This window comes from Pseudomonas asturiensis, from assembly GCF_900143095.1.
Taxonomy (GTDB): Bacteria; Pseudomonadota; Gammaproteobacteria; order Pseudomonadales; family Pseudomonadaceae; genus Aquipseudomonas; species Aquipseudomonas asturiensis.
Map to the genome: position 1 here is coordinate 82,343 of NZ_FRDA01000011.1, position 115,343 is coordinate 197,685.

Below are 115,343 nucleotides of genomic sequence, written 5' to 3' on the forward strand. Positions count from 1 at the left end.
GGTTGAAAACCGGTTCATCAGCCAGTCCCTCGACCGACCGGGCCACGATCGTGCTCAATCCCTGCCCAGCAACCGGTACCCCACGCCCGCTTCAGTCAGGATGAACCTCGGCGCAGTGGGATCGTCGCCCAGTTTCTGGCGCAGGTGCCCGACGACGATGCGCAGGTAGTGGCTGTCTTCGGTGTGGGTCGGGCCCCAAATGTCCTTGAGCAGTTGCTGCTGGGTGATGACGCGTCCGGGGTGACGCGCCAGTTGCGCCAGCACCGCGTATTCCTTGCGGGTCAGGCTGACTTCGTTGCCGTCCAGCAGCACGCGACGGTAGGCCAGGTCCACGGTCAGCGGGCCGAAGATCAGCGCGGATTCAGGTTTTTCACTGCCTGCAACCTGGCGCAGCAACGACCTGATCCTGGCCAGAAACTCCTGAATTCCGAAGGGCTTGGTCACATAATCGTTCGCGCCTGCATCCAGCGCCTGAACCTTCTGCGCTTCACTGGCACGCACCGACAGCACCAGCACCGGCACCGCCGACCATTCGCGAAACTCGCTCAGCACCTGCTGGCCGTCCATGTCCGGCAAGCCCAGGTCGAGCACCACCAGGTCCGGTTTGTTCAACGCTGCCTGGGTCAGTCCCTCCGCGCCGGTGGCCGCCTCCAGCACCTTGTAGCCTTGCGACACGAGGCTGATGCGCAAAAACTTGCGGATCTGCGGCTCGTCGTCGATCACCAGAATGGTTGCCGTCTGACTCATGAGTGCGCTGCCGTCGCAATACGGGGATGGAGCACAAGCATAACCCGGGATCGACTCAAGCCGACTCCTCCACTTCAGCATCCGGCTGAGTCTGCAGCGGCAGAAACAAGGTGATGCACGTGCCCAGGCCATCGATGCCTTCGTCCACGCTCAACCGCCCGCCATGTGCCCCGACCATGCCCTGACAGATCGCCAGCCCGAGGCCGGTGCCCTGCCCGCCCCGGTCGCCGCGTGCTGCGGTGTAGAACATGTCGAAAATCCTGGCGCGCTCATCCTCGGGAATACCCGGGCCTTCATCGCTGACAGAGAAAAACAGCTCGCTGTCGATCACGCCCGCCGCCACGTGCAAACGTCCCCCCGGCGGCGAGAAGCGCGCGGCGTTTTCCAGCACATTGACCAGCGCCTGCTCGATCAGCGCGGCATGCACGTACAGCAGCGGAAGCGCCTCGGCGACCTGAGCGCTGACCTGCAACGGCGTCATGACCGCACGCAAACGATTGAGGGCGCTGCCGACGATGTCGGCGGGCGACACCCAGTCGCGGGCCAGTTTCAATGCGCCGTGCCCCAGGCGGGTCATGTCCAGCAGGTTCTGGATATAACGGTCAAGACGCTCGGCTTCATCGCGCGTGCCCTCGAGCAGCTCACGGCGGTCCTGCAGCGGGATGGCCTCGCCCAGCGCCAGCAGGCTGTCGATGCTGCCGCGCATGGACGTCAGCGGCGTGCGCAGGTCGTGGGACACCGAAGCCAGCAAGGCGCTGCGTAGTTGTTCGGTTTCGCCGTGCAGACGAGCAGCCTCCAGCTCTTCGGCCAGTTGCGCTCGCGCCAGCGCCTGAGCCAACGGCTGGGTCAGCGCCGCCAGCAAGCGTCGATGCTGCGCCGTGAACGATTGACCTTTGCGCGCCGTGACGCCGAGCAACGCCAGCGGTCCTTCTTCGGCGGTGATCGGCCACCACCACCATTGGCCCGACGGCAAGGTGCCGGTGCCGCTGCCCGCCGGTTGCTCATGCTGCCAGGCCCAGTCGGCGGCGGCGCGCTCGGCTTCCGTGAAGGTCAGCGGCCCGCCGGTTTCGACGGTCCAGCCGCCCTGCGTGTCGCGGTCCAGCAGGCAGAGCTTCAACTCCTTCCAGCCGCTGAAATGCTGTTCGGCCGCATGGAACACCGCTTTGCTGTCGGTGGCGGCCGTCATCTTGCGTGACAGGTCCAGCAATTCGCTGGTCTGTTCCTGAGTATCACGCAATGCCTGCAATTGCCGACGCTGCCGCGCCGCCAGCTTGCCGGTCAGGGCGGACATGAGCAGGAAAAACAGCAGGGTCAGCACGTCCTCGTCGCGCTGGATACTGAGCGAGAAGTTGGGGGGAATGAACAGAAAGTCATACGCCAGAAACGACAGCCCCGCGCAGGCCAATGCTGGCCCCATGCTGCTGCGTACCGCCACCAGCAGCACGGCCGCGAGAAAGATCAATGAAATATTGGGCAACGCCAGCACGCCCGAGACACCCCACGCCACCAGACTGGCCAGCAGGGTCGCGATCAGCGCCAGGCCGTAGTCGAACCACACCACCTCGCGCAGCGGCCGGGCGCGTGGAGGCTGATCAGGCTGTTGTTCGCTGTCGTCCAGCACGCAGACTTCCAGTCCGTGTCCTTCGCGCAGCAGCCTGGCGGCGACACCGCCCCCAAACAGACGCCGATGCCAATGCCGGTGCGACTGACCGACCAGCACCACGTTGGCCCGTCGTTCCACGGCATGCTGAATCAGGGTCCTGGCCACTTCTCCGGCACGCAGGGGAACCACTTCACCGCCCAGCCGCTCGGCCAGTTGCTGGGCACCTTGCAGGCGTGCACGAGACTGTTCGTCCAGCGTCTGCCCGTCATCGACATGCACCGCGCTCCACGGCAAGTGGCGACGCTGCGCGACCCGGCTGGCATGGCGCACCAGACGCTCGGCCTGCGCATCCCCGTCGATACCCACCAACAGACGACCGCGCACCGCCGGAGCGGCCTGCCCCAGCTGTCGATAACCCTGCGCCAGGTCGTTATCGACCTGGGTCGCAGCGGTCTGCATGGCCAGTTCGCGCAGCGCACTGAGGTTGGTGGGGGTGAAGAATGCATCGATGGCCGCCCGTGCCTGTTCCGGCACATAGACCTTGCCCTCGCGCAGCCGCTCCAGCAGTTCGCGGGGCGGCAGGTCGATCAGGATCAGGTCGAAGGCTTCCTGCAACACCCAGTCCGGCAACGTCTCGCGCACCTGAACGCCGGTGATACCGCGCACCTGATCGTTGAGGCTTTCCAAGTGCTGAACGTTGACGGTGGTATAGACGTCGATACCCGCAGCCAGCAACTCCTGAATGTCCTGCCAGCGCTTGGCGTGACGACTGCCGGGCGCGTTGCTGTGCGCCAGCTCATCGACCAGGACCAGGCTCGGCGCAGCCTTGAGCAAGGCGTCCAGGTCCATTTCTTCCAGCGTCATGCCACGGTATTCACTGCGCAACAGCGGCTGTTGCGGCAAGCCGTTGAGCAACGCTTCGGTTTCCGCGCGGCCGTGCGTTTCCACAACGCCGGCCATGACGTTCACGCCCTGGCGCAACTGCTTGTGAGCGGCTTGCAGCATGGCGTAGGTCTTGCCCACACCCGGCGCTGCGCCCAGAAAAACCTTCAGCCGCCCTCGGCCGTCGCGGGGCAATTGAGCCAGTAATGCGTCTGCTCGACCGGAATCACTCACGTTGGGTATCACTCTCTTTCGGTGTGGCCAGGGCGCCGGTTGACTATCATGACGGCCGGAAAAATGTCGTGCTCTCTGACACTGCGCGGCTTAACAGTAGACACATGACCGTGGGAGGCGGCTTGCCGGCGATCAAGCCGGCATGGTGAGTCAGACGAACCGTGTCATCGCTCATCGCCGGCAAGCCGCCTCCCACAGTACGCGGCGCGCATTATGTCAGCGAATGTTACAGCTGCGCGTTGCGTTGTGCAGACGGTAACTGATTCAGGCCCATATTCAAGGTCAATACGTTGACCACAGGCGGGCCGATCAACGGGCGTTGTGTGTTGGCGTCTATCAACGCCTGAACCTTACCCAGAGGCAACTGCCGTGCGCTGGCCACGCGCGCCGCCTGCCAGGCTGCGGCTTCGGGCGACAGGTGCGGATCAAGACCGCTGCCGGAGGTGGTCAGCAACGCCAGTGGCACCGGTCCCTGGCCTGGCACGGCCAGTTTGGCGGCATCGTCGGTGACACGGCTGACCAGCGCCGGGTTGCTGGGGGCAAAGTTGCTGGCACCACTGGCCACGGTCGCGAAAGCACCGGCCGAAGGACGCGGCTGGAACCACTCATCACCGGTAAACGCCTGGGCGATCAGTTCCGATCCGCGCACCTTGCCGTCCTTGTCATACAGCAGGCTGCCATTGGCCTGCGCCGGGAATGCCACTTGCGCGACTCCAGTCACCACCAGCGGATAGGCCACACCGGTGATCAGGCTCATCAACACGATCAGGCTCAGGGCCGGACGCAATACATTCGACATCTTGCACATCCTCAATCAGGTGAAGCTGCACACCGACCGGCGTGCAGCTCAGGGCTCAACTCAAACCAGGCCAAGTACGACCAGCAGCATGTCAATCAGCTTGATCCCTACGAACGGTACGAAGATGCCGCCCACGCCGTAGATCAACAGGTTGCGACGCAGCAGGTGCGCCGCGCTGGCCGCCTGAACACGCACGCCACGCAGGGCCAGTGGAATCAGCACCACGATGATCAGGGCGTTAAAGATGATCGCCGACAGAATCGCGCTCTGCGGGCTGGCCAGTTGCATGACGTTGAGCACGCCCAGTTGCGGGTAGATCGCAGCGAACAATGCGGGCAGTACCGCGAAGTACTTGGCCACGTCATTGGCGATGGAGAACGTGGTCAGCGCGCCGCGTGTCACCAGCAACTGTTTGCCGATGTGCACCACGTCCAGCAGCTTGGTGGGGTCGCTGTCCAGATCAACCATGTTGGCCGCTTCACGAGCGGCCTGCGTACCGTCGTTCATCGCCATACCGACGTCAGCCTGCGCCAGTGCCGGGGCGTCGTTGGCGCCATCGCCGCACATGGCGACCAGACGACCTTCGCCCTGCTCCTGACGAATCCGCTCCAGTTTCTTCTCGGGTGTGGCTTCAGCCAGCACATCATCCACGCCCGCCTCTGCGGCAATCGCCGCTGCCGTGAGCGGGTTGTCGCCCGTCACCATGACCGTGCGGATACCCAGCTTGCGCAGTTCTTCGAAACGCTCGCGAATACCCGGCTTGACCACGTCCTTGAGGTGAATCGCGCCCAGCAGGCGACCGTTGGCGCACACCAGCAGCGGCGTACCGCCGGTCTTGGCGATCTTGTCGACTTCACGGGCCAGGGCAGCAGGCAAATCGCTGCGTTGCAGGTTGATGAATGCCAGCAGCGAGTCCACCGCGCCCTTGCGGTACACATGGCCTTGATAATCGACGCCGGACAAGCGGGTGTCGGCGCTGAACGGCACGGCAGTCACTGAACCCAGTGTCGGTTCGTTCATCGGGTGCAGGTTGCGCAGGAACTCGACGATGGATTTGCCTTCGGCGGTGTCGTCGGCCAGCGAAGCCAGCAAGGCACCCTCGCCCAACTCTTTGGGTGTCACGCCGGGGGCTGCATAGACAGCGGCGCAACGACGGTTGCCGAACGTGATGGTGCCGGTCTTGTCGAGCAGCAACACGTGCACGTCACCCGCCGCTTCCACGGCGCGACCGGACTTGGCGATCACATTGAGGCGCACCAGCCGGTCCATACCGGCGATACCGATGGCCGACAACAGGCCACCGATGGTGGTCGGAATCAACGTCACCAGCAGCGCGACCAGAAACACCAGCGGCAGGCTGCCACCGGCGAAGTGGGCGAACGGCTGCAGGGTGATGACCACCAGCAGGAAGATCAGGGTCAGGCCGATCAGCAGGATATCCAGCGCCACTTCGTTCGGGGTTTTCTGACGTTTGGCACCTTCCACCAGCGCGATCATGCGGTCCAGGGTCGACTCGCCGGGGTTGGCGCTGATGCGCACCAGCAGCCAGTCGGACACCAGTCGCGTGTTGCCGGTGACGGCCGAGCGGTCGCCGCCGGACTCACGAATCACCGGCGCGGATTCACCGGTAATCGCCGCTTCGTTGACCGCTGCGATGCCTTCGATGACCTCGCCGTCGCCGGGAATCATCTCACCGGCTTCGACGCGCACCACATCGCCCTTGCGCAATTCGCTGGCGTTGATCGTGCGCAGGCTGCCGTTCTCGTCGCGGATGCGCGCCTTGAGTCCTTCGCTGCCGGCCTTGAGGCTGTCGGCCCGGGCCTTGCCACGACCCTCGGCCAGCGCTTCGGCGAAGTTGGCGAACAGCACGGTGAACCATAGCCACAGCGCGATCTGTACCGCGACCGAGGTCGATACCTGCGTGTCAGGAATAAAGCACAGCACCGTGGTGAGGATGGCGGTCAGTTCCACCACCAGCATCACCGGCGAACGCTTGAGCAGACGCGGGTCCAGCTTGACGAAGGCCTGCACCAGCGCCGGACGCCACAGGGCCGCAATACCGGTTTTGGCGGTTGTTTGGGCGGCTTGGGATTGCGCCTGTTTGGCAGAAGAAATAGGCATATTCATGTTTGGTTCCTCAGAAACCCAGGCTCAAGTGTTCGGCAATCGGACCCAGTGCCAGGGTTGGCAGGAAGGTCAGGCCACCGACCAGCAGAATGGTCACGGTCAGCAGGGTGACAAACAGCAGGCCGTGAGTCGGGAAGCTGTTCTGGCCCTGCGGCACGCTCTTCTTCATCGCCAGGCTGCCGGCCAGTGCAAGAACCGGCAGGATGTAGCCGAACCGACCGATGAAAATCGCCAGGCTGAGCATCAGGTTATGAAACACGGTATTGGCACTGAAACCGCCAAACGCCGAGCCGTTGTTGGCCGTGGCCGAGGTGTAGGCATAGAGCAACTGACTGAAACCGTGCGGGCCGGGGTTGCTGATTGCACCCGCAGGCCCCGGCAGGCTGGCAGCGATGGCGCCCAGCACCAGCACGCCGACCGGCATCACCAAGAGTGTCGCGACCAGCAGCCGGACTTCCTGCGCCTGCAGCTTCTTGCCCAGATATTCCGGCGTACGCCCGATCATCAGGCCTGCCAGAAACACCGCGATCAGCACGTTCAGCAGCATGCCGTTGAGGCCGACACCGACGCCGCCGAAGATCACTTCACCGACCATCATATTGACCAGCGCGACCATGCCCGTCAGCGGGTTGAGGCTGTCATGCATGCCATTGACCGAACCGTTGGACGCCGCTGTGGTTGCCACCGACCAGAGCACTGTGCCAGTGGTGCCGAAACGGGTTTCCTTGCCTTCCAGCGGCGCAGTCTGTTCAACACCTGCCAGGTTCAGCGCCGGGTTGGGCTGGTATTCGGCCCACAGCGACACCGCGCCGCCAATCAGTAGCAACGCCAGCATGCAACCGAGAATCGCGCGGCTCTGGCGCATGTCCTTGACGTAATGACCGAAGGTGAACACCAGCGCAGCCGGGATCAGCAGGATCGAGACCAGTTCGAACAGATTGCTCCAGGCCGTCGGGTTTTCGAACGGGTGCGCCGAGTTGACACCGAAGAAGCCACCGCCGTTAGTGCCCAACTGTTTGATTGCGATCTGACTCGCAGCAGGTCCCATCGGCAAACTCTGGTCGGCGCCTTGCAACGTCAACGCGTCGATGTAATGCGCAAAGCTTTGCGGCACGCCCTGCCAGACCAGAAATACCGCCAGCACGATGCTGACCGGCAGCAGGCCGTACAGCGTGGCGCGGGTCATGTCGGCCCAGAAATTGCCCAGGCTGTTGGAAGAACGACGGCTGATGCCTCGGCACAACGCGACCAGCACGGCCAGACCGGTGGCGGCGCTGACGAAGTTCTGCACAGTCAGACCCACCATCTGGCTCAGGTAGCTGAGCGACGCTTCCCCACTGTAGGCCTGCCAGTTGGTGTTGGTGACAAAACTCATGGTGGTGTTGAACGCCAGCGACCACTCCATGCCCGGCAACTGCTGCGGGTTGAGCGGCAGCACGCCCTGCAACAGCAGGATCGCGAACAGCACAACAAAGCCTGCCAGATTGAACGCCAGCAAGGCCCAGGCGTACTGTTTCCAGGACTGCTCCACCTGTGGATCGACGCCGGATATCCGGTAACAGGCCCGCTCTACAGGCCCCAGTACCGGGCTGAGCCAGGTTCGCTCGCCTTCCATCACCCGATAATAGAAACGCCCAAGCCAGGGTGCAGGCAACAGCAGCAGCACCAGAAAGGCCAGGATCAACAGATAGTCATAACTGTGCATGGCCGCTCCTAGTTCTGGTCGGCGCGCAGCAGCGCCACCAACAGATAGATGAACAGCCCGACTCCCATCAACAGAGAGATACCATCCATAACGCTCATTGCAATTTCCCCATGATCAGGCCACGTCGATTAGCGCGATGGCCGCGTAATGGCATTGTCAGGATCAAGGGTGTAAAGGAACGAGAGCAGGGCCGGCTCTGTGGCGTAAAAAAGCCGTAAAGATCGCGTTTTCTCTGGGGCCGGACTGCGATTTCTGACAGGTTTCAGCCCGCGAGCGAGGCGTTATGGTGGCGATGTACAAAACTGGACAAGGAGAAGTCCGCAATGAACCCTCAAAACTACAGTCGCAACGACGCAGCCGACGCTGTGAATCCTTCGCCGCTGAACACGACAGCGACACGGGTCGTTCTGACGCCCAAAGAGCAGGAAGTCATGCACTGGATTGCGCTGGGTAAATCCGCGTGGGAGATTTCCCGGATTCAAGGCCGCAGCGAAGCGGTGGTGAATTTTCATGCCTGCAACATTCGCCGCAAATTCGGCGTCAGCTCAATGCGCGCAGCGCTCGTCATGGCGCTCGACCAGGGAGGCGTATTCTCGAGATAGCCGTTGACTGCAACGGCGGTTTTCGCAGCATCGCTCATCAAGACGGATCAGGCCGGGCATGAACAGGAGTATCCATGCCCGGTCTGCGAAAGCGCTTCAACGCTCGGTTCAATCACTGACTCCATTTTTTTCCAGCGGCTGCCCGGGCGAATCATCATCCATCAGCGTCTGACCCGTCGTACTGTCTGGCACATCATTGGCAGATGGCGCATCAAAGGGCTCGGCGCTGATCTCCACCAGGCGACCCAGCGCGTCATACACCAGGGTACGGCTGGCCTCATCAAGAATCAGATTGCCGTCCGCGTCGTATTCCAGTCTGATCTCGGATGGGTAGTCGGAATGGGTGTTTGTAACGCGGCTCAACTGCACCGGATCAATGCCTTCATAAAAATAGCGGGCCCGATTAAAAACGCCGTCAAAGTAGGTCATGACCAGGGTCAGGTTGTCCAACCCATCGAAACTGAAAAGCTGTTGGGTGATGACTTTGCCATACGGGTCTGTGGGGCATTGTGACCCACTGCAGGTGTATTGGGTCAGACGGCCGCGCGGGTCATACCGATAACGTTCATCGCGCAACAGAAGGGTCCCTTCATACAGCCTGCGTTCGAGCATGTCATCGTCATCGCCATACACGTGTTCCAGATGCTGTTCGACACCAGCCAGGTCGAAATTGCGGCGAATTTCCCGACCCAGATCGTCGTACTCAAGGCTGGTGACAACCTGCTGTCCGGCGGCACTGTCTATTGTGGTGATGCTGGCGGTGCGCCCCAGGGCATCATAGGTGAACGTCGCAGACGTGGTTCCCAGCTCGGTCGACTCCAGCTGTCCGGCGGCGTTGTACAGGTAGGTCTGCTCCTGATCCAGTACGTCGGTGTAGGCCAGGAGGCGACCGAGCCGGCTGTGAAGGTATTGCATGGTGTATGGAACACCGTTGGACACACGCTGTTCGCTTTTCAGTTCACCCGTGCTGTAGTAATCGCGATCCAGCTGCTCGCCCTCCTCCAGCGAGCGCCGCAGACGCGCATTGAGGGGGTCGTACTCATAGCTGGCGGTGGTTCCAGGCAGCTTACGCAGCAACGGCTCGCTGCACAGCTGCGGACGGTATTCGTAGGCGATGACCTGCCCACTGGGCGTCAGGACTGACTTGGGTTGCAACTGGCCCGGATCGTAATTCATCGAACGCTCGCGCCCGCCGGTGATGGTCTTGATCTTGCGATCCAGGCCGTCGAACACCTGCTCGCCGAGGATCACCTGTTTGCCGTTGTGTTCAACGCTGATTTGCGTAGGCAGGTCTTGCGCGCTGTGACTGGCAAAGCTGCGGCGCACGATGGCTCCGTCCGGCAGGGTGGTTTCGATGACCCGGTCGAAAGCGTCATACGTGGACAACGTGAGCCGCTCAAGGACGTCCGGAAGGCCGACAATCTCTTCAGCGGTGCGGCCCAGCCCGTCATAGTGAAACCGGCTCAGGCTGATGTCCTCTTTGGCCTGGTTACGTCGCACGCGACGGGTCGGCTTCTCGAACAGGTTCAGCCAGGTTTCAGTCTCCCCGCTCTTGACACCATTGCCTTCGGTCCAACTGCGCTGGATCGGGCCTTTGGACTCATTCGTGCCGATGGGATCGGTCACCTCAAGGTTGCGCACGCCGTCCGGGCCGACGAAGCAACGTTGCTCTCCCCAGTCGTCGTATTCGTAGGTGCGGGTCAGCGGCGATGCATCCTCTCCCAACCAATCGTATTCGGTCTCCTCGATCAGTTGCCCCCACGGATCGTAAAGGGCCTCGTAGGTCTGGCGCGGCAGTGCGGCACGCTCGCGATTCGGGTTATCCGCGTCGTCGCGCTCCTCATAAACCACCCGCTGCAGGCCATCCAGGCCGCTGACCGTTTTCACGTCCTTGACGTCGTATATGACCTGCCGGGCCTGCTCGCCAGTGCTGGCGCACAACGAGTACTCATAACGGCGTGTGGCCTCGAAGTCGGTGCCGGGTGCCACGGTTTCACTCAGGACACGACGCAGCCGATCGTAGGTGTAGCGGATCTCGATATCGTTATCGTCGCGGTTGAGCAGCGGTTCGCCATTGAGCAGCGAATGCTCCAGGGTAATAACCTTGCGAGCCTCGTCGAAACCGGTGACGGTCTTCACTGTACGTTGCACACTTTCACCGAAAATCGGGCTGACCTCAGTGCTGTATACATAGTCTGTCGTCGTGCTCAGGCCGCCCATGACCAGCGTTTCCCGACGAACACGGCCGTGCTGGAAGGCATCGCCGGGGGTGTTTATGTGCTCGTAGTCCGTGGTGTGCAGCTCCTGCCGGGTGTTCTGAGCCTGCTTGTCCAGAATCGCGCTGAGCTCGCTGGCAACACGCTGCAGATCCTGCCAGAAACCCTGCGCCATCTTCAGCAGCACGCGCAGCAAGTCGCTCAGCGTCTTCTGTAATTTCTGCTCGCTGTCAGCAAGCTGTTCTAACAGCGTGCCGACCAGTTCAACAGCCGACTGCTGCAACGCCTTCAGACTGCCTGAATCAGGCCTGGACAAAAGACCGATGAACGCGCGCACTGCGCACTCGGCCGCAGGCATGTTACCGGGGGTGGTCTGCGTCAGGGTTTCGCTCTGCAACACCAGCCAGTCCTTACCCTGACTGCCTGCGATGGCAGGCAGCGTTGTGTAGCGATAGCCTGTACTGAGCGTGGGTGCCTGACCGTACTCGGAAACCGCAGGGGTGACAGTGTGCAGCTTGAGGCTGCGCACAAACCCTTCAGGGTCGGGCGGGCAACCGTCCTCGCCGCTGGCGGAATACCATTCGCGGGTTTCGATCACGCCGTTGGCCAGGGTCTGCGTAATCAGATTTCCGTGAATGTCATAGGCACTCTTGACCGACTCGCTGCGCTGCGCCCTCACCCCCGTTGCATCTTGCGCACCCAGCCAGGTGGTAATGACCTCGCTGGGCAACTGGCACTGGTTAGGCTGCATGTAAAAGGGTGTCTCTGGCTCGATGGGATAAACGGTTTCCACGCGTTTGGTCGAACCGTTCTGGGTCGTCGTTTCGCTGGTAAGCAGATGGAACTGGTTAAAGACACGCTGAATCGTGCGCACAACAGTCGAGCCATAGAGGTGCAGTTCCTCCGTGGTGACATAGTCATAACCATCAGCGCCCTGATAGCGGTAAAGATTGTCGAGTCCATTGTCTTCCCAGACGATGTCGAGGCCTGCACCGAGGAAATTATGGTTTCGGCCCTGGCCGTCGCTGTACGTGTAATGAACATCCACCGGGGGCTGACCCGCCCCCGGATCCGTAACGTGGCGAGTAACCCTGGGCAACGGTTTCCGCCCGGTCCTGGCCGGGAATTCATGGCCACTGTCCTGATAAGAGACTTTTTCTTGTCCACCCACCGGCGTGTCCACACTGTCGATGCACAAAAGATCATGAAACCGGTCGTACCCGAAACGCCAGGACGCCCCGTTGTCGGTGGGCAATTCAATGCGGCTGACGTGGCGGTCCGACCCCTCCAGTCTCATGATGAACTCGGCGTCTGCACCTTGCGCCGCGTGCAGCCGGAACAGGACCGATGTGTCGTCGCGCTCGATGTCCAGCAGGGTCTGCCCCGAATCATCGGTGACGCTCCTGAGTCGCTGGTGCGTCGCAAATGCCATGTAATCCAGGGTGAGGCCATGTCCTTCGAGCGCCACCACACGCCTGGGCAACGCGACCCGGTTACCGGTGCTGCCCATCATCTCCAGCTCCTCGACGAGGCCCGACTTATGGACCACGCGAAAATGGTCATCGTCCTGTTTGTAGAGGTGGAAGCTGTCGATTTTCTTCTCCGACATCAACAACTCGTCGCCCGAGGTGCCGTCGGCCTTGAGGGTTTCGCCGCTGCTCAGGGAAATGACCTGGTTGCCGGGCGTGTACTGGGACAACTGCAGATTCCAGCCCAGGCCAAAGCCGCTGTCCTGAGTGTTGAGCGGGTTGTAATTGAGGGCCAGCGGCAGTCCGGGGCCGCGCAGCCCGTTGGTTTTGACATCGGGCAAGGTAATCGAAATCGTGTACTGTCCGGTCCGCGGGTCGACCCCGCCGGTAAGGAAACTCATGAAATTGAATGCATTGGAATGCACGGAAGTTGCAATAGTCATCGTTAACGTCCTTTTTAACGGTTAGACAGTCAGCGTCGTTCAGTTCACGCAGTTCACGCGGGTAGCGTCATTCACTGCCCGTCTTTCCAGTATCAGGCGGCGGTAACTCGGACGGATATATTCGTACGCACGATAACTTACCGTCATTGATCGAGCCTTCATGCTTCCTGATGTAGTCGACCACCACACCGCGCGTTAAAATATCACCTTTCGTGTGGTCCTCAAGATTGTCAATGCTATGCCGTTCCGTGGTAATCGGATCAATGTACGTTCTGATCTTGTATACCCAGCCCCATGTATCATCACAATCTTCGCTTTCAAACACGATAAGCGTGGCCGAGCGCACATTGTCCAGTTGGAACCACCTCATGTCGTCATTTTCACAGCCATACGCATCGTCACCCAGTTGGATATCTTTCCGGATAATGGGAATCGAACAGCTATTTCCCCCACCGTCCTGGTCCCTGGACAATTTCAGGAAACGGGCCTCGCTACCGGGTGCAGTCGCCCCCTGCTGGGCGTATCCTGCAAAACCGACAAGGGCAAGGCAGGCGAGTGTTTTTGTCAACGCATTCATCATGAGACTCCTGTCATTCAGTTCCTGGTGTAAATTGTAATCAGGCACGTTAGAGCGGCTTGACCTCCAGGCGGTTGCGCCTGCCCACAATGGACTCTCCGAGAAAACCGATCTTCAGTTTGTGAGCATTGCCTAGCGTGTCGATCAACATGACGTTGATGTAAGTCGATAGCTTTGCACGCGCGGGGTCGCGGGGCACTTTATACGGCATCTTTTGTGACCGATGCAGGCTAATGTACAGCGTACCGAGCGAGAGAAACTGACCATCATCTTTAATTTCAATGTCCAGAGACTCCACATCCTCCACCACCGCCTTAAGGTTCTCATCGAAGTGTATTTTTTTCTGGCGTGCGCCCACGACTCCATCGCGCGCATTCTTCGGATTGAATATATAGCCTGTCCAACTGAACATGCGTTCCGCCAGTTGTTCACTTTCCCAAAGAATCATGGATTCACTGGCATGGTCCTTAGTTTCTGGCAGGGGCAGAAACTTCAGGTCCTCTATAGGAACATGCGTGGCAGTCGCAGGGTATTTGACAATCAACTCCCAGTAATCGAGCGTGCTCAGGTGTAAATCGAACGGGTCGTCGGGGAGGAGCGAGCCATTTTGGTCTTTGGGCGGATCGACCGACGGGGGCGTTTCCCCCCCGAAAATGCGTTCGACTTCGAACGAGTAGCTCTCCTTGGCGTAACCAGGCAAGGGTCGTGGCTTGATGGATATCCTGCTGTTCTTGTCTCCAAGGTCAAGTGAGCTCATCCTCAGACTGTTATCTTTTGTGAAGACGGCGTAGAAGTCGGTGACGTCCCCTGCTGCCGCCCGACTGTGCAGGAAGAAATTCTGCGGCACGATGTCGGCTATGGTGTCCGACGCCGAGGCTTTCGTCGAAGCCATCGCCAGTTCGAACCGATTTGGCTTACCTGTCGTGCGCCATTGCTCATCATCGTCCTCAGGCATGCCCTCATAGTGGTCGCTCAGGAACGGGATGTCCTGACCAGAGTTTTCGCTCGCCAGTCGCATGCTCGCCCTCTCGCATACGCTTAACGGGATTTCCTCGCCATTGACGGGCATGGTCTGGGTCTTGATCAGAAACTTGAGTTGTTGATACCCGTTGGGGTACATCTCACCCTTTTTCATATCCTCGGTGCCGCCCGGCACAGTGACGGTAAAGAGCGACAGCTCCGACCACGTAGGCTCGGGAGGGGCTTTGGACAGTTCAATAACGCTGCAGCCATACGCCATGACGACATCGCCATTGACGATCTCGCACCTCACGACACTGCAGCCGCCAACACAATCTTGCGTGGGGAAGGTAAACAATCCCTGACCATCCACACTGCCAGCGCCACTTTCGACCGTCCAGCGCCTGGGAGCGCCAGGCAGCATAGAAGCGTCCTCACGCAGTTGTACCGACTCGTCTTCACCTGTCCAGGCCAAATAGTCAGGCTCAATAACCAGCGTTTGCTGGCCGTTGGCAACCAGCACGGTCACCCGCGTTGTCTCGCTGCCCTGGACCTCTATCTGTTGCGCAACAAGCGCTCTTTTGCCAGACCGCGCATCAGGCGTGAACATGGTTCCCTGGCCGCTGTCGTTCAGTTCGCCATAGAGCTCCCCGCGCAGCGCCCATTTCACCGGACTGCCGTCCAGCGTGGAGGCGTTCAGTAAAACGGCCTGCGGTTGGGTACCACCAGCGACCACGATCATCTGCGGTGACACCGCCATGCTATCGGACACAACATTCAGCAGCGCCGAAACAGTCAGCGTATTGCCTTCATCCTCATAGCTCGCGGTGATCACCACACGCAAGGCATCGTGCCCCATAAGTGCCGGGCTGACTGCCGTGTAAAGGCCGCTGGCGTCGAAGCTGCCATGCCCGGCTGCCAGGTGACTCTGCAGGCTTTGCGCCTGCCAGCTCAGTGCCGGGATCTCCTGGCCCTCGCTGTCGCGCAGGGCAAAACCCTGAGTCTGTCCTGCCTTGATCGTCGAGAACAACGGCGTGATGGATGGCTGCTCCGAGCGAAGCGTGCCGAAGATCGCAAGATCCCCCACCGAGTGCTCCTCGCCCGCAGTGAACACGTGGCCGCCGACAGTCCGAAAGCGGTCGGACAGCGTCAAACGATCCTCTGCGTCGGTTGGCAACGCCTTCCGGGAAAGCACCAGACTCACCCCCGACTTTTGCTGACCGTTCGGCCCCAGGTCATCGGGAATCAGGTAGGGGAAATCATCGGACGGTGGAAACCGCCCTTCAGCGTTGCCACGCAGCCTGATGAACAGCAACAACGCACCATCGCCATAATTGCTGGCACCTTTGACCTGCGCACCCGGCGCGCTCTGGGTGTAGACCCGGAAGCTGGCAGGCGACTGAGCGCCGTAACCACTCAGATCAAGACCTGTCAGCAGAAAGACACTGCGATGCGCCGGTACGGACCTTAAATTCGCCGCGAAAAAATCGGCGAAACGCTTGTTTGCGGCCTCATCATTTCTCCCCAGGTTGCAGATGAAACCAGACGCTTTTGCCAGATCCAGCGTGACGTAACCGTTGCTTTCGAGCAGCGTTACCTTCATCTGCAGGAAAAAACCCATCGGCTCGGTGATCTTGAAGCTGCCCGAGACCGCCGCCACAGCGCCCCGAGGCGTGTGCGTGGCGTGGTAACGCCCGGCCACGATGTTCATATGCACCGTTACCACAGAGCCAGCGCCGTCAAAGGCGACGTTGGGTACACCCAGCACGACCTGCGTCAGCCGTACGCTTTCAACGTTACGATCATCCAGAGGCACATCACCGGCGAACAGCGGCAGGAACTGAAGGCTCTGGTGGCGCTCGACATATTGCTGTTCAAGCTGACGGTTGATGTCAGCCCGGCTGATCGCAGCGACAGCGTCCCAGCCTTCGGTGAGGGTAGTTTCGCTCATGCGCGAGAGAAGCTGATCCCTGGACCAGGGCCTGACAGTAGTTTTCAGTGCCTGGACCATGCCAGAGGCGCTCGCCAGAGGCAGGGGCAGAATGATATGACCTTCAAACGTACCCCAATCAGCGTCATACAGCCGCGCAAAGATCACCACCAGACGCTCATGGCTATCGGGGCTGCTGGTGTAGATGCCGTTGGCGTCGACCTTGCCCGGCATCGCATCCGGCAAACTCCACTCGACCCCGGGGATGACATTGCCGTTGGCCATGGCCTGCAGGCGGACTTGTCCTTGAGGCAAGTCATCGTCGACGATACCAACCGTCAGGGCCGGCTTTTGCTGAATGACCAGCACCCAGATGAATCCGCTAGTCTGATCATCGCTGACCGTGATCCTGTCGAGCACGTAGGTCTGGTCCGGGACCTTTGGCCCTGCGACGTAGATCATGCCATCTCCGGAGTCGGGATCAGGGGTCAGGCTTCCGCTTCCTGGCGCTTGCTGGATCGTCCAGTCCAGAACACTTGCGGTCACACTGCCTGCGGAAAGCTTCACTTGCTCGCCGAAGTTGCACACCTCGATCAGCGGGTTAACGCTGATCGGAGTCGCTTGCACCGTTATCAACGCGGTGCTGCCCTGTCCACTCGAAGGGTCAGTGGCGGTGATCAGCACACGCTGATAATCCTGGGCCATCGCCTGCGAGTCGGGTGCCTTGTAAACACCCTGTGCGCTGACAGACCCCGGGCTGCTGTCGCCACTGTCAGGCGCATTGGCAACGCTCCACACCAGGTCCGTGCGAGCGGGCTGGGTGGTCAGTTGCACACTGCCGCCGGCCATGATCAGCGACTGCTGTTCTACGATGACGAATGCCGACGCGCCAGGGCCAACCTGACCGAACACGGCCAGATCGTGAGGCAATGCGCTGCGCTGAAGCTGCAGGTTATGCTGACTGCCCAGGTTGAGATGAGTCAGAAAACGCTCGTAACCCCTGGCCTGTAGCGTGTGGCTTAGCCCTTCGAGCAAGGCGAGCTTGAGGGTGTAGGCCACGAAACCACTCACTTGCTGCGCCACCGCCGCTGGAACGTTTGCCAACTGGCCCACGGCAGGACTGACCTCATCGTCATAAAGATAGGGCGCGTAAAGCTGCCCTTCCAGGTCTTGCCCGTCAGCGCCTGCAGAACCCAGATAAAACTCATGCTTGAGATTGACATCGAAGGTGGCCGTCTCTGCCTGCCACTCAGCACTGTCCAGCGCCCGATAACGAAACCCCAGCGTGCACGGGAAGTGCCAGTTTTGCGTGGCTTGAAAGTCCTCGAAATCGACGGTCAGGGGTTGCTTCTCGCTGACTGCCGGAACGCTGAAGCTGTCCGCTTCAAATTCCAGATCCGCGGTCTGATAACGGCTGGCGGCGATCTCGAAAGTCCCTGCCTGAGCCACCATCTGCGTCAGCGGCTGTTCCGCCGGAACAATGAATTCAAATTGAGGTGTCTTGAGCATCTCCATGACGGCGTAACCAAAGGCAGCACGATGAAGTGCATGGGCCGAGATCAACGTGGTCGCCGAATACTGCGCGTCCGCATCATTGGGGATCAGATAACGAAAATCTGCGCTGTCGTCCGGAAAACCACCTGTCACGCCGTGCTCCAGAGTGGTGAATAACAGCAAGGCACCTTTTCTTGATGCCTGATTCGTCTGACCGCTCTCGGCCTCTGGACTCTCGACCTGAGCCCGCACATCAATTCTGCGCACGCTGAACAGTGGGTTGCTGTCGTCGGAGAACACGCCCAACTGGATCGATCGGGCTGCGCTGTCCGATGCCTGCAATGCTTGCTGAAAAACCGCACCCGCCTGCCGCTGCTCGGTCAATGTGCCGGGGAACTCCAGCATGAAATTCTCACCTTGGGCAGGGTCCACCACCAGTCTGGCATCGCTGCTGCCGAGTTCCAGATCGAGCTTGAGTCCAAGTGCATCGGACGGACCGTGGGCGGCCATCCTGACGATATGGCTCTGGTTTTGAACCGTTTCCATGACCGCATGAGTTCCACCCATCACGCCCAGTTCCATTGCCAGCGGCGGACTTTCAAGCGAGCTGTGTTCAAACGTCAGCGCGGGCGCGCCAAGCACGAAACCCGAGAAAAAATGGGAAATGTTCGTATCGGGAACAGTAAAGCTTGCGTCCGGCACCGGCTGTGCCAGACCCTCGCTTATCGCTTGCGTGTGAACCTCCTCCATCAGGCGATTGACCTTGGCACCGTCCAGCGCCACCAACGCGTCCCAGCCTCTCAAGCGGGTCGTATTCTTCATCCATGCCAGCAGACTTTCTGCCGAGTAACCAGCCATGACATCACCTCCTGTGATACCGATATGTTCAACCTGACTTGCGTTCTGTTCAGTGTGATCCGTTTCCTTCAATCTGACGTGTCGGAGGCGACGCGTTGAGGGGCAACGGCAAAATGATATGCCCCTCCATCGTCCCGAGTAACGGGTGGACCACCGCCGCGAAAATCAATACAAAGCGCTGCTCTGTTTGCGCCTCGGCGGTGTAAAGACCGTTGCCATCGATAGCACCTGGACCGTTCAGAGCGATCGACCAGGCAACGGTCTGGGGTTTGTTGTTGAACTCTGCCTGAAGCTGAAGCTGGCCCGACGACGTTGCAGAACCGACGATGCGGATGCTCAGCGCCGGGTCCTTCAGCCGCACCAGTACCCAGGCCGATGCGCTGGCCTGCGCACCGGCCACTTCGATTTCGTCCAGCACATAGGTTTCGGGGGAGTTTTCGATCGCCCTCGCTGTGTAAGTCTGATCGCTGTCCGGCAGCGAGCTGGGTTGCAGCTCGCCGCTCTTACCCTCCACTGGATTCTTGATCGACCACACCAGGTCCGTCCCGCCCAATCCACCGCCAGCCAGTTCAACCGATTTCCCCCCATCGCAGACCTGAATCAGCGGGTTAACGGTCAATGGGTTGGCCAGCACGGTGACCAGTGCCGAGCTGCGGTGGTCGGACGTAGTAGCCGTGACTCTGACCCGCGTGAACGCTTCGGCAAATGCACCCGCCTCCGGGGCGTAGTACTTGCCGGCCCCACTGATAGCACCGAAATCCTCGGAGTCGCCATGCAGGTCTTCGATGCTCCAGGCCACCTTGATGCCTGGCGGATCGGTGGCAAATGTAAAAGAGGTATCGACTCCCATCACGTGTTCAAGCGGGCTGATCGCAAAATGCGTCATGACAGGGTTGACCGCGCCAAACGCGGCAATATCACGGGGTGCACGTAACGCCTCTGTCACAATGGCCTGGCTGAAGTTGAGGCTGATACTTTCACGGACAAATGAACTCACCGAAATGCTGGCACTGAGTTTTTGCTGTAGCAGTGCTTCTAGCCGTGGCGCGACCCGATCTTGATCCCACGAGGGAATAGCCGTAGTTATAAACCCTATTAACGCGCCTATGCCTAAACTGGGCGTCGGCAATTGGTCCTCAATATCCAGCCCTCCGTGTGTGAAGGTGACATTCAAACTCGGCTTGATGACCAGGTCATTGTTTTCGTCCAGAAACTCGTACGTACAGGTCACATCGACCGTAGTACTTTTGACCGCACTAAATTGTGGGAAAGTAGAACCTTCCAGGTTCACGATAGCCCCCTCGATGGCTTCGGCCTTCCAGGTCAACTTAACGCTGCTGTCACCCTCCAGCTTCATCGACATCGGAGTCAAGCCTTTGACATCGAACCGCGCCCCCGTCCTCCAGACATGAGGTGTCACCCATGTGTCGTCGACCCACTGCCTGTGCATTTCTTTAAAAGACTCCGCAATATCGATGTTGCCTTGTTTCGCAACGGCCTCCGTGACCCTTCCCGTGGCATCCTGGGTGTACGTAAACTGCGCGCCGGTGATCAGTCGCGACACTGCTGCCACTAACGTCTCGATTAACGGCAGCGCCTTACGCAACTGGGCGCCCTCGAACAACACCGTGGCTGAATAGTGCTTGGCCGCGTCGTCCGGAATCAGATACCGGTATTCGGCGGGCACGTCTCCGCCCTCCTGACTGCCTTCCAGGCGAATGAAAACCAGCATGGCACCGTCGCCGTGGCTCACCGCACGGGTATCGCGCGAAGCCTGGGGATCTGCCTGCGTGCGCAACTTGAACGATTGAGCCCGCAGTAACTGGTCGCTGCCCTTCTGAATGACGCCCAACGTCCAGATGCGCTGTTGATCCGGAAGCGTGTTGAAAAGATCCTTGAAAAAATCACCGCCCAGTTTCCGTTCACGTTCTGTGTGGGCGAAGGTCAGAATGAAATTATCGCTGTGCTTCAAATCAAGTCGCACCCGGCCATCGCCTTCGACGATGCCGGGGACCTCGTCCAGGCTCAGATCGAGTATCAGCCTGGGTCCTTGCAGAGGATCAATACAGATCAGCTTTTCAACCTCCCAAATGTCGACGTCCTTGTACTGGGTGAGTTGCGTTCCACCCAGCATTGCACAGGTCAATGTTGCGTGTGAGCGGCCTAAATCATCATTGATAAAAGCCAGACGGGGTGCGTCGAGAATGAAGTGATCAAGGACTTCCTTCCACGTGTTTTCAACGGTCTGGACCTCGCCGCTGATCGGGGGCAGATACGTGTCCGACGAAAACCGATGGATGTACTCCTGCAGCAGCAAGGTGTTGAGCTTGCCGCGCGCGAGGGCAGCAATAGCCCCCCAGCCCCACATGACGTTATTGCCGGGGTTCTTCATCCAGGTGACGATGCTTTCCAGCGAGTTGCCTGCAAACGCCACGGGTGCACTTGCCGCCGCGGCTGGCGTGTCTGGGGATGAAAGGTATCGACGGCTTGCAGGCGCTGCCATCAGCGCCAGCTCTTGCGGGTACTGCCGTAACGGCAACGGCAGGATAATGTGCCCTTCAAGCTTGTCCAGAATGGGATCTGTAAACGTGGCAAAGACCAGCACGAAAGGCGCTTGCGCAACCTCAGGCTCGGTATAGAGACCGTCGGCGTCAATGGACCCTGTACCCTCCAGCGGTAGCGTCCAGTCTGCTTCTAACACGACGCCGTTGATGAGCGCCTGCAGCTGGATGCGCCCTGCCGACACATCGGGGTTCGCCAGGGGCTTGACTGTCAGGCCTGGCCGGTGGTTTACCACAAGGACCCATGCCGAGCGGCTGCCAAGCGCATTGGTAATGTTTACTTCATCCAGCACATAGGTGGTGCCGGCTACCGGAGGGCTTGCGACGTACGTATGATCGCCATCGGGCAACGTGCTGGGTCTGAGCGTGCCGCCCTGCCCTGGCACGGTAGGCCGCACCGACCATTGCAAGGGCTCGGCGCTCAGGGTCTGCGCCGCCAGCTCGACCGTTCCATTCGCGTCACAGAGTTGAATGACGGGGCCGACGCTGAGCTTGTTGGCTACCACGGTCACCAGCGCAGCGCTGACATGACCGGTTGCACTGTGCGTGGCAACCACTCGAACGCGCACACCTGTGCCCGTGATCGAGCCGACCGTAGGGGCCTGATACAAACCGGAACTTTTGTTGATACTTCCGATGCCCTCTGCGCTGCCGTGCAGGCTTTCCAGCGACCAGACCAGCCCCTGCACGTCTGGCGTGACGCTGAAGGGCTGGCTGCTGCCAGCGGCGATGACGGGCTGCAGCGGACTGACGACAAAATGATCCAGGGCGGGATGAATACGGCCAAATACAGCCACATCACGAGGAAAATGAAGGCTGTCGCTTTCGATGATCTGGTCAAGGCCCAGCTTGATATTTTTACCCAGAAAACGTTCAGTGCCCTGGCGGGCGGGCAGTGTTTCTTCGAGTACAGGGTCGAGACTACGGCTGACATTTTCCAGCAACATCGTTTGGTACGTCACCGTTACGGCCCTGATGATGATCTCGATGAGGAGCTTGATCAGCTCAGACCAGCCTGACTTTTGATCTGAACCCGGAACAACATCAAAGTAGGATTTTTCGACTTTATAGGCGGTTCTGTGCCACTCCAGACCGCTGAGTTCATAAGTCGCCTCCAGTGCAAGGCCCAATTCAAAGGGGAAAGGAACGGTGATTTCGTCGGTCTTATAACTCACTGTGACGGGCGACCTGACGGCCCAGCTGATCGTCACTTTCTGAGCGGCGACATTGAATTCGACCGGTTGTCCGGGATCGGCCCTGAGTTCCATCTCATGAACGGTGATGAAAATGATTTCACCTGTCTCAGGGTCTGTTTCCTCAAACGTCAAAGGCGGCACGGTCAGCTTTCCGGACGTCAGCCTCGCTTGCGATATGGCCCCCGCTGCATCGTACTGAAAGGAAAACTCAGGGTCGTCGAAGCTGTTGGCGATGTGCATCAGCAGTCCCTTGGGCATCACCTGACCATCAAACAGCACGGTCGCCGAGTAGTTCTTGCCGGCATCATCGGGAATGAAATACGGGTAACCGGGTGGAATGGTGCTGCCGACTGCCTGCCCCTGCATGCTGATGCAGACCAGAATGGCCCCGTCATCGGCCGCCGAGTGACTTGCCCCAGGCGCGGCCTGAGCCCGGAGAATAAAGGCTTGCGGCCTCATCAGGCCGGTGGCTTCGCCCTCTTGCGCTTCAAGCCTGCCCAATACGAAAACCCGTTGCGCCTGCGGAAGATCGGTGAACGCTTTCTTGAAGATATCCCCGATCAACCGTTGCTCGTCTTCTGTTCCTGCCTGGGTGAGCCTGAACTCATCACTGTGCTGCAGATCGAGCATGACGCGCCCATCGACATCCACCTGCCCGGGTGCCTTGTTCAGGTTTACATCCAGCAGTAACCTTGGGCCCAGTAAAGGGTTGGCCTCCTTGATGGTGCGGACCTGCCAGTTGCCCGAGTTGAGCGTCAGGGTCATCCAGGTTCCGCCCAGGACGGTACAGCTCAAGGTCGCATGATCAGTGTCCAGATCAGCGTTTTCGAACGACAACCGCGGTGCATCCAGTACAAAACCGTGAATGGCGTCTCGCTGTTTGCCCGCGATGGTATCCACTGAACCGTCAACAGACGGTAACCAGGCGTTCTCGGTCAGGCGGGCAATACAATGCTGAGCCAACAGGTCATTGACCTGCTTTCTGCTCAGAATCGCGATAGCGCCCCAGCCTTGCATGACGTTGTTCTGCGCCAGCCTCATCCAGGCCAGCAGGCTTTCCAGTGAGTTGCCATCCATGGCAAACGCTCCTTGCTATTAAGTAGATAAGCTTGATCAAATCAGTCGGTGACGTCGAAGTTGACAGACGGGAAGGCCACATAACTGGCCCCGTCATCGAAGCTCACTTCGACGGTCAGGCTGTGGACTTTCGAAGGGGTTGAGCCCACTCTGTCCAACTCTGCCAAAAACACTTTTGGAAAGATCACCGACACTGTTTTGGCCGCAAGCTCGGCTGCGGTAACAGGCTCTGCAGCACCCGTGCGCAGATCGAACCGTCGAGTCGCGCCCTCTGCGAGGCAACTTGCCCTGATGCGTACACGTTGCCCCTGTGCCATGTAAATCCATCCCGCCAGGTCCAGGCCGGCCCCCTCGTCGGACACCATGGCAAGCGATAGCACTGCATCCGTGGCCTTTGGACGCATGAATTGAATGAGCGGCCAGCCATCTTTGATGCCTCTGACTTCCAGGTCATAAACCCATGAGGTACCAGGCAGCCCCGTGGTGGGGGTGACCTTGTAATACACGTCCACACGCTTATCCATATTGGCGGGCACGGCGGCAGGCGGAATAAAAAACAGATTTGGATTGCTGTCCGAGGGATCGGCGATAAAGCTCCCGGTACTGCCATGGCCATCCCAGTGCATTTGCACCTGAGAACCCGGGCCAATGGAAGCATCGTGCGGAATCCGGACAGTCACGCCTTTGTCCAGCGTCACAGCAAAGATATGCCCCTTGACGTTTTCACCGTCAGAGCTGTCGAAGCGGGCTTCATCGATATCAGGAGCCGGCAGATTGAGGGGACTGCTCAAAATGACCTCGCGCGGCAAAGAGCTCCCCGCGGCACCGGGTCGAGCGTACTGATACATCAGCTCGATTTCCTTGCCCTCATTGTCCTTCAGCCAGTCGTAGGCGAGCCTGAACTCCAACACACCGCTGTCGAGCGTCGAAAGGTCAGCGCGCAGCGACTTCACCACCCGGTCTTCGCTGGTGACGTACACCACAATGTCGTCATGGATCTGAAGGCCGGGGTAAGGTTCCACCAGCAGCCTGAGACCGTCCGGGTAGGCGTCTGGATCCAGTGAACCGCCATTGAAATCCTTGATAGTCAACGCAGGCAACAGAGGGGTTGTGGGACTGACGACGTAGAACGTCTGAACAGGCGACTGTGTCTTGGGCGATAACGTGGGATCGGCGTATTCAATGCTGTAGCTTATCTCGACGAAACCGTCCTCGATTATCAGCAGTTCGGTGGGATCGATGTGCCACTCCAGGGGCGCTCCCACCTGTTTCTCCGATACGGTTTGAGCAAGTGTCAGGCTGGGCAACGACGAATCTGGATCAAAATAACGATCGAGGGTCAGCGTCACCTTGTCTCCTGCGCGCATGGCCTGATAGGGCAACGTCACGATCAGAATCTGACGTTTGATATTCAGCATATCCGGGTCAAGATAAAGACCCTGAGATTCCTTGCACTGCGCCACAGCCAGACCTTGCAATGCGTCCAGACGCTTGCCCACAAAAAAGAACGTGCGCAAGGACTCCTGCACGCCGTCAGGCAGGCTGCCGTCCACCAGACGGTAGGAATAGAACACCCAGCCCTGGTCGAGCGCCTTGAGCAGCGCATTGTCGATCCTCACCGGCATGCCTTCGGGTAGCGGGTCGATCACATCGACCAGGTCGTCAAAGAAATCCACCACTTCACCGTTGGCAGCGCAGCCTCGCCAATTGGGATAGAAAGTGTCGCCGTCCTGGACACCCGGGATATAGGTCAACAGCGAATCTGCACCTAACTGGTCAAGGTCAATGTAGTTCTGCGGCTGCTTTAAATCCGGAACCGTCGGTGGTAAACCCCTTCTCATAACGATCGCTCCTGCGACGCTTGACGTTCGAAGTGCTCGTGTTGACAGCCAGAGTCAAGGCTGCCGATAAAGCGTTTTTACGTCAGCTCGATACATCTGCCTACTCGCACACCTGCTAGGTTTGCAGGCCGCGCCGGGATGTTAGGGTTGGCCATGACCCTCAGCGCTCAAGGCGTCCGTCATGGCGCGGCATGAAGGGTCTCGATGACCCGGCGCATGGATTGCACAATCATCAACATCGGTGCGCTGTCTCGTTCCCTATCAGCGAGGTCCGCCCCATGACAACTTCCACCTCAGTACACTCCAACGCACTCAACTTCATGAGTTGCCTGAAAAGCGGCGTTGACCCGCGAACCGGGCTGTACAGTATTTCCATCAACATGCCCGAAGTGCAGAGCAACGGATTGCGGGGGCCGGGGATTGGACTGGGACTTGCCTACAGCCAGCTCAATACGCTGGATAACGGCTACGGCCTGGGCTGGAGCCTGCAACTGTCCAGTTACGACCTGGGCACTCACATACTGTCGCTGGGCACGGGCGAAACCTTCTGCATTGACGGCACGGGCAGTGCTGACAACCGCCTGCGTACCCGCAGCACACGAAGCACACGAAGCACACGCCATACCAAGCGTACGCGGCACACCAAACGTACCCGTCACTCCCGCTACACCAAGAGCACCCGTTACGCCAAACGCACGCGCTACACCCGCTACATCGACAACATCGCCGCCGCAGAGATCCCGCTGACGATGTCGGAAAAGAAGCTGGACACGTTTCACTTCTATAAGCAGAGCGAGACCTCTTTTCGCATCGCCCACAAATCCGGGCTGGTGGAAATCCTTCAGGTGCACAGCAGTGGCACACGACGCGTGGCCTGGCCGGTGCAGATCATCGCGCCCTCAGGCCACAGCATCAAACTCAAGCACACGCCGTTCAACAACTCGCTATTCATGCTCGAATCCATCACCGATGATGAGGGTCAGACCCTGCTGAACATCGCACGCAGCAGCACCTCGGTCAAAGTGGGGCTCCTGCCAACGACCGATAGCAGTCTGTCGGCGACGTTCATCCTGTCGCTGGCTACTGCCGACAAGCGTGTCAGTCGCATCACGCTGCCCACTGAAAACAACGCTTCATGGCAGTTCGAATACGAATACAAAACCGATGAATTTTTGTGCATCAAGCATGTACGGACTCCGACGGGCGCCACTGAAGACATTCTTTACACTGACACCGGCCATGAATTTCCCGTCAGCGCCAATCGCAAGCCGATACCGAGAGTGACCCGACACATCACCACGCCGGGTTTCTCTCAACACACGATCGACGTGCGCTACACCTACAAGGATCGTCAGCAGCGCTCACGCAACTTTCTGGGCGCGGGCTTGAACATCTATTGGGAAGATAACGGCCTGGACAACCTGTTCAAATATATCGATGAATATGACTATGTCTGCACCGAAAGCCTGTGGGTTGACGACAAGGCAGTGCGCAGCATCGAACGAACGTTCAATCGCTTTCATTTGCAGACACTGGAAGTCACCACTCAGAACAACAACAGCAAGACCGTGCAGACGAGTTATTACATCCAGCCCCGCGTAAAGTACGCCATGCAACCCGCCTATTGCCTGTTGCCCAAAGAGGTCACGACGACCTGGACAGAACAGAACCCGTCCAGCCCGGAGCTCACCCGCAGTCGCAGCGAAACCTCCAGCAAGACCTATGACCCACACGGCAACCTGCTGGTCCATATCCGTGCAGACGGGATCCGGGAGACCAGCACCTGGTACCCCGCTGAAGGCGAAGACGGTTGCCCTGCGAGCCCGGAGGGTTTTATCGACAAGTTGAAAGACAAGACCACCACACCCGCAGCTTCGTCGCAGAACACAGCGCAGATCGTGTGCACGCGCTATCGCTACACAGCGTTGCCGGCGCTCACCAGACAGCTTGACGACGAGTTCCAGATGCCTGACTGGATCGTGGCTGAGGGCGAGACAACGGTGGAGCTTGACGCCGACGGCGTCGACAGCGAGCCGGCGCTGCAACAGATTCAACTCAAGCATGTCAACCAACCCGGCGACCGCGCTCAGCACGGGCAGATCCAGTCCCGAACCCAGACCCTGGGCGGCCACTCCATCGTCACGGCGTATACCTACAGCACGCTCATCAGCCCGGAGCTGAACGTACCAGTGCAACAGATCGTCGAACACGTGAGCACCGGGTTTGACAACGTCAGCAAGACCGTTCTGCGCCAGCTCTCTACATTGACTTCGCACGAGCTGCTGGTGCGTGAAGACGGCGTCGAGACGCGCAAGGTCTATGACACGCTCAACCGGCTGACCCTTGAAACGGTCGCACCGGGCACCCCCTTCGAAGCCCGTCGTCAGTACCAGTATTTCCTGTGTGCCAACCAGGGAGAGCAGGCCGAACAGGTGCTGACCAACGCCCGCGGCGTCTTGACCCGTACACGAATGGATGGGCTGGGGCGCGCGATCCATGAGGAGCAGAGCCACCTGAACAGTAACGACCCGTTCGCCATGCAGCAGATCTTCGCGGCTGCCTACGACAAATGGAACAACCTTGAGCAAGAGACCACCTTTGACTGGCTGGGCGATGACCTGCCGCCTCTTGCACTGACACGCAGCTTCGCCTACGACGACTGGAACCAGCGCTGCTGCATCACAGGTGTGGACGGTGTACGGAGCTACCGGATCGTCGACCCCATTGGCAACGAAGCACACAACAATCCTGTTCAGCGCAGCTGGATTGCAAGCGCAGGACCCACTCCCCTCGTCAGCCACCGCAGTGAGATCTGGTTGAACCTGTTCAACAAGCCGGACCGGATCATCGATCGGGACGAAGCCGGCAACGAACTGGGCAAGCGCAGCTTTTTATATGACGGGCTGGGCCGCTGCACGCAGCAGACCGACGAGCTTCAGCACAAGACGCAGTTCAGTTACGACGCCTGGTCACGGATGATCACCACCATCCTGCCTGACACCAGTATGGTGCGCCGTGACTATGCGCAGCACAGCAGCGCGGAACTGCCGGTGTCCCTGGAAGTGGCGCACCCCGACGGCGTCACCAGAACCGTGGCAGGCACGCAAGCATTCGACGGACTGGAGCGCATGACCGAAACACGCGTGGGAACGCGCACAGAACAGTACACCTACGAGGGAGGCCAAAAGCAGGCCAGCACGCTGACGATGGCCAATGGCGAGACCATCACCTACCGCTACAACCTGGCGCTTACGGACCAGATTGTATCCAGCGTCAGTACGGTTGCTGGCGAAAGTTCCGAGTTCGACTATGACGCTGTCAGCGCTCGCCTGACGCGCACCCGGAACGCTCAGGGCACGCGTGTTTATGATTACGACGTTCTCAACCGCTTGCGTGAAGAAACCTGGACTGATCATCAGGGCAAGCCCTGGAAAACGGCTCATCAGACATCGCTGCAGGGTCGGCAGCTCAAACGCACCGAGCACCAGCAGGACAATCAGCCTGCACTTGAAACGGTGTTTAAGTATGACGCACAAGGCCGGGTCGAAAGGATTCAGCAGGGCAGCCTCGAGGCGTCCTTCGAATACAACGGCCTGAGCCAGATGCAGCGTATGGTCGCGCAAGACCACGCAGCCAATACTGCCCTGACCACGTCGCTCAAATACGACAGCCAGGGTCGGGAAGTGCTGCGAACCCAGTCCATGAATGAACAGCACCAACGCACCCTTGAACAGGTATGGCAAGCGGACGGACTGCTGGAAAGCCGGCACTTGAAACAGGCCGATACCAGCCTGCTGCAAGAACTGTTCAGCTACGACACCCGTGGTCGCCTGACGAACCACAGGTGTTCAGGCAGCACGCTGCCGCGCGACGCCTTGGGACGGCAAATCGTCAGTCAGTTATTCACCTTCGACGCGCTGGACAATATCACGCTTGCCAAGACCAGCTTTCCCGACTCAAGCGAGTTAGCAAATTTCCACTACGCCAGCGACGACCCGTGCCGACTGTCGAGTATCAGTTACAGTCCGGCCAGAGCCACACCCGATCCAGTCTTCACCTACGATGCGAACGGCAATCTGCTCAATGATGAACGCGGGCAACGACTGGATTACGACAGTCAGAATCGCCTGCTGAGTGTCACGCCTGCTGAAGGTCAGCCCCTCAGTACGTACCGTTATGACAGCCACGATAATCTGGTCGCATCCCGTCATGGCGACGACGAAACACTGCGGTTCTATCAGGGACATCAGTTGAGTTCGAGTGTCCTGAATGGAACATACACACGATACCTGTACGTCGGTGAAGAGCCGCTGGCCCAGCAAACCGAGGGTGAGGGTAATGACGATGAATGCGTGCTGCTGCTGACCGACGCGAGCAGAAGCGTATCCGGCGAATTTCAGCGCGACAAACTTCGCACAGCGGTCTACAACGCCTATGGCGAACAGCACGCTGATGAGCCGTTGCTGTGCACGCTTGGGTTCAACGGCGAAGCGCGTGAGCCGGGCAGTGGCTGGTATCTGCTGGGCAGGGGCTATCGAGCGTACAACCCCTGCCTGATGCGCTTCCATTCCCCTGACTATCTCAGCCCCTTCGGCTCCGGTGGCGTCAACCCCTACGTCTACTGCCTGGGCAATCCGATCGCCCTGCGCGACCCCACTGGTCACGACGCCAGCAGCCAGAGTGGCCGGTTGCGGCGGCCGGATGAGGATCAGTATCCAGCCGAAAAGGGAGGCGCCGGCTGGGAGGCATGGCTGGGGGTCGCGGTCAGTGTGTTTGTCACTGCGATAGGCATCGCGTTTACCGTGGGTACGCTTGGCGCTGCCGCCCCGATCACCGGCCCCGTCACGGTTGCGGGGATTACGATGACAGCGTCTACAGCGACGACAGTCGCTACCGTCGCCGCTACAGCGACGGTTGTGGGTACAGGACTGAGCATCATTTCGACGAGCGCTCAATTCTACGCCGTTGCTGCGAACGACGCGACCGCCTTACAGGTGTCGATGTGGACCGGCTACGCAGCGATACCTCTGGATTTTGGCGGTTTAATTCTTTTGAGCACGATCCGGTCTGCTGCAGCCGCAGCCAGGGCCACGGCGTCTCAGAGCACAAGATCGAGCATTGTGTCAGTGACCTCGGGGTTATCCGACGCCGGTGACGACCCGTTCAGAACCGTAGCCAAACTCAGCGAAGCACCCCAAATACCCAGAACCGCATTGAAACCCGGCGTCGTGACGGCTGGCGCGTCCGCGTTACGCAAGCCTGGTGCCCAGGCAGCCAGACCTGCCGGCGGCAGCGCGGTGCCCCATACGCCAACCCTGCAGAGCGCCCCGAACGCCAGTGCGCCAGTGACCCGAAGCGCTGCGCCGGCTACTGGTTTCGACAGCACGAAAGCAGAGCTGACAGGCGTTATGGCAACACCATCAAATGCCAAGCCAGGCGCTTATGAATTAAATATGCTGGTGAGGGCGTAGAGCTGTAGCCGGATGACTTCCGCCGACAGGAAAAATGCTTTGTCGGCGGAAGCATCAAATGGCTTGCGTCTGCAAACGTGCAGGTAGGCCACACAACGCCTGAATGGCAGCTTATATTTGACGCTTTCCAAAGCATGTAACAGTTCATGTCCAAAGTTGCTCCCAAAGCGACTTCAAAACCCATCCATAAAGCAGTATCTATTTCTCACTGCCAGCCATTCGCACACCCTTAGTTTAAATAGGATCTTTCCTACAAACTACGTCACCGAAAAACCCAACTTTACTCTATGTCAGAGACGAAACCTGGATTTAAACTTCTGCCCGTCATGACAACAGCGCATACCATTAAAATAATGAAACAAAGATTCACATAAATATCTTGTAACTCATAAATTTTGTAACTTAAACCGCATAAGGTCTTACTTTGAAAACGACTCTATCTGCATTTGCACTGGCCCTGACTGCCGCACTGACAGGCACCTCAGCTTTCGCCAACACCGGCACCATCAACTTCGAGGGGCAAATCACCAGCAGCACCTGCCCCATCGAAGTGGTCAACCCCGGGGATGGCTCGGTCGGCAACCTGGTAAAAATGGGCAGCATCGAAGCCAGCCGTTTTACCAAGGTCGGTCAGGAGTACAGTGGCAAGCGGTTTGCCTTGCGCTTGAACGACACAGGCACCTGCGGCCTGACCGGCACCGGCGACGTGGCCACCGTCACCTTCAACGGAGCGTCCGACGCATCTGGCGACTACTTCGCCGTCACCCCTACCGCCGATGGTGCCACGGGCGTGGCAATCGTCATCAAGGACCATACCGGTAAATCCATCGAGCCAGGGGGCACCTCTGCAGCGTATCCGCTGGTCGAGGACGGCATCACCGACATGGCATTCGCCGCTTACTACCGCTCGACTGCAGCGGCAGTCACTGCCGGTGTTGCATCGGCAGACGTGCAGTTTGTCGTAGCCGTGAACTGAAACGTCCATTCGCCCGCTTCTAGTGCAATGGTCCACGCGCCATTCACCGCAAGCGTCTGCATGCACCCGGCCCTTTGCCAAGGGCCGGGTGCACAAGGTAAGTACCCTCATGATCAGCGCAACCCGTCAACCTTTCTCCATCAGGCATGCACTGGGTATCGGAACCGCCCTACTCATGCTTGCCGCTGCCGTGCCCACTGCCCAGGCCGCGTTGACCGTCAATATGACCCGCGTTGTGTTCAACAGCGACAAACGCAACGCATCGGTCATCATCTCCAACCCCAGCGACCGAACGTTCGCGGTCCAGACCTGGGTCAACACTGTGGCTGACGACACCACCAGCCTGGTGCCTTTTGCATCTTCGCCGCCCCTGTTTCGCCTCAATCCGGGCAAGGAACAACAAGTGCAGATCAACGGTTTGCCCAATGACTTGCCGGATGATCGGGAATCGTTGTTCTTTTTCAATGTTCAGGAAATTCCCCAGGCAGACAATACGCAAAGCAACGTTCTGAACATCGCACTGCGTACGCGGCTGAAACTGTTCTATCGTCCCGCCCAGTTGAAAGACAACCCCATGTCGCGCCTCAAGGACCTGCAATGGACGGTGAAACAAGTTGCTGGCAAGACGCAGCTTGTAGCAACAAATCCTGGCCCCTTTCATGTGTCGTTTATTCGCCTTGAAGTCATAGGCAATGGCAGGACCGAAAAACTCCAACAAGCCGCCATGCTGGGTCCGTTCACCTCTCAGAGCTATGACCTGAGCGACATGAAAGCCACAACGGATCTGCAGGTCGTGTTTTCCGCCATCAACGATTACGGCGGCTACAGCACCGCGCTGACTGCCCAGGCCACGCTGGCACCTTAAAAAAGCCTCGACCGGTTTCTTTCCCAGGACATTGAACATGCCCCTATTACCCGACCCCGGGCTCATACCGGTGCGCCTGCGTTTCATGCATTTGATGATCGTTTGCAGCAGCGGCGCCCTGATTCTGAAAAGCACTCCGGCCATGGCCTCACCACCCACCGCCTTTCAGTCCGGCTTTCTGCGCCAGGGATCCGCCTATTCAGACGATGCCGCGATCAGAGCGCTGGATCTGCTTTCGAATGCCGAGGACGTTGCTCCAGGCGATCACTGGGTCGAAATCCAGATCAATATGCGTTACTTCGGCCAACGAAATATCCGCTTTGAGCTCGACCCGCAACACCAACGCCTGCTGCCCTGCCTGTCCAGAGAACTGCTGGAGCAAATGGGCCTGCGCACCGAGAGTCTCGCCGACGGGTCCGGGCTGCAGGAACGCTGTGTCGATCTGTTGCAGACAGTGCCTGGATCTCAGATCGAGTTTGATGGCAGCCAACTGCACCTGGCGATTTCGATTCCGCAAATCGCCATGCGCCGTGATGCGATAGGCCGCACAGATCCAGCGCTTTGGGATTACGGCATCAACGCAGCGTTCTTCAGCTATCAGGCCTCAGCCCAACAGAGCACCGGTCGTGCAATGGGCAGACGCAACAGCGCAGACCTGTATCTCAATACCGGGATCAACCTGGGTGCGTGGCGGCTGCGCAGCAATCAGAGCATGCGTCACGACGAAGAAGGCCGTCGCGAATGGACGAGAGCCTATGCCTACGCACAACGCGATATCCCAGGCGCTCATGCGAACCTCACCCTGGGCGAAACCTACACCAGCGGGGACGTTTTCCGGAGTCTGCCGATCAAGGGGGCGCTAATCAGAACGGATCAGGAAATGCTCCCCGACACCTTGCAAGGCTATGCGCCTGTGGTGCGTGGCGTCGCGCACAGCAGGGCCAAACTTGAAGTGTTGCAGAACGGCTATCCGATCTATTCCACATACGTCAGCGCCGGCCCCTACGAGATCGATGACCTGACCACTGCGGGCAATGGCGAACTCGAAATCGTGCTGACCGAGGCCGATGGTCAGGTCCGACGCTTCATTCAACCCTACGCCACTATCAACAACCTGTTGCGCGAAGGCGTCTGGAAATACAGCGCCGCACTGGGCCGTTACAACGGCCTCGATGCTACCGAACAACCCTGGCTGTGGCAGGGCACGCTGGCCTTGGGCACGGGTTGGAACTCAACGCTTTACTCAGGCCTGATGGCGAGCGGTTTCTACCGTGCTACAGCGCTGGGCGTGTCCAGGGACATGGGCTCTCTGGGCGCTTTGGCCTTCGACCTGACGCATTCGAACGCAGAGATCGACAAGCCCGGGCAACGTAGTGTGCAGGGCTTGAGTCATGCCCTCAAGTACGGAAAGGCATTCGCGACCAACACCAACCTGCGTTTCGCCGGTTATCGCTATTCCACCGAGGGCTACAGAGACTTTGATGAAGCGGTGCGCCAGCGCAGCGACGACAGTACGTTCAGGGGCAGTCGCCGGAGCCGTCTGGAAGCTTCAATTCATCAACGCCTCGGTACGCGCAGCAGCGTCAGCCTGACGCTGTCACAGCAGGATTACTGGAACAGCGACCGCGAACAGCGGCAGTTTCAATTCAACGTCAATACCCAGCACGCAGGCGTTAACTACAACCTCTACGCCTCTCAATCACTGAGCGATGGCCGCAGCCGCGAGAGCAGTCGGCAGGTCGGACTCAGCGTGTCCATGCCCCTCGACTTCGGGCACTCAAGCAACGTCACGTTCGACCTGCAGAACAGCGCCAACCGTCAAAGCCAGCGCGCCAGCCTGAGCGGCAGCCTGGACGACAACCGGCTGAGTTATCGCACCAGCCTGAGCAACGACAACGGCCAGCAACAAAGTGCGGGCGTTGCGATCGGTTACCAGACGGCATTCGGCGGTATCGGCGCAGGGCTGACGCAAGGCAGCGATTACCGAAGCGCGTCGATCACTGCCAATGGGGCCGTACTGCTGCATGACGACGGCATTGAGCTGGGCCCCAACCTTGGCGATACCATCGCGCTGGTACAAGTACCCGAAACAGCAGACGTAGGCATCATGAATGCGACGGGCGTCAAGACAGACCGCCGCGGCTACGCGCTGGTGCCTTATCTGCGTCCGTATCGGTACAACCAGATCGCTCTGCAGACCAACGAACTGGGACCGGAAGTGGAGATTGATAACGGCAGCGCTCAAGTGCTTCCCGCCCGAGGCGCAGTGGTCAAAACCACCTTTGCAGCACGCAAGGTCACACGGTTGATCCTCCATGCACGTACCCGCGATGGTCAAATGCTGCCCTTCGGTGCCCAGGTCAGCGACGCGCAGGGCAACCTGATGGGGATCACCGGTCAGGGAGGACAGATCGTGCTTTCGACCGGCATGCACCCGCAAATCCTTGACGTACGCTGGGGCCAGGAGGTCGAGCCACAGTGCCGACTGCACATCGATCCTGCCCGGATGCCCCTGAATAAAGGCTATCGAGTGCAGTCGCTGATGTGCAGCCCATGAAAGCAGGTACGACGCACGCGCGCCGCCCACCCAGAGAAACCCGCATGAATAAAGTAACGAACCGCCTGGCTTCAGGCCTCATGGCCATCGCCGTCAGCCAGAGCGCGACCGCCCTGGCAGCGGTGAAGGCACCTACCCCGACCAATGACTGTTTCTGGATTTCCAGTCCGGGAATCAAGGACTTTCGTCGCGATGTCGGCACGCTGTACGTCGCCAGAGACGCACGGATCGGGAGCGTTATCGGCACCGTCGACATGAACGCACGTACGACCGATCTGGCCGGGCTTGAAGCGGCTTGCACCAATGACGGAACCGCACTGCTCGAGTTTAACGCGGTCGCGACAGCGCCGGTTTTTCCGGGCATCGTGGACCCGATCAATGGCGAAGACGTGACCGGCAAGATCATACAGACCAATATTCCAGGCGTCGGTATAAGGGTCAAACTGGGCTTTCCGTACATGGCACCAGCGGTATGTGCCAATTGCTTTGTACCCGTGGACGGCGACCCTAGCGTGCCCTACCTCGCGCTCAACGATCATCAGAAAATGCTCACCTCGCTTCAGATAACGCATTTGACCAATCGCGTTACCTTGATCAAGACCGGACCGATTCCCAGCGGCCCCCAAGTGCTGGATGGCAGCGAGCTGTGGTCCGCGAGCGTGACGACCCTTGGCAGGATCATGCGCTACGCAGTGGTCGGCACCGTGATTCAGGCCCAGTGCAGCGTCGGCGCAAATCCGGTCAGTGCCGATCCGGTAAAGCTGGGTGAGTGGGATACAACAGACTTCACCGGGCCGGGCTTCACCACTCCCCCGGTGCCCTTCAGCATTGCACTGAGCAACTGCGAAACGGACACCCGTGCAGGGTTTGTCGCCACGGCCCATATCCAGCTCGATGGGGTGAAAGGCTCGACGCCGATAGGACCGCCCGACAGTGGCGTGTTCAGCCTGACCAGCGATTCGAGCGCCCAGGGACTGGGCATCCAGATTCTCAAGGCCGACGCCGTAACCCCCATGGAACTGCAGACCGAAGTCCCCCTGACGGCCATCACGCCAGGGGATATCGTGTTGAATTTCAACGCCCGGTTCTACCAGACAGGCCCCAGTAGCGCCGTCCGGCCGGGCCTGGCAAAGGGAGCGCTCAGCTTCACGATGACCTACAAATAGCACCGGTTGCGCAGACTCATTGTCTGCGCAACCTGGGTCATGATCAGCTCTCCAGCTTCGGTTGCAAGGAAGGAAATATCTGCCAACTGAGCTTCTCGTCAAAGCTTACCCGCACCCTGACCTCAATTTCCCGACCGATCTTGAAGCGCTGCAGATCGACCTTGGTAATGTTGCCGACATCAATGATCTGGGCCACCTGCGGCACTCGATATTCCTTCAACACCTGGATCACCACCGGCCTGTCTGCGTCGTCCGAGCCTCGAACTTCGATATTGATGAACTGGTCAGTCCCCATGAGGAACCACTTCTGAAGGGTGAAACTGGCCTTGCCTCCGTCGGCGATGCTCCCAAGCTTCAGCGACCCGCCCGAGACCTTGTCACATTGCACGACAGGAAACCCGGTAACGTTCAAGACATTGAGCGTATGCCTGGCTGAGCGGTGAGGGGTTTCAACTCCGCTTTCGAATACCTCGTAGTACACAGGTATCGAATCGCCGAAATGCTGGGCGATGCGTGTAGACGGCACCGTGACCACTCGCGCCTCTGCTTTTTCAGTGCGGTAGGAACCCACGCTATCAGGCTCGGCCCATTGCACGCAGAGCGTCTCGCCCGGAAGAATGACGGCGTCGTCAGGCACCCTCACCGTGACGCCGCGCGTAGCGTTCACCGGATCGAGCGTACTGGAGCTTGCCGAACCCGACGCTTCATCCACTTTCGGCGGCGGCAGCACACGGGGAACGGGTTGAGCCGCCACCAGAAGTTCCACAGCCTGAGAATGCGGGCTAAGGTTACCGGCTCGATCACTGAGGGTGTAACAGGCATACCGCTTGCCGTCCTTGCGCGCCAGGATCATCTCGCCGTCAAACACCAGATCCGTGGCCTTGCCTGCTTCGTCCCGCTCTAGCGTCTTGGTTGACACCACATCGCTGTCGGGGATGTCGATGGGGCTTTCACTCCAGTACCACGTCACCACGTCCCCTGCCTTACCGCGGAGGTACGCTGGCATTACGCCTATAAGCTTACCGTCATGTGCGGACAGATACTGCGCCGTCACATTGACGGTATCGAACTGGAGTTGACCATTATTGTCGCCCAACACAGGCATGACCTCGTCCACCGTGACGACTCGGTTCGACGATGTGTTCATGTTGCCGTCAGAGTTGCTCACAGAGTAGTGCAGCGCGTACACACCGTGGATCAGATAGTCTACGGGCACCTCGAAAAACAGGTCCTGCTCTGGAATGGAGGGAATATCGCCGCGCCATGTACGAGTGTAGATCAATGTTTGATCCCAGAATGCCTCCAGATAAACCTCAACACCTGGGTTCGGCGTGTGCTCCCAGACAGGCACTTGCACCCTGAGCGCAGAGGTCAATTCTGCAGCAGGTAGCAAACCCGTTTCATCCCACCGGGCATCGTCATCCATCAGTACAGCAACGACAGGTGGCTTAAGGTCTTGCTTCGTATTGAATTCAGTCATTTTTCTAGTCTCTCGGCCAGGTTTCATCGTGCGACGAAACCGGAATCAGTCCCTGGATATCCTGATTTACTACTTGGATGCGCTGAATTAAAACTGGCAAGTCTGCTAGGCCCTGTACGAAAAACCGGCGAGCGAAGTCACTGTTCGTGCAGCGCTTGAGTCGTGCCCATGAAAAAGGGGAAGACCGGTGGCCTTCCCCTTCGAAACAACTGACGCTTCTGCTCAAATCACCAGTTGTACCTGAGTCCTACGTTGGCACCCCAGGGTTGCTCGATCCTGCTGCCGTTGCTGTATTCGAAGTCCACATGCGCCTCCAGTAGGTCGGAAAAGGCAACCGCGACACCGGTGCCGACTTCACCACGAGCGCCAGACAGGTTGTTGTCGAAGCGGTTTTCATTGATCTTCACTTCGTTGTGCTTGACGAACTCATGCGCCAGCGCAACCCGCACGTAAGGCTGCACCGTCCGCCCCTGACCCAGATCAAAATTGCGTCCGCTCGTGACACCGACCTTGCCCAGCAGCGAGCGTGTCGGATCACCCTCGGCGCGCATGCCGTTGTCCAGCGTGTAGTCCTTGCCTTCGATGTACGCCCCGATCAGTTGGGCGTAAGGCTCGACGTAGTAGCTGTTATCCAGTTTGAGGTGACGCCCGAACTCGACCGACGCACCTACACCGGAATTGCTGTAGTCACCTTTGGTGCGCGTGCCATCGCTGAGGTTGACCCGGGCCTTGTTCTGAAAGCGGTTGAGCTTGACCACACCGTCCAGGTAGTAGCCGCTCTCGCTGTCCAGCCAGGTGCTATAGGCACCCACGTAATAACTGTCGACCTTGCCGTTGGCCCCGCGATCCAGACTCAGGTCGGACGTGCTCTGTCCCGCCATTACACCTGCCAGCCACTGCCCGTTTGCAGTCGGTATGTTGCCGTCCGCGCCGAGGGCCGTTCCTTGCTGGACTTGTTTGTAGCCGAAGCCGGAGGCATTCGCCACGTTGAATTTATTGCCATAGGTCCGCATCCAGACACCCGAGCGACCACCATTGACGCGCAACTCACCCATGCGCGTACGCAGGTTGCTCAACTCGCCGTACCAGACGGTGGGCGCGGCGTTGAACAGGGCCAGGATTGTCTGAGGCGCAGGGCCGATGGTGCGGGTGGTAGCATCCAGATACCAGTCGTTCTCATCTTTCTTGATCAGATCATAGGACCAGGTGCCCAGATCCACGCGCCCGCCGACCAGCGAGAAGCTCGCATCGCCGGCTTCAGCGTGCACCACATGCAGGCTGGTGTCGGTGGTCGGATCGCTGCCGGTGCTGCCGATCAACAGCTGGTGGCTGCCTGTCGCATTGCCGGTGATGTCGATGTAATCGGTTTGTGCTGCACCGAAGTCCACGTCCATCTTGAAGGTGCCGCTGCCCGACAGGTTGGCGACCGACAAGGTGTAAAACGCGGCAGGATCTCCAAGCAGGACAACGCCTCCGTTTATCGTGAGGTTCTCGACGCTGGCGTTATCGACCATCGTCCACTGCGAGCCGTTGTTGATGATCACACCGCGTGTATTCTCAAGCCGACCGGTCAACAGAGAGCCGTTGTCCAGCTGCACAGTGGCCGTACCGCCGGACTCGGCCACGACATCGCCGGTGAAGCTGCTCTGACTCAGATTGAGGGTGGCCGTGCTGCTCGCGTCGACCTGTACGTTCCCGGTGATATGGCTGGCATTGACATTAAGGGTGGCGTCCGCCCCGCCAGCGCTTTCCAGGATATTGCCGTTGCCGCCGGTCAGGGTGGAGCCGTTATTCACATTGATCACAGCGATGGGCAACGAGTTGGTCGGGCTCGATGGCGCGACGCGTATGGCGGCCCCTTTCTCCCCCGTCACATGGCTGCCGTCGAGGGTCAATGAGGCTTCCTGGTAAACCTGCTCCCCGACGATCAGTACGCCATTGACGGTACCGGTTAAACTGCTGCCGCCGCTGGCCTCGGCCACCCCCGCAACGAGTCTCAGGCCCAGGCCGTTGGCACCATTCCCCACCAGATGCGAGTTGTGCAGATCAAGCTGGCTGAAGTGCGTCACCAAGGCACCGTTGGTGATGCCGGTGCTGGTGCTGTCAGTGAGGGACACCGTTGACCCGAAGGTATTTTGTGGCTGCCTGACGACCGACAGACCGCTGCCCGTGCTGTTGACCAGTGTGCTGCCGACGATCGTTCCCTGACTTTCATTGAACGTCAGGCCTTTTCTGACCGTTGACCCCGCCATGGTCAGCGACGCACCGAGCGACAGATCCGCAGAGTCGATTGCAGAACCTGCGGCCATCGTCAGGGTGGACGTCTGTACGCTTACCGAACCGTGCTGGGTACCGCTTTTCACGTTCAACGTTCCCCCATCGGTCACGATGTAGTTATTGGCAGCGGAGAATTGATCAATGTTCAGAACACCTTTCACTGGAATATTGGCACCCAGTGCGGTGTGGCTGAATAGAGCGACAGGCAGAAGTGATGCAAGACTGATCGCGAACGATAAAGGGCGAAGCATAACCGGATCTGAAATCGACATGGATAAACATCCTTGGGCCAAGGGGTCGGGCCAGAAATGCGCCACGCACTTCCAGCCATGCCCGTCATGAGTGAGCGGCCGCGCAGACTACAGACTTGCACCTCAAACTCATGCAGGACCAATCCGATGTTTTCGTAGGATGATTCCCACATAACGCCGATCGGGTTTAAGTGTAAAACCTTGGGGGAAGGGCGACAGATCGATTGGCACTATAAGCGACCTGCTTAGTTGAACCTGGCAGGCTGAAACGTTAGAGCCGTAGCGCTCGATACACCCTTCAGTCGAGCCAGGAACAGGCAATGCCTGCCGAAACAGAGATCAGGCATTGCCCTGCTCGAAGTCAGTGAGTTAACGACAATCAATGTCAGGAGCAATCTCCGGGAAATGCCGGAGTACAAAGAGACGGGCCAGCGCCAAACAATCGCGTCACGATGACCAGCGTTGAATGGGTACCGGTCTGACCGGACGCTTTGGTCAATACGTACGTCACGCGACCACTGCCACGGGTCACGATGGGCTCGACATGAATATCGTAAGGCACCGTGACGATAAAGCCATTATTGACCTGGTCATCATTAAGGTTACGGACGGTCTCCGTATAGTCTGTTCCATCGATAGCGGTGTTACCTTGCGCATCCTCGTAACCCCGCCAACTGACCGTCACTGAATCACCGACCGCAAAGTTGACGGGATCACCCGGAATCCGGGCTTTGATGCCGTCCCATGGCTTCGAGCAGCAATTGATAATGGGTGTAGTGGGGTTACCGGGATACCTGTCCGGAAACTCCACATCAGCCAGCCCTATCGCATCGACAATTCTGACATCCACTTCGGTGCGGACAGACTCCTGCTCGTTGGTCCCATTCCAGGTACTGTAATAAACAGGCAGTTTTTCGCTGTAACCCCCTTCCCGGATCCTGTCCCAAGGCACGTTAAAGACAACCGGATCGGCTGGTGGATTCGTGACCGCCACTTCATCAACATAAGATGGCAGCGCGCCCCAATACAAACGCAGAAATTGCCCGTCCACTACCGGATTGGGCGTTAATTGCGCCTGTGCATCCTGATCCTTGTCGGCTGGCCCGAGCACGTTATCCACTGGCGAGGCTTCCCGGCTCTTGACGACTACCCGCGGCAGCTTGTCGTTGATCGGATCAGGCCCCGCAGGATCCGGATCAGGGTCAGGATCAATGCCTGCCACCGAGAAATCCACCGCGATATCGATCTCTGGCGAGCGCGTCCTCGCAAGTCCTCGCACCACGCTGTAGCTCACTTTGAAGGTGCGCGCATCCAGTTCCCCGCCTTCCGATAACGTGGGCCAGTCAACGAAGATCGACATCGGAAAGCTCGAGAGCGGCACCGCGGGCACCGTGGTGTTTTCCCAGTTGACCTCGATAAGGTCACCAGGCTGCGGATTGTCATAGCCGGGCGCTGGAATTTCCAGGTATACGTTCAGACGCGCATCAGCGCGGTCTATCAGACCATCGTCCGCCAAAGGCACCGTCGGGGCTACCAGGTTTTCCGCCAGCGGATTAAGATCGACATGGATCTCTTGCCACTGAGAGGGCTGCCCGAGGTTGCCGGTTCGATCCACGTAGCGATACAGCACGGCAATCAGACCCTGCGTGAGCTTCTTGATTTCGTCAGAGGCAAGGCCCACGACCGGGCGGGCGGCTCCCGGCAGGGCTGCGTCCTCTGTCACAGTCAAGCTTGCAACGGGGTCCACCGGATCCGGCTCCTGTTTCGTGCCAACCGGGCCCCAGTACAACAGGATCTCATCACCTGCCGTGATATCGCTGGAACGAGGAATCTTCACGTCTACTGATGCGTGAGAGTTCAGATACGCCAGCGTCAGGCCGTTATCGATGATTTCCTGTGGCAACTCGGGGTATGGACCAGCGACTCCGCCGTTTGGCGGCAGGTGATCGACACTGAGTGAGCGAGGTGAAGAAGCGTTGGTGTTGCCATCTCCATTGGTGTGTTTGTATAAAAATTTATAAACACCTTCATCCTTGATTTGCTCGGCCGTTATCACATATTCGCGAAGTTTATCCTCGACCGGATCGGGAAGCACCACGTGAGCCAGCTGGACATCATCCATCACGAAATAAAGTTCTTCGCCCGGGTTCAATGCCAAGGAATTTGGAACCCTGATCGTCAAGTCGTTCCCCCACTGCGTTTTGGGCCACAGGTTTCTGTCATCGCCAGGGATAGCTCCGAGCACGCCGTTCAACTCAGGTGCATCTGGCGTCGGATCCGGGTCTTGGCGGGCGCGCTCGAGGCGTTTTTTTCGAAAGGCCTGCCGGGTTTGCTCGGCTGCACTAGGGGTGGATCTGGATGTAGTCATCAATGCTTCTCCCTGACGGTGGCCCACCGGACCGATGGGCAATAACACATGGGCCTGAACGGAGGTGCGCATGGCCGATCAGGCGTCCGGTCGCGAGCAACGTGGCAGTTGTGCGTCCGTGCAGACACTATTTAACGTGCGGGAGCGCTGCGGCCGATACTGCCAGAACTGCTAGGCTCTATACGAAAAGTCGGCGAGCGAAGGTCGCAATCCTGAATCGCAGCACAGGTTATGTATCAATACCGATACATTCACGACATGCCCGGGACATTCAAACGCAGCACCCTTTCGCCGCGCCTCCCGGCGAAGTAGCATGCCCGGAGGCTTGATCTTCAACAGCGGCCAGTGATGGCGGCATCACCAGGCGGCAGACGTACCATGCAGGCATTTCCCGACAGCACCTCCGAAACGAGCTCGACCGAGCAGCGCTGGGCCGTGCGCGCCCTGATCGTCGATGACGACGTGGCGATCCGTGAGCTGCTGTGCGATTACCTGACGCGCTTCAACATTCAGGCACAGGGCGTGACCGACGGCGCCCAGATGCGCCAGGCCCTGAGCGACCAGACCTTCGACGTGGTGGTGCTGGACCTGATGCTCCCCGGCGAAGACGGTTTGTCCCTGTGCCGCTGGTTGCGCAGCACCTCGGACATCCCGATCCTGATGCTGACGGCGCGCTGCGAACCGACCGACCGCATCATCGGCCTGGAACTGGGTGCCGATGACTACATGGCCAAACCCTTCGAACCCCGCGAACTGGTAGCCCGTATCCAGACCGTCCTGCGCCGGGTACGCGATGAACGCAGCGATCAACGCAGCACCCTTCGGTTCAACACCTGGCGGTTGAACAGCGTGCTGCGCCAGTTGATCGCGCCCGACGGCCTTGTCGTGCCGCTGTCTAACGCCGAGTTTCGTCTGCTGCGGGTCTTTCTCGAACGTCCTCATCGCGTGCTGAGTCGCGAGCAATTGCTGGATGCCGCCCGTGGCCGCTCGATCGAGGCCTTCGACCGCAGCATCGACCTGCTGGTCTCGCGCTTGCGCCAGAAGCTGGGCGACGACCCGAAGAACCCGCAAATGATCAAGACCGTACGCGGCGAAGGCTATCTGTTCGATGCCAGGGACATGGGGTGATTCGCAGGTTCGATACGCTCTTCGCGCGGCTGTTCGGTGGGGCGTTACTGGCCATCCTGCTCGCGCATATGCTGGCGTTCATCTGGTTCATGAATTACGGCATGCACCCCATGCCGCCTCCGCCCGGGCCCGAATTCTCATCCGGGCAGGATCACCGCCCACCTGATGGTTCGAACGGCCAACAACACAGGCCGCCACCCAGACCACCACTGTTGGGCGGTCCGGTGGTCCCGCTGATTTTTCAATTCATCACCCTGATTATAGCCGCCTGGTACGGTGCCAAAGCGCTCAGCCGCCCGGTGCAGCGCTTGAGCGACGCGGCCGAACGCCTGAGCGAAAACCTCGACAGCCCGCCGCTGGAAATCTCCGGCCCGCGCGAGGCACGCCAGGCCGCGCAGACCTTCAACCTGATGCAGCACAAGCTGCGAGAGCAGATGCAGCAACGCGGACGCATGCTCGCAGCCGTCTCCCATGACCTGCGTACGCCCCTGTCACGGCTCAAACTGCGCGTCGAACAGATTCAGGAACCCAGGCTCCACGGGCAGATGACCCAGGACCTCAATGACATGATCAGCATGCTCGACGCGACCCTGGCGTACCTCAACGAACACCGCAGGACCGAATTGCTTCAGCATCTGGATTTACAGGCGCTGATCGAATCACAGGCCGAAAACGCCCAGGATAACGGCGACGATGTTCAATACGAGGGCCAGTGCAAGCCGCTGAAGACCCAGCCGATGGCGCTGCGCTCGTGCTTGCAGAACCTGGTCGACAACGCCTTGCGCTACGCCGGCAGCGCCCGGATTTTGATCGAGGACAGCGCTGATCGGGTCAAGGTTTCGGTCATCGATCACGGACCCGGCATCGCGCCGGAACTGCATGAAAGCGTGTTCGAGCCGTTCTACCGGCTGGAAGGCTCGCGCAATCGTAACTCCGGTGGCGTCGGCATGGGCATGACCATTGCCCGCGAAGCGGCGCGACGAATCGGTGGCGAGCTGACGCTTGAACAGACCCCCGGCGGTGGCCTGACGGCCGTACTGCATCTGCCTCGTCATTAAACAGCGGCGTATCGGCCTCGTTACACATCTCACATCCCCTCGACAAACGCTGCCCTGAGGCTGCATGCACCGGCACACCGTTGCCGGTCATCGTCATCTCAGAGGAGTGAGCGCAATGATCAACGGGATCGGCAGCAGCGGGTTTTCCAGCTATACCAGCACGAGCAGCGCGACATCGGGCACCGCCAGCAAGAAGTTTCAGGAAGAGCTGTTGGCAAAACTGGACACGGATGGCGACGGCAGCATCGGCAATAACGAGCTGAGCACGGCTCTGTCGAGCAACAGCAAGGACGGCATCACTGTCAGCCTCAGCCAGGCCTTCAGCGACCTGGACAGCAACGATGATGACAGCCTGGATGCCGATGAACTGGCCGCCATGGCACCGCCTCCACCGCCCGCCAGGCCGTCGACCGAAGACCTGGCGCAAGACCTGCTTGGCTCTCTGGACAGTGACGGCGACGGTGCCATCAGCAGCGAAGAGCTGACCACCGGCCTGACCAACGCAGGCAGCAGTGCGAGCAGCAGTGAAGTCTTCGATGCGCTGGACACCAACAAGGACGGCACCGTCAGCCTCGATGAGCTGACCGCCAGCCTGCAACAACAGCAACCGCCTGCTGGCCCGCCACCGGCGCAGATGAATGCCGCCAGCAGCACCGACAGTGCCACCCTGTTCAGCGCGCTGGACACCGACAGCGACGCCAGCATCAGCGCCACTGAACTGGCCTCTGCGCTGAAACAAAGTGACAGCAACAGCGAACAGACCCAGGCCAATCAAGTCACCGCCCAGGCCCTGAGCAAGATGATCGCCGCGCTGGGTGAGCGCTATGACACGCAAGGCAGTAAGCCGGTCGGGCAGTATCTCGATACGGCGGCGTGATAACGGGGCCGTCGCCATGCATATAAGCGGCGGCAACCTAACTAAATCTTCCGCTGCTAAAAGCTCAATATTGCCAGTCATTACGCACATCACAAGAACCGTTAGAGCAAATAGTTACACCTCCTTATCCAGCCAAAAATAAATAGACTAACCGTCTATCCTTGGAGACTGAGCACTTTTAACTCAAACAACATAAAATAAAATCAGGCATCGCGCCCATGCGCGGCCGCTCAACAAAACCAATGCGAGAATATGGAAATGAACAACAAACTACGGATGACATTATACGCAGCAGCGCTTTCTGCTCTGAGCGGTGTAAGCTACGCCGGATGTGACATGCAAAGCTTCCAAAGATCACCCGCGAGTAATAAATGCACTTACCTCAATACGCTCCCTTGGGGGGAAGGACAGTGCCGTGTAATTGCTACATGCTTGACAGGCAGTAGGGGGCCCGCAGAGCCAAATTACACTAACTCGCAGGATGTCGCTTATAGCAGAACCGAAGACCTAATAGTTCCTAACAACTGGGTAGAATATCTGAACTGGTCTCAAGGAGGAAAAATTATAGGCCCATAGTTTAAAATCATACGTCACAGCGCCAACTGGATAAAATCCGGTTGGCGCGCATGCAACGAGATGTAGGAATACGCGCCTCGAAAGAATTCAACTTAACGTAGTTCTTTGCCTGCGCGTACGATGAACCGCCTATGCATGGCGACGCTGCCCCACCCAATCCGTCAACAGACTATAAGCCACCGCCAATAACGTCGGCCCGATGAACAGGCCGATGAAGCCGAACGCCAGCAGCCCGCCAAAAACACCCAGCAGCACAATCACCAAAGGCAGGTTGCCGCCACGGCTGATCAGGTATGGCTTGAGCACGTTATCCACGCCACTGATGATGAACATGCCCCAGATGCCGAGAAACACGGCCATGCCATATTCGCCCTGCCAGACCAGCCAGGCGGTGGCGGGCAACCACACCAGTGGCGGGCCCATCGGGATCAGGCTGAACAGGAACGTCAGAATACCCAGCACCAGCGCACCGGGAATCCCCGCGATGAGGAAGCCGATCAGCGCCAGAACCGCCTGGGCTGCGGCAGTGCCGATCACGCCGTTGACCACCCGCTGCACCGTACCGGCGACCAGATCCAGATAATACTGGGCACGATCCCCGATCAGACGCTCCAGCAGGCTGAGTACGAAGGCTGCCAGACGCGGTCCGTCGCGGTAGAAGAAGAACGCGAAAACGATACTCAGGGTCAATTCGAGGATGCCGCCGCCGATCTGCGCACTGCGCGCCAACAGCCAGTTGCCGACTTCGCCCAGATAGGGTTTGACCGTGGCCATGAAGGCCGCGCCCTGCTGATCGATGGTGGTCCAGAACCCGACCAGCCGCTCGCCCACGAACGGAATGCCCGCCAGCCACGCCGGCGGATCAGGCAGGCCATCGACCTGGACGTCCCTGACAAAGGCTGTGGCGTCACGCACATGATCGGCCAGATTGAAACCCAGCCACACCAGTGGCGCTGCTACCAGCAACAGCCAGCACAGGCTCATGACCAGCGCAGCCAGCGACTCGCGCCCTTTGAACCAGCGCGTCAACAGGCGCATCAGCGGCCAGCTGGCAAAGGCCAGCACCGCGCCCCAGACCAGCGCTGACCAGAACGGCGCCATCACCCACAGGCAAGCGCCGAACAGGGCCAGCAGCAGGATCTGAACCAGTAGACGATCGTTGTTGAACATGAAGGGCCTGCAAAAAAGAATCGGAAGTGGCGAGCATAAAGACGAACACGGCTGGCGTCAGCCGTATTCGCCCTGGACGGGGAGCAGAACGCTAGCGAATCACCTCGATGGACAGGCCTTTTTTATCGGCACTGCCGGTCTCCAGCCGTGCCGCACGCACGCCCTTGGCGATCAGGGCATCGCGCCAGGCCGCTGCGCTGGCACCGGACACCGTCGTGCGCAGGGAGCTGTCGAGGTTCAGCCCACGGGAAATCAATGTCACCCAGGCGTCCTGAGGTTCGCCGCTCAGCCTTGGCAAATCGAGTTTGCCGGTGCTCTTGAGCTGACGCAGCAAGGTGGCCGAGGTGGGAAGCACATCGCCCAGCGGCGCGCCGGATTCGAACTGCTCGACGTGCAGATAGGCGCGGCGATTGCCACGCGTGATGCTGTAAAGCGCAACCAGCGTGTCAGTGTCGGCAAGGCGTAACAGCAGGTAGGCCTGCCGGTCGTCAGCGCCATACAGCTTGGCATTGCCGAACACTTCGTTGGCCCACAGGCTGCTCTCGCCACAGTCACGTGCCTGGCACCAGAACAGCAGCTCGGCGCCTTGCTGTTGCAGGGCTTCGCGCGCAGCGGTGAAGGCGTCGTCGGAAGAATGTTCGGCAGGCAACTGGTAAGTGACCGAGGTCAGATTGCCCCGCGCACTGACCTGACCATCGAAGCGCAGCTGGCCACTGATCTTGCGGATCGAGCCCATGGGGTAGACGCGTTCGAGTTCGGCGCGGGGACGGTAGTCGACGATTTCCGTATCTGCCAGACGCGGCAGGATCTGCAGGTCCTGACTACCCGGCAGATCGGCGGCACCGACCATGGCGCTGAATATCGATGCCCAGAGTGCAACGAATGGAACACTGGATACACGCATGAGTGCTCTCATTGGCAGACAGACAGAAAGAAGGCGTAGGTGGCAGTGCCGGCAAGGCAATCAGGCAAGGTGGTGGGTTGGTCCATCGTGGTTGGCTCCTGTTTCAACCCACTCAGCGTCGGCAGTTGCCGACCGCAAGTCAAGAAGCAGCGAAAAAGCGATTGAAACAGCGTGCAACAGCGAACGCGCCCTCCTCGTCATCCAGGTGCAGATGGTGCCCGCCTGGCAGGGTCTCGATCGCAAAAGGCAGCGCATCCATCACGTCGTGTTTTTTTGCCAGCATGCCTTCGCGGGCAATGACCAGTTGTGTCGGACAGCGCACATTATTGACGAATGCCATCGCCTGCTGATGAGTCAGGCGTGTCGTCGAAGGCAAGGTCAATCGGCTGTCGCTGCGCCAGGTGTACCCGCCCGGCACGGGCATCAGCCCACGCTGCGCCAGCAATTCGGCGGCTTCCCGGCTGACCGCAACCACACCTTTCATGCGCGCCTGAATGGCCCGATCCTGATCCTGATACACCGGCTTTTTCTTGTTCGGCAATGCCAGTTGCGCCTGCAACGCAGTCCCCATGCGTTCGGCGGCAGCGTCGGCATCGCCCGTCAGTGGAATCAGACCGTCTATCAGCGCCAAGTGCGTGACACGCTCAGGCAGCGCACCTGCCAGCATGACCGAAATGATCGCGCCCAGCGAATGACCGAGCAGCGCGAATCGTGACCAGCCCAATTGTTCGGCGACCTGCAGCACGTCGTAGGCATAATCGGCCAGTGCGTAGGACGCGCCAGGCGGGCGATGATCGGAATGGCCATGCCCCGCCAGGTCGAGCGCCACGATGCGCAGCCCCTCCAGTCGGGGCGCCAGTCGCGCAAAACTGTTGGCGTTATCCAGCCAGCCATGCAGCGCAATGACCGGCGTGCCCTGCTCGGGGCCGAACAGGTGCGCCGCCAGCTCGATATGCCCAAGACTCAGGCGCACTTCCTCGACCGGACACTTCATGCCGGGGTGTTCTGTGCGTGACGTGTCGCGCTGCGGGCATCCCAGCGCATGAACAGTGATTTGAGCAACTGCGCCGTTTCATCCGGCCGCTCCAGTGGAAACATGTGCCCTCCCGGCATCGACAGGTATTCGCCTTCACGCATGCGTCTGGCCAGATAGCCATGGTGCGGCATGATCACACGGCTGTGCTTGCCACGCACCATTGCCAGCGGCACCTTGAGCTGCCTCGAAGGTATGGGACTGGTGTGCGGAATACTGCGATAGATGCTGATCTCGGTGGCGGGATCGAAGCGCAGGCGCAACTGCTCGCCATCCGCTTGCAGGCCATGTTGCAGGTACGCATCCAGGCATTCGGGGTCGAAACGGCGAAACAGTGTTTTGCTGGCGAAATAGGCGCGGGCCGACTCAAGATCAGCAAACGCCTCGCGACGTCCCAGCGTTCGACCGGCAGGCGTGATGCGGTCAATGAACCCGAGGCGCTTGGCCACGCGAATGAACAACTGGTCGGCCAGGCCCAGCACCGGTGAATCGAGCATCACCACGCCGCGGTACAACTCAGGGCAACGCAACGCCGCATGCAGATGCAGAACGCCGCCCAGTGAATGCCCTACGCCCCACACCGGGCCATCCTGCCCGCGCAGATGGTGAATCAGCTCATCGACCAGATTCAGCCAGTTGTCGTCCACCGGAAAACGCGGATCATGGGCATGCTGTTCCAGATGCGCGACGGCATACTCGGGCGCCAGCGCAGCGAACAGCTTGCCGTAGGTTGCTGAGGGAAAGCCATTGGCGTGGGCGAAGAACACGGGCTGGGGCATGCCGATACACTCAAGGGCCGGACGAGTAGCGATTGTGCGCACCAGGCCAGATGCACGGCAATGATTGTAACTGCCATCGAAGGTGTCACTCCGGCCATCGCACAGCGACCATGCCATGGCCGGGGCAAGTCATGCATCACAACGACTGAGTAAATCGATCAAGCGACGCCTTTATATACGCCACCTGAAACTCATAGGACTGCTTGACCAACGCCTTCACATCAGCGGTGGGTCTGGCTCTTTTGATATCGAGCATTCCCAGCTGCATGGCTTGCACCGTCACATCCGCCATCTGCTGGAAAAGCCCGATGCAGCCATTGCCGGGCAGTTGTTTGATCAATTGCGTGAAGAGCCTGTCGGCATCGTCACGAAGTGCCATAAACTCGGTATTGGTCAGCATTTTGTCTGAGTAGATGTCCTGCAGTCGCTTTTCCAGGTTCATTTCGGGCAGTTTGGGTGCAGCAGGTTCAGTGGAACTCTGTTTGTCAGTCATCGGTAATCCTCCTCGCATGCATGCTCTTTTCAGGGCACACCCCGACACTAGGACACAACATCAAAGCCTTACAACGCCCAAACTGGAACAACGCGCGCCGCTTTAATAGCCAACGCCCCACTCAGCGAGCAGGCGGCTCCTGGCCATGCGGCACCACCGCGACGGTCAGTCGCGAGATACAGCTCAACTTGCCCTCGTCAGTCGTGATTCGAATATCCCAGACGTGGGTGGTACGACCGATATGCACAGGCCGCACAACACCGGTGACACGTCCTGAACGCACGCCGCGCAGGTGGTTGGCGTTGACCTCAAGCCCTACGCAGAAGAATTTGCTCGAATCGACCAACAGGTAGCTGGCCATTGAACCCAGCGACTCGGCAAGCACCACCGACGCCCCGCCGTGCAGCAGGCCGAACGGTTGATGGGTGCGCTGATCGACCACCATGCTGGCGGTCAGGGAGTCCTCGGTGAACGACTCGAAGCGGATATCCAGCACTTCGCCGATGGTGTTCTTCTGCGCCTTCATCAGGGCGTCGATATCAGGTGTTACACGCCATACACTCATGCTCAATCCTTTTTTATGGTGGGGTGACGCTGGTTGCTCACACGGCAAGCGCCCGCCAGTGCGGGCCCGCTCAGACGTGGCGAATACTGTTGAGGTTCATGCCGCCCGCGATCAGGTGCTCGCCTTCAAGCTCGGCAAGACTGGCAGTGCTCATCGGTTCGGCCTGCTGATAACTGCCGTAAACCAATAGCCCGATCAGCGCACCGACCAGCGGCTGATGGCTGACCAGCAGGACTTCGTCAACGTCCAGCGCTTCCAGATGGGCCAGTACCTGGCGCGGGTCGCTGTCGGGTGTCAGCCAGGGCACGGTCACGGTCGGCTTATCGAAGCCAAGCGACCTGTGCACCAGCTCGGCGGTCTGCTGAGCACGGACGTAAGGGCTGGCGAGCAGTTTCTGCAACGGCTTGTCGCTCAGGTGGACAGCACTCTTGAGCACTTCCTCCCGACCGTGGGCAGTCAACTCGCGTTCGGCATCGCTGCGCGCCCGGGATTGGGCTTCGCCATGGCGCAACACCCAGATCTTCATAGTTTCGGCTCCTCGTCACGCACCGGATGCGGTGCAGGCGCAACGTAATGCGCCGCTTCGCCATCCGGCGCACGCGGCGTTGGCCAGTCGGCGAACGGCCAGGGCTTCTGGTCCGTGTGGAAGGTGCCGAAGCGACCAATCTGCGCCAGAAACTGGCTCAGACTGTCGCCGAAGTTCATCAGGGTGCCGCTCGGCGCACCGTAGATCAGGCGATAGCCCAGTTGCACCAGCACCACGCCTGCCAGCACCACTTCAGCGACCTGCCAGACAATGACGAACAGCAGCATCCAGAGGATGCGCAGCAGGATGGATTCGTTCTTCTGGGTGTTCGACTCGTTCAAGACCCTTCTCCCGGATGAGGTGGTTTCAATTGAAGCCTGTGATTGAGATGAAATCGACGTCCGTCTTGGGTTCGGCGCGCATCAGCGCTTCGATCACCTGATTGAGCGTACGACCTTCGAAAAGAATGGCATGCAGGCCCGCGACCAATGGCATGTAAACCTGAACTTCCTGGGCTTTGACCTTCAGCACCTTGAGGGTGTTCACCCCTTCTGCGACCTCGCCCAGGCGCGTTACCGCCTCATCCAGGGTCAGGCCCTGCCCCAGCGCAAAACCGACCTGGTAATTGCGGCTTTTCGGGGAGGAGCACGTCACGATCAGGTCGCCCACACCCGCCAGCCCGAGGAAGGTCATCGGGTTGGCGCCCTGGGCCACCGCAAAGCGGGTCATCTCGGCCAGCGCACGTGTGATCAGCATGCTTTTGGTGTTCTCGCCCATTTCCAGCGCCACCGCCATGCCGGCAATGATCGCGTAGACGTTTTTCAAGGCGCCCCCCAGCTCGACACCAAACCGGTCGGCGCTGGCATACACACGGAAGGTACGGCCGTGCAAAACGGCCTGCACCTGCTGACACAACGCCTCGTCTTCGCTGGCGACCACGGTGGCGGTCAGTGCGTGCTCGGCAATTTCACGTGCCAGATTGGGTCCGGACAGCACGCCGATGCGCGCCTGAGGCACGATTTCCTCAAGGATCTGGCTCATCAGTTTGAACGTCTGCGCCTCGATACCTTTGGTCAGGCTCACCAGCATCTTGCCGTTCAGGCATTCGACATGCGGCGATAGCACGCTGCGCAACGCACTGGATGGCAAGGCGACAAAAATCAGCTCACTGCCTTCCAGTGTCGCGGCAAGGTCAGTCACCGGCTCGACTTCCGGCCGGACCTTGATGCCCTTGAGGTAGCGCGGGTTTTCACGATTGACGCGGATGGCCTCTGCCTGCTCGGGATCACGCATCCATTGGCGAACCGGATGACCGTTTTCGGCCAGAAGATTTGCAATGGCAGTGCCAAAGCTGCCGCCTCCAAGAACCGCTACAGGCTGCTGCGTGGTCATAAATCAATCCATCCTGGGCCACTGATTGGCGATGTCGGCATTATACGGAGCGCCACGGCATCGGCCAGCGCCAAACACGTCAGACCCGCCTTCATCGTGGCCATGCCCCGCGCCAGCACCTGCCCATATAAATAAGTTGTCTGGAAACCCGGCCCATGTCGGTTAACATGCGCACACAGCATGCATTATCGTGATGGTCGACGCCCTGGCGCAGGCGCACGCAGATGCTTTGACAAGGATCAGGGACGTACAGGCATGGAAGCATCGATCGAGTGCCAGGGGCATGCCCCTGCCACCAGTGGCAGCCGATGAAGTTTCGTCACTGGGACATCAATACCCGCACCCAGGCCATCAGCCTCGGCCCGGCCCTGTTGCTGACGGTACTGCTGATCGGTTTCTTTACCTTCGTGCGTATCCAGGACCTGCGTCAGGAGCTCAATCATACGGGGCAACTGATCGCCAATCAGTTGGCGCCCGCTGCCGAGCCCGGTCTTTCGATTGGCGACACCGAAGGCCTGAAAGGCCTCATGCGGGCCACACTGTCGATGCCCGGTGTGCGCTATGTCGAAATTCAGGACAGCTCGAACACTGCGCTGGTCTATATCGATCAACCTCGTGAAAACGAACACGCGGTGCGGCAGATGGAAATGTTCCAGGCGCCTGTCCGCGCCCAGCACATGATCACCCGAAGCACGCAGCCAGACGTTCTACAATCCCCGGACGCCCCTTCGCCACGTTATCTGGGCCGAGTGCTGGTGGGCATGTCCAGCGAGGCGTTCAGCCGTCGTCAGCAGGAAATCCTCCTCAAGGCCGCCATCCTGGCCTTATGTGCACTGCTGTTCACCTTTCTGCTGGCCAGACGTCTGGCCCTGAGCCTGTCCCGCCCTATCAGTGACATGGGCGAAGCCCTCAAGGCGATCCAGAAAGGTGACTACAGGACGCCGCTTCCGGTCAGTGACGACGCCGAACTCGGCGCACTCGCAAGGCACATCAATAACCTGGCCCAGAACCTGGACAAGGCCAGCCTGGAGCAGCAGCGCTCCATGGCGCAGCTCATCCAGACCCGCGAGGAGGCAGAGCAGGCCAACCGCGCGAAGTCCGACTTTCTGGCGATGATGAGCCATGAATTGCGCACGCCCATGAACGGTGTACTGGGCATGCTGCAACTGCTGGAGACCACGCGCATGACCGACGAGCAAAGCGAATATGCCGCGCTCGCCACCGAGTCCACCGAGCACTTGCTGCGCGTCATTAACGACATTCTGGATTTCTCTCGTATCGAACGTGACGCGCTGCAGATGGAGGGCATTGCCTTTAACCTGGCGGAACTGATCAACGCCTCGACCCACGCGTTCAATCACAACGCGCAGCAACGCAACCTGAAGCTCAATCTTTATATACAGCCGGGCCTGGAGTCGTTCAACGTGATGGGAGACCCGACCCGGATTCGCCAGATTCTGGTGAACCTGATCGGCAACGCACTCAAATTCACCGAGCAAGGCAGTGTCTGCGTGGAGGCTGGCTGGGTCCTGCTCGACGCCGATCATCTGCGGTTCACCTGCACGGTCCAGGACAGCGGTATCGGGATTCATGCCGACCAGCTGGAATCGATGTTCGACGCCTTCCATCAAGCCGACAGCTCCATTTCCAGACGCTACGGCGGCACTGGTCTGGGCCTGCCCATCGCCCGTACGCTCGCCGAGCGCATGGGCGGAACGTTGCAGGCGCAGAGCGAGGAAGGTGCCGGCTCGCTGTTTACCTTGCAGATTCCGTTGCCCGTGGCCCCACAACAGCCCGCCGACATTCGACAACCGCTGTACGCCCTCGATACCCCCGACAAGGAACTGAACGTATTGCTGGTCGAAGACAATCCGGTGAACCGCACGGTGGTCCAGGCCATGCTGCATAACATGGGCTGTGAGGTGGAAGTGGCAGTCGACGGCGCCCAGGCAGTGGCGATGGCCAGCATCAGGCGCTACGCACTGATTCTCATGGACTGCCGACTGCCGGTGATGGACGGCTATGAAGCCACTCGCCGGATTCGCTCACTGTCGGGGCTGGACAGCGTGCCCATCATCGCCCTGACGGCCAATGCCTTGCAGGGCGATCGAGACGCCTGTTTACAGGCGGGCATGGATGACTACCTCGCCAAACCCTTCAAACATGCTGATTTACAGCAGATTTTGCGACGCTGGCTATTCTTTCGGGCACCCGCGACTGGCGATAAATGCTAAATTGCGGCAGTCTTGACGCCGTGATCGACCCGAAGCGTCGGTCGAACTGCAAAATTCAGTGCACAGGTGTACTTTGATTTAACCTGTGCTGTGACTTTCACCACAACGCAACAGTCTATGAGTAGGCTGCCGGACATGGTCCTGGCGAATTAGTCCGCCAGGACTGGCGTTTGGGCCAGTGGCGCCCCAACCTGCCGCACAAGATCATTGAGGAGCTCGCATGACCAAACAACACGCCTTTACCCGGGAAGACCTGCTGCGCTGCAGTCGTGGCGAGCTGTTCGGCCCAGGTAACGCGCAACTGCCCGCCCCCAACATGCTGATGGTTGATCGCATTACGCACATCAGCGAAGAAGGCGGCAAGTTCGGCAAGGGTGAGTTGGTCGCCGAACTGGATATCAACCCGGACCTGTGGTTCTTTGCCTGCCATTTCGAAGGCGATCCGGTGATGCCTGGCTGCCTGGGCCTTGATGCCATGTGGCAACTGGTCGGGTTTTACCTCGGCTGGCAAGGCAACCCTGGCCGCGGACGCGCCCTGGGTTCGGGCGAAGTGAAGTTTTTCGGCCAGGTCCTCCCGACCGCCAAGAAAGTCACCTATAACATTCATATCAAACGCACCATGCGCGGCAAACTGGTCCTGGCAATCGCCGACGGCACCGTGAGCGTTGATGGTCGCGAAATCTACAGTGCCGAAGGTCTTCGTGTCGGTCTGTTCACCTCCACTGAAAACTTCTAAGGGTAATCGCATGCGCCGCGTCGTTATCACTGGTCTGGGTATTGTTTCCTGCTTGGGCAATGACAAAGACACCGTCACCGCTAACCTGCGTGCCAACCGCCCTGGCATCCGCTTCAAACCGGATTATGCCGAAATGGGTCTGCGCAGCCAGGTTGCCGGCTCCATCGACCTCAACCTTGAAGAACTGATCGATCGCAAGATTTACCGTTTCGTCGGCCACGCGGCAGCCTATGCCTATCTGGCCATGAAAGACGCCATCGCAGACGCCGGCCTGACCGACGAGCAGGTTTCCAACGTGCGAACCGGCCTGATCGCTGGCAGCGGCGGCGCTTCGACACTGAACCAGATGGAAGCGCTGGATATCCTGCGTGAAAAAGGCGTCAAGCGCGTCGGCCCTTACCGCGTTACGCGGACCATGGGCAGCACCGTTTCCGCGTGCCTGGCCACCCCGTTCAAGATCAAGGGCGTGAACTACTCCATCTCGTCCGCCTGCGCTACCAGCGCCCACTGCATCGGCAACGCTGTCGAGCAGATCCAGCTGGGCAAACAGGACATCGTTTTCGCCGGCGGCGGTGAAGAAGAGCACTGGAGCCAGTCGTTCCTGTTCGACGCCATGGGCGCGCTGTCCACCCAGTACAACGAAACCCCTGAAAAGGCTTCCCGTGCCTACGACGCCAAGCGTGACGGTTTCGTCATCGCCGGTGGCGGCGGTATGGTGGTGGTCGAAGAGCTGGAACACGCTCTGGCCCGTGGCGCCAAGATCTACGCGGAAATCGTCGGCTACGGCGCGACGTCCGATGGGTACGACATGGTCGCGCCAAGTGGCGAAGGCGCCATCCGCTGCATGCAGATGGCCTTGTCCACGGTTGAAGGTCCTATCGACTACCTCAACACCCACGGCACCTCGACCCCGGTCGGTGATGAGATGGAAATGAACGGTGTGCGTGCAGTCTTCGGCGACAACGCACCGGCGATCAGCTCCACCAAGAGCCTGTCGGGTCACTCCCTGGGCGCCGCTGGCGTGCATGAAGCGATCTACTGCCTGCTGATGATGGAAAACAACTTCATCGCAGGCTCGGCCAACATCGACGAGCTGGACCCGAAAGTCGCTGACATGCCTATCCTGCTCAAGACGCAGGAAAACGCAAAGATCGACCAGGTCATGAGCAACAGCTTCGGCTTCGGTGGCACCAACGCCACTCTGGTTCTGAAGCGCTATCAGGCGTAACAACCAGCCTGTGCAAGACTGAAAAGGCGCCTTTCGAGGCGCCTTTTCTGTTTTAAACCTCAAACACCGGAGCGTCGTGGGAGCGAGCTTGCTCGCGAAAGAGCCAGCGCTGACGCCATAGCCTGTATGACGCGCACCATTGCCTTCGTAAGACACACACACGTTCGTTTGCTGACATTCATCCCTCGCCCTCCCCGCGCTATGCTTCCAGCCAACCCTGACCCACCGTGGAGACCCGAATCATGCTGACCATCACCCCACGCGCTGAAACGGTGGAAGGCCAGCCGATCCTGCGCCCCCTGCCCTCGGCACGCTGCCGCAGTGTCGGGCCGTTCGTGTTTTTCGACCATATGCTTGAGATGGATTACCCGCCAGGCACGGGCATGGATATCCGCCAGCATCCGCACATCGGCCTGTCGACGCTGACGTATCTGCTGGAAGGCGAACTGCAGCACAAGGACAGCCTGGGCAGTGATCAGTGCGTCAAGGCAGGAGACGTGAGCTGGATGACGTCAGGCGCAGCCATTGCCCATATCGAGCGTACGCCCGAGCCCCTTAGAATCAGCGGCTCGCGCCTGCATGGCCTGCAAGTCTGGCTGGCATCACCCCGTGAACACGAGCAAGGCCCAGGCCATTACCGCCATCACCCTGCACACAGCCTTCCGCAGAGCGACAGCATGGGCATTTTCATCCGCATGCTTGCCGGTCACGGCTTCGGGCTGCAATCGCCCGTAAAGGTGCTCTCAGACACGCTGTACGCCGAAATACGCCTGCAGACTGCTACAACCCTGGCGATTCCGGCAGAGCATCAGGAGCGCGCGCTTTACGTTCTCAAGGGCGAAGCTTCACTGGACGGCCTACCGATTGCGCCCCGCACACTGGTCGTGCTGGAACCGGGCGTCATTCTGAACCTGTGCGCAGAGAGCGAATGTCACGCCGTGCTGATAGGCGGCGCACCTCTGGACGGGCCACGCCGCATGAACTGGAACTTCGTGGCCAGCGATCCGGCGCTCATAGAAAACGCGCGAAATCGCTGGGCCTCAGGCGACTGGCCGACCGTTGCGGGAGAGTCCGGCCGGATCGAGTTACCCTGAACGTCAGAACGGCCTAGTTGAACACTTCGCTCAACAGATCGTGCATGGACTTGAAGGCGCGATTCGCCACCTTCGCGTCGTACATCATCTTGCCCGGCACATTGGCATGCGGGTCAGTGAACGAATGGAATGCACCGCCGTGGTTATGCAATTGCCAATCGACGCCGGCTGCATTCATCTCGGCCTCGAACGCCAACAGCTGCTCATGAGGCACCATCGGGTCGGATGCGCCGTTCAGAACCAGCACCGAGCCTTTGATGTTGCCGGCATCGGCAGGGTTAGGCGTATCCAGCGTGCCGTGGAAGGAAACGGCCGCCTTGAGGTCAGCGCCGCTGCGTGCCAGTTCCAGCGCGCAGCAACCGCCGAAGCAGAAACCAAAGGCCGCGATGCGGTTGGCATCCAGCGAGACACCCGCCTGACTGAGCAACAGATCCAGCCCGGCCTGCATGCGCTTGCGCAGCAACGCACGGTCGTTCTTCAGAGGCATCATCGCCTCGCCTGCTTCATCGCCATTGCTCGGGCGAATGCTCTGGCCATAAAGGTCGACCAGCAGCACCACATAACCCTGTTCGGCCACGGCCCTGGCGATGTTTTCAGCGTCGTCGCTAACGCCCATCCAGTTGGGAGCCATCAACAGGCCCGGGCGGGACGAGGTCACGTTTGCGTCATACACAAGACGACTCTCATAAGGCTGGCCATCAATCTGGTGCGCTACGGGACGTACAGTAATCTTGCTGCTCATCGCTGACTCCTGATGATTTGAAAGGTGAGAAATACAGCTGTGAAAGATCAAACAAAAAACCCGCCGAAGCGGGTTTTCTGTCATTCGGTCATCAAACCGACAGCTCAACCAGCAACTTGTTCAGACGGCGAACGTAAGCGGCCGGATCCTTGAGGCTGTCGCCAGCGGCCAGCGCAGCCTGATCGAACAGGATGTGCGACAGGTCGCCAAAACGCTCTTCGCTCTGTTCGGTGTCCAGCTTGCCGATCAGCGGGTGAGCCGGGTTAAATTCGAAGATCGGCTTGGAATCCGGAACCTTCTGACCGCTGGCTTCCAGAATCTGGCGCATCTGCAGGCCCATGTCCTGCTCACCAATGGCCAGAATCGCTGGAGAATCGGTCAAACGGTGCGAAACACGCACTTCGCTGACCGATTCGCCCAAGGCAGCCTTGATACGCTCGATCAGGCCTTCCTTGTCCTTGGCAATCTCTTCCTGCGCCTTCTTGTCTTCTTCGGAATCAAGCTTGCCCAGATCCAGATCACCACGCGCCACGTCGACAAAGCCTTTGCCGTCGAAGTCGCTCAAGTAGCTCATCAGCCATTCGTCGATACGGTCGGTCAGCAGCAGCACTTCGATGCCTTTCTTGCGGAAGACTTCAAGGTGCGGGCTGTTCTTGACCTGCGCCCAGGATTCGCCGGTCAGGTAGTAGATCTTGTCCTGACCTTCCTTGGCGCGCGCCAGGTATTCGGCCAGCGATACGCTCTGCTCGCCGCTTTCGTCGGACGTCGAAGCGAAGCGCAGCAGACCTGCGATCTTCTCCTTGTTGGCGAAGTCTTCAGCCGGACCTTCCTTGAGGACCTGACCGAAGTTTTTCCAGAAGCCCTTGTACTGCTCGGGTTCGTTCTTCGCCAGTTTCTCCAGCATGTCCAGCACACGCTTGGTCAGCGCCGACTTCATCGAATCGATGATAGGGTCTTTCTGCAGGATCTCGCGGGACACGTTCAACGACAGGTCATTGGAGTCGACCACGCCCTTGACGAAGCGCATGTACAGCGGCAGGAACGACTCGGCCTGATCCATGACGAACACGCGCTGCACGTACAGCTTCAAACCACGCGGTGCTTCACGCTGATACAGGTCGAACGGTGCCCGGGCTGGCACGTACAGCAGCGAGGTGTACTCCAGCTTGCCTTCGACCTTGTTGTGGCTCCAGCTCAGCGCGTTCTCGTAATCGTGGGCGATGTGCTTGTAGAACTCCTGATACTCCTCGTCCTTCACCTCGGAACGGGAACGGGTCCACAGAGCACTGGCGCGGTTGACGGTTTCCCACTCAAGCGCCGGAGCCTCTTCGCCTTCGGCCGCAGGCGCCTGCTCTTTGGGCAACTCGATAGGCAGCGCGATGTGGTCGGAGTATTTCTTGATGATGTTACGCAGACGGTAGCCGTCGGCAAACTCGTCTTCGCCGTCCTTGAGGTGCAGGACAATGCGCGTACCGCGTTCGGCCTTGTCCAGGGTCGCGACTTCGAACTCGCCTTCACCCCTGGACGACCAGTGCACGCCTTCGCTGGCAGGCAGGTCAGCGCGACGGCTGAACACTTCAACCTGATTGGCGACGATGAACGCCGAATAGAAACCGACGCCGAACTGACCGATCAGGTGCGAATCCTTCTTCTGGTCGCCCGAGAGGTTTTTCATGAAATCAGCGGTGCCGGATTTCGCGATGGTACCCAGGTGGGTGATCACATCGTCACGGCTCATACCAATGCCGTTGTCTTCGAGCGTGACGGTCTTGGCGTCCTTGTCAAAGCTCACGCGAATCTTCAGGTCAGCGCCGTCTTCCCGCAGCTCTGGCCTGGACAGCGCTTCGAAACGCAATTTGTCGACCGCGTCAGACGCGTTCGAGATCAATTCGCGAAGGAAAATTTCCTTGTTGGAATACAGCGAATGGATCATGAGGTGCAGCAGTTGCTTTACCTCGGTCTGGAAGCCCAGGGTTTCCTTTTGAGTTTCCACACTCATGGTCATCAAACTCCGATCTGGATGGCATAAGCCGCCACAGTGAGGCGTGAGCCTGTGCGGCAGCGGGTAGTCATCAAAGTGGGGGCTGGGCAGAGGATTTCAAGGGCAGAAAAAATCAATCACCCTTCACCTGCCCTCATTTCGTCCGGGAGATGGGCAATGTGTTTCACGAGGACAACTGTTTACCGAGGGGCGATGACAGCACGAGCAAGCCGTCCCATCGGGGTTGTATCAGTAAAATGTAACACCGCTAAAACAGCCCCCCGAAACAATCTCTCCATACGTTGGAACTTAATATCCAAGGGGGTGCTCTTAGCCACGTGGATACTCAATAAGGAGAAATACCCCATGCGTAAATCTTTAGCCTATGCCTTGATGCTTTCTGCCACTCTGGGTCTTGCCGCCTGTGACAAAAAGTCTGAAAACACTCAGCAAGATGCCAACAAAGCAGCTCAACAATCCCAGGAGTCGATGGAGAAGGCTCAGGAAAAAGTGAACGATGCTGCCAAGGAAAGCCAGGAAGCTGCTCAGAAGAACGCAGAAGCAGCTCAGCAGCGTGCAGCAGAAAACGCCAACAAGGCTCCGGCCCCGGCGACTGAAGCCGCGCCAGCGACCAAATAAAGCCCCACGGCTTGCAGAACTATAAATAAAGCCCGCTCTTTGGCGGGCTTTATTGTGTGCGCTTTAAAAGGTTTGCACTATCACGCCAGCGCTTCGCTGGGTTTACCTTTAATTCTGTCGACAACAACGGCGCCCGCCAACGTTATAACCGACGGAACTAACCATGCCAGCCCTTGTTCACTCAGCGGCAAGTTAGCCAGCGCACTCGGCAAGTAATGAGTGAAGCCTGCGCCCTTGATGGCGTCGATCAGGCCGAAGATCAAAGAGACCAGCATGACCGGTGCCACAACTCGCCCTTGACGCTGCCAGAAGCCCTTACAGAAACTCAGCGCGACCAGAACGATACAAGGTGGATAGATGGCGGTCAGGACCGGAATCGAAAACAGGATCAGCTTGGTCAGACCCAGGTTCGAGACCAGCAGCGAAAATGCCGCAAGCAGCACGACCAGCGTCTTGTAGGACAGCGGCAGCACTTTGGCAAAATACTCGGCACACGCGCAGGTCAGACCTACCGCCGTAACCAGACACGCCAGCGAAATCAGCCCGGCAAGAAAACCGCTGCCCAGCGAACCAAAGGTGTGCTGTACATAGGCATGCAGCACTACCGCGCCATTGGTCGCGCCCGCCGCCACGGCATGACTGCCGGAGCCAAGGCGGAACAGGCTGATGTAGACCAACGCCAATCCGACGCCTGCAATCAGCCCCGCGATGATCGCGTAGCGCGTGATCAGACGCGGCGACTCGACACCACGCGAGCGAATGGCGTTGACGATAACGATACCGAAGACCAGCGCACCCAGCGTGTCCATGGTCAGGTAACCGTTGATGAAGCCTTGGGAGAACGGTGCAACCGCGTAGGCAGGCTCGGCAGTTCCGATGTCGCCTGCCGGCAGGGCAACGGCGGCGATGCCAAGGATCGCCAGCGCGAGTATCTTCAGCGGCGCCAGAAAGCGCCCTACCGTGTCGAGCAGACGGCCCGGGTACAAAGACACCCAGAACACCACCAGGAAATAGACGAGGCTATACAGCGCCAGCGCCAGCGGACTGTCACCTGTCAGCGGGGCCAGTCCGACCTCGAAGGACACGGTGGCGGTACGCGGAGTGGCGAACAATGGGCCGACCGCCAAGTAACACACCGCAGCCAGAATGCCGCCCGCCACTTTGCCGATCGGACTGCTCAACGCATCCATCGCGCCGCCAACCCTGGCCAGGGCAATCACGGTCACCACTGGCAGGCCCACCGCAGTGACCAGAAAGCCCAGCGCGGCGATCCACACATGCGGCCCGGCCTGCAGGCCGACAATCGGCGGAAAGATAATATTGCCCGCCCCGACAAACAGGGCAAACGTCATAAAGCCAAGTGCCAGGATGTCCTGACCTTTCAACACTTTCATTGCGAAGGACCACACAAAATCGAGATAAGGGAAGTGACGCCACCCATGAATGAGGTGAACGCAGCCCGTCAGCGTAAGACGTGGCAGTACCTTGCGACGTGCCCCTCGTGAGGGCGACGCAAAAACGGGGCACAGGGTAGCGAACTCAGGCAATAAATGCACTATTGAAGGGCGAGCTTCCGATATACGCCCTTAATAAGCGCATCCATGCATCACAGCGAATACAGGTCTACGGGATGTACCCCGCGCCTTGGGAACAGCACCTCTCGGTCCGCCCCTATCAAACACCTGTAACCCGCTGAAGAAAATCATTGCGTGGGAGCGGACTTGTCCGCGAATGCAGTAGTTCTGCTACTGCATCTGCATTGGATTTACCGGCCTTTTCGCGGACAAGTCCGCTCCCACACATTCACGTTTCTTCAGTGGCTTACAGATGGCTTGCTAACGGACGCTTTCTCAATCACCAGAATGCACAAAGGCCACCCGAGGGTGGCCTTTGCTGATTGCTCGAAAAAGTAAGCGAAGCTTACTTGGTCGGCCAACCGGTCAGCTCGGCCAGGGCCTTGCCGATGTCTGCCAGGGAACGAACGGTTTTGACGCCCGCATCCTGCAGTGCAGCGAACTTCTCGTCTGCAGTACCTTTACCGCCGGAGATGATTGCGCCCGCATGGCCCATGCGCTTGCCCGGAGGAGCAGTCACACCAGCGATGTAGGAAACAACCGGCTTGGTCACGTGAGCCTTGATGTAGGCTGCCGCTTCTTCTTCAGCCGAACCGCCGATCTCGCCGATCATGACGATCGCTTCGGTCTTCGGGTCTTCCTGGAACAGTTTCAGGATGTCGATGAAGTTGGAACCCGGGATCGGGTCACCACCGATACCGACGCAGGTGGACTGACCGAAACCGGCGTCAGTGGTCTGCTTGACCGCTTCGTAGGTCAGGGTGCCGGAACGCGACACGATACCGACCTTGCCTGGCAAGTGAATGTGACCTGGCATGATGCCGATCTTGCACTCGCCCGGAGTGATGACGCCTGGGCAGTTAGGGCCGATCAGGACCACACCCAGCTCGTCACACTTGACCTTGGCTTCCAGCATGTCGATGGTCGGGATGCCTTCGGTGATGCAGACGATCAGCTTGATGCCGGCGAATGCAGCTTCCAGGATCGAATCTTTGCAGAAAGGAGCCGGAACGTAGATAACCGAAGCATCGGCGCCAGTGGTGGCAACCGCTTCTGCAACCGTGTTAAACACCGGCAGGTTCAGGTGCGTAGTGCCACCCTTGCCTGGGGTCACGCCGCCAACCATTTTAGTGCCGTAGGCAATGGCTTGCTCGGAGTGGAAGGTACCTTGCGAACCAGTGAAACCCTGGCAGATAACCTTGGTGTCTTTATTGATCAGGACGCTCATTATTTGCCCTCCGCAGCTTTGACGACTTGTTGAGCAGCGTCGGTCAGGCTTGTTGCCGCGATGATGTTCAAACCGCTTTCTGCCAGTACTTTAGCGCCCAGTTCAGCGTTGTTGCCTTCAAGACGAACAACAACCGGGATTTTCACGCCGACTTCTTTCACTGCACCGATGATGCCTTCGGCAATCATGTCGCAACGAACGATACCGCCGAAGATGTTGACCAGTACTGCAGCGACATTGGTGTCGGACAGGATGATCTTGAACGCTTCGGTCACACGTTCCTTGGTAGCGCCACCGCCAACGTCAAGGAAGTTTGCAGGCTTGCCGCCATGCAGGTTGACGATGTCCATGGTACCCATGGCCAGGCCAGCGCCGTTGACCATGCAGCCGATGTTGCCTTCCAGCGCAACGTAGTTCAGTTCGAACTTGGCAGCGTGGGCTTCGCGCGGGTCATCCTGCGATGGGTCGTGGAAACCCTTCAGCTTTGGCTGACGATACATGGCGTTGGCGTCGATGTTGATTTTGGCGTCCAGGCAGTGCAGATCGCCGTCAGCCTTGATCACCAGCGGGTTCACTTCCAGCAGAGCCAGATCGTGGTCCTGGAACAGCTTGGCAAGACCGGTGAAGATCTTGGCGAACTGAGTGACCTGCTTGCCTTCCAGACCCAGCTGGAATGCCAGATCGCGACCCTGGAATGGCTGAGCGCCAACCAGTGGGTCGATCGTGGCCTTGAGAATCTTTTCAGGAGTGTCGTGAGCGATCTTCTCGATGTCCACGCCACCTTCGGTGGACGCCATGAACACGATACGACGGCTGGAACGGTCGACAACAGCGCCCAGGTACAGCTCTTTGGCGATGTCGGTGCACGACTCGACCAGGATCTTGGTCACTGGCTGACCATTGGCGTCAGTCTGATAGGTCACCAGACGCTTGCCCAGCCACTGCTGTGCGAACGCTGCAGCGTCTTCTTTGCTGCGAACCAGCTTGACGCCGCCCGCTTTACCGCGACCACCTGCGTGAACCTGGGCTTTGACGACCCACTCGGTTCCGCCGATCTTGTCGCAAGCTTCCGCTGCTGCTTCGGGGGTGTCTACTGCGTAGCCTTTGGATACTGGCAGGCCGTATTCAGCGAACAGCTGCTTACCCTGATACTCGTGAAGATTCATGCTTATTACCGTCTTCGTTTAGGTACTGCGCATTCGGTGCTGCACGTCAGCGTGCCGCACCACCTGTGACCGCTACTCCGGGTGGACCCCGACAATATCGCTAGACATTGCCGAGGCCGCCTGGGAGGTCGAGTCCGACGCAGATTCCGCGGTAAGCCCTGCAGGCAGGACTCACGACGGGCACTGCATCGTGGTTTCTTGTTGTCTTAGCGTTTCTTGCGGTTCTGGATGTGAATGGCACCGCCATTCACTGCCAGGGCCGCTTCATGCAGCGCTTCGGACAGAGTCGGGTGCGAGAAGACCATCATGCCGATGTCTTCAGCGCTGCTCCCGAACTCCATTGCAATAGCGCCCTGCTGAACCAGTTCGGCAGCGCTCGGGCCGATCACGTGAACGCCCAGAACACGGTCGGTCTTGGCGTCGGCGATGATCTTGACGAAGCCACCGGTGTCGTTGGCGGCCATGGCACGGCCACTGGCTGCGAACGGGAAGGTACCGACGTTGACTTCAACGCCTTCGGCCTTCAGGGTCTGCTCGGTCTTGCCTACCCATGCGATTTCCGGGTGGGTGTAGATAACCGACGGGATCAGGTTGTAGTTCATCACGGCCTTGTGGCCCTTGATGCGCTCGACAACCATGATGCCTTCTTCGGACGCCTTGTGCGCCAGCATCAAACCACGAACCACGTCGCCGATCGCATACACGCCCGGAACGCTGGTGGTGCAGTAGTCATCGACAAAAATGAAACCGCGCTCGTCGATGTCGACGCCACTGTCAGCAGCCAGCAGATCGGTCGTCACAGGACGACGACCCACCGCAACGATCAGGCGGTCGAAGGTGATCTTCTGCTCGCCGTCCTTGTCGGTGTAAGTGACTTCGACTTCTTCGCCATTGACACTGGAACCGGTGACGCGAGCGCCCAGCTTGATGTCCAGGCCTTGTTTGGTGAAAGTCTTCTGGGCTTCCTTGGAAACCGCCTCGTCAGCTGCCGGAATGAATTTTTCCAGGGCTTCCAGAACGGTAACCTGAGCGCCCAGACGCGCCCACACCGAACCCAGTTCCAGACCGATCACGCCAGCGCCGATGACGCCCAGACGCTTCGGAACCTGTTGAAACTCAAGAGCGCCGGTGGAATCGACGATCACTTTCTGGTCGACCGGAGCCGGCGGAATGTCGATCGGACGCGAGCCCGAAGCCAGGATCACGTGATCCGCTTCGATGATTTCGACCGTGCCGTCAGCACCGGTCAGCTCGACCTTCTTGCCGGCCAGCAGCTTGCCGTGGCCTTGCAGGGTGGTCACGCCGTTGGCCTTGAACAGGCTGGCAACGCCGCCGGTCAGGCCTTTGACGATGGTGGCCTTGCGACCGACCATGGCCGGCACGTCCATCGTCACTTCGGACGTCGAAATACCGTGAACCGCGAAGCCGTTCTTGGCTTCGTAGAACTTCCAGGAGCTGTCCAGCAGCGCCTTGGAAGGAATGCAACCCACGTTCAGGCAGGTACCGCCGAGGGCCAGCTTGCCCTCCTTGTCCTGATATTTCTCGATGCAGGCAGTCTTGAGACCAAGTTGCGCAGCCTTGATGGCGGCAACATAACCGCCAGGGCCTGCGCCAATCACTACCACGTCGAATTTCTGGGACATAAAAAGATTCCTTTTAGCTGCGAGCTTCAAGCTGCAAGCTGCAAGCCGGTTCGCCTTGCGGCATCACTGACTTGCGACCAATTCATAAGATGCAACACACCAGCCTCGGGCTACACGTCAACGGACCTGACAACCCGGTCCGACGACAGGCAACCCTCAGCCGCTTCATCAGATATCCAGCAGAAGACGAGCCGGGTCTTCCAGCAGGTTCTTGATGGTAACGAGGAAGGTTACTGCTTCTTTACCGTCGATCAAACGGTGATCGTAGGACAGCGCCAGATACATCATCGGACGAATCACAACCTGACCATTGACTGCCATAGGGCGCTGCAGAATGTTGTGCATGCCCAGGATGGCAGCCTGCGGCGGGTTGACGATCGGCGTCGACATCATCGAACCGAAGGTACCACCGTTAGTGATGGTGAACGTGCCGCCGGTCATCTCGTCGATGGACAACTTGCCGTCACGCGCCTTCTTGCCGAAGGTGGCGATGCCGCCTTCGATTTCAGCCAGGCTCATGTGTTCTGCGTTACGCAGAACCGGTACGACCAGACCACGGTCGCTGGACACTGCAACACCTACGTCAGCGTAGCCGTGATAAACGATATCGGAACCGTCGATCGACGCGTTGACTGCCGGGAAACGCTTCAGCGCTTCGGTAGCGGCCTTGACGAAGAACGACATGAAGCCCAGACGCACACCGTTGTGGGACTTCTCGAACAGATCCTTGTACTTCGAACGCAGTGCCATGACTTCGGTCATGTCCACTTCGTTGAAGGTGGTCAGCATGGCCATGTTCGATTGAGCTTCAACCAGACGCTTGGCCACTGTTGCACGCACGCGGGTCATCGGTACGCGCTTCTCGGTGCGGTCGCCAGCAGCAACGACAGGAGCGGCAGCGGCAGCAGGCTTGGCAGCAGGCGCAGCGGCTGGAGCGGATTTCTTCGCTTCGATGGCCGCAACCAGATCTTCCTTGGTGATACGGCCGTCTTTACCGGTGCCCTTGACGCTGGCCAGGTTGATACCGTTTTCTTCAGCCAGCTTGCGAGCAGCAGGCGCAGCAATTGCGTCTTCGTCGTCAGCGGCGGATGCAGCAGGTGCCGATGCAGCAGCAGGAGCAGCGGCAGGAGCAGCTGCGGCAGCTGGAGCAGCCGATGCACTTGCACCGGCGTCCAGGGTTGCAATCAGTTCATTGGACAGGACAACTTCGCCCTCGCCTTTCACGATCGATGCCAGCACGCCGTCAGCTTCGGCCAGAACTTCGAGGACAACCTTGTCAGTCTCGATGTCGACCAGCAGCTCGTCACGTTTTACCGCTTCACCCGGTTGCTTGTGCCATTTGGAAATGGTGCCGTCGGCAACGGATTCCGGGAAAGAGGGGGCTTTGATCTCGATAGCCATTATCTGTAATTCCTTAATTCGGTTTCTAATGCTCGAAGGCGTTAAACAGTGAAGGCATCTTGCAGGAGTTTTTCCTGCTGTTCGGCGTGCATCGAAGCGTAGCCACATGCTGGCGCGGCGGAAGCATCACGACCAGCGTACTCGAGAACGAGTTCGCGTTTGTGATTGCCAATGCTGCGACGCAGATGGTGCTGACTGCTGTACCAGGCGCCCTGGTTCATCGGCTCTTCCTGACACCACACTGCGTGCTGCAGGTTGGTGTAAGGCGCGATCGTCTCCATCAAGTCATCTTCAGGGAACGGATACAGCTGCTCGATACGAACGATGGCGATGTCTTCACGACCTTCGGCGCGGCGTTTTTCCAGCAGGTCGTAGTAGACCTTGCCGCTGCACAGCACCAGGCGCGTTACCTTGGCCGGATCGAGGGTATCGATTTCCGGGATAACGGTCTGGAACGAGCCTTCGGCCAGTTCTTCCAGGGTCGAAACCGCCAGTTTGTGACGCAACAGCGACTTGGGTGTCAGGACAACCAGCGGCTTGCGCAGCGGGCGAATCACCTGACGACGCAGCAAGTGGTAGATCTGGGCCGGCGTAGTCGGCACACACACCTGAATGTTGTGCTCGGCACACAGTTGCAGGTAGCGCTCAAGGCGTGCGGAGGAGTGCTCCGGGCCCTGCCCTTCATAACCGTGAGGCAACAGCATGGTCAGACCGCACAGACGGCCCCACTTGTGCTCGCCGCTGGTGATGAACTGGTCGACAACCACCTGGGCACCGTTGGCGAAGTCGCCGAACTGGGCTTCCCAGATGACCAGCGCGTTAGGCTCGGTGGTCGAATAGCCATATTCGAATGCCAGCACCGCTTCTTCCGACAGGAACGAGTCATACAGGTCAAAGCGAGGCTGACCGGCGTACAGGTTCTGCAGAGGGATGTAGGTGCCTGCATCTTTCTGGTTGTGCAATACGGCATGACGGTGCGAGAACGTACCGCGACCGATGTCCTGACCCGTCATGCGGATCGGATGACCTTCGAACGCGAGCGTGGCGTATGCCATGGTTTCGGCATAGCCCCAGTTGATCGGCAAACCACCGGCCTGCATCTTCTGGCGATCTTCGTAGATCTTCTGTACCTGACGCTGCACGACGAAACCTTCCGGCAGCTCCATCAGCTTGGCGGACAGTTCCTGCAGGGTCTTGAGATCGAAGCGAGTGTCGTGACGCGCCGTCCAGGCATGGCCCAGGTACGGACGCCAGTCCACGAACAATTCCTTGTTCGGTTCCTTGACCAGGCTTTTAACCACGTGCAGACCGTTGTCCAGCGCGCTGCGGTAGTCGTCGACCTTGGCCTGAACACGGGCGTCGTCAAGAACGCCGGTCTTGATCAGATGCTCGGCGTACAGCTCACGGGTGGTGCGCTGCTTGGTGATCTGCTGGTACATCAAAGGCTGGGTGCCGCTAGGCTCGTCAGCTTCGTTGTGACCGCGACGACGGTAGCAGACCAGGTCGATGACGATGTCACGCTTGAACTGCATGCGGTAGTCGATCGCCAGCTGGGTCACGAACATCACCGCTTCAGGGTCATCACCATTTACATGGAGAATCGGAGCCTGAATCATCTTGGCGACGTCGGTAGCGTACTCGGTGGAACGCGAGTCCAGCGGGTTGCTGATGGTGAAGCCAACCTGGTTGTTGATGACGATGTGGATCGTGCCGCCCGTCTTGAAGCCGCGAGTCTGCGACATCTGGAAGGTTTCCATCACAACGCCCTGACCTGCGAAGGCCGCGTCGCCGTGAAGGGAAATCGGCAGAACCTTGTCACCGTTCGGATCGTTGCGACGATCCTGACGCGCGCGCACCGAACCCTCGACCACCGGAGACACGATCTCAAGGTGGGACGGGTTGAATGCCATGGCAAGGTGAACTTCACCGCCTGCGGTCATGACGTTGGAAGAGAAGCCCTGGTGGTACTTGACGTCACCGGAACCCAGCTCCACTTTTTTCTTGCCTTCGAACTCGTCGAACAGGTCGCGCGGGTTCTTGCCGAAGGTGTTGACCAGCACGTTCAGGCGGCCACGGTGGGCCATGCCGATAACGACTTCCTTGGTGCCATAGGAACCGGAACGCTGGATCAGCTCGTCGAGCATCGGGATCAGGCTTTCGCCACCTTCCAGACCGAAACGCTTGGTGCCCGGGTATTTGGTGCCCAGGTACTTCTCGAGGCCTTCTGCGGCGGTCACGCGCTCAAGCAGATGGCTCTGGATGTCAGCCGAGAACACAGGACGACCGCGTACGCTTTCCAGACGCTGCATGAACCAGTTGCGCTGCTCGGAATCCACGATGTGGGTGAACTCGGAGCCGATGGTGCGACAATATGTCTGCTGCAACGCTTCGTGGATTTCGCGTAGGCTCGCTTCCTCTTTGCCGATGAACAAGTCGCCGGCGCGGAAAGTCGTATCCAGATCGGCATTGGTCAAGCCGTAGTGATTGATCGACAGATCGGCGGGTGCAGGACGCTGCCACAGACCCAGCGGATCGAGCTGGGCAGCCTGGTGGCCACGCATACGATAAGCCTGGATCAGTCGCAGTACTTCAACCTGCTTCTTCTCGTGTTCGCTGCTCACACTGCCGGCAGACACCGGTTGAGCGCGGCGCTGGTTTTTGGCCAGCAACACGAAATGATCGCGAATGGTCGAATGCGATACATCAGTGGCAGAGCTGCCATCAGCTGGCAACTTCTGAAAGTAGGTGCGCCATTCTTCTGGCACAGCGTTAGGGTCGTGCAGGTAAAGCTCATAGAGCTCTTCCACATAGGCAGCGTTACCACCGGATAGGTGGGCACTGTTCCACATGCGCTGCATCACGCTTTCTTGCATGCTTGGTCACCCTCGGTAAGGGGACACCACCGGCGAAGACACCAGAGCAATCCTGAAATAGTCGTGTGCAGCGACTGTATCAAGTCACCAGGGAATCACGCAGATAGTCCGGGTACCAGCCCGGATGCCCCTGCTGGTCTCATTTCTTCAAAATAAGAGCCGCAGCTTTGCGAGCTACTGCTCAGGTTAAAACCACGGCGCCGGTTGAAGCCTGCGCCGCGGCCATTTCAGTGCAACGGTGTTACAGGTAAAGCGATGAATCAGACGCCGTTCTGCAGAAGCATGTTGCGTACGTGACCGATAGCCTTTGTTGGGTTCAGGCCCTTCGGACAAACGTTGACGCAGTTCATGATCCCACGGCAGCGGAACACGCTGAACGGGTCGTCCAGCGAAGCCAGACGCTCATTGGTCCGGGTGTCACGGCTGTCAGCCAGGAAACGGTAGGCTTGCAGCAGTGCAGCAGGGCCCAGGAACTTGTCCGGGTTCCACCAGAAGGACGGGCAGGATGTCGAGCAGCAAGCGCACAGGATGCACTCGTACAGGCCATCGAGCTTTTCGCGCTCTTCCGGGGTCTGCAGACGTTCGATGGCCGGAGCCGGCGTGTCGTTCTGCAGGAATGGCTTCACCTTCTCGTACTGCTTGTAGAAGATGCTCATATCGACGACCAGGTCACGAATGACCGGCAAACCAGGCAACGGACGAACGATCAGCTTGCCCTTGGCAACCACGGCAGACAGCGGCGTGATGCACGCCAGGCCGTTCTTGCCGTTGATGTTCATGCCGTCGGAACCGCAGACACCTTCACGGCATGAGCGGCGATACGAGAAGCCTTGATCCTGTTCTTTGACCAGAGCCAGCACGTCCAGCACCATCAGGTCTTTACCACCGGTATCGACCTGGAATTCCTGCATGAACGGCGCAGCGTCCTGCTCAGGGTTGTAACGATAAACACTGACTTGCAACATATCGGTCACCCCTTAATAAGTCCGAATCTTAGGTTCAAAAGTCGGAACAGTTTTCGGCGAGAAGTTCACGGCACGCTTGGTTACGCGCTTGTCACCCGGGAAGTACAGGGTGTGGCACAACCAGTTTTCGTCGTCGCGATCTTCAAAGTCTTCACGGGCGTGAGCGCCGCGGGACTCTTTACGATGCTCTGCGGCAATCGCTGTAGCTTCGGCGACTTCCAGCAGGTTTTGCAGTTCAAGCGCTTCGATACGGGCAGTGTTGAACGCCTGGCTCTTGTCGTTGATCTTGACGTTGGCGATACGACCACGCAGGTCAGCCAACTGGGTGATGCCTTTCTGCATGTATTCGCCAGTACGGAATACACCGAAGTAGTTCTGCATGCAGCTTTGCAGCTCTTTGCGCAGCGAGGCAACATCTTCACCTTCGGTACGCTCGTTCAGGCCAGCGAGGCGTGCGAGTGCGGCGTCAACGTCGGACTCGGAAGCGCGACGGTAGTCAACGCCTTCACGCAGGCTCTGCTCCAGATGGATGCCAGCAGCGCGGCCGAATACCACTAGGTCGAGCAGCGAGTTGCCACCCAGACGGTTGGCACCGTGAACCGATACGCAAGCCACTTCGCCTACTGCGAACAGACCTGGAATGATCTGATCCGTTCCGGCGGCATCCTGAGTGATCGCCTGACCATGAATGTTGGTGGCAACGCCGCCCATCATGTAGTGGCAGGTCGGCACAACAGGAATCGGCGCGGTTGCCGGGTCGACGTGCGCGAAGGTCTTGGACAGTTCCATGATGCCTGGAAGACGGCTGTGCAGCACTTCCTCGCCCAGGTGATCGAGCTTGAGCATCACGTGATCGCCGTCAGGACCACAACCGTTGCCGGCAATGATTTCCTTGACCATGGAGCGCGCTACAACGTCACGACCTGCAAGGTCTTTCGCGTTCGGAGCATAACGCTCCATGAAACGCTCGCCGTGCTTGTTGATCAGGTAGCCGCCTTCACCACGGCAACCTTCGGTGACCAGTACACCTGCGCCGGCGATGCCGGTCGGGTGGAACTGCCACATCTCGATGTCCTGAACCGGCACACCGGCGCGCAGCGCCATGCCGATACCATCGCCAGTGTTGATCAGGGCGTTGGTGGTCGAGGAGTAGATACGACCTGCACCACCGGTCGCCAGTACCGTTGCATTGGCGCGGATGTAGGAGGTTTCACCGGTTTCGATGCAGATGGCGATGATGCCCACAAAGGCGCCATCCTGGTTCTTCACCAGGTCAACTGCGTAGTATTCGTTGAGGAATACAGTGCCTGCCTTCAGGTTGGCCTGATACAAGGTGTGCAGCAGTGCGTGACCGGTACGGTCGGCAGCGGCACAGGTACGCGCAGCCTGACCACCCTTGCCGAAGTCCTTGGACTGGCCGCCGAAAGGACGCTGGTAGATACGGCCCTGCTCGGTACGGGAAAACGGCAGACCCATGTGCTCAAGCTCGAAGACCGCTTCCGGGCCTACGGAACACATGTATTCGATAGCGTCCTGGTCACCGATGTAGTCGGAACCCTTGACGGTATCGTACATGTGCCAGCGCCAGTCATCGTTCGGGTCGGCCGAAGCGATTGCGCAGGTGATGCCACCCTGTGCGGATACGGTGTGCGAGCGAGTCGGGAAAACCTTGGTGACCACGGCAGTCTTGTGACCACCCTGAGCGAGCTGCAGCGCAGCGCGCATGCCTGCACCGCCGCCACCGATGATGATGGCGTCGAAAGAAAGCGTATTTGTGTTAGCCATGGATCAGATACCCCAAAGAATCTGCACGCCCCAGACGAAGTAGGCGAACATCAGAACGCCGCATACCGCCTGAAACAGAAAACGTACGACAGTCGCGGACTTGCCCAGCGCCATTGGCGTCAGGTAGTCGGTCGCGATGGTCCACATGCCGACCCAGGCGTGAGCGCCGAGGGCAACGAGGGCCAGAAGACTGAAGATGCGCATCCAGTTGCTTGCGAACAGATCATGCCATTGGGAATAGCTCAGACCTGGGTGAAAGACCATGTATCCGATCAGGAAGATGAAGTAAGCCGCGAGCACGACCGCAGAAACACGCTGCGCCATCCAGTCATAGAGGCCCGAACGCGAAAGGTTGGTGACGTTGGTTACCATATCCATACTCCTGCCAGAAGAATCAGTACCACGGAAACCGCGATAACGATTTTGGAGCCCAGCTTGCCGCCTTCCAGCGTCTCGCCCACTCCTGTGTCCATGATCAGGTGACGGATACCGGCCACCAGGTGATACAGCAGGGCAGACAGCAGCCCCCAGATGACAAGCTTGGCCAGCGGGCTGGTCAGACACGCTTTTACTTCACCGAAGCCTTCTTCGGACGCCAGCGACTTGTCCATTGCATACAGCATGATTGCAATACCGACAAAGAGGATGACACCGGAGATGCGGTGAAGGATGGACGTGTAAGCAGTGACTGGGAGCTTGATGGTCCTTAGGTCTAGATTTACAGGTCGTTGGCTATTCACGGCTTTTTTCACACTGAAGAGCCCCTAACAATCAGGGCAAGTTGTTGGGAAGTGCACTGGTCAGGTACCCACCACCCAGGAAGTGACGACCCCCTTCGAACAGGCCCAAAAGCCCCCGGCGGTCGGACGCCGAGTATAGACAGTTAGGTTACTAATGACAACGCACAGACTCACCGCCAATAGCGGATTGCGCTCATCACATAAAAGGCGTAAACGGCAGGAAACCGGCCTGAAAAAACTCCACGAAGGCCTTCTGGAACACGACTTTAGGCAAATTGACTTTAGAATTTATCTCACTATAGTGATGCGGGCCCTGCGTGGGGGGCCTGTCTGATGATTTGAAGCATAAATAGGAGGCCACATGGCTGACAAAAAAGCGCAGTTGATCATCGAGGGCGCAGCCCCCGTCGAGCTGCCAATTCTGACCGGTACAGTGGGTCCGGACGTGATCGACGTACGCGGTCTCACCGCCACCGGCCGCTTCACATTCGACCCTGGTTTCATGTCGACCGCCTCTTGCGAGTCGAAGATCACCTACATCGATGGTGACAACGGAATCCTGCTGCACCGCGGCTACCCGATCGAACAACTGGCCCAGCATTCCGATTATCTGGAAACCTGCTACCTGCTGCTCAACGGCGAACTGCCAACCGCCGAGCAGAAAGCCCAGTTCGTCGCCGTGGTCAAGAACCACACGATGGTCCACGAACAGCTCAAGACCTTTTTCAACGGCTTCCGTCGCGACGCCCACCCGATGGCGGTCATGTGCGGCGTTGTAGGTGCCCTTTCAGCGTTCTACCACGACTCGCTGGACATCAATAACCCGCAGCACCGCGAAATTTCCGCAGTCCGCCTGGTCGCCAAGATGCCGACCCTGGCAGCGATGGTCTACAAGTACTCCATGGGGCAACCCATGATGTACCCGCGCAACGACCTCAGCTACGCCGAAAACTTCCTGCACATGATGTTCAACACCCCGTGCGAGATCAAACCGATCAGCCCGGTGCTGGCCAAGGCGATGGACAAGATCTTCATCCTGCACGCCGACCACGAACAGAACGCCTCGACCTCCACAGTGCGCATGGCGGGCTCTTCGGGTGCCAACCCGTTCGCCTGTATCGCTGCAGGCATTGCAGCGCTCTGGGGGCCGGCTCACGGCGGCGCCAACGAAGCCGTCCTGACCATGCTCGATGAAATCGGCGATGTCTCGAACATCGACACCTTCATCGCCAAGGCGAAGGACAAGAACGATCCGTTCAAGCTGATGGGCTTCGGTCACCGCGTCTACAAGAACCGTGACCCGCGTGCCACTGTGATGAAGCAGACCTGCGACGAAGTCCTCAAGGAACTGGGCATCACCAACGATCCTCAGCTCGAACTGGCCATGCGCCTCGAAGAGATCGCCCTGACCGACCCGTACTTCATTGAACGCTCGCTGTACCCGAACGTGGACTTCTACTCGGGCATCATCCTGAAGGCCATCGGCATTCCAACCAGCATGTTCACCGTGATCTTCGCCCTGGCGCGGACCGTCGGCTGGATTTCGCACTGGAAGGAAATGCTCTCCAGCCCTTACAAGATCGGCCGCCCACGTCAGCTGTACACCGGCAACGTGCAACGCGACATCGTCGAACTGAAAGACCGCAAGTAAGCGCTGTACACCTATAAAAAGGGCTGCCATTGGCAGCCCTTTTTATTTACAGCAAGTTACTGTGCCGCTCTCTCGCGCAGCGCCTTCAAGGTATTGAACGGTGCATCCACGACGAACTTGTTGGCAATCAAGGAGGGTACGCTGCCGCCAGGCTCGGTATGCACCTGATAAGTCACTTCGGTCTGATTCGGCCCTTTGGGCACCAGTTTCCAGAATCCTTTGACTTCAGCCACACGCACATAGCCCTTCTCTTCTGGAATATAGGTGGGTTGCTCTTCCAGATTCCGGGTCAGACTGCCGTCAGCCCCTTCCTGCGTGGTGATGAGCAACACCGAGTCACGCGGCGTGACTGGCCAGGGCGTATTGAAGCGAGTGTAGGTCCAGGCCTTGTTACCTTCGTACTTCAGCACTTTCTGCAACTGGCATTCGTGAATCCAGGCACAGGCACCGGCAACGTCCTCCTGCAACGCGCGCAACTTCCCGAGGCTGGCGTTGATCACTGTCACACCGCGATAAGCCTTGTACTTGGAGCCTGGAACATCACTGAGCGAGACCTTGATCCCGTCCTCATCCTTCGCCACCTGCCAGTCTTCGGCCTGAACGGCACCCACCAGCATTACAGTCAAGCCACAGGCTAAAGCCATACGATACAGCGGACCCATTATCTTATTCCTTATTGTCTAGATTCCGATGAAACCATTGAGCTGACCCGGCCATCAGACCACCGACGTCATTTTCTCCCACCACCCTATCAGACGAATCGCTTCAGCCTGATTAACGCCGCAGACATCTTCAGCCGCTTTGAACTGACTGCACACCGCAGGTCGCTCCGGCTTGCCAAACAGCGCGCAGAGCAACTCCACCGACAAATGCAGACAACGCTCCCCCGCAGGCTTGCCGTTCGGCATGCCCGGAATGGGAGACGTGATGGATGGAGCGATGCAACACGCACCACAACCGGAGCGGCAGTCCATGACCCGAGCCCTTGCTGAATGATTGAAATGAAGCGAGATAGTACCTATCGGAACACGCGATTGAAAACGGCGTACCTGACGATAGGCATGGCCTTATTGCGCGAATTTGAAGTCCAGTGCCGCACCTTCGACATCGCGTCGACTCTCGTTGCGCATCTGCAACTGCATTTCATTAGACAACAGGCGACCGTTCAACTCGAAAGGGCTGGGATTGGAAGAGTCCTTGGTGCCAAACATCTGCGGCAAGATAGGCTTGCGCTTGGCGGTGATCACTTTTGCGGGCGGATCAAGCTCCTTGACCAATTCGGGCGGCAGGCTCAGATCCAGTTTCGGCCGATTCAGGCGAACATCCTTGGCCTTGACGTCTTTTGCCGCCTTCGCCGTCTCACGCTTGCTGGCCGCCGGCTTCGAGGACGCAGCCTTTGCCGCGGACTTGACGGGGGCTACCTGCACCGCCTGACTGGAAGGCGTGTCCTTACCCACCACAACAGGCTTGACCGGCACGTTAGGCATCAGCTCATGCATGCTCGAGGGCGCTTTGGCAGCAGGCACATCGGCAACCACAGACTCTCGTGGCGAGTCACTGGTCGATGGGGCTGGCGAGGCAACCGGGGCAGGAACGCTGGCTTCAGTCTTTGGCTTGGGCACCGGCGTATCCCGAGCATCACAAGCGCCCAGTAGAACAATCACCGACAACCCCAGACAACGGAACATATTCATAGGCAAAAATCAGACAAGACAGTGGCAAAGCCGGAAAGAGCTACATGCTGTGCCTTTGAGGCCTACATGACAAGTCAAGAGTTCCATACAATTGACGAAAAACACACCTGCCTCAATACGCTGAAACCGCTTCCTGGCACAACTGCCTGGCCAACATCCCCAACGTCATCAACGCCCGCTCGGCCTCTCTGTTCCACGGCATCCCGCAATTGAGACGAATACAGTGGTTGAATTGCTCGGTATTACTGAAGATAAGCCCGGGTGCAATGCTGATACCCTGCTCCAGCGCCCGAACATGCAACTCTTGCGTATTGACCCGGCCCGGCAGACTGACCCATAGAATGAACCCACCCGCTGGTCGGCTCATTTGCGTGCCCTCGGGAAACGACTGCTGAACCGCCAGCTGGTAGGCACTCAGGTTCTTGCGGTATTCCAGGCGAATGAACCGGAGGTGACGGTCGTACCCCCCGTTCTCAAGGTAAGCAGCGACTGCCATCTGGGTCACGCTGCAGGCCGAATGGGTGCTGAAGGTCTGCAAACGCTGGATCTCGGCCTGGTATTTTCCGGCGATCATCCAGCCAATACGCACACCGGGTGATAGCGTCTTGGAAAAACTGGAGCAATACATCACCCTGCCCAGCCGATCAAAAGCCTTCAACGCCTTGGTCCGCCCCACCTCGAACATCAACTCGCCGTAGACGTCATCCTCGACCACCTGAATGTCGAAATCCGATGCCAGACGCAGCAGATTTTTCTGGCGCTCTTCAGGCATCGTGCCGCCCAGCGGATTGCTCAACCGCGAGGTCAACACCAACGCCTTGATCGACCACTGATTGGCGGCAAGTTGCAGCGCCTCCAGGCTGATGCCGGTGGAAGGATCGCTCGGAATTTCGATGACTTTCAGGCCCAGCAGATCAGCGAGCTGCAGCAGCCCATAGTAGGCGGGGGATTCGGCGGCGATCAGATCGCCAGGCCGGGTCAGTACGCGCAAGGCCATCTGCAAGGCATCGACACAGCCGTGGGTGATCACTACCTCGGACGGATCGACAACGACGCCTGCATCACGCATTCGAATGGCCACTTGCCTGCGCAGCGGCTCGAAGCCAGGACTGAACATGTAACTGAACGCACGGGGGCTCTGGAAGCGCGTGACCTTGGCCAACTGCTGGTGCAAAGCGCGAACGGGCAGGTAGTCCACGTGAGGCACCGCAGCACCGAGAGCGAATACGCCTTCCCGGCGAGACTCCTCAAGTACCTGCTGGATAATGCTGCTGCGCGTCACCAGGCCGGGACGCTCGACACGGGCGATATCCGGCGTCGAAGCGGTCAATGCAGGCGTCTGATGGACGTAATAACCGGACTGCGGTCGCGCCCGGATCAACCCCTGATCTTCAAGGTTCGCATAGGCCTGCAACACTGTCGCATGGCTGACACTGAGTTGCGAACTCATCTTGCGTACCGACGGCACCCGCTCACCCGGCTGATAAACGCCGCGACGAATGTCCTCAGCCAGTTGCTGAGCGATGCGCTGATAAAGCAAAAGATTGGTCATGACCACAGCCTCGAAAAGACCGGCCATTTATTTTTGTAAAACAGATTGGTGGCTGCCGGCCATTGTCATGAAGTGTACTGGAACAGTTTCAGGTCGGGCCAGCGATTGTGAAGGGTGAGGAAAATAAATGATCGAATGTTCAAGTCACACATGGATCGTGCCCATCACTGCGCACGGGCACGATCCACTCAGGTAAACGCGCAGCGCTACCGAGCCGCGCCCAGCTGACCCTTCTCGTCGGAAAAGACGATTTCAACGCGACGATTCTGCGCACGCCCACGCTCGGAAGCGTTAGCGTCCACAGGGAATTGCTGACCATAGCCCTCGACCTGAATGCGCTTCTCATCAATGCCCAGATCCATCAGCACGTCTGCAACGGCTTGCGCGCGATCACGGGACAGCTTGAGGTTTTCCTGACGATCACCGGTGCTGTCGGTATACCCCTCGATCCTGACGATCCGGCGCGGGTTGATCTGCAGGAACTGCACGACCTTGAGCACGGTGCGGCTGGCAGAGTTCTTGAGTTCGGCATGCCCGGCATCGAACAGCACATCGCCAAGAGTCATGACCAACCCGCGGTCGGTCTGGGTCGTGGCGAGGCTCAGAATTTGATCCTCAAGCCACCTGCCCTGCTGCTGCGCACTGGCCAGCTTCGCTTCGCGCAAGCCCAATTGCAGGCGCTGACGCTCCATTTCCATCTTCGCCAGACGCTCCTGGCTGAGCATGAGGTTGCTGTGCTCCCGGGCGATTTCGCTGTAGCGACTGCTCAGGTAAGCGTAGTGACTTACGTCAGCGCCACTGCCAAGGTAACTGGACAGGCGCTCGGCACGGGCGAGTGATTCGCCGGCACGGATCACGTCCTTGGGCGCACTGCGCAGCACATCGGTGTCTTCCTTGACCTTCTGGAAGTCCGCGCTGGCTTGCTGCAGAGCCTGATCACTGCTCGGGTGGCCCGCGCAGCCATACAGACCCGCCGAGCCCAGCAGCAGGCAGACGCTCAATACACGAGGCATGCGGTTCATTGCGCCTCCCCCAGCTGCTTGCGCAAACGATTCAGGCGGGTATTCAACTGCGCGATCTGCTCCTGACTCTTGAGTGTCAGAACACGAGCCTCGGCCAGACGCGCATCAAGCTCGGCCTGCTCGGCCTTCATACGCGCGTGCTTATACGATTTGTCAGCCATGTCTGCGCGGGCGTCGGCAAACTTGGCTTCGGCCGTTTCAAGCTCAGGCTGCTCGTCGGCACCAACAGCCTTGGCCTGCTCCAGCGCCTGCTCGGTCAATTTGAATTGTTCGGTCGGGACCGGATCACTGGCGCAACCGACCAACGTGGCAACGGCCATGGCGGCGATTGAAAAACGAATACTCACAAAAAACATCCCTACTGGTTTGAGGCGCTGGCACTGACAGGCTGTAACAACTGGGCTTTCCACAGATCCAGATTGTGCCGGATCACATCACCTGCAAGGCCGGAGGCGGCCGATTCTGTCATCTTTTTCGCCAACTGTCCGCGTAGCCATGGATCATTGCACGCGGAATTGAACGACAGCGCCAGATACAGACCGGGCCTGTCGAGCGGCACGGGCTGCGCCACAAGGTCTGCTGCCAGGCCCAGAGTCTGGGTCATGACCATGCCCGCGTACCGACCGGCCAGCACATAATCCACCTCACCCAACGCCAGTTTCTGGAACGCTGGCGTCAGGCCGGATACACGCTCCAGTGTCAGCTGCTGTCGGCTGGCCTCATCGAAAGACGGGGTCAACCGGGTCTTTTCCGATATAACCCCGTGACGCCCCTGCAACTCGCCCAGCGTTGTCAGGGCAACGGCCTGGTCATGGCGCGTCCAGATCACGATATCGTTTTGTACGATGGCGGGATGCACGTAGTCCAGCGCATCCAGTTGAGCAGCATTCATGGGCGCGTCGGCCAGCAGATCCATGCGTCCGGTACGGACCTCTTCCAGAGCCTGACTGCGCTTGCCCGCGTACAGAAACTCAACCTTGAGGCCCAGCTCCCCCGCAGCCTGCTTCAGAATATCGGCGTTGGCCCCCATCAGGTGCTTTGGATCCTGGGGATCGCGCCACAGATACGGAGGCGCATCGGGACTGCCGGTCACGATTAGCCGCTCGCACTTGCCGGCCGCCAGGCTCAGTGATGGCAAAATGGACAGCCCCAGCAGGAGCCAGCACAGCGATATGGGATGGCGCATGGAATGGCGTTGCATCGACAGCCCTTTTCACGAGTCAATAAAAAACCCGTTCATCCGGCTGCAAGCCCTGCAGGCAAGCCTGGCAGTTCATGAAGCCCGAATCGAACGGGTTCTCTTTATAGTGGAAGCGTATGGGTTAAACCAGCTTCTCCAGCTCCGGAATGGCTTCGAACAGGTCGGCGACCAGGCCGTAATCAGCCACCTGGAAGATCGGCGCTTCTTCGTCCTTGTTGATCGCAACGATCACCTTGGAGTCCTTCATGCCCGCCAGATGCTGGATCGCGCCGGAAATACCGACGGCGATGTACAGCTGCGGCGCAACGATTTTGCCGGTCTGACCGACCTGCATGTCGTTGGGCACAAAACCTGCGTCAACGGCGGCGCGCGAAGCACCGACCGCAGCGCCCAGCTTGTCCGCGAGGGCGTACAGGTGCTTGAAGTTGTCACCATTCTGCATGCCGCGACCGCCGGAAACGACGATCTTGGCAGCGGTCAGTTCAGGGCGATCGGACTTGGCCAGCTCTTCACCGACGAAGCTCGATTTGCCTGCGTCATGAGCGGCCGAAACCGCTTCGATGGAGGCCGAACCACCCTCTGCTGCAACCGGATCGAAACCGGTGGCGCGAACGGTAATGACCTTGACCGAGGCAGTGGACTGCACGGTGGCAATGGCGTTACCGGCGTAGATCGGACGGGTAAAGGTATCGGCCGATACGACCGAAATGATTTCCGAGATCTGGTCCACGTCGAGTTGCGCGGCAACGCGCGGCAGGATGTTCTTGCCGTTGGAGGTCGCAGCAGCCAGCACATGGCTGTGACCGGCGGCCAGTTCGACAACCAGTGGCGCGACGTTTTCCGGCAACTGATGCGCATAGGCGGCGTTGTCGGCGATCAGCACCTTTGCCACGCCAGCGATTTTCGCAGCGGCTTCGGCCACGGCGCTCACGCCTGAACCGGCCACCAGCAGGTGAATGTCGCCACCAATCTTCTGGGCCGCAGCGAGGGTGTTGAGCGTAGCCGGGGCTACGGTTGCATTGTCATGTTCAGCGATAACCAGGATCGTCATTTAGATTACCTTCGCTTCGGTTTTCAGTTTTTCGACCAGTTCAGCCACCGACTTGACCTTGATACCTGCGCTGCGTGCAGCAGGCGCTTCGACCTTGAGGGTCTTGTTGGTCGAGGCCGTGGAGACGCCCAGCGCATCGGGTGTCAGCACTTCGAGCGGCTTCTTCTTGGCTTTCATGATGTTGGGCAGCGAGGCGTAACGTGGCTCGTTCAGACGCAGGTCTGTGGTCACGATGGCCGGCAGGTTCAGGGAAACGGTTTGCAGACCTCCGTCGATTTCGCGGGTGACGGCAACCTTGTCTCCTGCCACTTCCACTTTGGAGGCGAACGTGCCCTGCGGGTAGCCGCTCAGCGCAGCCAGCATCTGGCCGGTCTGGTTGTTGTCGCTGTCGATGGCCTGTTTACCCAGGATCACCAGTTGTGGCTGCTCCTTGTCGACAACAGCCTTGAGCAGCTTGGCCACGGCCAGGGACGTCAGCTCCTCGGCGGACTCGACCAGCACGGCGCGATCAGCACCCAGTGCCAGCGCGGTACGAAGTTGCTCTTGAGCGGTAGTCGGGCCGATGGTGACGACGACGATTTCAGTCGCTACGCCTTTCTCTTTGAGACGTACAGCCTCTTCCACGGCAATTTCGCAGAAGGGGTTCATGGACATTTTGACGTTGGCCAGATCGACGCCGGAGTTGTCCGCCTTGACGCGAACCTTGACGTTGTAGTCGACCACTCGTTTGACAGCTACAAGAACCTTCATGGATTCCTCACTCTCCGGTGAAAAGAAGTCGCCCGGCAATACCAGGCGATCGATATGTGTCCTCAACAAGCAATCGTATTCGTGCAGGCGAACATGACTTCATGCAAATCTCGCCAAAAGCCCGATAAAAGCAGGGCGTCACCCGTCATGCACCGGCAGGGTGTGTAAAATGCGCCGGGCGACATTGATCTGATTGCCTGCACTGCGTTGGCCTGATGCCTTTTCAAGGGATTTGCTGCAGATATCCTCAAGAGATATCCGTGCAGCCCCTCTTCAGCCTACGGCAAACGCAAAACCGCCCGTATCTTGACCGCAACGCCTTTTCCGGTCAATACGCCAAATCGGCCAGTCATGAGTCGCGCGTCTTTGATTTATCTGGCCTGCGGCCGATTCAAACAAACGTTTGTATTGGACCCGCGCAGTGGTGTAGATATAATGCACGCCTTAAAAAGATGTGCGGTCCAAGCCCGTATGTCGGTCCACCGTGACCCATAAAAATACCGTGAGCCTTGAGAGTAGGAGATAGCCTGTGGAACGCGAATACATGGAATTCGACGTTGTTATCGTCGGAGCCGGCCCGTCCGGGCTTTCAGCCGCTTGCCGTCTCAAGCAGAAAGCTGCTGAAGCCGGCCAGGAAATCAGCGTCTGCGTGGTGGAAAAAGGCTCGGAAGTCGGTGCGCACATCCTCTCCGGTGCGGTGTTCGAACCCCGCGCGTTGAACGAACTGTTCCCTGACTGGCAGGCGCTGGGCGCCCCGCTCAACACCCCGGTCAAGCGCGACGACATCTATGTCCTGAGCGATGCCGAAAAAGCCCGCAAGGTCCCGAACTTTTTTGTTCCCAAGACCATGCACAACGAGGGCAACTACATCATCTCGCTGGGCAACCTGTGCCGCTGGCTGGCTCAACAGGCCGAAAACCTGGGCGTCGAGATCTATCCGGGCTTTGCCGCACAAGAAGCGCTGTTCGACGAAAACGGCGTGGTGCGCGGCATCATTACCGGTGACCTGGGCGTCGACCGCGAAGGCAATCCCAAAGAAGGTCTGTACACCCCCGGCATGGAATTGCGTGCCAAGTACACGCTGTTTGCCGAAGGCTGCCGCGGCCACATCGGCAAACAACTGATCAAGCGTTTCGATCTGGACAACGAAGCCGACGTTCAGCACTACGCCATCGGCCTCAAGGAAATCTGGGAAGTCGATCCGTCGAAGCACGAACAGGGCCTGGTGGTGCACACCGCTGGCTGGCCGCTGGACGACGCCAACCCGGGCGGCTCCTTCCTTTATCACCTGGAAAACAATCAGGTGGTCGTGGGTCTGATCGTCGATCTTTCCTACTCCAACCCATACCTGTCGCCCTTCGACGAATTCCAGCGCTACAAGCATCACCCGGTGATCAAGCAGTACCTGGAAGGCGGCAAGCGCATCAGCTATGGTGCCCGCGCCATCGCCAAGGGCGGCCTGAACTCGTTGCCGAAAATGGTCTTCCCCGGCGGCGCACTGATCGGCTGCGACCTGGGCACCCTGAACTTCGCCAAGATCAAGGGCAGCCATACCGCCATGAAGTCCGGCATGCTGGCCGCCGACTCGGTTGCCGAAGCGTTGCTGGCAGGCAAAGAAGGCGGCGATACGCTGACGTCCTATGTCGAGGCCTTCAAGGCCAGCTGGTTGCATGAGGAACTGTTCGCCAGCCGCAACTTCGGTGTGGCCATTCACAAATACGGCGCGATCAAGGGCGGTGCATTCAACTTCATCGACCAGAACATCTTCGGTGGCAAGCTGCCGTTTACCTTGCACGACACCCAGCCGGACTACGCCTGCCTCAAGCTGGCGGCCGACTCGAAGAAGGTCGACTACCCCAAACCCGACGGCAAGCTCAGCTTCGACAAACTCAGCTCGGTGTTCCTCTCCAGCACCAACCACGAAGAGGAACAGCCCTGCCATTTGAAGCTGACCGACCCGAGCATCCCGATCAGCAAAAACCTGCCGCTGTACGACGAACCGGCGCAGCGCTACTGCCCGGCGGGCGTGTATGAAGTGATCACCAAGGAAGACGGCGAGAAGCGCTTCCAGATCAACGCCCAGAACTGCGTGCACTGCAAGACCTGCGACATCAAGGATCCATCCCAGAACATCACCTGGGTGGCACCGGAAGGCGCAGGCGGTCCGACCTACCCGAATATGTAAGCGGATTGCGACCGATTAAAAAGGCTCCCTCGGGAGCCTTTTTACGTTGCATCAGGTTCACTTTGCATCAGGCAGGAACGCCCAGGTTGGCGCTCTCCTCCCCCGGACTGCGCTCGAAGTAGCGTTTGTACTCACGGCTGAACTGCGAAGCGCTCTGATAGCCGACCCGCAACGCCACCTGCGCGACACCCAGCCCTTCGGCTACCAGCAATTGCTGGGCCTTCAATAAGCGCAGACGTTTGAGGTACTGCACCGGCGACAACAAGGTGCTGCGCTTGAAATGCTCATGAAAGGTCGAGATGCTCATGTTCGCGCAGCGCGCCAGCGTGTCGACGTTCAACGCATCGGCGTAATGTTCATGCAGATAGGTCACCGCCGACGCGATCCGTGCGAACTGGCCCTGCTGCTCGACCAGTGCACGCAGTACGCCGGCCTGCGGACCGCGCAGCGCGCTGTACACCACTTCTCGTACTCGAGCCTGCCCCATCGCCTGACATTCCAGCGGATCGTGCAGGCAACGCAACAGCCGCTCGACGCTGTCGCGCATGCCCTCGTCGATCAATACCGAGGTCATGGACTCCGGGGTCTGCGGCTGGCAGTCCTGCTGCGATGTCGCCCCCATCACCTGCACCAGCTCGCCGAGCAACACCCGGTCGATGGACACCGACACGCCGTACAGCGGCTTGTCCGGAGTGGCGAAGGTCTCGCACTTGAAGGGCACCGACAGCGCCTGAATCAGGTAATGCCCGGTGCCGTACTCGAACGTGCGCGTGCCCAGACAAGCGATCTTGCTGCCCTGCACCACGATCATCAGGCTCGGCTCGTACATTTGCGGACTACTGGCCACATAGCTGAACGCCGAGAGCACGCGCACCTCGGGCAAATGCGTGTCGACGAAGCCGGGACGCACGGCCAACGGCTGAATCAGCGAGACCAGAACGGCATTGCCATCGACAGGATAAGGAAGCGACATGGAGAGCACCGGCAGAGGATCAGACAGCTGCATGATCGCAGATTTGCGCGCTTGAGCGTTACCCGGATTCCACCGCCGGAGGAATAGGCATGAAACACGGAGGAATCGCCCTAGCGGCATACGACCATGGCGCGGACAATGATTCGCCTCTTCTTCGTACCTTTTCATTTCTTAAGCGAGGTATTTTATGTACACAGCCATCGGTTACGCTGCTCAGTCGGCCACCGCCCCCCTCGCCCCGATGACGTTCGAACGTCGCGCTCCGCGTGCCGACGACGTCGCCATCGAAATCCTCTACTGCGGCGTCTGCCACTCCGACATCCACCAGGCGCGCAACGAGTGGGGCATTGCCGTTTACCCGCTGATGCCGGGCCACGAAATCGTCGGTCGCGTGACTGCAACCGGCGCCAATGCCACTCAATACAAGGTTGGCGACCTGGTCGGTGTTGGCTGCATGGTCGATTCCTGCCGTCAGTGCTCGGCGTGCCAGTCGGATCTCGAACAATACTGCCTGGAAGGTCCGACCATGACCTACGCCACGCCAGACCGCGTGGACGGCAGCAATACCATGGGCGGCTACTCCAACAGCATCGTGGTCAGCGAGCACTTCGTCGTGCGCGTTCCCGAGAAGCTTGATCCAGCCGCAGCTGCGCCGATTCTGTGTGCCGGCATCACGACCTACTCACCGCTCAAGCACTACGGCGTGAAGGCCGGTGACAAGGTCGGTATTCTGGGCATGGGCGGCCTGGGCCACATGGGCATCAAGTTCGCCAAGGCGATGGGCGCGGAAGTGACCCTGTTCACCCGCTCAGCTTCGAAGGCTCAGGAAGCGCGTCGTCAGGGCGCCGATCACGTGATCGTTTCCACCGATGCCGAACAGATGAAAGCGGCCGCCGGTCACTTCGACTTCCTGCTCGACACCATTCCAGTGCAGCACGACCTGAACCCCTACCTGCAGACGCTGCGTTTCGACGGCGTACACATTCTGGTAGGCCTGATCGAGCCCGTGGAACCGCCGGTCCACGCCGCCAATCTGGTGATGAGCCGCCGCGTACTGGCCGGCTCGCTGATCGGTGGTATCGCCGAAACCCAGGAAGTGCTGGATTTCTGCGCCGAGAACGACATCACCTGCGACATCGAAATGCTCGACATCCGCAACATCAACGAAGCCTACGAGCGCATGCTGGCCGGTGACGTGAAATACCGTTTCGTCATCGACATGGCAACGCTCAAAGCCTGATTCAGGCGGCCCCGAGTTCGGCCGACAGTCCCGCTGCGATCTCCCTGATCAGCGGGACCAGTTCGGCCATCTTCTCCAGGGGCATGTACGGAACCGTACTGGCGACGCTGATGCCAGCCACAATCTGCTGGCTGGCATCACGCACCGGTGCCGCAACGCAACGGATCGACGGTTCGTTGTCTTCAAGATCGAATGCATAACCTCCCGCCACGTACTCCTGCCTTCGCTGCTGCAATTGTTCCCATGTCTGTTGTTCATGATTGGGCCACAGCGGATGCCTGCCCGCCGCCGGCATGCTGATTTCATAAAGACGCAGCCACTCGGCTTCCGGGCTGTCCAGCAGCAACGCCTTGCCGATGCCGGTGCGCACCAGCGGCATGCGATGCCCGACCCTTGAGCGCATCTCCGGACCATTGCGACCGGGATTCTTGTGCAGGTACAGCACCTCGTCGCCCTCGCGCACCGCCAGGTGCACGGTATCGCCCGTCAGCTCCGACAACTGGTCCAGATACGGCCGCGCGAGCATCGCCAACGGCACTTCCTCGCGCGCCTGAAAACCCAGCTCAATCAACTTCGGCCCCAGCAGATACCCGACCTGCGGAACAACCCGCAAATAGCGCTCATCGACCAGACAACTGGCCAGACGATGGGTGGTGCTGCGCGTAGTGCCGATCAGACGGGCAATCTCCTTCAGGTCCCGAGCCCCATTCGCCACGGCCTGCACCACTCCCAGACCGCGCAACAGGGTCTGGGTCCCGGCAGGGGCCGGTTCTTTGCCCGTGGAATGTTCAGAAGGAAGCGGTTCGTTGTGCATGACAAGCCTTAATCAGATCGGGACGCTGGCGGCATTATCGTCGCCAGCATCAGGACACGTCGATATCAGAGTTCGATGCGTTCTACTTTCCCTACCAGCAGGATGTAGGACAGCGCACCCAGCAGCGCCAGCACCGAGATGTAAGTGATGGCCGGCGCGAACGAGTCACCCGAGGCCAGGAAGCCGATCACGATCGGCGTGGCGATGGCCGCCAGATTGCCGATGAAGTTGAACGTGCCGCCTGTGAGACCCAGCAGACGCGCAGGCGCCAGCGTGGATACCAGCGACCAGGTGATAGAGGCCAGACCGTTGCCAAAGAACGCCAGTGCCAGAAAGGCGATGACCAGCGGCGTGGATTCGACGAAGTTGGCACCGATGATCGAGGTGGAAATCAGCAGGCCGGCGATGATCGGCAGTTTGCGCGCGAAGCCCACGGTGTGCCCGCGACGGATCAGCCAGTCGGAAAAGAAGCCCGAGCACAGCACGCCGACGAAGGCGGCCAGAAACGGCAGCGACGCCAGCAGGCCGGACTTGATGAAGTCCATGCCCCGGTATTTCACCAGATAGGTCGGAAACCAGGTCAGGAAGAACCAGAGCGTCGAATTCAGGCAGAACTGGCCAAGATAGATGCCCCAGAGTTTGCGCTTGCTCAACACGATGCCCAGGTCCAGCCAGCTAAAGCCCTGTTTCTGTTTGTCGACGTCTTTCTGGATATCCACCAGCCCGCCGCCTTCGCGGATCAGGTCGATTTCCTGCTGGTTGACGCCCTTGAAGTCACGCGGCTCGCGATACACCGCGTACCAGATCACCGCCCACAGTACGCCGACGCCACCGGTTGCGACGAACACCATGTGCCAGCCGTAATGCGCCTGCAGCCAGGCCAGCACCGGCGTCAGAAACGCCAGACCGACGAACTGTCCCGACGTATAGAAACCAATCGCCGTCGCGCGCTCGCGCTCCGGGAACCAAGTGGTCACCACGCGACTGTTGATCGGGTACGCAGGCGCTTCCAGCGCGCCGACCGCCATGCGCAGCACGAACAGCGCAATGAAGCTGGCAGCAAAACCGAGCAGGATGGTGGCAATCGACCACAGCATCAGTGCCACCGTGTACAGGATACGCGGCGGCACGCGATCCACCAGCCAGCCACCGGGCAATTGCATGGCCGCGTAGGTCCAGCCGAAGGCGGAGAAGATCAGACCGACATGAACCGGATCGATGCCCAGCTCGGACGTCAGCGCCGGCGCGGCAATCGACAGGTTGCTGCGGTCCAGGTAATTGATGACCACGGTGATGAACAGCAGCACCATGATAAAGAAACGTTTGCGGGACGGCGCCACCAGCGATGCCGCGCCCTCCATCGTACGAGTGCGCATGAAATGTTGCCTCTTTTTGGATTTATTGAGGACGGTGTTTCAGGTGTTTCAAGGGCGGATCGTTTCCACCCCATTCCGAAGCCAGATCTTGCTTAAGGAGGCAGTTCACATCCTCGTGTGAGGCGGCTTGCCGGCGAAGCGATGGTTCAGGTAAAGGGTCATGTCTGAACTGACGCTATCGCCAGCAAGCCGCCTCCCACAGTCCGGCGTGCGGCTACCTCACCACTCTGCAAAGCTGCCATCGGCATGGCGCCAGATCGGGTTGCGCCAGCGGTGGCCGATGGCGGCGCGCTCCTTGACGTACTCTTCGTTGATCTCGATGCCCAGGCCCGGTCCGTTGGGGATCTTGACCATGCCCTTGTCGTAGTCGAAGACTTCCGGGTGCTTGACGTAGTCCAGCAGGTCATTGCTTTCGTTGTAGTGGATACCCAGGCTCTGCTCCTGGATGAACGCGTTGTAGCAGACCGCGTCCAGTTGCAGACACGCCGCCAGTGCAATCGGCCCCAGTGGGCAATGCAGCGCCAGCGCGACGTCGTAGGCTTCGGCCATGTTGGCGATCTTGCGCGTCTCGGTGATGCCGCCCGCGTGCGATGCATCCGGCTGGATGATGTCGACGTAGCCTTCGCTCAGCACACGCTTGAAGTCCCAGCGCGAGAACAGACGTTCACCCAGGGCAATCGGGGTACTGGTCAGCGGGGCCAGCTCTTTGAGCGCTTCGTAGTTTTCGCTGAGCACCGGTTCTTCGATGAACATCAGCTTGTACGGGTCCAGCTCCTTCATCAGCACCTTGGCCATCGGCTTGTGCACGCGACCATGGAAATCAACACCGATGCCGACGTTCGGGCCGACGGCATCACGCACCGCTGCCACATTGGCCAGGGCCAGATCGACCTTGTCGAAGGTGTCGAGGAACTGCAGCTCTTCGGTGCCGTTCATTTTCACCGCAGTAAAGCCACGCTCGACCGCTTCCCGCGCAGCCCGTGCCGTGTCGGCAGGACGGTCGCCGCCGATCCATGAGTAGACGCGAATCTTGTCACGCACCTGACCACCTAGCAGATCGCTGACCGAGACACCCAGCGCTTTACCCTTGATATCCCACAAGGCCTGATCGATCCCGGCCAGCGCGCTCATGTGAATCGCGCCACCTCGATAGAAGCCGCCGCGATACAGCACGGTCCAGATGTCTTCGATGTTGCGCGGGTCCTTGCCGATCAGGTAGTCGGAAAGCTCTTCCACGGCGGCAGCGACGGTATGCGCACGGCCCTCAACGACCGGCTCGCCCCAATCGACGACGCCCTCGTCGGTCTCGACTTTCAGGAAGCACCAGCGCGGCGGAACGATGAAGGTGGTCAGTTTGGTGATTTTCATGGGTGCGGTTTCTCTTATTGGTTCTCTTGTCGGGCGGCGGCGTCTGGCGCACCGATCCGTTTCAAAGCGACGAAGTGTGCTGTTTCCACGCGGCCACATAGGCCTTGGCGCGCTCGGCGACCTCGGCAGCGCTCATGCCCGGTTTGAACAGCCCCGAGCCGAGGCCGAAGCCTTTTACGCCTGCGTCGAGGAACACCTTCATGTTGTCCGGAGTGATACCGCCGACCGGCAGCAGAATCGTGCCTGCAGGCAGCACCGCCAGCCAGGCCTTGACCACTGCGGGCGACATTTGCTCGGCCGGGAACAGTTTGAGCACATCAGCGCCCTCAGACAGAGCGGCAAACGCTTCGGTCGGTGTGGCCACGCCCGGCGACAGGTACAGGCCGGCAGCTTTGGCGGCGCGCAGCACACTGGCATCACTGTGCGGCATGACGATGACCTGACCGCCCGCGTCCTTGACGTGGGTGACCTGTTCAGGCGTCAGCACTGTCCCGGCCCCGATCAGGCAGTCGGCAGGCAGGCGCTGGCGCAGCAGGCCAATGCTGTCGAACGGCTGAGGAGAATTGAGCGGTACTTCGATGACCCGAAAGCCCGCCTGATACAACTCGTCGCCAATGGCCGGGGCTTCTTCGGGACGCAGGCCGCGCAGAATCGCGACCAGGCCGTTTTCCTTCAATGCTTGCTTGAGCATGTCACACCTCTTGAACGTAATGGGACGACTGGCGCGCCACCAGGCCGGCCTGGACCGCAACCTGCCAGAGGCCGCGCTCGGTGGCCTGAGCGGCGACTGTGACCCGAGGAAAGCTGCTGGCAGCCAGGCCACGCGCATAACGTTGGCACAGCGATTCGCTGCCGATGAGAATCACCGCAGGCAGATGGCCGTGGGCGTCGGAGTGGAGTCTGGCGAGGGAAGCCAGTTCATGGCCGATCAGCAGGCCGGATAGGTAATCGGGCTGAGCGCTCGCAGCCAGTTGGCCGGTGAGGCCCAGGGTGCGGCAACTGAAAACAGTGGACAGAGGCCCCGCAGCGCCCTCCTCCGATTGCGCACTGGCAAGCCCGCGATCGAATCCCACGCTGTCGAACGTTTCGCTGTGCTGCATGGTGCGCCCGAGAATGGTGTGGGCGCACAGCGCAGCGTAAACCTCGCCGGTCATGAAAGTATCGAAATGAACGATGCGATCCTGCACCACCTGCACCCACTTGGAGTGGCTGCCCGGCAGACCGATCAACAGCGGCTGGCTGGCCGACTGCTCGTCGAGCCCCGCCAGTACGCCCAGCACCTGGGTTTCTTCACCGCGCATGACGTTGGGCAGCGTCGAACGCTGAAGCACGCCGGGGATGATATGCACCGTGACACCGCGTGCGCTGCGCACGGTCTGCAAGGCAGCGCTCAGCTCGTCAACACTGGCTGGCGTTTCACGATAGGTCGCCTCGCGCCAACCCTGGGCGCTACCGACCATGCCGCAGGCAATCACGGGCAAGTCGGGCTGCGCGTCGAGCCAGTCGCCGCACGCCTCGTCGAATGCCAGCTCGAAGCCGTCGCTGCACAGCGAGCCTGCGACGCGCCGTGGCGTGTTCGGCAATTGCATGATGCCCGCGCTCAGGGCGCGTTGTTCCAGAACCCGGCCATGTTCGCCAAGTCGATAAGCACGAAGTGAGGTGGTCCCCCAGTCGAGCGCGATCAAATGCGCCTGCATTGCTTCACCTTTTATATTTTTGGAAGTGAGTGCAGGACGGACTATAAACCCGAAATCGAATTTATCTCAATATGTAAATTTCAATCCCATATAGTGGGATTTTAAAAAATAAATTGGCAGACAACAAAAAACCCGCGACCTGTGCAGGAAGCGGGTTTTTTGTGTTTCTACGTGGCGATCAACGTTCCAGCAGGATTCTCAACATCCGACGCAGCGGCTCGGCCGCACCCCACAGCAACTGGTCACCGACCGTGAAGGCGCCCAGGTACTGCGAACCCATGTTCAGCTTGCGCAGACGACCCACCGGAATGCTCATGGTGCCGGTCACAGCGGTCGGGCTGAGTTCCTGCATGCTGGCTTCACGGTTGTTCGGCACCAGCTTCACCCAAGGGTTGTGCTGGCTGATCAAGCCTTCGATGTCCGCAATCGGCACATCCTTGTTCAGCTTGATGGTCAGCGCCTGGCTATGGCAGCGCATGGCGCCGATGCGCACGCAGATGCCGTCGACCGGAATCGGGCTCTTGAAGCGGCCCAGAATCTTGTTGGTCTCGGCCTGGCCCTTCCATTCCTCACGACTCTGGCCGTTCGGCAGCGCCTTGTCGATCCACGGGATCAGGCTGCCGGCCAGCGGCACGCCGAAGTTCTCGGTCGGGAATGCTTCGCCGCGCATGGCCTCAGCAACCTTGCGGTCGATGTCCAGAATGGCGCTGGACGGATTGGCCAGATCATCGGCAACCGACGCGTGCACAGCGCCCATCTGCCTGATCAGCTCACGCATGTTCTGCGCACCGGCACCCGAGGCGGCCTGATACGTCATGACATTCATCCACTCGACCAGACCCGCGTCGAACAGGCCGCCCAGGCCCATCAGCATCAGGCTGACCGTGCAGTTGCCACCGATGTAGTTCTTGGTACCGGCGTCGAGCTGCTGGTCAATGACCTTGCGGTTGACCGGATCCAGCACGATGACCGCGTCATCCTGCATGCGCAGGCTGGAAGCCGCGTCGATCCAGTAACCCTGCCAGCCCGCTTCACGCAGCTTGGGGAACACCTCGTTGGTGTAATCGCCACCCTGGCAGGTCAACACCACGTCCAGGGTTTTCAGCTCGTCAATGCTGTACGCATCTTTCAGCGGCGCAAGATCCTTGCCCACCGAAGGCGCCTGGCCACCGACATTGGAGGTAGTGAAGAACACCGGCTCAATGAGATCGAAGTCCTGCTCTTCCCGCATCCGCTGCATGAGCACGGAACCGACCATGCCCCGCCAACCGATCAGACCTACACGTTTCATCGCAACACACCTTGAAAAAAAGTGGGACCGCCCGCCTGCGCATGCACAGCAGGCAGCGGGCCGAAGAGATTACAGATTCCGCAGCGCGGCGACTACTGCGTCGCCCATTTCCTGCGTGCCGACTTTAGTGTTGCCCGACGAAAAGATGTCGCCGGTACGCAGACCCTGATCCAGAACGACGCTGACCGCCTTTTCAATGGCATCGGCGGCGTCGGTCAGGTTGAAGCTGTAACGCAGCATCATCGAGACCGAGAGAATGGTCGCCAGCGGGTTGGCAATGCCTTTACCCGCGATGTCCGGCGCCGAACCGTGGCAAGGCTCGTACATGCCTTTGTTGGCGGTATCCAGCGATGCCGACGGCAGCATGCCGATGGAACCGGTCAGCATCGACGCCTGGTCGGATAGGATGTCGCCGAACAGGTTATCGGTCACGATCACGTCGAACTGCTTGGGCGCACGCACCAGTTGCATCGCAGCGTTATCGACATACATGTGGCTCAGCTCGACCTCAGGGTAATCCTTGGCGACCTGCTCGACGATTTCACGCCACAACTGACTGGACGACAGCACGTTGGCCTTGTCGACCGAACACAGTTTCTTGTTGCGCACCATGGCCATGTCGAAGCCGACGCGGGCGATACGACGGATTTCGCTCTCGCTGTACGGCAGCGTGTCGTAAGCCTGACGCTCGCCATTGTCCAGCACACGAACGCCGCGCGGCGCGCCGAAGTAGATACCACCGGTCAGCTCGCGGACGATGAGGATATCCAGACCGGCGACGATTTCCGGCTTGAGGCTCGAGGCGTCGGCCAGTTGCGGATACAGGATAGCCGGACGCAGGTTGCCGAACAGACCCAGTTGCGCACGGATTTTCAGCAGGCCGCGCTCAGGACGGATGTCGCGCTCGATGGTGTCCCATTTCGGGCCACCAACAGCGCCAAGCAGAACAGCGTCGGCTGCCCGCGCGCGGTCCAGGGTTTCGTCGGCCAGCGGCACGCCGTGCTTGTCGATGGCAGCGCCACCGATCACGTCGTGGGTCAATTCAAAACCCAGCTGGTACTTCTCGTTGGCCAGCTCCAGCACCTTGACCGCTTCGGTCATGATTTCCGGACCAATGCCATCACCTGGGAGAATCAGAATCTGCTTGCTCATAACTTCCTCGATTTCGTACATCGACGCCTTGAACAGCGCCTGTCTATAACGTTTAAAACCGCAAAAAGATTAACGCTGTGCCCACAGCACCAGCACATCGGTACTGAATGAGCCCTGCGCGTCGATCTCGAAATACTCACGCACTTCTTCGCCCATCGCCTGCTGCAACTCGCGGATGGCCACGCGCAAGGTCTGCGGTGTGCGCATTCGCTCCACCCACGATGCAAACTCCAGATGCAGGCGCTGGCGAGTATGGCTACGGGTAAACAGCCCCGCGTCGCTGACCTGATGCAGCCATTGGGCAGCGGAATAATTGCGCACGTGACTGGTATCGCGCAGCACTTCAACTGTTTGCAGATAGGTATCCAGCAACGGACTGCCCGGCGACATCACATCAATGAACGCCGCCACGCCACCGGGCTTCAGCACCCGGCGCACTTCACGCAACGCCAGGGCCAGATCGCTCCAGTGGTGAGCCGAATAACGGCTGAACACGAAATCGAATTCGCCGTCCGCGAACGGCAAGCGCTCGGCCGCACCGCATACCGTGCGAATGTTGCCCAGGCCCTTGTCGACAGCCGCCGCGCTGACCACGTCGAGCATCTGCTGCGAAAGGTCGTACGCTACCACTTCACCGACCGACGAGGCGACATTGAAGCTGACATGCCCGGCGCCGCAGCCCAGATCCAGCACCCGCGACTCGCTGCGACCTTTTACAGCGTCCTGCAGCAGCGCGAACTCGGGCCCTTGGGCATGCACGGTGCTGCTCAGATAAGCTGCGGCCTGCTCGCCGAATTGACGCTGTACGACCTGGGTGTGAGCGGTGGTGGTCATGGGTGGATACTCTGATGTTTAAGGGTGTCGAGCTACAGCGTTCGTGACATGGCTTTCGCGAGCAAGCTCGCTCCCACATAAATCGTGCTTCGTCAGTCGACCACGAATTCAAGTGGGAGCAACTTGCTCTCACATAAGCCGTGCTTCGTCAGTCGATCACGGATTCAAGTGGGAGCGAGCTTGCTCGCGAAATGGCCAGTAGATCCGGCTGAGATTCGGATGAAACACCGCACCTGCCGGATCTGGACTGCCTGCCTGTCAGTCGCGAAACAACCATGGCTGGCTCGCACGGTGCTTGCTCTCGAACGCAGCAATTGCATCGGCATCCATCAGCGTCAGGCCGATATCGTCCAGACCATTGAGCAGGCAGTGCTTGCGAAACGCGTCGATCTCGAAGCTGAGCACCTTGCCGTCCGGACGGGTCACGGTCTGGGCCTGCAGATCGATGTTCAACTGATAACCCGGGCTGGCTTCGACCTGTTTGAACAACTCGTCGACTTCAGCTTCGGTCAGAATGATCGGCAGGAGGCCGTTCTTAAAGCTGTTGTTGAAGAAGATATCGGCATAGCTGGGTGCGATGATCGCGCAGAAACCATACTCTTCCAGCGCCCACGGCGCGTGCTCACGGCTGGAACCGCAACCGAAATTCTCGCGAGCCAGCAATACGCTCGCACCTTGATAACGCTCGTTGTTGAGCACGAAATCATGGTTCAGCGGACGCTTGGAGTTGTCCTGATACGGCTGCCCCACGTCCAGATAACGCCACTCATCGAACAGATTGGGGCCAAATCCCGTACGTTTGATCGACTTGAGAAACTGCTTGGGGATGATCTGGTCAGTGTCGACGTTGGCACGATCCAGAGGAGCGACCAGGCCATTGTGCTGGGTAAAGGCTTTCATGCTGGTTTCCTCAGTGCTGGATCAAGTCGCGAACGTCGATGAAACGGCCATTGACGGCCGCTGCGGCTGCCATCGCCGGGCTCACCAGGTGAGTCCGGCCGCCAGCGCCCTGACGACCCTCGAAGTTACGGTTGGACGTCGAGGCACAGTGCTCGCCGGAACCCAGGCGGTCGGGGTTCATCGCCAGGCACATTGAGCAACCCGGTTCGCGCCATTCAAAACCGGCTTCGATGAAGATCTTGTCCAGCCCTTCCTTCTCGGCCTGTTCCTTGATCAGGCCCGAACCCGGCACTACGATCGCCTGCTTGATGGTCGCGGCAACCTTGCGGCCCTTGGCGATGTCGGCGGCAGCACGCAGGTCTTCGATACGCGAGTTGGTGCACGAACCGATGAACACGCGATCAAGCTGGATATCAGTGATCGGCTGGTTGGCTTTGAGCCCCATGTACTTCAAGGCGCGCTCAATGGAGCCACGCTTGACCAGGTCCGTTTCCTGCGCAGGATCCGGAACGTTCTGGTCGACCGCCAGCACCATTTCGGGCGACGTGCCCCAGCTCACTTGCGGCTTGATGTCGGCAGCGTCGAGCTTGACGATGGTGTCGAACACCGCGTCCGGGTCGGAAACCAGGTCTTTCCAGGCCTCGACCGCCAGGTCCCATTCAGCCCCTTTTGGCGCAAACGGACGACCCTTGACGTACTCGACGGTTTTTTCGTCGGTGGCCACCATGCCGACCCGGGCACCCGCTTCGATGGACATGTTGCAGATGGTCATGCGGCCTTCGATGGACAGGTCGCGGATTGCGCTGCCCGCGAACTCGATGGCATAGCCATTGCCGCCGGCGGTGCCGATCTTGCCGATCACTGCGAGCACGATGTCCTTGGCGGTCACGCCGAACGGCAATTGCCCTTCGACCGACACCAGCATGTTCTTCATTTTCTTGGCGACCAGGCACTGCGTGGCAAGCACGTGCTCGACTTCGGACGTGCCGATGCCGTGGGCCAGTGCGCCGAATGCGCCATGGGTGGAGGTGTGCGAGTCGCCACAGACCACGCTCATGCCCGGCAAGGTTGCGCCCTGCTCCGGACCGATCACGTGGACAATGCCCTGACGCGGGTCGTTCATCTTGAATTCGGTGATGCCGTATTCGTCGCAGTTGTCATCCAGGGTCTGGACCTGCAGACGCGAGACCTGATCTTCGATGGCACCGATGCCGCCCTTGCGCTCCGGGGTGGTCGGCACGTTATGGTCGGGGGTCGCGATGATCGAGTCGATACGCCACGGCTTGCGTTTGGCAAGACGAAGGCCTTCGAAGGCTTGCGGCGAAGTCACTTCATGGATGATATGGCGGTCGATGTAGATCAGCGCCGAACCATCATCGCGCTGTTTGACCAAATGCGAATCCCAGAGCTTGTCGTAGAGCGTTTTTCCGGCCATCGGACGTACTTCCTCATCAGCTTTTTCTATGCCTTGGGTAATACATCCATGACCCCTTGGCTTGTGCGGTCATCCTAGGGAATATGCTTAAATAACTCAAATTCATAATTTTCATGCTTTGGATAACCAAATGGAATCCGACTATGGACCTCGCCAACCTCAACGCTTTTCTTGCCATCGCTGAAACCGGGAGTTTCTCGGGCGCCGGCGAACGTCTGCACCTCACTCAGCCGGCCATCAGCAAGCGGATTGCGGGCCTTGAGCAGCAACTGAATGTGCGCCTGTTCGACCGTCTGGGTCGCGAAGTGAGCCTGACCGAGGCCGGACGGGCCCTACTGCCACGCGCTTATCAGATCCTCAACGTGCTGGATGACACTCGCCGCGCCCTGACCAACCTGACAGGCGAGGTCACAGGGCGCCTGACGCTGGCGACCAGTCACCACATCGGCCTGCACCGCTTGCCACCTTTATTACGCGAGTTCACCCGGACCTACCCGGCCGTGGCGCTGGACATTCAGTTTCTGGATTCCGAAGTCGCCTATGACGAAATACTGCACGGACGGGCCGAGCTGGCGGTCATCACGCTGGCCCCGGAACCTCATGCGCTGGTGCGCGCCACGCCGGTGTGGGACGACCCGCTGGACTTCGTCGCCGCACCGGAACATCCGCTGGCCAATAGCGGCCCGATGAAGCTGGAAGACATCGTGCGTTATCCAGCGGTGTTTCCCGGTGGCAACACCTTTACCCACCACATCGTCAGCGGCCTGTGCGAGGCCCAGGGCCTGAAGCCCAACATCGCCATGAGCACCAATTACATGGAAACCATCAAGATGATGGTCTCCATCGGGCTGGCGTGGAGTGTGCTGCCGCGCACCATGCTCGACGAACAAGTCGCGCGCATTCCGCTGCCGGGCGTGCAGCTCAATCGCCAGCTAGGCTATATCCTGCACACGGAGCGTACCCTGTCGAATGCCGCGAGGGCGTTCATGAAATTGCTGGACGCGCAGATATAACGTTTATAGTGCAGTGCATGCAGGACGCAGAACGATCGTTTTACTGGCTTTATTCATTAAAGGCTCGTGATCAATGCCCAATCCCGTGGACGACTCCATCCTGCCGGTGCACGAACAGCCGTCAGTCATCATGCCGACGCACCCCAGTGTGGAGCAGGCCCTGCGAGAAACGCAGGACCGCCTTCGACTGGCCCTGGAGTCGGCGCAGATGGGCACCTGGGAATGGGACATTCCCACGGGCCGACTGCAGGCTTCGGCCCGCGCTGCGCAGTTGCACGGCCTGAGAGCACAGCCTGTCGACGATGACTTCGCGCACTTTTTCAAGGATGTGCCTGCCCGCGAACGCCAACGCATGCGCCGTGCTTACCGTGCAGTGCTCAAAGCCAGGCAGGACACCTTCCGACTGACCTATCGTTTCAAGCTGGAAAACGGACAGTCGCGGCTTCTGGAGAGTCGCGCCCTGCTCTACAGGGACGAGACCGGAGCGCCTGCCAGACTGGCGGGCACCTTGCTCGACATCACCCAGCAGCAGGCCCAGGCGGCGCTTGAAGTCAGCGAAGAGAAATTCGCCAAGGCATTTCATTCAAGCCCCGACTCCATCACCATCACCGAACTGGGCACCGGACGTTACGTGGAGGTCAACGACGGTTTTTGCCGCCTGACCGGCTACAGCGCACCTGAAGTACTGGGCAAGACCGTACACGAAATCGGCATCTGGACCGATACCGATCAGCGTCAACACATGATCGACCAACTGCATGAGACGGGTCGGGTTCATCACCGGGAAATGGCAGGCCGCAACAAAAATGGCGACCCACTGACGCTGGATGTATCCGCAGAGTTCATCACACTGAACGACACCGCCTGCCTGCTGATGAACGCGCGCGACATCGGACTGTTGAAGAGCGCTCAGGCGCAGATTCAGCACCTGGCCTATCACGACTCGCTCACCGGCCTGCCGAACCGCGCCCTGCTCATGGACCGTCTCAGCCAGCAACTGTCTCTGCTCAGGCACCATGGCCTGCGCGGTGCGCTGCTGTTTCTGGACCTGGACCATTTCAAACACATCAACGACTCATTGGGCCATCCGGTCGGCGACAGCGTACTCAATATCATTGCCGCCAGACTGGAAGCCAGCGTGCGCCAGGAAGACACCGTGGCGCGCCTGGGCGGCGACGAGTTCGTGGTCCTGATCTGCGGGCTGACAGGCGCTCGGCACGAAGTCACTCACCAGGTGCAGGAACTCTCCGACAGCTTACGTGAATTGCTCGCAGAGCCAATGTTTCTCGACGGTCACCGCCTGCAGGTCACCCCCAGTATCGGGATGGTACTGATCCCCGACGACGGCCTGACGCCTGCCGACCTGCTCAAGCGAGCCGATATCGCGCTTTATCGCGCCAAGGATTCAGGACGCAACGCCGCACAGTTCTTCCACGGTTCGATGCAAAAAGCTGTCAGCCAGCGCCTGCGCATGGAAAACGATCTGCGCCTGGCGTTGACCCGGCACGAGTTCCACCTGCACTTCCAGGCTCAGGTGGACTGCCGAAATGAAACTATCAACGGGGCCGAAGCCCTGCTGCGCTGGCAGCACCCCGATTACGGCCTGTTGCCTCCGACCCGGTTTGTGCAGATCCTTGAAGAAAGCGGGATGATTCTCGAAGTGGGCAGCTGGGTGCTGGACGAAGCCTGCAAGACAGGTGGACGCCTGCTCAAGCAGGGCCTCATCGACAAGGATGCGTTTCTGATGGGGGTCAATATCAGTCCGCGTCAGTTTCGGCAGAATGATTTCGTGGAACGGGTGCAACACAGCCTCAAGCTGCACCATTTGCCGGCCAGCATGCTCAAGCTGGAAATCACCGAGGGCATCGTCATCCAGAACCTGGAGGACACGATCGCCAAGATGCGCAGACTCAAGACGCTTGGGGTCAGCTTTGCCATGGATGACTTCGGCACTGGCTACTCGTCGCTGACCTACCTCAAGCGCCTACCGGTGGACACACTCAAAATAGACCAGTCGTTCGTTCAGGACGCCACCAGCGACCCCAATGACGCCGAAATCATTCGCGCCATCGTCGCTATGGCGCAAAGCCTGAGCCTCAACGTCATTGCCGAAGGCGTCGAGACCGTCGAGCAACTGACCTTTCTTGAACAGTTGGGCTGTTATGTCTATCAGGGCTATCTGTTCAGTGAACCGCTGGAAGACTCAGGGTTCGAGACCCTTTTGCGGCTCAAGCAGCACCTGCTTCAGCCGAGTCTGCTGCCGGACAACTGACTCAGAAAGGCGCCCGAAGGCGCCTTTCTGTGACTTCCATCATCAATGCTCGATGGTTTTCTGAGTGTTCAGCGGGATGCGCTTTGGCTTGGCCTCTTCCGGTACGTTACGCACCAGGTCGATGTTCAGCAGGCCACGGGACAGATCCGCGCCTCGCACCTCGATATTGTCCGCCAGCCGGAACGACAGCTTGAATTCGCGCCGGGCAATCCCCTGATGCAGATAGGTCACGTTTTCGGCTTCGCGCTCGCGCTTGCCGCCCGTCACAGTCAACACACCTTTCTCGACCTGCAGATCAAGGTCTTCCTCCTGCATGCCCGCTGCGGCGATCACGATTCGGTATTGGTCGTCGCTGTAACGCTCTACGTTGTAGGGAGGGTAGCCGCTGGTCGAGTCGTTGCGTGCGGCCGACTCGAAGAGGTCGTTGAAACGGTCAAAGCCCACTGAGTGACGAAACAGTGGAGCCAGAGAAAATGCAGTCGCCATGATAATTCTCCTGTTAGTCAGCGAGTTGTTACGCGACCCGGATTCGGCGTCGCGTATTCCCCAAACTAGGGTCGCCCGCTGACTTTTCAAGAGCTGTTTTTTACGAAAAATATGACCGTTCGTCGGCTGCGCTATCAGCTGAATAACCGAGCAGAACACTGATCCGGTCGCAGTCGGTTTCGCGGCGCAAGGCGTTGAACATCAGCGTCGCTTCCGGGTAGCTCTTGGTCAGCAGCACCAGCCATTGCTTGAGACGGCCCGGCGCCTGAACCAGGGTCATCTTCGCCAGGCAGTCGCCCCAGAACGTGCGCAGCATCGGTTGCAGCTCGGCCCAGGTCATCTCGACGACCTCCTCGCCAGCATGAGCTGCTGCAATCTGCCGTGCCAGATCAGGACGCGCCACCAGGCCGCGACCGATCATGATGTCTCGCGCACCACAGATCTCCTGGCAGCGTCGCCAGTCCTCGACCGTCCAGATCTCGCCGTTGGCGACGACCGGGACCTTGACCACTTCCTGGATGCGCGCGATCCACTCCCAATGTGCTGGCGGCTTGTAGCCATCGACCTTGGTCCGCGCATGAACGACGATGCGCTCGGCACCGCCATCGGCCAGCGCCCTGGCGCAGTCGAGGGCACCGTCGGTGTTTTCATAACCCAGACGCATCTTGGCGGTGACCGGAATCTCGCCTGGCACGGCGCGGCGCACCTGGCTGACGATGGAATGCAGCAGATCAGGCTCCTTGAGCAGGATCGCCCCGCCACGTGAGCGGTTCACCGTCTTGGCCGGGCAGCCGAAATTGAGGTCCATGACCGGCGCGCCCAGCTCGCAGGCAAAGGCGGCGTTTTCTGCCAGACATACCGGGTCGGAGCCCAGCAACTGCAGATGCAGCGGCACGCCCGCCGCGGTTTTCGCATCGGTGTGCAGCTCGGAGGCCATTTTATAGTAGTAGGTGGCAGGCATGACTCGCTCGGTCACCCGGATGAATTCGGTCACGCACCAGTCGATGCCGCCGACGCGAGTCAGCACATTACGCAGGATGTCGTCGACCAACCCCTCCATGGGCGCCAAAGCAATTTGCATGGATCACACTCGAAAAAAAGTCCGGCAGTTTACTGCCCGTCACCGGGATTGGGAACGCTGCCGTTCAATATTGCCGCACCGTAACCTTCAATGAACTCGCCCGGCATGCGCTTGGGACGACCGGTTGAGAGTTCGATGCAGACGAAGGTGGTTTGCGCCCTCAGCAGCGTAAGGTTGTCGGAGGGGCGCTTGAGCTGGAAGCGGCGGGTCATTTTCAGACGACGATCCCAATCAACGATCCAGGTCGCCAGTTGCAGCTCGTCGCCCTCGTAGGCGCTGGCCAGGTAATCGATTTCGTGGCGGACTACGGCCATGGCACGGTCAAGACGGCGATACTCGACAAGGTCCAGCCCCAGATACTGCGAATGGCGCCAGGCGCAGCGCTCAAGCCAGGTGACATAAACTGCATTGTTGGCGTGCCCAAGGCCATCGATATCATCACTGCCGACATTCAGGTCGATGACGAAAGGCGTTGCCAGATCCCAGACCATGCTCGCTCCTGTTTGGGTGAGTGTGTGGGCGGCAGTGTAGCTGGAATGCAGGCCAGGCCGGGTATGCCTGAAGACTTCTGGAGGCGAGACCAGGGTTTGAAGAAAAACAAAACCCTGAAAAAACAAAAGGGCCATTCAATAATCGAATGACCCTTGGTCCCGCAGAGCGGGAAATCGTGGCGTCCCCTAGGGGACTCGAACCCCTGTTACCGCCGTGAAAGGGCGGTGTCCTAGGCCACTAGACGAAGGGGACGCAAAACCCTAATTGATCAGAGTTGGGACTCTGATCGATTCAACAACCCGTTTTACCAGGCCTTGAACCTTTAATTTGGTGGAGCTAAGCGGGATCGAACCGCTGACCTCCTGCATGCCATGCAGGCGCTCTCCCAGCTGAGCTATAGCCCCAGATTTATCGTTCGCCACGTCTGGATCACTCGGTGAAACTGGCGTCCCCTAGGGGACTCGAACCCCTGTTACCGCCGTGAAAGGGCGGTGTCCTAGGCCACTAGACGAAGGGGACGCAAAACCTTCAGTCAGGTTCATCAGTGATGAACCCTGGCAAAATTGGTGGAGCTAAGCGGGATCGAACCGCTGACCTCCTGCATGCCATGCAGGCGCTCTCCCAGCTGAGCTATAGCCCCACATCAGTGGACGGGGCGCATGTTAAGCGTGAGTCGCTAAGCTGTCAAATTTATTTTCGCGAAATTTGAAAGTTTTTCGTCGGCATAACAATCACTTACCGTTTCAGCCCGTAAATCCGAGGCCGGGCCGACCACTGCATGCCCTGCTCTCGCGGGCATACAGTGGCTTATGGGTATGACTCACTGGTCAGGCAATTGCGCCCAGCAGCTTTTCCCACTCTTTGTTTTCTTTCTTCGACACGCCACCCAGCAGATCGATGGCCTGGCGCAGACGGAAACGGGTCAGGTCCGGGCCGAGAATCTCCATCGCATCCAGCACCGACACCGAACTGGCCTGCCCGGTGATCGAGGCGAACATCAGCGGCATGGCGTCACGCAGTTTGAGGCCCAGGTGCTCGACCACCGACTGGATACACGCGGTGATCGGGTCTTTCTCCCACTGGCGCAGCGATTCGAGCTTCCACAGGATCAACTGCATCAACTGACGAACCTGATCGCCTGACAGCTTCTTGTGCTCGAACAGCTTGACGTCCGGTGTGACACCTCCGGCGAAGAAAAAGCTGGCCAACGGTGCGATCTGGCTGAACGTCTCGACGCGGCCCTGCACGTGCGGGGCGATCTTCATCATGTATTCAGGATTTAGCGCCCAGTTTTGCACACGAGCGGCAAACTCCTCGACAGGCAGTTCACGCAGCCATTGACCGTTGAGCCACGACAGCTTCTCGATGTCGAAGATCGGACCGCCCAGCGACACACGGGACAGGTCGAAATGCTCGACCATTTCCTGCAGCGAAAACTTCTCGCGCTCGTCAGGCATCGACCACCCCATGCGGCCCAAGTAGTTGAGCATGGCCTCAGGCATGAAGCCCATGCGCTCGTAGAAAGTCACCGAGGTCGGATTCTTGCGCTTGGACAGCTTGCTCTTGTCCGGGTTACGCAGCAGCGGCATGTAGCACAGCTGCGGCTTTTCCCAGCCAAAGTATTCGTACAGCAGAATCAGTTTCGGTGCCGAGGGCAGCCACTCTTCGCCGCGCAGCACGTGGGTGATACCCATCAGGTGGTCATCGACCACGTTGGCCAGGAAGTAGGTCGGCAGACCGTCGGTCTTCATCAGGACCTGCATGTCCATGCGGTCCCACGGAATTTCCACCTCGCCACGCAGCATATCCGGCACCACGCAGACGCCTTCGGTCGGCACCTTCATGCGGATGACGTGTGGCTCGCCCGCGTCCAGACGACGTTGCACTTCTTCCTTGGAAAGCAGCAGCGCACGACCGTCATAGCGAGGGGTCTCACCCTTGGCCATCTGCTCGGCGCGCATTTCGTCCAGTTCTTCAGCGGTGCAGAAGCACGGGAAGGCATGGCCCATTTCGACCAGTTGCCGGGCGTATTTCTGGTAGATCTCGCCCCGCTCGCTCTGGCGGTAAGGACCATGCGGCCCGCCGACATCCGGTCCTTCGCTCCACTCGATGCCGAGCCAGCGCAGCGCGTCGAAAATCTGCTGTTCGGACTCGCGGGTAGAACGCAACTGATCGGTGTCTTCGATCCGCAGGATGAACTCGCCACCGTGCTGCTTGGCAAAGCAATAGTTGAAAAGTGCGATGTAAGCCGTGCCGACGTGAGGGTCGCCTGTGGGCGATGGCGCGATGCGGGTACGAACGGTGGTCATGGAAAATCCCGAAATAAGGTCGATCAAGCGAAGAATGTTAACAGGCCGGGGGCGTCAGGCTCCAGCGCGGGCGCTGTAGCTGATGGAGCACATGACCCGCGGCCTGCTCCATGAATCTGGAGGTTGAATGCAAAGCCCCCGTAGGAGGGGGCTTACCCGCAATACGATTTTTCAGACGCTATCGCCGGCAGGCCGCCTCCTGAAGTCTGGCGTCTGCCGCCAGCCAGCGCTGCGTCAGACCGCCAGCAAGCGCTCACGCAGCTTGCCGATTTCGTCGCGCATCTGCGCCGCAGCCTCGAATTCCAGGTCGCGAGCCAACTGGTACATCTTCTCTTCCAGTTGACGAATGCGCTTGGTGATTTCGCTGGGCGAACGCAGTTCGTTTTCGTACTTGGCGTTTTCCTCGGCGGCCTTGGCCATGCCTTTGCGCTTTTTGCTGCGCGAGCCGGGCACGGTGGCGCCTTCCATGATGTCGGCCACGTCCTTGAACACGCCTTTGGGCGTGATGCCGTGCTCCAGGTTGAACGCGATCTGCTTCTCCCGACGTCGTTCGGTCTCGCCGATGGCCCGCTCCATGGAGCCGGTGATCCGGTCGGCGTACAGGATCGCCCGGCCGTTGAGGTTACGCGCCGCCCGACCGATGGTCTGGATCAGCGAACGGTCCGAACGCAGGAAACCCTCCTTGTCGGCATCCAGAATCGCCACCAGCGACACTTCCGGCATGTCCAGGCCCTCGCGCAGCAGGTTGATCCCCACCAGCACATCGAAGGTCCCCAGACGCAGGTCGCGGATGATCTCGACGCGCTCCACGGTGTCGATGTCCGAGTGCAGGTAGCGCACACGCACGCCGTGGTCGCTCAGGTAGTCGGTCAGGTCTTCGGCCATCCGCTTGGTCAGCGTGGTCACCAGCACCCGCTCTTCAATGGCCGCACGCTTGTTGATTTCCGACAGCAGGTCATCGACCTGAGTCAACGCCGGGCGAATCTCGATCTGCGGGTCCACCAGACCCGTTGGACGAACCACCTGCTCGACCACACGACCGGCATGTTCTTCTTCATATTTACCGGGAGTCGCCGAGACGAAGATGGTTTGCGGGCTGACGTTCTCCCACTCCTCGAAACGCATTGGCCGGTTGTCCAGCGCCGATGGCAGACGAAAGCCGTATTCCACCAGGGTTTCCTTGCGCGAACGGTCCCCTTTATACATGGCGCCCACCTGCGGCACGCTGACGTGGGACTCGTCAATCACCAGCAGGGCGTCGGGCGGCAGGTAATCGTACAGCGTCGGCGGGGGCGCACCGGTCGGGCGTCCCGACAGATAGCGTGAGTAGTTTTCGATGCCGTTGCAGTAGCCCAGCTCCAGAATCATCTCCAGGTCGAACCGGGTGCGCTGTTCCAGACGCTGGGCTTCAACCAGTTTGTTCTGGCTGCGCAGGTATTCCAGACGCTCGCCGAGTTCGACCTTGATGCCTTCCATCGCGTCCAGCAGGGTTTCGCGAGGCGTGACGTAGTGGCTCTTGGGGTAGAAGGTGAAACGCGGCAATTTGCGAATCACCTCGCCGGTCAACGGATCGAATGCCGACAGGCTCTCGACCTCGTCATCGAACAACTCGACACGAATCGCTTCCAGATCCGATTCGGCCGGATAGATGTCGATCACATCGCCCCGCACACGAAAGGTGGCGCGGGCAAAGTCCATGTCATTGCGGGTGTATTGCAGGTCCGCCAGACGACGCAGCAAGGCGCGCTGGTCGAGTTTGTCGCCACGGTCGATGTGCAGCACCATGCGCAGGTAGGTTTCCGGGCTGCCCAGACCGTAAATGCACGACACCGTGGTGACGATGATGGCGTCCTTGCGCTCCAGCAGCGCCTTGGTAGCGGACAGGCGCATCTGCTCGATGTGGTCGTTGATCGAGGCATCCTTCTCGATGAAGGTGTCGGAAGACGGCACGTAGGCTTCAGGCTGGTAGTAGTCGTAGTACGAGACGAAGTATTCGACGGCGTTGTTTGGAAAGAACGCCTTGAACTCACCATACAACTGCGCCGCCAGGGTCTTGTTCGGCGCCAGCACCAGGGTCGGGCGCTGTACCTGGGAGATGACGTTGGCGATGCTGAACGTCTTGCCCGAGCCCGTCACACCCAGCAGGGTCTGGTGCGCAAGTCCGGCGTCGATCCCTTCGACCAGTTGGCGAATGGCCTCGGGCTGATCGCCGGCGGGCTCAAAACGGGTAACGAGCTGGAACTCGGACATAACCTACCTCTTGAATTCGTTCGCGGGATTCGCGACAAGACCTCGTCTGCACGGTTGTACCGGCAATGACGAAATCACCGCCAACGGCTCATCCCGTCCGTTTAAAGACGTCGGGCCGTGGCAGTGCTTGAAGTGATGCACTGTAAATGGAGACGTTTGCGCATGTTTCAAGGCGCTCATTTTATCAGTGGCTACATCATTGAGGTTTCAGCGGGACGAACGTTCTGCAAATAACCGGAAAAACCTTGAAAAAACCTGCCCTGCCCTGTCGCCGCCTCGGGGGATGGTCTCTATACTAGGTCCCCGTTTGTGCACCGCTTTGGCGCAGTCGGCCGCAGCGTGCATTCCTCTCCGCCCTCCATTCAGAGCTGCCGCAAAAATGAGCCTCTTCTCCGCTGTCGAAATGGCGCCCCGCGATCCAATCCTGGGTATCAACGAAGCATTCAACGCCGACACCCGCACCACCAAGGTCAACCTTGGCGTGGGTGTCTACTGTGACGAAGACGGCCGCATTCCCCTGCTGCGCGCAGTGGCTGAAGCCGAGAAGATCCGCGTTGCACAGCACGCACCACGTGGCTACCTGCCGATCGACGGCATCGCGGCCTACGACCAGGCCGTGCAGAAGCTGCTGCTGGGTGCTGATTCACCGCTGATCGCCTCGGGCCGTGTCTTGACCACGCAATCGGTCGGCGGTACCGGCGCACTGAAAATCGGCGCAGACTTCCTCAAGCAACTGCTGCCGGACGCCGTCGTGGCGATCAGCGACCCGAGCTGGGAAAACCATCGCGCGCTGTTCGAAACCGCAGGCTTTCCAGTACAGAACTACCGTTATTACGACGCAGCCTCCCATGATGTGAACCGTGGCGGCATGCTCGAAGACCTGCAAAATCTGCCTGACCACTCCGTGGTCGTGCTGCACGCCTGCTGCCACAACCCGACCGGCGTCGACCTGAACCTGGAAGACTGGAAAAAGGTTCTGGAAGTGGTCAAGGCCAAGGGCCACGTGCCTTTCCTGGACATGGCCTATCAGGGCTTCGGCCAGGGCATTCAGGAAGACGCCATCGCGGTCCGTCTGTTCGCCGAGTCCGGCCTGACCTTCTTCGCTTCAAGTTCGTTCTCCAAATCGCTGTCGCTGTACGGCGAGCGCGTGGGCGCGCTGTCGATCATCACTGAATCGAAAGAAGAAACCGCCCGTGTCCTGTCCCAGGTCAAGCGCGTGATCCGCACCAACTACTCCAACCCGCCGACCCACGGCGCAATCATCTCCGCGGCTGTGCTCAACGACCCGGCGCTGCGTGCCATGTGGGAAGAAGAACTGGGCGAAATGCGCGTGCGCATCCAGGGCATGCGCAAGGCAATGGTCGAGCGTCTGGCCGACAACCCGGCGGGTCAGGACTTCAGCTTCGTGGGTCGCCAGTGCGGCATGTTCTCCTACTCCGGCCTGACCGCCGCACAGGCGCAGCGTCTGCGCAGCGAATTCGGCATCTACGCCCTGGACACCGGCCGTATCTGTGTCGCGGCGCTGAACCAGAAGAACATCGACGTGGTGTGCGACGCGATCAAGAAGGTGTTGTAAGTCACCTACCCGGCACACACAGATTTCAGCCAGTGGGAGCGGACTTGTCCGCGAAGGGGCCGGTGTATTCACTCGAAGGGTTGCGCCTGGAAGTCGGTCTTCGTGAGCAAGCTCACTCCCACAGGTTGAAAACCGGCTCATCAGCCAGTGGGAGCGGACCCGTTCGCGAAGCATCCCACACAGCGCTGTGTACAAGACACCAGCGCCGCGCCTACCACTCGGCGATCCAATCGAACGATCCCCTTCCCCTCCACCTCGAAAGCCTGTCAGTACTTTTCTGAAGCAGACCTTTGAGGTAATCATGTCTACCGAACCGCAACGGCAAAAAGAACAGGCACCCGGTCAGCACACACGCCCGGACCAAGGCACGGACCGCAATGATCCGGCCATCGATCCACAAGCGCCCGATGCGGTGCCGGATCAGGGTCAGGACGAAAGCCAACGCCAGAATCAGAGCCAGCAACAGAGCCAGCAACAGAGCCAGCAACAGAGCCAGAGCCAGTCACAAGGCTCGGCAGAAGACAGCGCCTACGTGCCTGACTATGAGCCTGAGGAAATACCCAAGACCCAACGCAATCATCAGCCCACCCAAGGCGTCGATGCCGATATCGACACTCAGGGTGGTTGACACTTCGCGTTGAACGCGTGAATTGGGCCATCTGGCCCAATCACCTGAAAGCGCACCTCAAGGCCTGCGTTCTTCCCTGATGTCCTGCACCTGATACGCCGGATCAGCCTTGATCTGCTGCTCGGTGAAGGGCAGATCAGCCCATTGCTTTTTCGAGAACGCTTCGGTCTGGTCTCGCGAGTGGACGGATTGTGGATTGCTCGACTCGGAAAACGCCAGCAAGCCCCTGGCCTTTGGGCCCTGCTCGTCGAATGTCACCACTTGCAGGTAGCTGGTGCCGCTGACCACCTCACGCTTGCCGTCCTTGCCCGCCACCGTCTGCATCGCGTTGTAAACCCCCAGGGCCGCCGGACCGCCGTGGATCGGAATCGGCTTCCCACCGAGGCTCGACACCTGAATATCGCCCCAGGTCGTGTTCGCCGGCAGGCCTGTCTTGCTCACCTCCTCCTGCACCGCCAGCATGGCCGCACGCAAGGCCGTGGCGACCTCGGCACGCTCAATCGCCAGCCCCCGTGGCGTGCGGACCGGATCCTGCGCATCGAACACCACCCGCCAGCGCGACCCGACGGACTGCATGGCGGTCATGATCTTCTGAAAGTACACGAAGCCCACGCCACTGTTCAGGTCAACGCGACCGTCCCAGGCTTTCAACGCTGCACACAAAGGCGCCAGGCGTTTTTCATCGTCGCCCAGCCCAGTGGCACAAAACTGCAGAAGGTCCGGCAGCACTTGCCCGGCTTGATACACCTCGTTGTCCATCACCATGGCCTGCAGGTTCTCGACGCTGACCTTGCCCGCCTGCTGCAACGTGCCGAGCCTGTCCAGCGCAAAGCGCGCACGTAGCCCCAGCGGCTGGCCTTCCTGGCTGATCAGCGGCGAAAAGTTTTTCTGCGGTGCTGCCGGATTGACCATCCAGGCCGAGTCGTTGGCATGCTGCACGAAGTCGGTACGCAGCAGTTGCGGCTGGCGCGACGACGCAAAGATGCCCGGTTGCACCGCCTCTGGGGCGATGTCCCAGTTACAGTCACTGCGTGAGCCGTCGAGGATGATCAACTCGGTGCCGATGCGCGGGTCGCTGCACTTGGCGAGCTTGGCCGCATCGACGTTCGGCACCACCGAGATGTTCATATACAGCGCCTGTCCCAAGGCATCGACCGCCACGGTATTCACCCACGGAATCCCCTGGATGCTGTGCACCGAATCCTGAAACGCCTTGAGGCTTGTCGCCTTATCCATGGCGTACCACTGCTGCAACACGCGGTCATTCTTGAGGTTCGCATCGCGCAGGCTGAAAGCGAACCTGTCGTTCCAGTCCAGTTTGCCGGGCCATTGCACGATGGGGCCGAACGTCGACGAGTAAACCGTGCGGGTCACCGGCTTGACGCTGCCGTCGGACTGTCTGGTCTGGACAGTGACCTGTTGCTTGCCCATGGCCACCGACTTGCCGTCGAGCAGGTAACGGGTCGGGTCTTTGGGATCGAGCTGCAAACGATGCAGGGTGAAGTGTCTGGACGTATCCACGGTGTGGGTCCATGCCAGATGCTGGTTGAAGCCAATGTTGATCAGCGGCAGACCCGGCAGCGCCGCACCCATCACGTCCAGCTTGCCGGGGATGGTCAGGTGCATCTGATAAAAACGCAGGCCGCCACCCCACGGAAAATGTGGGTTGGCCAGCAACATGCCACGGCCGTTGGCCGACAGCTCGCGCCCGATAGCGACGGCGTTGCTGCCGCGCTCCAGCGCGAATTGCTCATTGCGGGCAGCGGCCAGTTGCAGTGCCTGACGCTGGTCATCCTGAAGGCTGGCCTGAGCACCCGGCTGCGGCGGCCTGGCACCGGCCAGCGCTTCGGTGAACTGACCCACCCCGCCTTCAACCAGCAAACGGCGGGTCAGGCGCACCAGATCGTCGGTGCTGATCGGCCTCACCCATTCAGCGGCGCAGGCCGGTGGCAGCCCTTCGGCGCTCTGTTCGCCCAGTGAACGGTTGTAGCCGGCGACATATCCCTGCATCAACTGGCGAATCTCGAGCGGCTGCGCCGTCCAGAAATCAGCCAGCGCTTCGGGCGTGTTCAACCAGTTGAACAACAGGTCGCTGGCCAGGTTGTTGCGCTGCTCAAGGGTCGCCTTGTCTGGACCGAAATAGCGCGAACGCTCGCCGTTGACCGTGACAACCTCGTTGGCCAGCAGGCACAGGTTGTCCTGCGCATAGGCGTAACCGATGCCGTAACCCAGCCCGCGTTCATCAGCGGCGACGATGTGCGGCACGCCAAAACCGGTACGACGAACCTGCGCCGAGGCGCTCTGATTCTCGGCGGTCACGAGCGCCTGGGCGGGTACAACCAGCCCGAGCGATAGACCTGCTACAAGCAGACAGGACAAGGGTCTGGACATGATCATGCTGACTCCACCTCGAAAGAAAAACGGAACACGACTGGAAACAGCCGCTCCCGTTAAACGAGGCCACCGAGTGAAATTTAGTCGGCACAGCCATTTTACTGACAGCGCTAAATTCCCCTGCGGCGCTCTCGTCTTAATGACAGCTCCCGTAGCCGTCGCCCGTTGAACGGCTGATTTTCCCCAGGCAGGAACCCTGCATGAAACGCTCTCGACTCCCTCGACGCACTGTCCTCGCGGCCCTTTGCCTGTTTCCGGTCATTGCAGTGTGCGCATGGCAGATCCTGCCCGATGACCACAGCAAGACACACACCGTGACCGTGACGCGCGGCAGCATTGAAAGCAGCGTAACGGCGCTGGGCACACTGCAACCGCGCAGCTATGTTGACGTCGGCTCGCAGGCGACCGGGCAGATCATGAAGATTCACGTGCAGGTGGGCGACCAAGTCAAGGAAGGTCAGTTGCTGGTCGAGATCGATCCGTCCACCCAAAAAGCCAGGCTCGACGCGGCGCGCTACGCCATCGACAACCTCAAGGCCCAGCTTCAGGAACAACGCGCACTGCACGAGCTGGCCCAGCAGAAGCAGCAACGTCAGCAGCGTCTGGCAGCCGGCGGCGCGACCCGGGCCGAGGACGTGCAGGCCGCCGAATCAGAGTTTCGCGCCACCCAGGCCAGGGTCGACATGTTCAAGGCGCAGATCCTCGAAGCCCAGGCAGCGTTGCGCAGTGACGAGGCTGCGCTGGGCTACACGCGCATTTATGCACCCATGAGCGGCACGGTGGTCGCGCTGGATGCCCGCGAAGGTCAGACCCTTAATGCCCAGCAGCAGACGCCGCTGATCCTGCGCATCGCCCGGCTGTCGCCAATGACTGTCTGGGCCGAAGTGTCTGAGGCCGACATCGGCCATGTGAAGCCGGGCATGAACGCCTATTTCACCACCCTGAGCGGCGGCAACCGGCGCTGGAAAAGCACTGTACGGCAGATTCTGCCGGTGCCGCCCAAGCCGCTGGAGCAAGCCAATCAAGGTGGCGGCAGCCCGAGCAGTTCGCGCAAGAGCGGCGGCGGCCGGGTCGTGCTGTACACCGTTCTACTGGACGTCGACAACGACGATCAGGCCTTGATGGCCGAGATGACGGCGCAGATTTTCTTCGTCGCCGGCCGTGCGCAAGACACCCTGACCGCGCCGCTGTCGGCGTTGAAGAGCGGGATACAAAACGACCTGCAGACCGCACAGGTGCTGACCACACGCGGCGAAGTACAGAGCCGTCAGGTGCGCACAGGCATCAGCGATCGATTACGCGTGCAGATTCTGGACGGCCTCGAAGAAGGCGACCGGCTGCTGGTGCCCTCGACGTCCGGCAGCGGAGGCTGAATGCAGACGCCGCTGATCGAC

The 115,343-nt window shown here is 59.5% G+C and carries 84 protein-coding genes and 4 tRNA genes (1 of these 88 cut by a window edge); 23 read left to right on the plus strand and 65 right to left on the minus strand.

Annotation, left to right across the window (positions count from 1 at the left end):
* Window positions 1-54 precede the first annotated feature (54 nt).
* The 6 genes from BUB69_RS18925 to kdpF all read right to left on the minus strand — a co-directional run bounded on the left by BUB69_RS18925 (window position 55) and on the right by kdpF (window position 8,195).
* Window positions 55-747, minus strand: a complete 693-nt coding sequence (locus BUB69_RS18925; RefSeq protein WP_024686146.1) for a response regulator — start codon at window positions 745-747, stop codon at window positions 55-57.
* Between the two features lie 55 nt (window positions 748-802).
* Window positions 803-3,466, minus strand: a complete 2,664-nt coding sequence (locus tag BUB69_RS18930) for a sensor histidine kinase (protein WP_073169408.1) — start codon at window positions 3,464-3,466, stop codon at window positions 803-805.
* Window positions 3,467-3,692: 226 nt separating this feature from the next.
* On the minus strand, window positions 3,693-4,265 hold the full coding sequence (gene kdpC, locus BUB69_RS18935; protein ID WP_073169410.1) for a potassium-transporting ATPase subunit KdpC: 573 nt from the start codon (window positions 4,263-4,265) through the stop codon (window positions 3,693-3,695).
* A 60-nt stretch (window positions 4,266-4,325) separates the two neighbouring features.
* Window positions 4,326-6,386, minus strand: coding sequence for a potassium-transporting ATPase subunit KdpB (kdpB, locus tag BUB69_RS18940; RefSeq protein WP_425439387.1), 2,061 nt, complete (start codon window positions 6,384-6,386; stop codon window positions 4,326-4,328).
* 16 nt (window positions 6,387-6,402) lie between these two features.
* Complete coding sequence (gene kdpA, locus BUB69_RS18945) at window positions 6,403-8,097, minus strand: potassium-transporting ATPase subunit KdpA (RefSeq protein WP_073169413.1); 1,695 nt, start codon at window positions 8,095-8,097, stop codon at window positions 6,403-6,405.
* An 8-nt stretch (window positions 8,098-8,105) separates the two neighbouring features.
* Window positions 8,106-8,195: a K(+)-transporting ATPase subunit F gene (gene kdpF, locus BUB69_RS18950; RefSeq protein WP_004882540.1), complete on the minus strand. Its 90-nt coding sequence runs from the start codon at window positions 8,193-8,195 to the stop codon at window positions 8,106-8,108.
* Between the two features lie 225 nt (window positions 8,196-8,420).
* On the opposite strand from kdpF, the gene BUB69_RS18955 reads away from it, so the two are divergent.
* Window positions 8,421-8,699: a helix-turn-helix domain-containing protein gene (locus BUB69_RS18955; RefSeq protein ID WP_084537127.1), complete on the plus strand. Its 279-nt coding sequence runs from the start codon at window positions 8,421-8,423 to the stop codon at window positions 8,697-8,699.
* A 108-nt stretch (window positions 8,700-8,807) separates the two neighbouring features.
* Here the strand turns inward: BUB69_RS18955 and BUB69_RS18960 are convergent, their stop codons facing one another.
* From BUB69_RS18960 to BUB69_RS18980, 5 genes are all read right to left on the minus strand, one after another.
* Window positions 8,808-12,827, minus strand: a complete 4,020-nt coding sequence (locus BUB69_RS18960; RefSeq protein ID WP_073169415.1) for an RHS repeat domain-containing protein — start codon at window positions 12,825-12,827, stop codon at window positions 8,808-8,810.
* A 67-nt stretch (window positions 12,828-12,894) separates the two neighbouring features.
* On the minus strand, window positions 12,895-13,407 hold the full coding sequence (locus BUB69_RS18965; RefSeq protein WP_141121876.1) for a hypothetical protein: 513 nt from the start codon (window positions 13,405-13,407) through the stop codon (window positions 12,895-12,897).
* Window positions 13,408-13,453: 46 nt separating this feature from the next.
* On the minus strand, window positions 13,454-18,646 hold the full coding sequence (locus BUB69_RS18970; RefSeq protein ID WP_073169419.1) for a hypothetical protein: 5,193 nt from the start codon (window positions 18,644-18,646) through the stop codon (window positions 13,454-13,456).
* Window positions 18,647-18,695: 49 nt separating this feature from the next.
* Window positions 18,696-23,168 carry a hypothetical protein gene (locus tag BUB69_RS29180; RefSeq protein WP_245825300.1) on the minus strand — a complete coding sequence of 1,491 codons (4,473 nt, stop codon included), beginning with the start codon at window positions 23,166-23,168 and terminating at the stop codon, window positions 18,696-18,698.
* A 353-nt stretch (window positions 23,169-23,521) separates the two neighbouring features.
* Entirely contained in the window at window positions 23,522-25,321 is a 1,800-nt protein-coding gene (locus BUB69_RS18980) for a hypothetical protein (RefSeq protein ID WP_073169421.1), read from the minus strand.
* A gap of 278 nt (window positions 25,322-25,599) precedes the next feature.
* Here BUB69_RS18980 and BUB69_RS18985 point away from each other — a divergent pair, with 278 nt between their 5' ends.
* The 5 genes from BUB69_RS18985 to BUB69_RS19005 all read left to right on the plus strand — a co-directional run bounded on the left by BUB69_RS18985 (window position 25,600) and on the right by BUB69_RS19005 (window position 36,356).
* Entirely contained in the window at window positions 25,600-30,792 is a 5,193-nt protein-coding gene (locus tag BUB69_RS18985; RefSeq protein WP_245825301.1) for an RHS repeat domain-containing protein, read from the plus strand.
* A gap of 424 nt (window positions 30,793-31,216) precedes the next feature.
* Window positions 31,217-31,768 carry a fimbrial protein gene (locus tag BUB69_RS18990; protein ID WP_073169425.1) on the plus strand — a complete coding sequence of 184 codons (552 nt, stop codon included), beginning with the start codon at window positions 31,217-31,219 and terminating at the stop codon, window positions 31,766-31,768.
* Window positions 31,769-31,877: 109 nt separating this feature from the next.
* The gene (locus BUB69_RS18995; protein WP_073169427.1) at window positions 31,878-32,633 is read left to right on the plus strand and encodes a fimbrial biogenesis chaperone; all 756 of its coding nucleotides are present in this window, start codon (window positions 31,878-31,880) and stop codon (window positions 32,631-32,633) included.
* Window positions 32,634-32,670: 37 nt separating this feature from the next.
* On the plus strand, window positions 32,671-35,190 hold the full coding sequence (locus BUB69_RS19000; protein WP_073169429.1) for a fimbria/pilus outer membrane usher protein: 2,520 nt from the start codon (window positions 32,671-32,673) through the stop codon (window positions 35,188-35,190).
* 80 nt (window positions 35,191-35,270) lie between these two features.
* Window positions 35,271-36,356: a fimbrial protein gene (locus BUB69_RS19005; protein WP_245825302.1), complete on the plus strand. Its 1,086-nt coding sequence runs from the start codon at window positions 35,271-35,273 to the stop codon at window positions 36,354-36,356.
* 43 nt (window positions 36,357-36,399) lie between these two features.
* Here BUB69_RS19005 and BUB69_RS19010 read toward each other — a convergent pair whose 3' ends face one another.
* The 3 genes from BUB69_RS19010 to BUB69_RS19020 all read right to left on the minus strand — a co-directional run bounded on the left by BUB69_RS19010 (window position 36,400) and on the right by BUB69_RS19020 (window position 42,804).
* Complete coding sequence (locus BUB69_RS19010) at window positions 36,400-37,836, minus strand: DUF5011/hyalin repeat domain-containing protein (protein WP_073169541.1); 1,437 nt, start codon at window positions 37,834-37,836, stop codon at window positions 36,400-36,402.
* A 227-nt stretch (window positions 37,837-38,063) separates the two neighbouring features.
* Window positions 38,064-40,385: an autotransporter outer membrane beta-barrel domain-containing protein gene (locus tag BUB69_RS19015; RefSeq protein WP_073169433.1), complete on the minus strand. Its 2,322-nt coding sequence runs from the start codon at window positions 40,383-40,385 to the stop codon at window positions 38,064-38,066.
* Window positions 40,386-40,749: 364 nt separating this feature from the next.
* Window positions 40,750-42,804, minus strand: coding sequence for a hypothetical protein (locus BUB69_RS19020; protein ID WP_175561782.1), 2,055 nt, complete (start codon window positions 42,802-42,804; stop codon window positions 40,750-40,752).
* Window positions 42,805-43,110: 306 nt separating this feature from the next.
* Between BUB69_RS19020 and BUB69_RS19025 the strand changes: the two genes are divergently transcribed.
* The 3 genes from BUB69_RS19025 to xopAW all read left to right on the plus strand — a co-directional run bounded on the left by BUB69_RS19025 (window position 43,111) and on the right by xopAW (window position 45,795).
* Window positions 43,111-43,860 carry a response regulator gene (locus BUB69_RS19025; RefSeq protein ID WP_073169435.1) on the plus strand — a complete coding sequence of 250 codons (750 nt, stop codon included), beginning with the start codon at window positions 43,111-43,113 and terminating at the stop codon, window positions 43,858-43,860.
* Window positions 43,857-44,918 carry a sensor histidine kinase gene (locus BUB69_RS19030; RefSeq protein WP_073169437.1) on the plus strand — a complete coding sequence of 354 codons (1,062 nt, stop codon included), beginning with the start codon at window positions 43,857-43,859 and terminating at the stop codon, window positions 44,916-44,918. Before BUB69_RS19025 ends, BUB69_RS19030 begins: the two co-directional genes overlap by 4 nt.
* A gap of 115 nt (window positions 44,919-45,033) precedes the next feature.
* Window positions 45,034-45,795, plus strand: a complete 762-nt coding sequence (gene xopAW / locus BUB69_RS19035) for a XopAW family type III secretion system calcium-binding effector (protein ID WP_073169439.1) — start codon at window positions 45,034-45,036, stop codon at window positions 45,793-45,795.
* 705 nt (window positions 45,796-46,500) lie between these two features.
* On the opposite strand, the gene BUB69_RS19040 is transcribed toward xopAW, so the two are convergent.
* The 9 genes from BUB69_RS19040 to BUB69_RS19080 form a co-directional block, all read right to left on the minus strand.
* Complete coding sequence (locus tag BUB69_RS19040; protein WP_073169441.1) at window positions 46,501-47,541, minus strand: AI-2E family transporter; 1,041 nt, start codon at window positions 47,539-47,541, stop codon at window positions 46,501-46,503.
* Window positions 47,542-47,632: 91 nt separating this feature from the next.
* Window positions 47,633-48,457 (minus strand): DUF4892 domain-containing protein, encoded by an 825-nt coding sequence (locus BUB69_RS19045; protein ID WP_073169443.1) that lies wholly within the window; start codon window positions 48,455-48,457, stop codon window positions 47,633-47,635.
* 127 nt (window positions 48,458-48,584) lie between these two features.
* Window positions 48,585-49,439, minus strand: a complete 855-nt coding sequence (locus BUB69_RS19050) for an alpha/beta hydrolase (RefSeq protein WP_073169445.1) — start codon at window positions 49,437-49,439, stop codon at window positions 48,585-48,587.
* Window positions 49,436-50,257 (minus strand): alpha/beta fold hydrolase, encoded by an 822-nt coding sequence (locus BUB69_RS19055; RefSeq protein WP_073169447.1) that lies wholly within the window; start codon window positions 50,255-50,257, stop codon window positions 49,436-49,438. Before BUB69_RS19055 ends, BUB69_RS19050 begins: the two co-directional genes overlap by 4 nt.
* A 136-nt stretch (window positions 50,258-50,393) precedes the next feature.
* Entirely contained in the window at window positions 50,394-50,750 is a 357-nt protein-coding gene (locus BUB69_RS19060) for a hypothetical protein (RefSeq protein WP_175561784.1), read from the minus strand.
* Between the two features lie 121 nt (window positions 50,751-50,871).
* Complete coding sequence (locus BUB69_RS19065; RefSeq protein WP_073169449.1) at window positions 50,872-51,315, minus strand: hotdog fold thioesterase; 444 nt, start codon at window positions 51,313-51,315, stop codon at window positions 50,872-50,874.
* A 70-nt stretch (window positions 51,316-51,385) separates the two neighbouring features.
* Window positions 51,386-51,841, minus strand: coding sequence for a phosphohistidine phosphatase SixA (sixA, locus tag BUB69_RS19070; protein ID WP_073169451.1), 456 nt, complete (start codon window positions 51,839-51,841; stop codon window positions 51,386-51,388).
* A complete protein-coding gene (locus tag BUB69_RS19075) occupies window positions 51,838-52,182 on the minus strand; it encodes a DUF4389 domain-containing protein (protein ID WP_073169452.1) in 345 nt (114 codons plus the stop codon). The genes sixA and BUB69_RS19075 overlap by 4 nt, the downstream gene beginning before the upstream one ends.
* 25 nt (window positions 52,183-52,207) lie before the next feature.
* Window positions 52,208-53,233, minus strand: coding sequence for an NAD(P)H-dependent glycerol-3-phosphate dehydrogenase (locus BUB69_RS19080; RefSeq protein ID WP_073169455.1), 1,026 nt, complete (start codon window positions 53,231-53,233; stop codon window positions 52,208-52,210).
* A 308-nt stretch (window positions 53,234-53,541) separates the two neighbouring features.
* Here BUB69_RS19080 and BUB69_RS19085 point away from each other — a divergent pair, with 308 nt between their 5' ends.
* The 4 genes from BUB69_RS19085 to BUB69_RS19100 all read left to right on the plus strand — a co-directional run bounded on the left by BUB69_RS19085 (window position 53,542) and on the right by BUB69_RS19100 (window position 58,525).
* Complete coding sequence (locus BUB69_RS19085) at window positions 53,542-55,467, plus strand: response regulator (RefSeq protein ID WP_073169457.1); 1,926 nt, start codon at window positions 53,542-53,544, stop codon at window positions 55,465-55,467.
* A 220-nt stretch (window positions 55,468-55,687) separates the two neighbouring features.
* The gene (gene fabA / locus BUB69_RS19090) at window positions 55,688-56,203 is read left to right on the plus strand and encodes a 3-hydroxyacyl-[acyl-carrier-protein] dehydratase FabA (RefSeq protein ID WP_024686114.1); all 516 of its coding nucleotides are present in this window, start codon (window positions 55,688-55,690) and stop codon (window positions 56,201-56,203) included.
* A gap of 10 nt (window positions 56,204-56,213) precedes the next feature.
* The gene (gene fabB, locus BUB69_RS19095; protein ID WP_073169459.1) at window positions 56,214-57,431 is read left to right on the plus strand and encodes a beta-ketoacyl-ACP synthase I; all 1,218 of its coding nucleotides are present in this window, start codon (window positions 56,214-56,216) and stop codon (window positions 57,429-57,431) included.
* Between the two features lie 242 nt (window positions 57,432-57,673).
* Complete coding sequence (locus BUB69_RS19100) at window positions 57,674-58,525, plus strand: pirin family protein (protein ID WP_073169461.1); 852 nt, start codon at window positions 57,674-57,676, stop codon at window positions 58,523-58,525.
* A 13-nt stretch (window positions 58,526-58,538) separates the two neighbouring features.
* Here BUB69_RS19100 and BUB69_RS19105 read toward each other — a convergent pair whose 3' ends face one another.
* Entirely contained in the window at window positions 58,539-59,267 is a 729-nt protein-coding gene (locus BUB69_RS19105) for a dienelactone hydrolase family protein (protein ID WP_073169463.1), read from the minus strand.
* Between the two features lie 91 nt (window positions 59,268-59,358).
* Window positions 59,359-61,266 (minus strand): molecular chaperone HtpG, encoded by a 1,908-nt coding sequence (gene htpG, locus BUB69_RS19110; protein WP_073169547.1) that lies wholly within the window; start codon window positions 61,264-61,266, stop codon window positions 59,359-59,361.
* 348 nt (window positions 61,267-61,614) lie between these two features.
* Between htpG and BUB69_RS19115 the strand changes: the two genes are divergently transcribed.
* The gene (locus tag BUB69_RS19115) at window positions 61,615-61,887 is read left to right on the plus strand and encodes a hypothetical protein (RefSeq protein ID WP_073169465.1); all 273 of its coding nucleotides are present in this window, start codon (window positions 61,615-61,617) and stop codon (window positions 61,885-61,887) included.
* A gap of 80 nt (window positions 61,888-61,967) precedes the next feature.
* Here the strand turns inward: BUB69_RS19115 and brnQ are convergent, their stop codons facing one another.
* From brnQ to sdhC, 10 genes are all read right to left on the minus strand, one after another.
* A complete protein-coding gene (brnQ, locus tag BUB69_RS19120) occupies window positions 61,968-63,281 on the minus strand; it encodes a branched-chain amino acid transport system II carrier protein (protein ID WP_073169466.1) in 1,314 nt (437 codons plus the stop codon).
* 526 nt (window positions 63,282-63,807) lie between these two features.
* On the minus strand, window positions 63,808-64,689 hold the full coding sequence (sucD, locus tag BUB69_RS19125; RefSeq protein WP_024688213.1) for a succinate--CoA ligase subunit alpha: 882 nt from the start codon (window positions 64,687-64,689) through the stop codon (window positions 63,808-63,810).
* Window positions 64,689-65,855: an ADP-forming succinate--CoA ligase subunit beta gene (gene sucC / locus BUB69_RS19130; protein ID WP_002552981.1), complete on the minus strand. Its 1,167-nt coding sequence runs from the start codon at window positions 65,853-65,855 to the stop codon at window positions 64,689-64,691. Before sucC ends, sucD begins: the two co-directional genes overlap by 1 nt.
* A 206-nt stretch (window positions 65,856-66,061) precedes the next feature.
* Window positions 66,062-67,498, minus strand: a complete 1,437-nt coding sequence (lpdA, locus tag BUB69_RS19135) for a dihydrolipoyl dehydrogenase (protein ID WP_073169468.1) — start codon at window positions 67,496-67,498, stop codon at window positions 66,062-66,064.
* A gap of 168 nt (window positions 67,499-67,666) precedes the next feature.
* Window positions 67,667-68,899 carry a 2-oxoglutarate dehydrogenase complex dihydrolipoyllysine-residue succinyltransferase gene (gene odhB / locus BUB69_RS19140; protein WP_073169470.1) on the minus strand — a complete coding sequence of 411 codons (1,233 nt, stop codon included), beginning with the start codon at window positions 68,897-68,899 and terminating at the stop codon, window positions 67,667-67,669.
* A gap of 41 nt (window positions 68,900-68,940) precedes the next feature.
* Window positions 68,941-71,772, minus strand: a complete 2,832-nt coding sequence (locus tag BUB69_RS19145; RefSeq protein WP_073169472.1) for a 2-oxoglutarate dehydrogenase E1 component — start codon at window positions 71,770-71,772, stop codon at window positions 68,941-68,943.
* A 260-nt stretch (window positions 71,773-72,032) separates the two neighbouring features.
* Window positions 72,033-72,737: a succinate dehydrogenase iron-sulfur subunit gene (locus BUB69_RS19150; protein ID WP_073169474.1), complete on the minus strand. Its 705-nt coding sequence runs from the start codon at window positions 72,735-72,737 to the stop codon at window positions 72,033-72,035.
* A gap of 12 nt (window positions 72,738-72,749) precedes the next feature.
* On the minus strand, window positions 72,750-74,522 hold the full coding sequence (gene sdhA / locus BUB69_RS19155) for a succinate dehydrogenase flavoprotein subunit (RefSeq protein WP_073169475.1): 1,773 nt from the start codon (window positions 74,520-74,522) through the stop codon (window positions 72,750-72,752).
* A gap of 3 nt (window positions 74,523-74,525) precedes the next feature.
* Entirely contained in the window at window positions 74,526-74,894 is a 369-nt protein-coding gene (sdhD, locus tag BUB69_RS19160) for a succinate dehydrogenase, hydrophobic membrane anchor protein (RefSeq protein ID WP_073169477.1), read from the minus strand.
* A complete protein-coding gene (gene sdhC, locus BUB69_RS19165) occupies window positions 74,888-75,274 on the minus strand; it encodes a succinate dehydrogenase, cytochrome b556 subunit (RefSeq protein WP_004882581.1) in 387 nt (128 codons plus the stop codon). Before sdhC ends, sdhD begins: the two co-directional genes overlap by 7 nt.
* A 349-nt stretch (window positions 75,275-75,623) precedes the next feature.
* On the opposite strand from sdhC, the gene gltA reads away from it, so the two are divergent.
* Window positions 75,624-76,913, plus strand: coding sequence for a citrate synthase (gene gltA / locus BUB69_RS19170; RefSeq protein WP_004882582.1), 1,290 nt, complete (start codon window positions 75,624-75,626; stop codon window positions 76,911-76,913).
* Window positions 76,914-76,969: 56 nt separating this feature from the next.
* Here gltA and BUB69_RS19175 read toward each other — a convergent pair whose 3' ends face one another.
* The 9 genes from BUB69_RS19175 to BUB69_RS19215 form a co-directional block, all read right to left on the minus strand.
* A complete protein-coding gene (locus tag BUB69_RS19175; RefSeq protein ID WP_073169479.1) occupies window positions 76,970-77,575 on the minus strand; it encodes an START domain-containing protein in 606 nt (201 codons plus the stop codon).
* A 54-nt stretch (window positions 77,576-77,629) separates the two neighbouring features.
* The gene (locus tag BUB69_RS19180; RefSeq protein ID WP_073169481.1) at window positions 77,630-77,887 is read right to left on the minus strand and encodes a YkgJ family cysteine cluster protein; all 258 of its coding nucleotides are present in this window, start codon (window positions 77,885-77,887) and stop codon (window positions 77,630-77,632) included.
* Between the two features lie 93 nt (window positions 77,888-77,980).
* Window positions 77,981-78,607, minus strand: coding sequence for a translation initiation factor 2 (locus BUB69_RS19185; protein ID WP_073169483.1), 627 nt, complete (start codon window positions 78,605-78,607; stop codon window positions 77,981-77,983).
* Window positions 78,608-78,719: 112 nt separating this feature from the next.
* Window positions 78,720-80,159, minus strand: a complete 1,440-nt coding sequence (locus BUB69_RS19190; protein WP_073169549.1) for an aminotransferase-like domain-containing protein — start codon at window positions 80,157-80,159, stop codon at window positions 78,720-78,722.
* Between the two features lie 206 nt (window positions 80,160-80,365).
* The gene (locus BUB69_RS19195; protein ID WP_073169485.1) at window positions 80,366-81,181 is read right to left on the minus strand and encodes an OmpA family protein; all 816 of its coding nucleotides are present in this window, start codon (window positions 81,179-81,181) and stop codon (window positions 80,366-80,368) included.
* Window positions 81,178-81,528, minus strand: a complete 351-nt coding sequence (locus BUB69_RS19200; protein WP_073169551.1) for a DUF4398 domain-containing protein — start codon at window positions 81,526-81,528, stop codon at window positions 81,178-81,180. Before BUB69_RS19200 ends, BUB69_RS19195 begins: the two co-directional genes overlap by 4 nt.
* 11 nt (window positions 81,529-81,539) lie before the next feature.
* A complete protein-coding gene (locus tag BUB69_RS19205) occupies window positions 81,540-82,367 on the minus strand; it encodes a substrate-binding periplasmic protein (protein WP_073169552.1) in 828 nt (275 codons plus the stop codon).
* Window positions 82,368-82,503: 136 nt separating this feature from the next.
* Window positions 82,504-83,433 (minus strand): electron transfer flavoprotein subunit alpha/FixB family protein, encoded by a 930-nt coding sequence (locus BUB69_RS19210; RefSeq protein ID WP_073169487.1) that lies wholly within the window; start codon window positions 83,431-83,433, stop codon window positions 82,504-82,506.
* Window positions 83,434-84,183, minus strand: coding sequence for an electron transfer flavoprotein subunit beta/FixA family protein (locus BUB69_RS19215; RefSeq protein WP_073169489.1), 750 nt, complete (start codon window positions 84,181-84,183; stop codon window positions 83,434-83,436). It abuts the gene before it with no gap.
* 529 nt (window positions 84,184-84,712) lie between these two features.
* Between BUB69_RS19215 and BUB69_RS19220 the strand changes: the two genes are divergently transcribed.
* The gene (locus tag BUB69_RS19220) at window positions 84,713-86,368 is read left to right on the plus strand and encodes an electron transfer flavoprotein-ubiquinone oxidoreductase (RefSeq protein WP_073169491.1); all 1,656 of its coding nucleotides are present in this window, start codon (window positions 84,713-84,715) and stop codon (window positions 86,366-86,368) included.
* 67 nt (window positions 86,369-86,435) lie between these two features.
* Here BUB69_RS19220 and BUB69_RS19225 read toward each other — a convergent pair whose 3' ends face one another.
* Window positions 86,436-87,341 (minus strand): AraC family transcriptional regulator, encoded by a 906-nt coding sequence (locus BUB69_RS19225; protein WP_073169554.1) that lies wholly within the window; start codon window positions 87,339-87,341, stop codon window positions 86,436-86,438.
* A 187-nt stretch (window positions 87,342-87,528) separates the two neighbouring features.
* On the opposite strand from BUB69_RS19225, the gene BUB69_RS19230 reads away from it, so the two are divergent.
* Complete coding sequence (locus BUB69_RS19230) at window positions 87,529-88,581, plus strand: NAD(P)-dependent alcohol dehydrogenase (protein ID WP_073169493.1); 1,053 nt, start codon at window positions 87,529-87,531, stop codon at window positions 88,579-88,581.
* A 1-nt stretch (window position 88,582) separates the two neighbouring features.
* Here BUB69_RS19230 and BUB69_RS19235 read toward each other — a convergent pair whose 3' ends face one another.
* The 10 genes from BUB69_RS19235 to leuC all read right to left on the minus strand — a co-directional run bounded on the left by BUB69_RS19235 (window position 88,583) and on the right by leuC (window position 99,448).
* Entirely contained in the window at window positions 88,583-89,395 is an 813-nt protein-coding gene (locus tag BUB69_RS19235; protein ID WP_073169495.1) for an IclR family transcriptional regulator, read from the minus strand.
* 65 nt (window positions 89,396-89,460) lie between these two features.
* Entirely contained in the window at window positions 89,461-90,771 is a 1,311-nt protein-coding gene (locus tag BUB69_RS19240) for an MFS transporter (RefSeq protein ID WP_073169497.1), read from the minus strand.
* Between the two features lie 219 nt (window positions 90,772-90,990).
* Window positions 90,991-92,139, minus strand: a complete 1,149-nt coding sequence (gene dgoD, locus BUB69_RS19245) for a galactonate dehydratase (RefSeq protein WP_073169498.1) — start codon at window positions 92,137-92,139, stop codon at window positions 90,991-90,993.
* Between the two features lie 61 nt (window positions 92,140-92,200).
* The gene (locus BUB69_RS19250; RefSeq protein ID WP_073169501.1) at window positions 92,201-92,830 is read right to left on the minus strand and encodes a 2-dehydro-3-deoxy-6-phosphogalactonate aldolase; all 630 of its coding nucleotides are present in this window, start codon (window positions 92,828-92,830) and stop codon (window positions 92,201-92,203) included.
* Window position 92,831: 1 nt separating this feature from the next.
* The gene (locus tag BUB69_RS19255; RefSeq protein ID WP_073169503.1) at window positions 92,832-93,836 is read right to left on the minus strand and encodes a 2-dehydro-3-deoxygalactonokinase; all 1,005 of its coding nucleotides are present in this window, start codon (window positions 93,834-93,836) and stop codon (window positions 92,832-92,834) included.
* Between the two features lie 178 nt (window positions 93,837-94,014).
* Window positions 94,015-95,127 (minus strand): aspartate-semialdehyde dehydrogenase, encoded by a 1,113-nt coding sequence (gene asd, locus BUB69_RS19260; RefSeq protein WP_073169505.1) that lies wholly within the window; start codon window positions 95,125-95,127, stop codon window positions 94,015-94,017.
* Between the two features lie 69 nt (window positions 95,128-95,196).
* Entirely contained in the window at window positions 95,197-96,279 is a 1,083-nt protein-coding gene (gene leuB, locus BUB69_RS19265) for a 3-isopropylmalate dehydrogenase (protein WP_073169556.1), read from the minus strand.
* A 69-nt stretch (window positions 96,280-96,348) separates the two neighbouring features.
* Window positions 96,349-97,113: a class I SAM-dependent methyltransferase gene (locus BUB69_RS19270; protein WP_073169507.1), complete on the minus strand. Its 765-nt coding sequence runs from the start codon at window positions 97,111-97,113 to the stop codon at window positions 96,349-96,351.
* 258 nt (window positions 97,114-97,371) lie between these two features.
* A complete protein-coding gene (gene leuD / locus BUB69_RS19275) occupies window positions 97,372-98,013 on the minus strand; it encodes a 3-isopropylmalate dehydratase small subunit (protein ID WP_073169509.1) in 642 nt (213 codons plus the stop codon).
* Window positions 98,014-98,023: 10 nt separating this feature from the next.
* Window positions 98,024-99,448 carry a 3-isopropylmalate dehydratase large subunit gene (leuC, locus tag BUB69_RS19280; RefSeq protein WP_073169511.1) on the minus strand — a complete coding sequence of 475 codons (1,425 nt, stop codon included), beginning with the start codon at window positions 99,446-99,448 and terminating at the stop codon, window positions 98,024-98,026.
* A 143-nt stretch (window positions 99,449-99,591) separates the two neighbouring features.
* On the opposite strand from leuC, the gene BUB69_RS19285 reads away from it, so the two are divergent.
* Entirely contained in the window at window positions 99,592-100,461 is an 870-nt protein-coding gene (locus BUB69_RS19285) for a LysR family transcriptional regulator (RefSeq protein ID WP_024685781.1), read from the plus strand.
* 130 nt (window positions 100,462-100,591) lie between these two features.
* Window positions 100,592-102,733: a putative bifunctional diguanylate cyclase/phosphodiesterase gene (locus tag BUB69_RS19290; protein WP_245825304.1), complete on the plus strand. Its 2,142-nt coding sequence runs from the start codon at window positions 100,592-100,594 to the stop codon at window positions 102,731-102,733.
* 42 nt (window positions 102,734-102,775) lie between these two features.
* Here BUB69_RS19290 and BUB69_RS19295 read toward each other — a convergent pair whose 3' ends face one another.
* From BUB69_RS19295 to uvrB, 9 genes are all read right to left on the minus strand, one after another.
* Entirely contained in the window at window positions 102,776-103,219 is a 444-nt protein-coding gene (locus BUB69_RS19295) for an Hsp20 family protein (protein ID WP_073169515.1), read from the minus strand.
* 100 nt (window positions 103,220-103,319) lie between these two features.
* Complete coding sequence (locus tag BUB69_RS19300; protein ID WP_073169517.1) at window positions 103,320-104,300, minus strand: tRNA dihydrouridine synthase; 981 nt, start codon at window positions 104,298-104,300, stop codon at window positions 103,320-103,322.
* A gap of 29 nt (window positions 104,301-104,329) precedes the next feature.
* A complete protein-coding gene (locus BUB69_RS19305) occupies window positions 104,330-104,791 on the minus strand; it encodes an acyl-CoA thioesterase (RefSeq protein WP_073169519.1) in 462 nt (153 codons plus the stop codon).
* 177 nt (window positions 104,792-104,968) lie between these two features.
* Window positions 104,969-105,044: transfer RNA gene (locus BUB69_RS19310), tRNA-Glu, on the minus strand.
* A 76-nt stretch (window positions 105,045-105,120) separates the two neighbouring features.
* Window positions 105,121-105,196 (minus strand) — tRNA-Ala (locus BUB69_RS19315).
* A gap of 39 nt (window positions 105,197-105,235) precedes the next feature.
* Window positions 105,236-105,311: transfer RNA gene (locus BUB69_RS19320), tRNA-Glu, on the minus strand.
* A gap of 45 nt (window positions 105,312-105,356) precedes the next feature.
* Window positions 105,357-105,432: transfer RNA gene (locus BUB69_RS19325), tRNA-Ala, on the minus strand.
* Window positions 105,433-105,619: 187 nt separating this feature from the next.
* Window positions 105,620-107,101: a glutamate--tRNA ligase gene (gene gltX / locus BUB69_RS19330; protein WP_073169521.1), complete on the minus strand. Its 1,482-nt coding sequence runs from the start codon at window positions 107,099-107,101 to the stop codon at window positions 105,620-105,622.
* A gap of 234 nt (window positions 107,102-107,335) precedes the next feature.
* Complete coding sequence (uvrB, locus tag BUB69_RS19335) at window positions 107,336-109,351, minus strand: excinuclease ABC subunit UvrB (RefSeq protein ID WP_073169523.1); 2,016 nt, start codon at window positions 109,349-109,351, stop codon at window positions 107,336-107,338.
* 379 nt (window positions 109,352-109,730) lie between these two features.
* Here uvrB and BUB69_RS19340 point away from each other — a divergent pair, with 379 nt between their 5' ends.
* Complete coding sequence (locus tag BUB69_RS19340) at window positions 109,731-110,927, plus strand: amino acid aminotransferase (protein ID WP_073169525.1); 1,197 nt, start codon at window positions 109,731-109,733, stop codon at window positions 110,925-110,927.
* 301 nt (window positions 110,928-111,228) lie between these two features.
* On the plus strand, window positions 111,229-111,555 hold the full coding sequence (locus tag BUB69_RS19345) for a hypothetical protein (RefSeq protein ID WP_073169527.1): 327 nt from the start codon (window positions 111,229-111,231) through the stop codon (window positions 111,553-111,555).
* Window positions 111,556-111,612: 57 nt separating this feature from the next.
* Here BUB69_RS19345 and pvdQ read toward each other — a convergent pair whose 3' ends face one another.
* On the minus strand, window positions 111,613-113,952 hold the full coding sequence (gene pvdQ, locus BUB69_RS19350; protein ID WP_073169529.1) for a bifunctional acylase PvdQ: 2,340 nt from the start codon (window positions 113,950-113,952) through the stop codon (window positions 111,613-111,615).
* A gap of 197 nt (window positions 113,953-114,149) precedes the next feature.
* Between pvdQ and BUB69_RS19355 the strand changes: the two genes are divergently transcribed.
* Together BUB69_RS19355 and BUB69_RS19360 are read left to right on the plus strand one after the other, a co-directional pair.
* Entirely contained in the window at window positions 114,150-115,322 is a 1,173-nt protein-coding gene (locus BUB69_RS19355) for an efflux RND transporter periplasmic adaptor subunit (RefSeq protein WP_073169531.1), read from the plus strand.
* A protein-coding gene (locus tag BUB69_RS19360) for a MacB family efflux pump subunit (protein WP_073169533.1) crosses the window boundary here: on the plus strand, window positions 115,323-115,343 show its 5' portion. 1,956 nt of this gene lie beyond the right edge of the window; only the first 21 of its 1,977 coding nucleotides appear in the window; the start codon lies at window positions 115,323-115,325; its stop codon lies off the right edge, out of view.

What these genes read in the sequence shown, in the direction of transcription:
- BUB69_RS19340 (WP_073169525.1), top strand. Translation starts at nt 109,731, where the DNA reads ATGAGCCTCTTCTCCGCTGTCGAAATGGCGCCCCGCGATCCAATCCTG.
- BUB69_RS19185 (WP_073169483.1), bottom strand. Translation starts at nt 78,607, where the DNA reads ATGAATATGTTCCGTTGTCTGGGGTTGTCGGTGATTGTTCTACTGGGC.
- kdpF (WP_004882540.1), bottom strand. Translation starts at nt 8,195, where the DNA reads ATGAGCGTTATGGATGGTATCTCTCTGTTGATGGGAGTCGGGCTGTTC.
- BUB69_RS19295 (WP_073169515.1), bottom strand. Translation starts at nt 103,219, where the DNA reads ATGGCGACTGCATTTTCTCTGGCTCCACTGTTTCGTCACTCAGTGGGC.
- xopAW (WP_073169439.1), top strand. Translation starts at nt 45,034, where the DNA reads ATGATCAACGGGATCGGCAGCAGCGGGTTTTCCAGCTATACCAGCACG.
- pvdQ (WP_073169529.1), bottom strand. Translation starts at nt 113,952, where the DNA reads ATGATCATGTCCAGACCCTTGTCCTGTCTGCTTGTAGCAGGTCTATCG.
- sixA (WP_073169451.1), bottom strand. Translation starts at nt 51,841, where the DNA reads ATGAAGATCTGGGTGTTGCGCCATGGCGAAGCCCAATCCCGGGCGCGC.
- BUB69_RS19085 (WP_073169457.1), top strand. Translation starts at nt 53,542, where the DNA reads ATGAAGTTTCGTCACTGGGACATCAATACCCGCACCCAGGCCATCAGC.
- brnQ (WP_073169466.1), bottom strand. Translation starts at nt 63,281, where the DNA reads ATGAAAGTGTTGAAAGGTCAGGACATCCTGGCACTTGGCTTTATGACG.
- sdhD (WP_073169477.1), bottom strand. Translation starts at nt 74,894, where the DNA reads ATGGTAACCAACGTCACCAACCTTTCGCGTTCGGGCCTCTATGACTGG.
- gltA (WP_004882582.1), top strand. Translation starts at nt 75,624, where the DNA reads ATGGCTGACAAAAAAGCGCAGTTGATCATCGAGGGCGCAGCCCCCGTC.
- BUB69_RS19305 (WP_073169519.1), bottom strand. Translation starts at nt 104,791, where the DNA reads ATGGTCTGGGATCTGGCAACGCCTTTCGTCATCGACCTGAATGTCGGC.
- BUB69_RS19210 (WP_073169487.1), bottom strand. Translation starts at nt 83,433, where the DNA reads ATGACGATCCTGGTTATCGCTGAACATGACAATGCAACCGTAGCCCCG.
- BUB69_RS18925 (WP_024686146.1), bottom strand. Translation starts at nt 747, where the DNA reads ATGAGTCAGACGGCAACCATTCTGGTGATCGACGACGAGCCGCAGATC.
- BUB69_RS19270 (WP_073169507.1), bottom strand. Translation starts at nt 97,113, where the DNA reads ATGACCACCACCGCTCACACCCAGGTCGTACAGCGTCAATTCGGCGAG.
- BUB69_RS18985 (WP_245825301.1), top strand. Translation starts at nt 25,600, where the DNA reads ATGACAACTTCCACCTCAGTACACTCCAACGCACTCAACTTCATGAGT.
- BUB69_RS19105 (WP_073169463.1), bottom strand. Translation starts at nt 59,267, where the DNA reads ATGAGCAGCAAGATTACTGTACGTCCCGTAGCGCACCAGATTGATGGC.
- BUB69_RS18995 (WP_073169427.1), top strand. Translation starts at nt 31,878, where the DNA reads ATGATCAGCGCAACCCGTCAACCTTTCTCCATCAGGCATGCACTGGGT.
- BUB69_RS19025 (WP_073169435.1), top strand. Translation starts at nt 43,111, where the DNA reads ATGCAGGCATTTCCCGACAGCACCTCCGAAACGAGCTCGACCGAGCAG.
- BUB69_RS19300 (WP_073169517.1), bottom strand. Translation starts at nt 104,300, where the DNA reads ATGCAAATTGCTTTGGCGCCCATGGAGGGGTTGGTCGACGACATCCTG.
- fabA (WP_024686114.1), top strand. Translation starts at nt 55,688, where the DNA reads ATGACCAAACAACACGCCTTTACCCGGGAAGACCTGCTGCGCTGCAGT.
- BUB69_RS19195 (WP_073169485.1), bottom strand. Translation starts at nt 81,181, where the DNA reads ATGAACCGCATGCCTCGTGTATTGAGCGTCTGCCTGCTGCTGGGCTCG.
- sucD (WP_024688213.1), bottom strand. Translation starts at nt 64,689, where the DNA reads ATGAGCGTCCTGATCAATAAAGACACCAAGGTTATCTGCCAGGGTTTC.
- BUB69_RS19060 (WP_175561784.1), bottom strand. Translation starts at nt 50,750, where the DNA reads ATGACTGACAAACAGAGTTCCACTGAACCTGCTGCACCCAAACTGCCC.
- sdhA (WP_073169475.1), bottom strand. Translation starts at nt 74,522, where the DNA reads ATGGCTAACACAAATACGCTTTCTTTCGACGCCATCATCATCGGTGGC.
- BUB69_RS19000 (WP_073169429.1), top strand. Translation starts at nt 32,671, where the DNA reads ATGCCCCTATTACCCGACCCCGGGCTCATACCGGTGCGCCTGCGTTTC.
- BUB69_RS19225 (WP_073169554.1), bottom strand. Translation starts at nt 87,341, where the DNA reads ATGTCGCTTCCTTATCCTGTCGATGGCAATGCCGTTCTGGTCTCGCTG.
- fabB (WP_073169459.1), top strand. Translation starts at nt 56,214, where the DNA reads ATGCGCCGCGTCGTTATCACTGGTCTGGGTATTGTTTCCTGCTTGGGC.
- BUB69_RS19345 (WP_073169527.1), top strand. Translation starts at nt 111,229, where the DNA reads ATGTCTACCGAACCGCAACGGCAAAAAGAACAGGCACCCGGTCAGCAC.
- odhB (WP_073169470.1), bottom strand. Translation starts at nt 68,899, where the DNA reads ATGGCTATCGAGATCAAAGCCCCCTCTTTCCCGGAATCCGTTGCCGAC.
- BUB69_RS19045 (WP_073169443.1), bottom strand. Translation starts at nt 48,457, where the DNA reads ATGAGAGCACTCATGCGTGTATCCAGTGTTCCATTCGTTGCACTCTGG.
- BUB69_RS19100 (WP_073169461.1), top strand. Translation starts at nt 57,674, where the DNA reads ATGCTGACCATCACCCCACGCGCTGAAACGGTGGAAGGCCAGCCGATC.
- leuD (WP_073169509.1), bottom strand. Translation starts at nt 98,013, where the DNA reads ATGAAAGCCTTTACCCAGCACAATGGCCTGGTCGCTCCTCTGGATCGT.
- BUB69_RS19285 (WP_024685781.1), top strand. Translation starts at nt 99,592, where the DNA reads ATGGACCTCGCCAACCTCAACGCTTTTCTTGCCATCGCTGAAACCGGG.
- uvrB (WP_073169523.1), bottom strand. Translation starts at nt 109,351, where the DNA reads ATGTCCGAGTTCCAGCTCGTTACCCGTTTTGAGCCCGCCGGCGATCAG.
- BUB69_RS18970 (WP_073169419.1), bottom strand. Translation starts at nt 18,646, where the DNA reads ATGGCTGGTTACTCGGCAGAAAGTCTGCTGGCATGGATGAAGAATACG.
- BUB69_RS19355 (WP_073169531.1), top strand. Translation starts at nt 114,150, where the DNA reads ATGAAACGCTCTCGACTCCCTCGACGCACTGTCCTCGCGGCCCTTTGC.
- BUB69_RS19230 (WP_073169493.1), top strand. Translation starts at nt 87,529, where the DNA reads ATGTACACAGCCATCGGTTACGCTGCTCAGTCGGCCACCGCCCCCCTC.
- BUB69_RS29180 (WP_245825300.1), bottom strand. Translation starts at nt 23,168, where the DNA reads ATGACCCTGACGCTCAACTCGGGCAACTGGCAGGTCCGCACCATCAAG.
- BUB69_RS19180 (WP_073169481.1), bottom strand. Translation starts at nt 77,887, where the DNA reads ATGGACTGCCGCTCCGGTTGTGGTGCGTGTTGCATCGCTCCATCCATC.
- BUB69_RS19240 (WP_073169497.1), bottom strand. Translation starts at nt 90,771, where the DNA reads ATGCGCACTCGTACGATGGAGGGCGCGGCATCGCTGGTGGCGCCGTCC.
- BUB69_RS19010 (WP_073169541.1), bottom strand. Translation starts at nt 37,836, where the DNA reads ATGACTGAATTCAATACGAAGCAAGACCTTAAGCCACCTGTCGTTGCT.
- BUB69_RS19150 (WP_073169474.1), bottom strand. Translation starts at nt 72,737, where the DNA reads ATGTTGCAAGTCAGTGTTTATCGTTACAACCCTGAGCAGGACGCTGCG.
- BUB69_RS19080 (WP_073169455.1), bottom strand. Translation starts at nt 53,233, where the DNA reads ATGACCACGCAGCAGCCTGTAGCGGTTCTTGGAGGCGGCAGCTTTGGC.
- asd (WP_073169505.1), bottom strand. Translation starts at nt 95,127, where the DNA reads ATGAAACGTGTAGGTCTGATCGGTTGGCGGGGCATGGTCGGTTCCGTG.
- BUB69_RS19205 (WP_073169552.1), bottom strand. Translation starts at nt 82,367, where the DNA reads ATGCGCCATCCCATATCGCTGTGCTGGCTCCTGCTGGGGCTGTCCATT.
- BUB69_RS19255 (WP_073169503.1), bottom strand. Translation starts at nt 93,836, where the DNA reads ATGCAGGCGCATTTGATCGCGCTCGACTGGGGGACCACCTCACTTCGT.
- BUB69_RS18955 (WP_084537127.1), top strand. Translation starts at nt 8,421, where the DNA reads ATGAACCCTCAAAACTACAGTCGCAACGACGCAGCCGACGCTGTGAAT.
- kdpB (WP_425439387.1), bottom strand. Translation starts at nt 6,386, where the DNA reads ATGCCTATTTCTTCTGCCAAACAGGCGCAATCCCAAGCCGCCCAAACA.
- BUB69_RS19015 (WP_073169433.1), bottom strand. Translation starts at nt 40,385, where the DNA reads ATGTCGATTTCAGATCCGGTTATGCTTCGCCCTTTATCGTTCGCGATC.
- BUB69_RS19050 (WP_073169445.1), bottom strand. Translation starts at nt 49,439, where the DNA reads ATGAAGTGTCCGGTCGAGGAAGTGCGCCTGAGTCTTGGGCATATCGAG.
- kdpC (WP_073169410.1), bottom strand. Translation starts at nt 4,265, where the DNA reads ATGTCGAATGTATTGCGTCCGGCCCTGAGCCTGATCGTGTTGATGAGC.
- BUB69_RS19190 (WP_073169549.1), bottom strand. Translation starts at nt 80,159, where the DNA reads ATGACCAATCTTTTGCTTTATCAGCGCATCGCTCAGCAACTGGCTGAG.
- BUB69_RS19145 (WP_073169472.1), bottom strand. Translation starts at nt 71,772, where the DNA reads ATGCAAGAAAGCGTGATGCAGCGCATGTGGAACAGTGCCCACCTATCC.
- gltX (WP_073169521.1), bottom strand. Translation starts at nt 107,101, where the DNA reads ATGACCACCGTTCGTACCCGCATCGCGCCATCGCCCACAGGCGACCCT.
- BUB69_RS19005 (WP_245825302.1), top strand. Translation starts at nt 35,271, where the DNA reads ATGGCCATCGCCGTCAGCCAGAGCGCGACCGCCCTGGCAGCGGTGAAG.
- BUB69_RS19250 (WP_073169501.1), bottom strand. Translation starts at nt 92,830, where the DNA reads ATGCTCAAGCAAGCATTGAAGGAAAACGGCCTGGTCGCGATTCTGCGC.
- BUB69_RS19055 (WP_073169447.1), bottom strand. Translation starts at nt 50,257, where the DNA reads ATGCCCCAGCCCGTGTTCTTCGCCCACGCCAATGGCTTTCCCTCAGCA.
- htpG (WP_073169547.1), bottom strand. Translation starts at nt 61,266, where the DNA reads ATGAGTGTGGAAACTCAAAAGGAAACCCTGGGCTTCCAGACCGAGGTA.
- BUB69_RS19290 (WP_245825304.1), top strand. Translation starts at nt 100,592, where the DNA reads ATGCCGACGCACCCCAGTGTGGAGCAGGCCCTGCGAGAAACGCAGGAC.
- lpdA (WP_073169468.1), bottom strand. Translation starts at nt 67,498, where the DNA reads ATGTCCCAGAAATTCGACGTGGTAGTGATTGGCGCAGGCCCTGGCGGT.
- kdpA (WP_073169413.1), bottom strand. Translation starts at nt 8,097, where the DNA reads ATGCACAGTTATGACTATCTGTTGATCCTGGCCTTTCTGGTGCTGCTG.
- dgoD (WP_073169498.1), bottom strand. Translation starts at nt 92,139, where the DNA reads ATGAAAATCACCAAACTGACCACCTTCATCGTTCCGCCGCGCTGGTGC.
- BUB69_RS18980 (WP_073169421.1), bottom strand. Translation starts at nt 25,321, where the DNA reads ATGAGAAGGGGTTTACCACCGACGGTTCCGGATTTAAAGCAGCCGCAG.
- BUB69_RS19175 (WP_073169479.1), bottom strand. Translation starts at nt 77,575, where the DNA reads ATGGGTCCGCTGTATCGTATGGCTTTAGCCTGTGGCTTGACTGTAATG.
- BUB69_RS18965 (WP_141121876.1), bottom strand. Translation starts at nt 13,407, where the DNA reads ATGATGAATGCGTTGACAAAAACACTCGCCTGCCTTGCCCTTGTCGGT.
- BUB69_RS18960 (WP_073169415.1), bottom strand. Translation starts at nt 12,827, where the DNA reads ATGACTATTGCAACTTCCGTGCATTCCAATGCATTCAATTTCATGAGT.
- BUB69_RS19115 (WP_073169465.1), top strand. Translation starts at nt 61,615, where the DNA reads ATGCGTAAATCTTTAGCCTATGCCTTGATGCTTTCTGCCACTCTGGGT.
- BUB69_RS19065 (WP_073169449.1), bottom strand. Translation starts at nt 51,315, where the DNA reads ATGAGTGTATGGCGTGTAACACCTGATATCGACGCCCTGATGAAGGCG.
- leuC (WP_073169511.1), bottom strand. Translation starts at nt 99,448, where the DNA reads ATGGCCGGAAAAACGCTCTACGACAAGCTCTGGGATTCGCATTTGGTC.
- leuB (WP_073169556.1), bottom strand. Translation starts at nt 96,279, where the DNA reads ATGAGCAAGCAGATTCTGATTCTCCCAGGTGATGGCATTGGTCCGGAA.
- BUB69_RS19235 (WP_073169495.1), bottom strand. Translation starts at nt 89,395, where the DNA reads ATGCACAACGAACCGCTTCCTTCTGAACATTCCACGGGCAAAGAACCG.
- BUB69_RS19215 (WP_073169489.1), bottom strand. Translation starts at nt 84,183, where the DNA reads ATGAAGGTTCTTGTAGCTGTCAAACGAGTGGTCGACTACAACGTCAAG.
- BUB69_RS19020 (WP_175561782.1), bottom strand. Translation starts at nt 42,804, where the DNA reads ATGCGCACCTCCGTTCAGGCCCATGTGTTATTGCCCATCGGTCCGGTG.
- BUB69_RS19040 (WP_073169441.1), bottom strand. Translation starts at nt 47,541, where the DNA reads ATGTTCAACAACGATCGTCTACTGGTTCAGATCCTGCTGCTGGCCCTG.
- sucC (WP_002552981.1), bottom strand. Translation starts at nt 65,855, where the DNA reads ATGAATCTTCACGAGTATCAGGGTAAGCAGCTGTTCGCTGAATACGGC.